124 protein-coding genes, 1 other RNA gene and 1 riboswitch (2 of these 126 running past the window's edge) are annotated in these 115,343 nt (G+C 53.8%); of the genes, 113 read left to right on the top strand and 12 right to left on the bottom strand.

Going from position 1 to position 115,343, the window contains the following annotated elements; all coding sequences use genetic code 11:
• Positions 1-230 carry the 3' end of a nucleobase:cation symporter-2 family protein gene (locus tag BN1190_RS10065; RefSeq protein ID WP_040286776.1) on the top strand. It extends 1,063 nt beyond the left edge of the window, so the window shows 230 of its 1,293 coding nt (coding positions 1,064-1,293); the start codon falls outside the window, past its left edge; its stop codon occupies positions 228-230.
• 37 nt (positions 231-267) lie between these two features.
• Here the strand turns inward: BN1190_RS10065 and BN1190_RS10060 are convergent, their stop codons facing one another.
• Complete coding sequence (locus BN1190_RS10060; RefSeq protein WP_040286775.1) at positions 268-1,170, bottom strand: aldo/keto reductase; 903 nt, start codon at positions 1,168-1,170, stop codon at positions 268-270.
• A gap of 62 nt (positions 1,171-1,232) precedes the next feature.
• On the opposite strand from BN1190_RS10060, the gene BN1190_RS10055 reads away from it, so the two are divergent.
• The 12 genes from BN1190_RS10055 (at position 1,233) to BN1190_RS10000 (ending at position 11,661) form a co-directional block, all read left to right on the top strand.
• Positions 1,233-1,778, top strand: a complete 546-nt coding sequence (locus tag BN1190_RS10055) for an NUDIX hydrolase (RefSeq protein WP_040286774.1) — start codon at positions 1,233-1,235, stop codon at positions 1,776-1,778.
• A 59-nt stretch (positions 1,779-1,837) separates the two neighbouring features.
• The gene (locus tag BN1190_RS10050) at positions 1,838-2,353 is read left to right on the top strand and encodes a hypothetical protein (RefSeq protein WP_040286773.1); all 516 of its coding nucleotides are present in this window, start codon (positions 1,838-1,840) and stop codon (positions 2,351-2,353) included.
• Positions 2,354-2,436: 83 nt separating this feature from the next.
• Positions 2,437-2,895 (top strand): Fur family transcriptional regulator, encoded by a 459-nt coding sequence (locus BN1190_RS10045; RefSeq protein WP_040286772.1) that lies wholly within the window; start codon positions 2,437-2,439, stop codon positions 2,893-2,895.
• Positions 2,896-2,997: 102 nt separating this feature from the next.
• On the top strand, positions 2,998-3,891 hold the full coding sequence (gene xerD / locus BN1190_RS10040) for a site-specific tyrosine recombinase XerD (protein ID WP_040287268.1): 894 nt from the start codon (positions 2,998-3,000) through the stop codon (positions 3,889-3,891).
• A gap of 25 nt (positions 3,892-3,916) precedes the next feature.
• Positions 3,917-5,116, top strand: coding sequence for a phosphopentomutase (gene deoB / locus BN1190_RS10035; RefSeq protein WP_040286771.1), 1,200 nt, complete (start codon positions 3,917-3,919; stop codon positions 5,114-5,116).
• Between the two features lie 5 nt (positions 5,117-5,121).
• Positions 5,122-6,435 carry a pyrimidine-nucleoside phosphorylase gene (locus tag BN1190_RS10030; RefSeq protein ID WP_040286770.1) on the top strand — a complete coding sequence of 438 codons (1,314 nt, stop codon included), beginning with the start codon at positions 5,122-5,124 and terminating at the stop codon, positions 6,433-6,435.
• Positions 6,436-6,654: 219 nt separating this feature from the next.
• Positions 6,655-6,999 carry an anti-sigma factor antagonist gene (locus tag BN1190_RS10025; RefSeq protein ID WP_040287267.1) on the top strand — a complete coding sequence of 115 codons (345 nt, stop codon included), beginning with the start codon at positions 6,655-6,657 and terminating at the stop codon, positions 6,997-6,999.
• Positions 6,989-7,435 carry an anti-sigma F factor gene (gene spoIIAB, locus BN1190_RS10020; protein WP_040286769.1) on the top strand — a complete coding sequence of 149 codons (447 nt, stop codon included), beginning with the start codon at positions 6,989-6,991 and terminating at the stop codon, positions 7,433-7,435. The genes BN1190_RS10025 and spoIIAB overlap by 11 nt, the downstream gene beginning before the upstream one ends.
• Positions 7,436-7,444: 9 nt before the next feature.
• Positions 7,445-8,230 carry a SigF/SigG family RNA polymerase sporulation sigma factor gene (locus tag BN1190_RS10015; RefSeq protein WP_040286768.1) on the top strand — a complete coding sequence of 262 codons (786 nt, stop codon included), beginning with the start codon at positions 7,445-7,447 and terminating at the stop codon, positions 8,228-8,230.
• Positions 8,231-9,679, top strand: coding sequence for a spore germination protein (locus BN1190_RS10010; RefSeq protein ID WP_040286767.1), 1,449 nt, complete (start codon positions 8,231-8,233; stop codon positions 9,677-9,679).
• A 107-nt stretch (positions 9,680-9,786) separates the two neighbouring features.
• On the top strand, positions 9,787-11,112 hold the full coding sequence (gene lysA, locus BN1190_RS10005; protein ID WP_040286766.1) for a diaminopimelate decarboxylase: 1,326 nt from the start codon (positions 9,787-9,789) through the stop codon (positions 11,110-11,112).
• Between the two features lie 258 nt (positions 11,113-11,370).
• A complete protein-coding gene (locus BN1190_RS10000) occupies positions 11,371-11,661 on the top strand; it encodes a GNAT family N-acetyltransferase (protein WP_244898707.1) in 291 nt (96 codons plus the stop codon).
• On the opposite strand, the gene BN1190_RS09995 is transcribed toward BN1190_RS10000, so the two are convergent.
• Positions 11,658-12,170, bottom strand: a complete 513-nt coding sequence (locus BN1190_RS09995) for a DUF309 domain-containing protein (protein ID WP_040286764.1) — start codon at positions 12,168-12,170, stop codon at positions 11,658-11,660. The genes BN1190_RS10000 and BN1190_RS09995 overlap by 4 nt on opposite strands.
• A gap of 53 nt (positions 12,171-12,223) precedes the next feature.
• Here BN1190_RS09995 and BN1190_RS09990 point away from each other — a divergent pair, with 53 nt between their 5' ends.
• The 12 genes from BN1190_RS09990 (at position 12,224) to BN1190_RS09935 (ending at position 24,485) form a co-directional block, all read left to right on the top strand.
• Positions 12,224-12,982: a segregation/condensation protein A gene (locus BN1190_RS09990; RefSeq protein WP_040286763.1), complete on the top strand. Its 759-nt coding sequence runs from the start codon at positions 12,224-12,226 to the stop codon at positions 12,980-12,982.
• The gene (gene scpB, locus BN1190_RS09985) at positions 12,979-13,569 is read left to right on the top strand and encodes an SMC-Scp complex subunit ScpB (RefSeq protein ID WP_040286762.1); all 591 of its coding nucleotides are present in this window, start codon (positions 12,979-12,981) and stop codon (positions 13,567-13,569) included. Before BN1190_RS09990 ends, scpB begins: the two co-directional genes overlap by 4 nt.
• Positions 13,570-13,583: 14 nt before the next feature.
• On the top strand, positions 13,584-14,591 hold the full coding sequence (locus BN1190_RS09980) for a D-alanyl-D-alanine carboxypeptidase family protein (RefSeq protein WP_040286761.1): 1,008 nt from the start codon (positions 13,584-13,586) through the stop codon (positions 14,589-14,591).
• Positions 14,592-14,780: 189 nt separating this feature from the next.
• A complete protein-coding gene (locus tag BN1190_RS09975; protein ID WP_040286760.1) occupies positions 14,781-15,512 on the top strand; it encodes a pseudouridine synthase in 732 nt (243 codons plus the stop codon).
• 123 nt (positions 15,513-15,635) lie between these two features.
• The gene (resA, locus tag BN1190_RS09970; RefSeq protein WP_040287266.1) at positions 15,636-16,163 is read left to right on the top strand and encodes a thiol-disulfide oxidoreductase ResA; all 528 of its coding nucleotides are present in this window, start codon (positions 15,636-15,638) and stop codon (positions 16,161-16,163) included.
• Positions 16,164-16,177: 14 nt separating this feature from the next.
• The gene (resB, locus tag BN1190_RS09965) at positions 16,178-17,833 is read left to right on the top strand and encodes a cytochrome c biogenesis protein ResB (protein WP_040286759.1); all 1,656 of its coding nucleotides are present in this window, start codon (positions 16,178-16,180) and stop codon (positions 17,831-17,833) included.
• Positions 17,833-19,017, top strand: coding sequence for a c-type cytochrome biogenesis protein CcsB (gene ccsB / locus BN1190_RS09960; protein ID WP_040286758.1), 1,185 nt, complete (start codon positions 17,833-17,835; stop codon positions 19,015-19,017). The genes resB and ccsB overlap by 1 nt, the downstream gene beginning before the upstream one ends.
• 202 nt (positions 19,018-19,219) lie before the next feature.
• Entirely contained in the window at positions 19,220-19,939 is a 720-nt protein-coding gene (locus BN1190_RS09955; protein WP_040286757.1) for a response regulator transcription factor, read from the top strand.
• Complete coding sequence (locus tag BN1190_RS09950) at positions 19,936-21,702, top strand: ATP-binding protein (protein WP_040286756.1); 1,767 nt, start codon at positions 19,936-19,938, stop codon at positions 21,700-21,702. Before BN1190_RS09955 ends, BN1190_RS09950 begins: the two co-directional genes overlap by 4 nt.
• A gap of 56 nt (positions 21,703-21,758) precedes the next feature.
• Positions 21,759-22,286, top strand: coding sequence for a sigma-70 family RNA polymerase sigma factor (locus BN1190_RS09945; protein ID WP_040286755.1), 528 nt, complete (start codon positions 21,759-21,761; stop codon positions 22,284-22,286).
• Positions 22,287-23,504 carry a hypothetical protein gene (locus tag BN1190_RS09940; protein WP_040286754.1) on the top strand — a complete coding sequence of 406 codons (1,218 nt, stop codon included), beginning with the start codon at positions 22,287-22,289 and terminating at the stop codon, positions 23,502-23,504. It abuts the gene before it with no gap.
• A 65-nt stretch (positions 23,505-23,569) separates the two neighbouring features.
• A riboswitch (FMN riboswitch) is annotated at positions 23,570-23,702 on the top strand.
• A gap of 201 nt (positions 23,703-23,903) precedes the next feature.
• Positions 23,904-24,485, top strand: a complete 582-nt coding sequence (locus tag BN1190_RS09935) for an ECF transporter S component (RefSeq protein WP_040286753.1) — start codon at positions 23,904-23,906, stop codon at positions 24,483-24,485.
• Between the two features lie 43 nt (positions 24,486-24,528).
• On the opposite strand, the gene BN1190_RS09930 is transcribed toward BN1190_RS09935, so the two are convergent.
• The gene (locus tag BN1190_RS09930) at positions 24,529-24,786 is read right to left on the bottom strand and encodes a ferredoxin (protein WP_040286752.1); all 258 of its coding nucleotides are present in this window, start codon (positions 24,784-24,786) and stop codon (positions 24,529-24,531) included.
• Between the two features lie 107 nt (positions 24,787-24,893).
• Here BN1190_RS09930 and BN1190_RS09925 point away from each other — a divergent pair, with 107 nt between their 5' ends.
• The 39 genes from BN1190_RS09925 to BN1190_RS09735 all read left to right on the top strand — a co-directional run bounded on the left by BN1190_RS09925 (position 24,894) and on the right by BN1190_RS09735 (position 58,950).
• Positions 24,894-25,952, top strand: a complete 1,059-nt coding sequence (locus BN1190_RS09925) for a helix-turn-helix domain-containing protein (RefSeq protein WP_040286751.1) — start codon at positions 24,894-24,896, stop codon at positions 25,950-25,952.
• Complete coding sequence (locus tag BN1190_RS09920; RefSeq protein ID WP_040286750.1) at positions 25,939-27,375, top strand: RecQ family ATP-dependent DNA helicase; 1,437 nt, start codon at positions 25,939-25,941, stop codon at positions 27,373-27,375. The genes BN1190_RS09925 and BN1190_RS09920 overlap by 14 nt, the downstream gene beginning before the upstream one ends.
• Positions 27,376-27,740: 365 nt before the next feature.
• On the top strand, positions 27,741-28,244 hold the full coding sequence (locus tag BN1190_RS15055; protein WP_179860775.1) for a LysM peptidoglycan-binding domain-containing protein: 504 nt from the start codon (positions 27,741-27,743) through the stop codon (positions 28,242-28,244).
• 61 nt (positions 28,245-28,305) lie between these two features.
• Complete coding sequence (locus BN1190_RS09910) at positions 28,306-29,088, top strand: metallophosphoesterase (RefSeq protein ID WP_040286749.1); 783 nt, start codon at positions 28,306-28,308, stop codon at positions 29,086-29,088.
• Positions 29,089-29,097: 9 nt separating this feature from the next.
• Complete coding sequence (locus tag BN1190_RS09905) at positions 29,098-30,078, top strand: YpdA family putative bacillithiol disulfide reductase (protein ID WP_040286748.1); 981 nt, start codon at positions 29,098-29,100, stop codon at positions 30,076-30,078.
• A 54-nt stretch (positions 30,079-30,132) separates the two neighbouring features.
• Positions 30,133-30,804 (top strand): glutamic-type intramembrane protease PrsW, encoded by a 672-nt coding sequence (gene prsW / locus BN1190_RS09900; protein WP_040286747.1) that lies wholly within the window; start codon positions 30,133-30,135, stop codon positions 30,802-30,804.
• A gap of 123 nt (positions 30,805-30,927) precedes the next feature.
• Positions 30,928-31,719 carry a spore cortex-lytic enzyme gene (gene sleB / locus BN1190_RS09895; protein ID WP_040286746.1) on the top strand — a complete coding sequence of 264 codons (792 nt, stop codon included), beginning with the start codon at positions 30,928-30,930 and terminating at the stop codon, positions 31,717-31,719.
• Between the two features lie 50 nt (positions 31,720-31,769).
• The gene (locus BN1190_RS09890) at positions 31,770-33,056 is read left to right on the top strand and encodes a PepSY1/2 domain-containing protein (RefSeq protein ID WP_040287264.1); all 1,287 of its coding nucleotides are present in this window, start codon (positions 31,770-31,772) and stop codon (positions 33,054-33,056) included.
• A gap of 69 nt (positions 33,057-33,125) precedes the next feature.
• Complete coding sequence (locus BN1190_RS09885; RefSeq protein WP_040286745.1) at positions 33,126-33,761, top strand: flagellar brake protein; 636 nt, start codon at positions 33,126-33,128, stop codon at positions 33,759-33,761.
• Between the two features lie 78 nt (positions 33,762-33,839).
• Positions 33,840-34,517: a (d)CMP kinase gene (cmk, locus tag BN1190_RS09880; protein ID WP_040286744.1), complete on the top strand. Its 678-nt coding sequence runs from the start codon at positions 33,840-33,842 to the stop codon at positions 34,515-34,517.
• A complete protein-coding gene (locus BN1190_RS09875) occupies positions 34,514-35,095 on the top strand; it encodes a lysophospholipid acyltransferase family protein (RefSeq protein ID WP_040286743.1) in 582 nt (193 codons plus the stop codon). The genes cmk and BN1190_RS09875 overlap by 4 nt, the downstream gene beginning before the upstream one ends.
• A 78-nt stretch (positions 35,096-35,173) precedes the next feature.
• Entirely contained in the window at positions 35,174-36,313 is a 1,140-nt protein-coding gene (gene rpsA, locus BN1190_RS09870) for a 30S ribosomal protein S1 (RefSeq protein ID WP_040286742.1), read from the top strand.
• A 111-nt stretch (positions 36,314-36,424) separates the two neighbouring features.
• On the top strand, positions 36,425-37,735 hold the full coding sequence (gene der, locus BN1190_RS09865; protein ID WP_040286741.1) for a ribosome biogenesis GTPase Der: 1,311 nt from the start codon (positions 36,425-36,427) through the stop codon (positions 37,733-37,735).
• Positions 37,736-37,760: 25 nt separating this feature from the next.
• A complete protein-coding gene (locus BN1190_RS09860; RefSeq protein WP_040286740.1) occupies positions 37,761-38,777 on the top strand; it encodes an NAD(P)H-dependent glycerol-3-phosphate dehydrogenase in 1,017 nt (338 codons plus the stop codon).
• A 91-nt stretch (positions 38,778-38,868) separates the two neighbouring features.
• Positions 38,869-39,054, top strand: coding sequence for a DUF2768 domain-containing protein (locus BN1190_RS09855; RefSeq protein ID WP_276327497.1), 186 nt, complete (start codon positions 38,869-38,871; stop codon positions 39,052-39,054).
• 4 nt (positions 39,055-39,058) lie between these two features.
• Entirely contained in the window at positions 39,059-39,778 is a 720-nt protein-coding gene (locus BN1190_RS09850) for a hypothetical protein (RefSeq protein ID WP_040286738.1), read from the top strand.
• Positions 39,779-39,859: 81 nt separating this feature from the next.
• Positions 39,860-41,338, top strand: coding sequence for a stage IV sporulation protein A (spoIVA, locus tag BN1190_RS09845; protein WP_052461784.1), 1,479 nt, complete (start codon positions 39,860-39,862; stop codon positions 41,336-41,338).
• Positions 41,339-41,497: 159 nt separating this feature from the next.
• Positions 41,498-41,770 (top strand): HU family DNA-binding protein, encoded by a 273-nt coding sequence (locus tag BN1190_RS09840; RefSeq protein WP_040286736.1) that lies wholly within the window; start codon positions 41,498-41,500, stop codon positions 41,768-41,770.
• A 155-nt stretch (positions 41,771-41,925) separates the two neighbouring features.
• Positions 41,926-42,489, top strand: a complete 564-nt coding sequence (folE, locus tag BN1190_RS09835; protein ID WP_040286735.1) for a GTP cyclohydrolase I FolE — start codon at positions 41,926-41,928, stop codon at positions 42,487-42,489.
• A 72-nt stretch (positions 42,490-42,561) separates the two neighbouring features.
• Positions 42,562-42,783, top strand: coding sequence for a trp RNA-binding attenuation protein MtrB (gene mtrB / locus BN1190_RS09830; protein WP_040286734.1), 222 nt, complete (start codon positions 42,562-42,564; stop codon positions 42,781-42,783).
• A gap of 40 nt (positions 42,784-42,823) precedes the next feature.
• Positions 42,824-43,534: a heptaprenyl diphosphate synthase component 1 gene (locus BN1190_RS09825; protein ID WP_040286733.1), complete on the top strand. Its 711-nt coding sequence runs from the start codon at positions 42,824-42,826 to the stop codon at positions 43,532-43,534.
• A 22-nt stretch (positions 43,535-43,556) separates the two neighbouring features.
• Complete coding sequence (locus tag BN1190_RS09820; RefSeq protein ID WP_040286732.1) at positions 43,557-44,252, top strand: demethylmenaquinone methyltransferase; 696 nt, start codon at positions 43,557-43,559, stop codon at positions 44,250-44,252.
• Between the two features lie 29 nt (positions 44,253-44,281).
• Positions 44,282-45,256, top strand: coding sequence for a polyprenyl synthetase family protein (locus BN1190_RS09815; protein ID WP_040286731.1), 975 nt, complete (start codon positions 44,282-44,284; stop codon positions 45,254-45,256).
• Positions 45,257-45,355: 99 nt separating this feature from the next.
• Positions 45,356-45,802: a nucleoside-diphosphate kinase gene (gene ndk / locus BN1190_RS09810; protein WP_040286730.1), complete on the top strand. Its 447-nt coding sequence runs from the start codon at positions 45,356-45,358 to the stop codon at positions 45,800-45,802.
• Positions 45,803-45,880: 78 nt separating this feature from the next.
• Positions 45,881-46,651, top strand: a complete 771-nt coding sequence (locus tag BN1190_RS09805) for a CheR family methyltransferase (protein WP_040286729.1) — start codon at positions 45,881-45,883, stop codon at positions 46,649-46,651.
• Between the two features lie 114 nt (positions 46,652-46,765).
• Positions 46,766-47,947, top strand: a complete 1,182-nt coding sequence (gene aroC / locus BN1190_RS09800) for a chorismate synthase (RefSeq protein ID WP_040286728.1) — start codon at positions 46,766-46,768, stop codon at positions 47,945-47,947.
• Positions 47,948-47,949: 2 nt separating this feature from the next.
• Entirely contained in the window at positions 47,950-49,056 is a 1,107-nt protein-coding gene (gene aroB, locus BN1190_RS09795) for a 3-dehydroquinate synthase (protein ID WP_040286727.1), read from the top strand.
• Complete coding sequence (gene aroH / locus BN1190_RS09790) at positions 49,053-49,421, top strand: chorismate mutase (RefSeq protein WP_040286726.1); 369 nt, start codon at positions 49,053-49,055, stop codon at positions 49,419-49,421. The genes aroB and aroH overlap by 4 nt, the downstream gene beginning before the upstream one ends.
• 20 nt (positions 49,422-49,441) lie before the next feature.
• On the top strand, positions 49,442-50,533 hold the full coding sequence (hisC, locus tag BN1190_RS09785; protein WP_040286725.1) for a histidinol-phosphate transaminase: 1,092 nt from the start codon (positions 49,442-49,444) through the stop codon (positions 50,531-50,533).
• A gap of 4 nt (positions 50,534-50,537) precedes the next feature.
• Entirely contained in the window at positions 50,538-51,650 is a 1,113-nt protein-coding gene (locus BN1190_RS09780) for a prephenate dehydrogenase (protein WP_040286724.1), read from the top strand.
• Between the two features lie 23 nt (positions 51,651-51,673).
• Entirely contained in the window at positions 51,674-52,960 is a 1,287-nt protein-coding gene (gene aroA / locus BN1190_RS09775) for a 3-phosphoshikimate 1-carboxyvinyltransferase (RefSeq protein WP_040287263.1), read from the top strand.
• A gap of 51 nt (positions 52,961-53,011) precedes the next feature.
• The gene (locus tag BN1190_RS09770) at positions 53,012-54,283 is read left to right on the top strand and encodes a tetratricopeptide repeat protein (RefSeq protein ID WP_052461783.1); all 1,272 of its coding nucleotides are present in this window, start codon (positions 53,012-53,014) and stop codon (positions 54,281-54,283) included.
• A gap of 1 nt (position 54,284) precedes the next feature.
• Positions 54,285-54,839, top strand: a complete 555-nt coding sequence (locus tag BN1190_RS09765) for a ReoY family proteolytic degradation factor (RefSeq protein ID WP_040286723.1) — start codon at positions 54,285-54,287, stop codon at positions 54,837-54,839.
• 49 nt (positions 54,840-54,888) lie between these two features.
• Positions 54,889-55,335: a YpiF family protein gene (locus tag BN1190_RS09760; RefSeq protein ID WP_040286722.1), complete on the top strand. Its 447-nt coding sequence runs from the start codon at positions 54,889-54,891 to the stop codon at positions 55,333-55,335.
• A 186-nt stretch (positions 55,336-55,521) separates the two neighbouring features.
• On the top strand, positions 55,522-56,028 hold the full coding sequence (locus BN1190_RS09755; RefSeq protein WP_179860774.1) for a ubiquinol-cytochrome c reductase iron-sulfur subunit: 507 nt from the start codon (positions 55,522-55,524) through the stop codon (positions 56,026-56,028).
• Positions 56,029-56,047: 19 nt separating this feature from the next.
• On the top strand, positions 56,048-56,722 hold the full coding sequence (qcrB, locus tag BN1190_RS09750; RefSeq protein WP_040286720.1) for a menaquinol-cytochrome c reductase cytochrome b subunit: 675 nt from the start codon (positions 56,048-56,050) through the stop codon (positions 56,720-56,722).
• Between the two features lie 39 nt (positions 56,723-56,761).
• Positions 56,762-57,526 (top strand): menaquinol-cytochrome c reductase cytochrome b/c subunit, encoded by a 765-nt coding sequence (locus BN1190_RS09745; protein ID WP_040286719.1) that lies wholly within the window; start codon positions 56,762-56,764, stop codon positions 57,524-57,526.
• Between the two features lie 69 nt (positions 57,527-57,595).
• On the top strand, positions 57,596-58,219 hold the full coding sequence (locus BN1190_RS09740) for a DUF1405 domain-containing protein (RefSeq protein WP_040287261.1): 624 nt from the start codon (positions 57,596-57,598) through the stop codon (positions 58,217-58,219).
• 59 nt (positions 58,220-58,278) lie between these two features.
• Positions 58,279-58,950, top strand: coding sequence for a zinc metallopeptidase (locus tag BN1190_RS09735; protein WP_040286718.1), 672 nt, complete (start codon positions 58,279-58,281; stop codon positions 58,948-58,950).
• A gap of 59 nt (positions 58,951-59,009) precedes the next feature.
• On the opposite strand, the gene BN1190_RS09730 is transcribed toward BN1190_RS09735, so the two are convergent.
• Positions 59,010-59,882: a YitT family protein gene (locus BN1190_RS09730; protein WP_040286717.1), complete on the bottom strand. Its 873-nt coding sequence runs from the start codon at positions 59,880-59,882 to the stop codon at positions 59,010-59,012.
• Between the two features lie 107 nt (positions 59,883-59,989).
• On the opposite strand from BN1190_RS09730, the gene BN1190_RS09725 reads away from it, so the two are divergent.
• The 15 genes from BN1190_RS09725 (at position 59,990) to BN1190_RS09655 (ending at position 74,556) form a co-directional block, all read left to right on the top strand.
• Positions 59,990-60,328 (top strand): nucleotide pyrophosphohydrolase, encoded by a 339-nt coding sequence (locus BN1190_RS09725; protein ID WP_040286716.1) that lies wholly within the window; start codon positions 59,990-59,992, stop codon positions 60,326-60,328.
• Positions 60,325-61,128, top strand: coding sequence for a 4-hydroxy-tetrahydrodipicolinate reductase (gene dapB / locus BN1190_RS09720; protein ID WP_040286715.1), 804 nt, complete (start codon positions 60,325-60,327; stop codon positions 61,126-61,128). The genes BN1190_RS09725 and dapB overlap by 4 nt, the downstream gene beginning before the upstream one ends.
• A 27-nt stretch (positions 61,129-61,155) precedes the next feature.
• Positions 61,156-62,289, top strand: coding sequence for an N-acetyl-alpha-D-glucosaminyl L-malate synthase BshA (gene bshA, locus BN1190_RS09715; protein ID WP_040286714.1), 1,134 nt, complete (start codon positions 61,156-61,158; stop codon positions 62,287-62,289).
• A 5-nt stretch (positions 62,290-62,294) separates the two neighbouring features.
• Positions 62,295-63,476, top strand: a complete 1,182-nt coding sequence (locus BN1190_RS09710; protein ID WP_179860773.1) for a CCA tRNA nucleotidyltransferase — start codon at positions 62,295-62,297, stop codon at positions 63,474-63,476.
• Positions 63,454-64,434, top strand: coding sequence for a biotin--[acetyl-CoA-carboxylase] ligase (locus BN1190_RS09705; RefSeq protein ID WP_040286712.1), 981 nt, complete (start codon positions 63,454-63,456; stop codon positions 64,432-64,434). The genes BN1190_RS09710 and BN1190_RS09705 overlap by 23 nt, the downstream gene beginning before the upstream one ends.
• 238 nt (positions 64,435-64,672) lie before the next feature.
• On the top strand, positions 64,673-65,512 hold the full coding sequence (panB, locus tag BN1190_RS09700; protein ID WP_040286711.1) for a 3-methyl-2-oxobutanoate hydroxymethyltransferase: 840 nt from the start codon (positions 64,673-64,675) through the stop codon (positions 65,510-65,512).
• Positions 65,509-66,372, top strand: a complete 864-nt coding sequence (panC, locus tag BN1190_RS09695; RefSeq protein WP_040286710.1) for a pantoate--beta-alanine ligase — start codon at positions 65,509-65,511, stop codon at positions 66,370-66,372. The genes panB and panC overlap by 4 nt, the downstream gene beginning before the upstream one ends.
• Before the next feature lie 4 nt (positions 66,373-66,376).
• Positions 66,377-66,757, top strand: a complete 381-nt coding sequence (panD, locus tag BN1190_RS09690) for an aspartate 1-decarboxylase (protein WP_040286709.1) — start codon at positions 66,377-66,379, stop codon at positions 66,755-66,757.
• Between the two features lie 166 nt (positions 66,758-66,923).
• A complete protein-coding gene (gene dinG, locus BN1190_RS09685; RefSeq protein WP_040286708.1) occupies positions 66,924-69,698 on the top strand; it encodes an ATP-dependent DNA helicase DinG in 2,775 nt (924 codons plus the stop codon).
• Positions 69,699-69,775: 77 nt separating this feature from the next.
• A complete protein-coding gene (locus tag BN1190_RS09680; protein WP_040286707.1) occupies positions 69,776-70,261 on the top strand; it encodes a DUF5590 domain-containing protein in 486 nt (161 codons plus the stop codon).
• 38 nt (positions 70,262-70,299) lie between these two features.
• The gene (locus tag BN1190_RS09675; RefSeq protein WP_040286706.1) at positions 70,300-71,493 is read left to right on the top strand and encodes a pyridoxal phosphate-dependent aminotransferase; all 1,194 of its coding nucleotides are present in this window, start codon (positions 70,300-70,302) and stop codon (positions 71,491-71,493) included.
• A gap of 45 nt (positions 71,494-71,538) precedes the next feature.
• Positions 71,539-72,834, top strand: a complete 1,296-nt coding sequence (asnS, locus tag BN1190_RS09670) for an asparagine--tRNA ligase (protein WP_040286705.1) — start codon at positions 71,539-71,541, stop codon at positions 72,832-72,834.
• A 27-nt stretch (positions 72,835-72,861) separates the two neighbouring features.
• A complete protein-coding gene (locus BN1190_RS09665) occupies positions 72,862-73,575 on the top strand; it encodes a DnaD domain-containing protein (protein ID WP_040286704.1) in 714 nt (237 codons plus the stop codon).
• 5 nt (positions 73,576-73,580) lie between these two features.
• Positions 73,581-74,234 (top strand): endonuclease III, encoded by a 654-nt coding sequence (gene nth / locus BN1190_RS09660; RefSeq protein ID WP_040287260.1) that lies wholly within the window; start codon positions 73,581-73,583, stop codon positions 74,232-74,234.
• The gene (locus tag BN1190_RS09655) at positions 74,224-74,556 is read left to right on the top strand and encodes a YpoC family protein (RefSeq protein WP_040286703.1); all 333 of its coding nucleotides are present in this window, start codon (positions 74,224-74,226) and stop codon (positions 74,554-74,556) included. The genes nth and BN1190_RS09655 overlap by 11 nt, the downstream gene beginning before the upstream one ends.
• Before the next feature lie 46 nt (positions 74,557-74,602).
• On the opposite strand, the gene BN1190_RS09650 is transcribed toward BN1190_RS09655, so the two are convergent.
• Both BN1190_RS09650 and recU read right to left on the bottom strand, forming a co-directional pair.
• Entirely contained in the window at positions 74,603-77,461 is a 2,859-nt protein-coding gene (locus BN1190_RS09650; protein ID WP_082023340.1) for a PBP1A family penicillin-binding protein, read from the bottom strand.
• A complete protein-coding gene (recU, locus tag BN1190_RS09645; protein WP_040286702.1) occupies positions 77,461-78,087 on the bottom strand; it encodes a Holliday junction resolvase RecU in 627 nt (208 codons plus the stop codon). Before recU ends, BN1190_RS09650 begins: the two co-directional genes overlap by 1 nt.
• 183 nt (positions 78,088-78,270) lie before the next feature.
• Here recU and BN1190_RS09640 point away from each other — a divergent pair, with 183 nt between their 5' ends.
• From BN1190_RS09640 to BN1190_RS09610, 7 genes are all read left to right on the top strand, one after another.
• Positions 78,271-78,651, top strand: a complete 381-nt coding sequence (locus BN1190_RS09640; protein WP_040286701.1) for a YppE family protein — start codon at positions 78,271-78,273, stop codon at positions 78,649-78,651.
• Entirely contained in the window at positions 78,638-80,920 is a 2,283-nt protein-coding gene (locus tag BN1190_RS09635) for a DEAD/DEAH box helicase (protein ID WP_040286700.1), read from the top strand. The genes BN1190_RS09640 and BN1190_RS09635 overlap by 14 nt, the downstream gene beginning before the upstream one ends.
• Entirely contained in the window at positions 80,910-82,193 is a 1,284-nt protein-coding gene (locus BN1190_RS09630) for a ribonuclease H-like domain-containing protein (RefSeq protein ID WP_040286699.1), read from the top strand. The genes BN1190_RS09635 and BN1190_RS09630 overlap by 11 nt, the downstream gene beginning before the upstream one ends.
• Positions 82,194-82,279: 86 nt before the next feature.
• Positions 82,280-82,576, top strand: a complete 297-nt coding sequence (gene gpsB / locus BN1190_RS09625; RefSeq protein ID WP_040286698.1) for a cell division regulator GpsB — start codon at positions 82,280-82,282, stop codon at positions 82,574-82,576.
• Positions 82,577-82,637: 61 nt separating this feature from the next.
• Positions 82,638-83,021: RNase P RNA component class B (gene rnpB, locus BN1190_RS09620), an RNA gene on the top strand.
• A gap of 132 nt (positions 83,022-83,153) precedes the next feature.
• Entirely contained in the window at positions 83,154-84,281 is a 1,128-nt protein-coding gene (locus tag BN1190_RS09615) for a THUMP domain-containing class I SAM-dependent RNA methyltransferase (protein WP_040286697.1), read from the top strand.
• Between the two features lie 90 nt (positions 84,282-84,371).
• Positions 84,372-86,279 (top strand): ATP-dependent DNA helicase, encoded by a 1,908-nt coding sequence (locus BN1190_RS09610; RefSeq protein WP_040286696.1) that lies wholly within the window; start codon positions 84,372-84,374, stop codon positions 86,277-86,279.
• Positions 86,280-86,322: 43 nt separating this feature from the next.
• Here BN1190_RS09610 and BN1190_RS09605 read toward each other — a convergent pair whose 3' ends face one another.
• Positions 86,323-86,775 carry a chemotaxis protein CheX gene (locus BN1190_RS09605; protein ID WP_040286695.1) on the bottom strand — a complete coding sequence of 151 codons (453 nt, stop codon included), beginning with the start codon at positions 86,773-86,775 and terminating at the stop codon, positions 86,323-86,325.
• Between the two features lie 147 nt (positions 86,776-86,922).
• On the opposite strand from BN1190_RS09605, the gene BN1190_RS09600 reads away from it, so the two are divergent.
• Genes BN1190_RS09600 through BN1190_RS09590 form a run of 3 tightly spaced genes read left to right on the top strand, consistent with a single transcriptional unit; the run spans position 86,923 to position 91,961 of the window.
• A complete protein-coding gene (locus BN1190_RS09600) occupies positions 86,923-90,528 on the top strand; it encodes a dynamin family protein (RefSeq protein WP_040286694.1) in 3,606 nt (1,201 codons plus the stop codon).
• Positions 90,529-91,377, top strand: coding sequence for a sulfurtransferase (locus BN1190_RS09595; protein WP_040286693.1), 849 nt, complete (start codon positions 90,529-90,531; stop codon positions 91,375-91,377).
• Positions 91,374-91,961: a metallophosphoesterase family protein gene (locus BN1190_RS09590; RefSeq protein ID WP_040286692.1), complete on the top strand. Its 588-nt coding sequence runs from the start codon at positions 91,374-91,376 to the stop codon at positions 91,959-91,961. Before BN1190_RS09595 ends, BN1190_RS09590 begins: the two co-directional genes overlap by 4 nt.
• 2 nt (positions 91,962-91,963) lie before the next feature.
• Here BN1190_RS09590 and BN1190_RS09585 read toward each other — a convergent pair whose 3' ends face one another.
• Complete coding sequence (locus tag BN1190_RS09585; protein WP_040286691.1) at positions 91,964-92,359, bottom strand: ribonuclease HI family protein; 396 nt, start codon at positions 92,357-92,359, stop codon at positions 91,964-91,966.
• A 78-nt stretch (positions 92,360-92,437) separates the two neighbouring features.
• On the opposite strand from BN1190_RS09585, the gene BN1190_RS09580 reads away from it, so the two are divergent.
• Positions 92,438-92,626, top strand: coding sequence for a zinc-finger domain-containing protein (locus BN1190_RS09580; RefSeq protein WP_040286690.1), 189 nt, complete (start codon positions 92,438-92,440; stop codon positions 92,624-92,626).
• Positions 92,627-92,669: 43 nt separating this feature from the next.
• On the opposite strand, the gene BN1190_RS09575 is transcribed toward BN1190_RS09580, so the two are convergent.
• Positions 92,670-92,873 carry a cold-shock protein gene (locus tag BN1190_RS09575; protein WP_040286689.1) on the bottom strand — a complete coding sequence of 68 codons (204 nt, stop codon included), beginning with the start codon at positions 92,871-92,873 and terminating at the stop codon, positions 92,670-92,672.
• 132 nt (positions 92,874-93,005) lie between these two features.
• Between BN1190_RS09575 and BN1190_RS09570 the strand changes: the two genes are divergently transcribed.
• Positions 93,006-93,638 (top strand): HD domain-containing protein, encoded by a 633-nt coding sequence (locus BN1190_RS09570; RefSeq protein WP_040286688.1) that lies wholly within the window; start codon positions 93,006-93,008, stop codon positions 93,636-93,638.
• An 18-nt stretch (positions 93,639-93,656) separates the two neighbouring features.
• On the opposite strand, the gene BN1190_RS09565 is transcribed toward BN1190_RS09570, so the two are convergent.
• Both BN1190_RS09565 and BN1190_RS09560 read right to left on the bottom strand, forming a co-directional pair.
• Positions 93,657-94,193 (bottom strand): transcription repressor NadR, encoded by a 537-nt coding sequence (locus BN1190_RS09565; RefSeq protein ID WP_040286687.1) that lies wholly within the window; start codon positions 94,191-94,193, stop codon positions 93,657-93,659.
• 24 nt (positions 94,194-94,217) lie between these two features.
• Positions 94,218-95,504, bottom strand: a complete 1,287-nt coding sequence (locus BN1190_RS09560) for a replication-associated recombination protein A (protein ID WP_040286686.1) — start codon at positions 95,502-95,504, stop codon at positions 94,218-94,220.
• 136 nt (positions 95,505-95,640) lie between these two features.
• Between BN1190_RS09560 and cymR the strand changes: the two genes are divergently transcribed.
• The 15 genes from cymR to mtnN all read left to right on the top strand — a co-directional run bounded on the left by cymR (position 95,641) and on the right by mtnN (position 110,264).
• Positions 95,641-96,063, top strand: coding sequence for a cysteine metabolism transcriptional regulator CymR (cymR, locus tag BN1190_RS09555; protein WP_040286685.1), 423 nt, complete (start codon positions 95,641-95,643; stop codon positions 96,061-96,063).
• Positions 96,064-96,078: 15 nt separating this feature from the next.
• Positions 96,079-97,236, top strand: coding sequence for a cysteine desulfurase family protein (locus BN1190_RS09550; protein WP_040286684.1), 1,158 nt, complete (start codon positions 96,079-96,081; stop codon positions 97,234-97,236).
• A 16-nt stretch (positions 97,237-97,252) separates the two neighbouring features.
• Positions 97,253-98,374 carry a tRNA 2-thiouridine(34) synthase MnmA gene (gene mnmA, locus BN1190_RS09545; RefSeq protein ID WP_276327492.1) on the top strand — a complete coding sequence of 374 codons (1,122 nt, stop codon included), beginning with the start codon at positions 97,253-97,255 and terminating at the stop codon, positions 98,372-98,374.
• A 13-nt stretch (positions 98,375-98,387) separates the two neighbouring features.
• Positions 98,388-99,065: a tetratricopeptide repeat protein gene (locus tag BN1190_RS09540; RefSeq protein WP_040286683.1), complete on the top strand. Its 678-nt coding sequence runs from the start codon at positions 98,388-98,390 to the stop codon at positions 99,063-99,065.
• Positions 99,066-99,075: 10 nt separating this feature from the next.
• Positions 99,076-101,544 (top strand): SF1B family DNA helicase RecD2, encoded by a 2,469-nt coding sequence (recD2, locus tag BN1190_RS09535; protein WP_040286682.1) that lies wholly within the window; start codon positions 99,076-99,078, stop codon positions 101,542-101,544.
• Between the two features lie 321 nt (positions 101,545-101,865).
• The gene (gene alaS / locus BN1190_RS09530; RefSeq protein ID WP_040286681.1) at positions 101,866-104,496 is read left to right on the top strand and encodes an alanine--tRNA ligase; all 2,631 of its coding nucleotides are present in this window, start codon (positions 101,866-101,868) and stop codon (positions 104,494-104,496) included.
• 82 nt (positions 104,497-104,578) lie between these two features.
• Entirely contained in the window at positions 104,579-104,851 is a 273-nt protein-coding gene (locus BN1190_RS09525; protein ID WP_040286680.1) for an IreB family regulatory phosphoprotein, read from the top strand.
• Positions 104,848-105,264 (top strand): Holliday junction resolvase RuvX, encoded by a 417-nt coding sequence (ruvX, locus tag BN1190_RS09520; protein WP_040286679.1) that lies wholly within the window; start codon positions 104,848-104,850, stop codon positions 105,262-105,264. Before BN1190_RS09525 ends, ruvX begins: the two co-directional genes overlap by 4 nt.
• Before the next feature lie 13 nt (positions 105,265-105,277).
• Complete coding sequence (locus tag BN1190_RS09515; protein ID WP_040286678.1) at positions 105,278-105,574, top strand: DUF1292 domain-containing protein; 297 nt, start codon at positions 105,278-105,280, stop codon at positions 105,572-105,574.
• Positions 105,575-105,681: 107 nt separating this feature from the next.
• Entirely contained in the window at positions 105,682-106,806 is a 1,125-nt protein-coding gene (gene mltG / locus BN1190_RS09510) for an endolytic transglycosylase MltG (RefSeq protein WP_040286677.1), read from the top strand.
• Between the two features lie 23 nt (positions 106,807-106,829).
• Positions 106,830-107,465 carry an O-methyltransferase gene (locus tag BN1190_RS09505; protein ID WP_040286676.1) on the top strand — a complete coding sequence of 212 codons (636 nt, stop codon included), beginning with the start codon at positions 106,830-106,832 and terminating at the stop codon, positions 107,463-107,465.
• Between the two features lie 38 nt (positions 107,466-107,503).
• Positions 107,504-108,142, top strand: a complete 639-nt coding sequence (gene udk / locus BN1190_RS09500) for a uridine kinase (RefSeq protein ID WP_040286675.1) — start codon at positions 107,504-107,506, stop codon at positions 108,140-108,142.
• 102 nt (positions 108,143-108,244) lie between these two features.
• A complete protein-coding gene (gene greA / locus BN1190_RS09495) occupies positions 108,245-108,718 on the top strand; it encodes a transcription elongation factor GreA (protein ID WP_040286674.1) in 474 nt (157 codons plus the stop codon).
• A 102-nt stretch (positions 108,719-108,820) separates the two neighbouring features.
• Positions 108,821-109,540 carry a YrrS family protein gene (locus BN1190_RS09490; RefSeq protein WP_040286673.1) on the top strand — a complete coding sequence of 240 codons (720 nt, stop codon included), beginning with the start codon at positions 108,821-108,823 and terminating at the stop codon, positions 109,538-109,540.
• A 28-nt stretch (positions 109,541-109,568) separates the two neighbouring features.
• On the top strand, positions 109,569-110,264 hold the full coding sequence (gene mtnN, locus BN1190_RS09485; protein ID WP_040286672.1) for a 5'-methylthioadenosine/S-adenosylhomocysteine nucleosidase: 696 nt from the start codon (positions 109,569-109,571) through the stop codon (positions 110,262-110,264).
• A gap of 211 nt (positions 110,265-110,475) precedes the next feature.
• Here the strand turns inward: mtnN and sigK are convergent, their stop codons facing one another.
• Positions 110,476-111,180, bottom strand: a complete 705-nt coding sequence (gene sigK, locus BN1190_RS09480) for an RNA polymerase sporulation sigma factor SigK (protein WP_040286671.1) — start codon at positions 111,178-111,180, stop codon at positions 110,476-110,478.
• Positions 111,181-111,356: 176 nt separating this feature from the next.
• On the opposite strand from sigK, the gene BN1190_RS09475 reads away from it, so the two are divergent.
• The 7 genes in view from BN1190_RS09475 to rsfS are tightly spaced (at most 15 nt apart) and all read left to right on the top strand, a layout consistent with a single transcriptional unit that may run on beyond the window.
• Positions 111,357-111,875 (top strand): YqeG family HAD IIIA-type phosphatase, encoded by a 519-nt coding sequence (locus BN1190_RS09475; RefSeq protein WP_040287257.1) that lies wholly within the window; start codon positions 111,357-111,359, stop codon positions 111,873-111,875.
• The gene (yqeH, locus tag BN1190_RS09470) at positions 111,872-112,975 is read left to right on the top strand and encodes a ribosome biogenesis GTPase YqeH (RefSeq protein WP_040286670.1); all 1,104 of its coding nucleotides are present in this window, start codon (positions 111,872-111,874) and stop codon (positions 112,973-112,975) included. The genes BN1190_RS09475 and yqeH overlap by 4 nt, the downstream gene beginning before the upstream one ends.
• Before the next feature lie 15 nt (positions 112,976-112,990).
• Complete coding sequence (gene aroE, locus BN1190_RS09465) at positions 112,991-113,833, top strand: shikimate dehydrogenase (RefSeq protein ID WP_040286669.1); 843 nt, start codon at positions 112,991-112,993, stop codon at positions 113,831-113,833.
• Positions 113,820-114,110: a ribosome assembly RNA-binding protein YhbY gene (gene yhbY, locus BN1190_RS09460; RefSeq protein WP_040286668.1), complete on the top strand. Its 291-nt coding sequence runs from the start codon at positions 113,820-113,822 to the stop codon at positions 114,108-114,110. Before aroE ends, yhbY begins: the two co-directional genes overlap by 14 nt.
• Positions 114,107-114,703, top strand: a complete 597-nt coding sequence (locus tag BN1190_RS09455; RefSeq protein ID WP_040286667.1) for a nicotinate-nucleotide adenylyltransferase — start codon at positions 114,107-114,109, stop codon at positions 114,701-114,703. Before yhbY ends, BN1190_RS09455 begins: the two co-directional genes overlap by 4 nt.
• Positions 114,681-115,235, top strand: coding sequence for a bis(5'-nucleosyl)-tetraphosphatase (symmetrical) YqeK (gene yqeK, locus BN1190_RS09450; protein WP_040286666.1), 555 nt, complete (start codon positions 114,681-114,683; stop codon positions 115,233-115,235). The genes BN1190_RS09455 and yqeK overlap by 23 nt, the downstream gene beginning before the upstream one ends.
• 15 nt (positions 115,236-115,250) lie before the next feature.
• A protein-coding gene (gene rsfS, locus BN1190_RS09445; protein ID WP_040286665.1) for a ribosome silencing factor crosses the window boundary here: on the top strand, positions 115,251-115,343 show its 5' end (the start). Its footprint extends 258 nt past the window's final position; the window shows 93 of its 351 coding nt (coding positions 1-93); the start codon lies at positions 115,251-115,253; the stop codon falls past the right edge of the window.

Raw genomic sequence — 115,343 nt, 5'->3', positions numbered from 1 at the left:
TCGTCCTTTCCCAGGACAACGCCATGATCATCGCATGCTCCGTCGGAATCGGCCTCGGCGTCTCCGTTGTGCCGGAACTGTTCGCAAAACTGCCGGCCGGCCTCCAGCTGCTGACGAGCAATGGCATTGTGGCAGGCAGCGTTACAGCCATCTCACTAAATATCATGTTCAATATGCTGCCGAAGCGGAAACGCAAGAAAGCAGTCGTGCTGACAGAACAGGAAGCATGAAAAGAGCAGGGGGACATCCAGTCCTCCTGCTCTTTTTTCAGATTCTGTGCTGGTCATACACGTGCTTCGGAAGGAGGGTGACGAGATTCCCGATTTCCTCATCGGACACTGCGCTCCGATACGCATTCAGTGTGTCTGTCAGCTGTTCCTCAGTGCGTGCGCCTGCCAAAGCGCATGCGACGGTGCTGTCCGACAGGCAGAACCGGATGGCGGCCGCATGCAGATCGGATGATTCTGCCGTCAGACGCCGGACGGTATCCGTCAATTCGGGCTGTCCGAATGCGGCGAACGCCCCCGCCCTCTCCGCCCGTCCCTGTCCTTCGGCAGTCAGCAGACCCTTGGCAAGCGGCCCTCTGGCGATGACGGATGCACCTTGATCGGATACTGCATTGAACCACTCTTCGGGACGCCGGTCGAGCATGCTGTACTGCATCATGACGGATATTGCACTGCTGTGCGATAGGAACCGCTCAATGACATTCGGCCGGATCGAAGAGATTCCATACTGGCGGATCAGGCCTTCCTTCCTCAGCTGCTCGAATGCTTCAATCGTCTCTTCATAGTCATCTTCCATAGTCCCACCGTGCAGCTGATACAAATCGATATAATCCGTGCCTAGGCGTTTCAGACTCGCCTTGGCGCCTTCGAGAATATGCTTCTTCGAAGGATTCCACGTCCAGCCCTTCCCGTCCGGGTCGATCTGGTTGCCGACCTTCGTCGCAAGGATGATATCCTGCCGGCGCCCTTTCAATGCTCTGCCGACAAGTTCCTCATTCGCACCGCCGTCATAGAGATCCGCTGTGTCGATCAGCGTGATCCCCGCGTCGATGGCTGCCGCAACGATACGGTCCGCATCTGATTGCCCGGATGGCAGCGACATGCAGCCGAGCCCGAGTTCCGAGACATACAGACCGCTGTTGCCGAGTTCCCGTTTGTCCATGTAAACACCTCCTGTAACCTCATGGTATACTGGTCGAAACGAGAAAGGAAGCGGGGAAGCTTATGGCCAAATTTGAAGAAAAGACAATTACGAGCGAAACAATCTATGAGGGGAAGATCATCGACCTGCGAGTGGAGGAAGTCGAACTGCCGAATGGCAAGCGGTCTTCCCGCGAACTCATCAAGCATCCCGGCGCGGTCGCTGTCATCGCACTGACGGATCAGGGGAAGATCGTGCTGGTGGAACAGTTCCGCAAAGCGCTTGAGCGGACGATCATCGAGATTCCCGCGGGAAAAATCGATCCGGGTGAGCAGCCCGAACTGACAGCTGCCCGGGAACTGGAAGAAGAGACGGGATATCGTGCAGGCAGTCTCGAGTACCTCCAGTCATTTGCGACATCACCGGGATTCGCGGACGAAATCATCCATCTCTATGTGGCACAGGACCTGGAACGTGTGGACAACCCTGCCGAAGGGGATGAGGATGAATTCCTGAATGTGCTGGAATGCACGCTCAAACAGGCGGAAACGATGGTGGAAGACGGGCGGATCTACGATGCCAAAACCGCTTTTGCAGTTTTGTATGTGAAGCAGCGGTTCCCGGGCTGATCTACTAATTGCCTCGGGACGAGCATAGGATGTACAAACTATGCGGAGGTGTGAGTTACATGATACGTTCACTGTCCTTTATCCAGCTGTTTGTCATCCTGACCGTAGGATATACCGGAGGAGTCCTGCTCTATCGAAGCATTCCCTCTGCGGATTTCACGCTGCTTGTGCAGCTGTATGATCAGCGCGCTGTCTCTGATGGCAGCCCGTCTCTCGTCTACCAGCTGCTCTCTGTCCTGTCTTTCTATATAGTGGCGGCCGCGCTGGCGCTTTCCGGCAGGACGAAGTGGCTGGTCATGATGTCCGGAGCACTGAAGAGCGTCCTGTTCGGGCTGTCATCCGCCTATTTGCTGGCAGACGGCCTGAAGATGACTGTATATGCAGGCTGGTGGTTCCCATTCCAGCTTGCGGCGACACTCCTTGTGTTTTTCTGCTGCTGGCCCCTTCCCCCGCCATTCTATCTGAAACAGCCGAAAAAGAAGAAGTTCTCCTGGCGGGTGCCTGTCCTGTTCGCAGCGGCAGGCCTGATCGTCTTTTTTGCCGATAAGATAGTATACAAGTTAACAGGCGGCTGAACGTTCGGCGGGACGGTTTCCTTTCTATTGTCAACACGAATGACGATTTGCTATAATAGAATCATTCTTGAGGGGGGCGTCCTATGGAAAGCCGAATCGAACGCATAAAAAAACAACTGCATGGGGCCAGCTATAAATTGACGCCTCAGCGAGAAGCTACCGTAGCGGTACTCTTGGAAAATGAAGCAGACCATCTGAGTGCAGAAGATGTATTTCTTCTGGTAAAGGAAAAAGCCCCGGAGATCGGTCTTGCGACAGTCTACAGAACACTTGAATTATTAACTGAATTGAAAGTGGTCAACAAAATCAATTTCGGCGACGGCGTAGCGCGATACGATTTACGGCAGGAGGGGGCGGACCGCTTCCACCACCATCTGATCTGTATCGAATGCGGGACGGTCGATGAAATCCAGGAAGACCTTCTCGGTGAGGTGGAGAAAGTCGTTGAAAAGCGGTTTGGATTTACAGTCAAAGATCATTGGCTCACCTTCCATGGTATTTGCAAACGATGCAAATCAGAGGGGGATACAAAGGGAAAGTGAGAGAGGGTGGCTTCGTGCTGCCCTCTTTTACTGTTCCATCCGAAAAAGGAGGGAGGCAGTACGGCGATCCTTCGGGCAACAACTGCCGGACTGCCGTCATGTATGGCTGATTTGAAAGATCCGCTGCAGGATTATCTGCATTTCCTGAAAGTGGAGCGGCAGCTTGCGGAAAATACGATTTCATCCTACAGGCGGGACCTGGCTCCGTACGTCTCGTGGCTGGACAGCCAGCAAGTGGCGACGGATGCCGTCGATCACCAGAAAATACTGGAGTATCTGCATCTGCTGAAAGAACAGGGCAAGTCATCCAGGACGATCTCCAGGCACATTTCGTCCATCCGGTCATTCCATCAGTTCCTGCTTCGTGACCAGGTGCTGCCGACAGATCCGACAGTCCACCTGGAGCTCCCGAAACTCGAGAAGAAGCTCCCCCGTGTACTGTCCGTCAAAGAAGTGGACAGCATCATCCGGGCGGCCGGCGGCGAATCCCCGCAAAACAGGCGGGACACTGCCATATTGGAACTGCTCTACGGAACAGGGATGCGTGTCAGTGAACTGATAGGCATGAATACCGACGATCTGAATGGTATAATGGGCTTTGCAAGGGTGTTCGGCAAAGGCGGGAAAGAGAGGATCATCCCGCTCGGCAGTTCGGCTGTGAAAGCGTGTACAATATACATGGAGACAGTCCGGCCCGAGTTTGCTGCCGCCGCTTCCAAAGATGCACTGTTCCTCAATGCACGCGGCGGCCGGCTGACGCGGCAGAGCATCTGGAGCCTGCTGCAGGATGTCGCTGAAAAGGCCCAGCTGAGCAGAAAACTGACCCCCCACATGCTGCGGCATTCGTTTGCCACCCATCTGGTGGAAAACGGGGCGGATCTGCGCGCTGTCCAGGAAATGCTCGGACATGCCGACATCTCCACCACACAAATCTATACGCACGTAAGCAGGACACGCCTCAAAGATGTGTACAGCCAGTACCATCCGAGAGCATAAGGGAAACTGAAGGAGGAAAAGAATTATGACGAAAAGTTCATTTGAAAGAATCCATCTGATCGTACTCGATTCCGTCGGTATCGGAGAAGCACCGGATGCACACCTGTTCGGAGACGAAGGTGCCGATACACTCGGCCACATAGGGGACCATATGGAAAACGGTCTCCAGCTGCCGCACATGGCACGTATGGGCCTGTCCAACATCAAAAAGATCCCCGGCGTCCCTGAAGAGCAGGAGCCGATCGGGTTCTATGGAAAAATGCAGGAAGCATCCGTCGGCAAAGATACGATGACCGGCCACTGGGAGATCATGGGCCTCAATATCGATAAACCGTTCAAAGTATATCCGAACGGTTTCCCGGAGGAACTCGTCAGCCAGTTGGAAGAACGGACCGGCCGGAAAGTCATCTGCAATGCGCCGGCAAGCGGGACAGCTGTCATCGAGGAATACGGGGAAGAACATATGGAAACCGGTGCGCTCATCGTCTATACGTCGGCAGATCCCGTGCTCCAGATCGCAGCCCATGAAGAGATCATCCCGCTGGAGGAGCAGTACAGAATCTGTGAAATCGCCCGCGAGCTGACACTGCAGCCGGAATTCCTCGTCGGCCGTGTCATTGCCCGCCCGTTTATCGGGGAGCCGGGAAGTTTCACCCGGACGTCCAATCGACATGATTACGCATTGAAACCGTTCTCACCGACAGTCATGAACGCGCTCAAGGACGAAGGTCTGGATGTCGTCGCAGTCGGCAAGATTTCGGACATCTTCAATAACGAAGGTGTGACGAAGGCGGTCCGTACGAAAAGCAACATGGATGGTGTCGATAAGCTGCTGATTGAAATGGAGGAAGACTTCCATGGTCTCAGCTTCACGAATCTGGTGGATTTCGACGCCTTGTTCGGTCACCGGCGGGATCCGCAGGGATATGGGGATGCACTGCAGGAATTCGACGCGCGTCTGCCGGAGATCATGGAGCGCCTGCGTGGGGATGACCTGCTGATCATCACGGCAGATCACGGAAACGATCCGATCCATGCAGGAACGGACCATACACGTGAGTATGTACCGCTTCTCGTATACTCGCCATCGTTCGAGAGCGGAGGATCGCTGCCGCTCCGCAAGACGTTTGCGGATATCGGTGCAACCGTCGCCGAGAACTTCCATGTCACGGCGCCTGAATTCGGAGAGAGCTTCCTGCAAGTACTTATAGAAAAGGTTCGGTGATAGACATGAGGATGGTCGATGTAATTCAGAAGAAGAGAGACGGGGATACGCTGTCGGAAGCGGAGATCAGGTATTTCGTGAACGGTTATACGGATGGATCCATCCAAGATTACCAGGCAAGTGCATTTTTGATGGCAACCTATTTCTCGGGCATGGAGCCTGAAGAGCAGGGAGCATTGACAATGGCGATGGCGGACTCGGGAGACAGGATCGATCTGTCCGCCATCGAAGGCATCAAAGTGGACAAACATTCCACAGGAGGTGTCGGGGACACGACGACGCTCATCCTTGCCCCACTGGTGGCAGCATGCGGTGTGCCCGTTGCCAAGATGAGCGGGAGAGGTCTCGGCCACACAGGAGGCACTCTCGACAAGCTGGAAGCCATCGATGGGTTCCATGTCGAGATTACGGAAGAGGAATTTGTCCGTCAGGTGAATGACCTGAAAATCGCGGTCATCGGTCAAAGCGGGAATTTGACACCTGCCGATAAGAAACTGTATGCGCTGCGCGACGTTACAGCCACAGTGGACAGCATTCCGCTGATTGCGAGTTCGATCATGAGCAAGAAGATCGCTGCTGGAGCGGACGCAATCGTGCTGGATGTCAAAACGGGGGACGGCGCCTTCATGAAAACACCGGAGGATGCAGAGGTTCTGGCCGAGGCGATGGTCGACATCGGCAGCGAGGTCGGCCGCCATACGATTGCCGTCATATCGGATATGAGCCAGCCGCTCGGATATGCGATCGGCAATGCGCTGGAAGTGAAGGAAGCGATCGAAACGCTGAAAGGGCAGGGGCCGGATGATCTGACGGAACTCTGTCTCGTCCTCGGCAGCAAAATGCTCATTGCAGGCGGGAAAGCGAAGGATACGAAGGAGGCGCGTCAGCAGCTGCAGCGTGTCATCGATGATGGCTCCGCGCTTGAACTCTTCGCCAAGTTCCTCGAAGCCCAGGGAGGCAATCCTGAGATCGCCCGCAACCCCGAGCTCCTGCCGAAGGCATCTATCGTCAGAGAGGTCAAGTCGACATCAACAGGGTATATTTCGAAGATGGAAGCAGATGAAATCGGCGTCGCTGCAATGCTCCTTGGAGCGGGACGGGCGACGAAAGAAGACGAAATCGACTTGGCTGTCGGAATCGTCCTCAAGAAAAAGATCGGGGATGCCGTCCAGGCCGGCGAAACGATCGCCGTCATCCATGCCAACTCGGAACAGACCCAGCAGACAGAGAAAATGCTGGTACAGCATATTCACGTTTCACGGCATCCGCAGAAGCGGCCGGAACTGATTTACAAAGTCATCGACCGGATTGCAAAGTGACAATAGGACTTGCCATAGGAAACACCATCCGTATTCATTCCGGATGGTGTTTTTTTGGTTTCATGTCTAATCACGGCCGAATCTGTTCACACTGACCGGAGAAACAATTGTCGGAATAACAGTGCTTTCCACTAGTTTTGACTAGTTTTGTCACCGAGAAGGGTTCCGTCCGACCGCCGCAGAATAGAGGGCGGGAAGGAGGCGGTACACGTGACACAAATGTCAATTACACCTGATGGAATCATTGTCGTGACGCTGCAGGGAGAATTAGGGAATCATGAGGCGAACCGGATCCGGACACAAATCTCTTCGGAGATCTTCAGCGGGACGGCGCATGCGATCATTTGGGATCTTACACACTTGAGTTTCATGGACAGTTCGGGAATCGGGCTTGTTCTCGGGAGGATGCGCGATCTTGCCCCGCAGCAGGGGGAGACGCTGATTCTGAATCCGTCCCCGACTATGGAAAAGATCTTTCAGTTTTCGGGGCTCGGAGATGTATTGAGGCGCGGCACCGTAGAAAATGCGATAGGGGAAATCGGAGGGGTTTTACATGAACAATGAGATGACATTGTCATTTGTCGCACATGAAGAAAACGAAGCACTCGCCAGAATGACGATGACGTGCTTCATCACACCGCTGGACCCGACGCTCGAAGAACTGTCCGAGTTCAAGACGATCGTTTCCGAAGCAGTCACGAATGCGATCATCCATGGCTATGACTGTGACGGCATCCGGGAAGTGACCATCCACGCCAAAATCGAAGACAGCAAAGTGACGATGACAGTGAAGGACGAAGGCAATGGCATCTTCGACGTGGACCAGGCGATGGAGCCGATGTTCACAACAAAGCCGCTTCTCGAACGATCCGGGATGGGCTTTACGATCATGGAAAGCTTTGCGGATTCGCTGTCTGTCGAATCTGCCATCGGGCAGGGGACTGTCGTCCGTTTCGAAAAAACATTTTCTCCGGTCACGGAAAAAAGCAGAATGAGGTGACCGAAGAATATGTCTGTTGAAAAAACTGAAGCACTTCTATCCCAAGAGGAAATGAGAATGCTGATTCAACAGTCCCAAGCAGGCGACAAAGAATCGCGGCGCCGGATGATAGAAGGAAACACACGGCTCGTCTGGTCGATTGTCCAGCGATTCGCATCGCGTGGTGCAGACTTGGAAGATCTCTTTCAGATCGGCTGTATCGGTCTCATGAAATCCGTCGACAAATTCGATTTGTCGTACGATGTAAAATTTTCCACGTATGCAGTCCCCATGATCGTCGGAGAGATCCAGCGCTTCCTGAGGGATGACGGCATGGTGAAAGTGAGCAGATCCATCCGGGAACTGAGCTTTAAAATCCGGCATGCCACTGATAATTATGTGAAGAAATACGGGACGTCGCCTTCCATTTCGGAGCTGTCCGCCGAGCTGGACGTCTCAGTGGACGACATCATCCTGGCGTCGGACGCATTGCGGGATCCGGCTTCCCTCCACGAACAGCTCTATGACAGCGATGGAGACAGCCTGACCCTGATGGATCAGCTGAAAGATGACCGGTCTGCAAGGCTGTTCGATCACATTCCGCTCCGCGATGTCGTCTCAAGGCTCAACAAACGGGATCAGACGATCATTTATATGCGCTATTATCTCGACTGCACGCAGAGTGATATTGCAGAGCGGATCGGAATTTCGCAGGTGCAAGTATCCCGGCTGGAGAAGAAAATACTGGCACAGCTGAAGACCTGGATGGGCGCAGCGGCAGAGGAACCATTAGAAAAAGCGAGGGCTGATCAGTAGATGAATCCTTTATTTGCAACAAAACGTGAAGCGGAAGCCTGGTTTGTCGATAAGTTCGGTACAGGGGAAACATATGACGCCGTCTCCCGGGAGCTGCATCTGTATGATCTGCCTGTCCTGATGCTGTACGTCAACGGCCTGGTAGATGGACAAACCGTCACGACGCTGCTGACGGAAATGCAGGATCAGTCCAAAGAAGTCACAACTTCTCACGATACAGGTGAGAAGTTGCTTTCCTTCTTTCCATATCATGCAGTGGAGCAGCCGAAGAGCCGAGACAATCTGCTGACGTCACTGCTAAGCGGACTTGCGGCTTTCATCACCGAGGATGGTTTCACGATTCTCATCGATGTGCGGAGCTATCCGGGCAGGCAGCCGGAAGAGCCGGACAACGAGAAAGTCATCCGCGGTTCACGGGACGGATTCACGGAAAACATCCTGCAGAACACGACACTGGTCCGCAGAAGGCTCCGGACGGACAATCTGCGTTTCGAGATGCACCAAGTGTCCGCAGTCGGCAAGACGGACGTGGCCATCGCCTATATGAAAGGCGCGGCGAATGAAAAAATGCTCGACGGCATCCGGAAACGGCTTGATGATATCAAGACGGACGGATTGACGATGACCGACAAATCGCTGGAAGAGTTCCTGTTCAAGCAGCGGTTCAATCCGATGCCGTTCGTAAGGTACACGGAACGGCCGGATATTTGCGCGGCCCATCTCCTGGAAGGCCATATTGCATTGATTGTTGACACATCTCCTTCTGCTATCCTCGTGCCGACTACGATTTTCGATCATCTGCAGCACGCGGAGGAATACCGTCAGGCCCCTTTCATCGGAACATTCGTCCGGATGCTCCGGCTGGCCGGTGCGCTATTCAGTCTGCTGCTGCTTCCTTTCTGGTATCTGCTCGCCACCAAGACACAGTATATCCCGCAGTTCCTGCATTATATCGGCCCCGATGATCCGGGTGCCGTTCCGCTCTTCGTCCAGCTTTTGCTGGCTGATCTTGGGATCGAAGTCCTGAGGATGGCGGCCATCCACACGCCGACACCGATGACGACCGCCATGGGGCTCGTGGCGGCTATCGTCATCGGCCAGGTCGCAATTGATGTCGGTCTCTTCACGGGCGAAGTCGTCCTATACGTAGCGGTCAGTGCGATCCTGACATTTGCAATCCCATCCTATGAACTGAGCATCACGACAAAGATATTCCGGATCGCTCTGCTGATTGCGGCAGCCGCAGCCGGAGCTCCCGGGTTCTTCATCATGCTGGCCGTGCTGGTCTATTACCTGAGTTCCATGAAACCGCTCAACACGCCATACTTGTGGCCGCTGCTGCCGTTCTTCCCGAAAGCCATGATGCGCATACTTCTGCGCATGCCGATGACTGAAGACATGCCGCGTCCGTTCATCACCCATTCGCCGAAACGGAGCCGGATGCCATAGGTCATTGCCTGCCCTCCTGACTTATGTTAGATTTGTCCATAGATACTGTTTTCCAATCGCCGGAAAACAGGTGACGAACTGCATAACGGAAAGGGAGGGACTGGCGTATGGAATTATACGGAACTCAGACAGTGAACGAACAGGGCCATCTTATGATTGGCGGAGTGGACTCAGTCGATCTTGCTCATATTTACGGAACACCGGTTGTCGTCTACGATACAGCACTTATCCGTGAACGGGCTGCCGGCTTCCAGGCAGCTTTCAGGAAGATGGGTGTGCAGGCACAGGTTGCGTATGCCAGCAAAGCGTTCTCTTCCGTCGCCATCTATCAGCTGGCCGCAGAGGAAGGCCTGTCCCTGGATGTCGTGTCAGGCGGAGAGCTCTTCACCGCCGTCCAGGCGGATTTCCCGCGTGAGCGCATCCATTTCCATGGCAACAACAAGAGTTACATGGAATTGAATTTTGCGTTTGACGAAAAAATAGGATGTATCGTGGCAGATAATTTCCTTGAACTTGGAATGATCAGCGAAATCGCCCAGTCCCGGAAGCAGACGATGAAAATCCTTCTCCGTGTGACACCGGGAATCGAAGCGCATACCCATGAATTCATCACGACGGGACAGGAAGATTCGAAGTTCGGTTTCGATCTGAAGAACGGTCAGGCGGATGAGGCGTTCAGACGGGCAGCGGACATGCCATACGTCGAGGTGCTTGGTCTCCATTGCCATATCGGGTCCCAGATCTTCGAAACGGAAGCGTTCACGCACGCTGCGCATTCCTTGATGGAGAAAATGAAAGCATGGCGTGACGAACATGGTTTCGTATGTTCCGTCCTCAATCTCGGCGGCGGGTTCGGCATCCGGTACACGGACGAAGACAGGCCGCTGGAACCGATGCAGTATGCCGAGGAGATGGCGGAAGTGGTATCCGGCCTGTCAGAGGAATGGGGATACCCGATGCCCGAGATATGGATAGAACCCGGCCGCTCGCTGGTCGGCGACGCCGGGACGACCCTCTACACTGCAGGCAGTGAAAAGCAGGTGCCCGGCATACGGACATACATCGCGGTCGACGGAGGCATGTCGGATAATATCCGTCCGGCATTGTATGATGCCAAATATACGGCGGCAGCTGCTCAGCAGATGCACAGTCCACATGATACGCGTGTGACCATCGCCGGAAAATGCTGCGAATCCGGAGACAAACTGATTACCGATGCCACGCTCCCGCGGCTTCAGGAAGGTGACTTGCTCGCCGTTTTCTGCACAGGTGCTTATACGTACTCAATGGCCGGTAATTATAACCGGCTGCCGCGGCCGGCGGTAGTATTTGCCGAGGAGGGACACCACCAGCTCGTGATCCGCCGTGAAACCTACGAGGATCTCACCCGGCTGGACCTTCCCCTGCAGCAGAAGGCGAGGAAAGGGCAGTAATGAAGAAAAAGAGGAATATCATTTTGTTTGTCAGCATCGCTGTTGTGGCGCTGATTTGGGGTGCGGTCTACTGGTACTATGTCATGCCTGTCATCGACCCCCGCTGAACCATCAGTTGAAAATTGTGCGGGTTTCCTGTAAAATCAACGGATAGGCAATGCTGAAAAAGAAGGGGTATCCATGAAACTTGTTCGCTACAAAAAAATGCACCAGAAAATAGCAATGGGATTTCTTTCTTACATCCCAGGTGAGTATTCTGTGAAGCAATTGCAGGAAATCCTTGCCCGTTATGAAACCGAAGAGGACCTTGAATTATTTCTTGTGAAACAGCAGGAAGATTTCATCGGCATAGTAGGGGCTGAGATTGAAGAGGACACGATGACGGTGCACCACCTGTCACTGAACCCTTCATTCCGCGGGGAAGGAATCGGCAAAGAAGTGATGGCGAAGCTGCAGGAGGAATATCCGGATAAGATCCCGTATGGGAACGATTATACAGATGCTTTCGTCAATAAATGCATGCTGGAAGAAGCAAGAGCGGATCGCTAGCGTCCGCTCTTCTTCTTTTCGTTCCGCAATTCCAGAATATCGGACCGGTCCCTGCGCATATGCTTATGGACAACATCTTCACTGCCGCGGGGCAGCAGCGTCATCGTCCGCCCGGCTTCTTCCGTCTTCTGCAAGAGGGTCTGCGAGAGGACGATGATCGGGAACGGTCTGAACGGCCGGCGCTGCTGCACCAGTCCGCGAGCCGACTCCAGATCCGAGAGCAGCCTGCCGATATCCAGCTCCTCCCTGTACTCGGGATACGAACGAGCGGCAGCTGCGAACCGCTCTGACGATTTGCCGAACGTCCGTGATGCGCCGCTGAAGTTTCCGCGCCGCCAATGGTACATACCAGTCGTCAGCAGGATGAAGGCCGTGAGAGGATGTTCTTTCGAAAAACCGGGCACCGATTTCCAATACTCTTCGAGCACTTCATGACCTTCGAAATAGTCTTGATTCCTATTAAAATAGACGAGAAACTCAACAAAAAGAGGATGATGGTAAGGTTGCATATTATTCTCCTTTACAAGGAATTCCGTCTGCCGAAAGCAGAGAAGGTGAAACCGTGTCATACAAAGTGAAACTGGAAGCATTCGAAGGACCGCTGGATCTTCTGCTCCATCTTATCAACCGGCTGGAGATCGATATCTATGATATCCCGATGGCTCAGCTGACGAACCAATACATAGAACATTTACATGCCATGCGAGTCCTGGAGCTGGATGAACTCAGTGAATATCTCGTACTTGCCGCAACATTGATAGAGATCAAGAGCAAAATGCTGCTGCCGGTCCATGAAGGTGACGTATTCGATGAAGACGGAACAGACTTCCAGATGGAAGATGATCCGCGCGAAGAACTGATCGCACGTCTGCTTGAGTATAAGAGATACAAAGAAGCGGCCGTCCAGCTGAAAGAGTCGGCAGAGGAACGGGCCGTCCACTTCACGAAACAGCCTGCCGACATGGGTGCATACGGAACGCTCCCGCAAAACGATACAGGGGAGGCCCTCAGCGTTTTCGATTTAGTCGGTGCATTCCAGAAGATGCTGCAGAGAAGGCGGCTGAAAGCGCCCCTGACAGCCAGTATAGCAAACAACGAACAGTCTGTCGGAGAAAAGATGGATGAGATCATGGGCAGCATCGTACAAAAAGGCGGCCGCTGTACGTTCGATGAACTTTTCGACGAGGGGGATGTCAGTTCACTGGTCGTCACATTCCTGTCGGTTCTTGAACTGATGAAACGCAGGGATGTCTATGTCGAACAGCAGGGGAACTTCGACCGCCTGTACATCATGCTGCCAACTGGAGGAACGAATGGATGACAAATACGAAACGGCTGGCAGCCTCAATTGAAAGCTTCCTGTTTGTTGCGGGGGAAGAAGGACTGCCATTGAAGCAGCTGGCTGCCCTGACCGTCTGTACGGAAGGGGAAGTGACCGCCGCACTGGAACACCTTCTCGGACAATATGAGGCGAGGGAAGACAGCGGCATCACACTCCGCCAATACAGCGGCGGCTATCAGCTGGTGACGAAAGCGGAATTCGCGGAGGACATCAAACGGCTGTTCGAGAACCCGCCTTCCAAAATGATGACCCAGGCCGCGCTTGAAGTCCTTGCCATCATCGCATACAAACAGCCTGTGACACGGGTGGAAGTCGATGAAATCCGGGGCGTCAAATCCGAACGGGCCATCCAGACACTGCTGTCCAAAGGATTCGTCATGGAAAAAGGCCGGCTCGAAGCGAGCGGGCGGCCTATCCTCTACGCAACGACCCCTTACTTCCTCGACCGGTTCGGGCTGAATACATTGGAAGACCTTCCCGAACTGCTGCAGGAAACGGACGACGAAGAAGATACCGATCTATTTTTGACCAAGTTCCAGGATATGCTTGAAACAGAAGAAGGTTAAGGAGGAAATCATGCTTGAAGAAAGCATTTGTATGCCTGCTGCTTGTGCTGTTCGTCAGTGTTCCATTCCAGCTGCCCGCGTCGGCGGCTGTGCATTCCTCGTGGGCCGTCATCGATGCGGACACAGGAAGGCTGCTGGACGGGTATCACCCCCATGACAGACTGCCGATTGCGAGCCTGACGAAGATGTGGACGGCTCTGACGTTCATCGAATCCGGCGTGACTGAAAAAGAGGTGGAAATCTCTCCGCGGGCCGCTTCGGCGGAAGGATCCTCCATCTATCTGACGCCGGGCGACTCGGTTTCATCGGAAGACCTCCTGTACGGTCTCATGCTGAGATCCGGCAACGATGCGGCTGCAGCTCTCGCTGAGCATGCAGGCGGCTCGCTTGAAGGATTCGTCACGATGATGAATGAGCAGGCGCGGCTCTACGGCCTGGAAAACACCCGTTTCACGAATCCGTCCGGCCTGCATGACGAGGAGCACTTATCCAGTGCATATGATACCGCCATGATGCTGCATTACGGCATGAAGAACAAGGAGTTCCGAAAAATCGCCTCCACCGAGAACTATACGTCCGGTATTGGTCAGGCAGCCGCCTGGCAGAACAAGCACCGGCTCGTGACATCCGATACGGATGCCGTCGCCGGAAAGACGGGATTCACGAAGGCAGCCGGCAGGACGCTCGCTACGTATTTCGAGCATGGCGGCAAACGGGTGATAGTGGTGACGCTGAATAACGGCAACGACTGGAACGTCCATAAGACACTTGCCGCTGAAGCTTTCAAAACCCATGATATCGTAAGGATCGCGAAAAAAGGCACATACTCGGTACTGCCGGGTGTCACAGCTGAACTGGACCATCCGATCGAACTTCTGCTTACCAAGGATGAACGGAAAAAGACAACATCCATCATGCGGCTGCCAAGAAGCAGTTCCAGCGGGGACACCGGCCAGTGGATCGTCACGCTCGGCCAGGAACCTCTGGTGACAGCTGCTGTGAAACTGACAAGGACCGATTGACCGTAAACATGATGAGAGACTGCACAGAACAATGAGGCGGCGTCCCATTGTACCGTGGAGTCTCTTTTTCATGTGAATCGGCTGTTTTGCAAAGTATCGAGGCGGGCGCCCGGCGATTTACAGTCGGTCTCCTTTTCATTTGCTGTGAAATGTGACATAATTTTTTAGACTGAAGAATGAGGTGACGGAATGGAAAGACTGCAAAAAGTATTAGCCCGTGCAGGCGTGGCATCCCGCAGGAAAGCGGAAGGTCTGATCACAGACGGGAAAGTGAAAGTGAACGGCACGGTCGTGACGGAGCTCGGTACGAAAGTGACGGCGTCAGACCGGATCGAAGTGGAAGGCATCCAGATCGTCAAAGAGACATTCGTCTATTATCTGCTCTACAAACCGAGAGGATACATCTCGACGGTCCACGATGAGAAAGGACGGAAAACGGTTCTCGATCTGCTGCCGGGCGTCGAACAGCGTATTTTCCCTGTAGGCCGTCTGGATTATGACACGTCCGGTGTGATCATACTGACGAATGATGGTGATTTCTCCTATACGATGACCCATCCGAAATACGGCATCAAGAAGCAATATATTGCAAAAGTGAAAGGTGTTCCCACGAGGGAAGCACTGAAGAAGCTGGAAAACGGCATCGAGCTTGAAGACGGAATGACAGGCCCGGCCCATGTCAAACTCCGTTCAATGGACAAGAAAGCGCAGACCGCTCTTGTGGAGATTACAATATCAGAAGGCAGGAACCGCCAAGTGCGCCGCATGTTCGATGCAATCGGCTGCCCCGTCGTCAAATTACGCAGGGAATCGTTTGCGAACCTGACCACACACGGTCTCAATGCAGGTGAAGCGAGGGAACTCACAACGCACGAAGTGAAACAGCTGCGGGTCCTTGCCGAAACCGGCACAATTGGCTGAACAATCGCCAAGTGTCACAAAACGCTCACGAAGCGACTCCATTCAAAAACACATCTTTGTTATAATAAAGGTTGCTATGCAGGAGCTGAACGAATCACGTGAGGGGGGAAAGAAGTGGCGAAAATGGACAAGAAGAGAAAGCGGCTCATCATACGGGGTGTCATTCTCCTCCTTCTTGCAGCTGCCATTGTCTTTGCACTGACTTCTAAGAAGGAGACAAAAACTCTTGCAGCAGGAGACCGTGCACCTAATTTCGAACTCCTTGATATGGATGGCAGCAAAGTGAAGCTGTCCGATTACGAAGGCCAGGGTGTCTTTTTGAATTTCTGGGGAACATGGTGTCCTCCCTGTAAAAAAGAGATGCCATATATCGAAAAGCATTACAAGGAATTCAAAGATAAGGGAGTCCAGGTCCTTTCCGTCAACATCGGTGAGTCCGACTTCAAAGTCAGCACGTTCATCGACCAATATGGACTGACGTTTCCTGTAATGATCGACAAAAATAAGAGTGTCAGCCGCAACAGCTACAATGTTGTTCCTCTGCCGACCACAATGCTCATCGACAAAGACGGCGTCATTCAAAACATTATTACACGGGAAATGAGCGAGACTGAAATCGTCTCACTCATGCAAAGCGTACAGCCCGAGTAAGGAGCAGGGTACCAATGAGCAAAATCAAATGTCAATGCGGTCACGAGAATCCATACGGCACAGTACTCTGTGAAAAGTGCGGCCGGCCGCAAACGGATGAGGCAAAAGACAGTAAAATGGTGGACATGCGCTACGAAGGGTCCGCCAGGCGGTCACAGACCTATAAAAAATCGATCATCGACAAAATCTGGAACTTCTTTTCGAGCGTCAAGATCGGAGTCAGCATCATCGTCGCTGTGCTGTCCGTGTCCGCTATCGGCACGATCCTGCCGCAGAAGTTCTATGTCCCTGTAGCCGGGAACGATCCATCCGAGTACTTGGATTACTATGAACGTCTGTATGGAACATTCGGCAAGATCTACTATCAGCTGGGCTTTTATAATATCTATGACAGCTGGTATTTCAAAGTCCTGATCGGCATGCTCGGCACGTCGATCATCATCGCCAGCCTGGACCGTGTCATCCCGCTGTACAAATCGCTGAAAAAGCAGCGGACGAAGCGCCATCTTTCCTTCATGAAACGTCAGCGGATCTACGGGGAAGGTCCTGTAACGGATGCTGACCATTCCATGACGGAAGCGGAAAAAACATTGAAAGAGCTTCACTACAATGTGAAAACCGAAGACGGAGCGATCCTCGCGGAAAAGAACCGCTTTTCGCGCTGGGGTCCATACGTCAATCATACAGGCCTTATCATATTCCTCCTCGGTGTGCTGTTGAGGGGCATCCCGGGCTTCTACGTTGACGAGACGATGTGGATCCGTGAAGGTGAAACAAGAGAGATTCCGGGCGCTCCCGGCTATCTCCTCGAGAACGTCGCATTCACGATGGAGACATATTCAGAGGAAAATGCTGATGCTGTATTCGATGAAGCCATCCAGAAGAACGGCGCCATCGTCAGCAACTATCAGTCCGATGTCAAGCTGTACAAGGAGAAAGAAGGCAGCCTGCCGGGTTCTGCTGATGTCGAATTCATCAAGGAATACCCGATCGTCGTCAACAAACCGCTGACATTCGACGGCTACAGCATCTTCCAGATGGATTTCAAGACCGGGGAATTGAAAAACATGACCTTCTCCCTTCAGAACAAGGAAACCGGTGAATCACTCGGTGATTTTACGGTCGACTTGAACAATCCGGCGAAGAAGTATGATGTAGGAGACGGTTCTGCAGTCGAACTGATGGAATACTATGCAGATTACGACGGCATCAAAGACGGGGAACCGACCTCCAAATCACCGATTCCGAACAATCCGGCCTTCATTTTCAATATGATCACGCCTGAGCATCCGGAAGGTGAAAAGAGTTTTGTCGCCATCCGCCAGACGCTCGAGGTGGAACCGAACGATTACGAAGTGAAGTTCCTGGATGCAGACACCCGCAATGCTTCAGGTCTGACCATCCGGAAAGACAAAACGCTGTACATCCTGCTTCTTGGCGGTATCGTCTTCATGATCGGTGTCATCCAGGGATCCTACTGGCAGCACCGCCGCATCTGGATCCAGAAGGGGGACAGCGCCGATATGGTGCTTGCCGCCCATACGAACAAGAACTGGTATGCGCTGAAAAAGGATCTGGATAAAGTGAAAGAAGCAGCAGCCCTTCCCGAGTATACGGATAAGCAGGACAAGGATGCAGCGGCTGATGCAGTGGAAGGAGAGACAGTTTAATGGATTACGCTTCGTTAAGTGCCAATTTACTGCTGATTTCGTTTGTCGCGTATTTGCTCGGGACATTCTTCTTCGGCGGAGCAGTGAAAAAATCGAAGTCCGAGAAAACGTACAAAGACAGTGTATGGGGGAAAATCGGCATTCTGATCACGATTGTCGGTTTCATCTCCCAGCTCGGCTACTTCATTACACGGTGGATGGCCTCCGGGCATGCACCTGTCAGTAACATGTTTGAATTCACGACAGCGTTCAGCATGATGCTTGTCGGTGCATTCATCCTGATCTTCTTCATCTACAAGACGCCTTCACTCGGATTGTTCGCTCTGCCGATCGCAATCGTGATCATCGCCTATGCGAGCATGTTCCCGCGGGAAATCACACCGCTGATCCCTGCACTGAAGAGTTACTGGCTGACTGTTCACGTCATCACAGCGGCAATCGGGGAATCGATCCTGGCAATCAGTGCGGTTGCCGGTCTGATCTATCTGGCGAAAAATGTGGATCTGACGAAGAAGTCGAAAGAGCGGTTCTGGCTGGAAGCCGTCATGTTCACGCTGGTGCTGGTGCTTGGCTTTGTTGTTTCGTCTTCTGCATTTACGCTTTCAGGCTATGAAGCGAAATTCAATTATGTCGACAAGAACAACCAGCCGGCAGAAATCACGTACAATTATCCGCCGCTCTTCGGCATGCATGACTATGAACAGGTAACGACTGACACGATGAAACCATGGGCGGAAATGCCGGCGATCGTCAATGCGAAGACGCTGACGACATTCGTCTGGTCGCTTGCATCCGGAATCGTGCTGTACGTGCTGCTGCGCCTGATCTTCAGGCGGCCGATCGCAGCCGTGCTGCAGCCGTTCGCGAAGAAAGCGAACTCCCAGCTGATGGATGAAATCGGTTATCGGTCTGTCTTGATCGGGTTCCCGGTGTTCACCCTCGGGGCACTCATCTTCGCGATGATCTGGGCTCACGAAGCCTGGTCGCGTTTCTGGGGCTGGGACCCGAAAGAGGTCTGGGCGCTCATCACATGGCTGTTCTATGCGGCATTCCTCCATCTCCGCCTGTCGCAGGGCTGGGAAGGGAAGAAATCCGCCTGGCTCGCGGTCGTCGGGTTCGTCATCATCATGTTCAACCTGGTGGCTGTCAACCTGATCATTGCAGGTCTCCATTCATACGCATAACCAACAGACCGCACAGCCTATCCGCTGTGCGGTGTTTTTATGGACCCTTGCGATACAGGAAAGAATAGGGAGCCTTATCGTGCAGCTTTGCCGAAGTACACGAGCTGTGTACGGTACATATTTTGCAGAAAAGTATTGTAGTTTCTTTTTCGGAAGAGGACAAGTACAATGAAGACAGCAGTTCTGAAAGGGGCAATCGTCAATGGATGAAAACGTCAAATTGCTCGTCGTAGACGACGAAGACCGGATACGCCGCCTTCTAACGATGTATCTTTCACGTGAGGGCTATGAAATGGATGAAGCACAAAATGGAATGGAAGCATTGGAGAAAATCCAGGAAACACAATATGACTGTATCCTGCTGGATGTCATGATGCCTGAGAAAGATGGGATCGAAGTTCTGCATGAACTCCGCGCTGAAGAGGACCAGACGCCGATCATCCTTCTCACGGCGAAAGGAGAAGAATCGGACCGAGTCACCGGATTCGAGACAGGAGCGGACGACTATATCGTGAAGCCGTTCAGTCCGCGGGAGGTCGTCCTGCGCGTGAAAGCGCTTCTGCGCCGTGCCGGTGCTGTTAATGGGACGCAGGCGACTGCATCTTCGAAAGACCTTGTCGTGTTCCCGCAGCTGACGATCGATCATGATGCACACCGGGTCACCGCGGAGGGCAAGGAAGTGAGCCTGACGCCGAAGGAATACGAACTCCTCTATTTCCTGGCAAAAGCACCTGACAAAGTATTCGACCGTGAGCAGCTGCTGAAGGAAGTCTGGCACTATGAATTTTTCGGCGATCTGCGTACTGTTGATACACACGTCAAGCGGCTCCGTGAAAAGCTCAACAGAGTATCCGAACGTGCTGCCAAAATGATCGTTACAGTGTGGGGAGTCGGCTACAAGTTCGAGGTGCCGGCTGAATGAACCGAATATGGAATTCAATCGTCGGGAAGCTATGGGCAACCATATTGCTTCTCGTTTCATTTGTCCTGTTCATCGTAACGGCCCTGCTGCTGGAGTTCTTCGATAATTTCCATACGCGTCAGGCGGAAGAGACGCTTCTGCGTGAAGCCAATACGATTGGAAGCATCATCCAGGACCATGATAACGAACAGGCGATGCAGCTGGTCGTCCATGACATCCTGAATAACGGGACGAGCGCAATCATCGTGGATAATACAGGGGGCATCGCCTATTCGTTCCACGATAAGGATCTGGACGCAAAGCCGATTGAAAGTAAAATCCTGCAGGACGAAGAACTCAGCAGCCGAAGCGGAAAGGACAGCCTTTCCAAGCAGATGATCCTCCCGTCGATGACGGAAAAGGACGTATCCGAACGGTATATCGTGAGTTCCGCACCGGTCCCGAACGACCGGGCGAGCCATGTCATCGTCTATCAAAGCTTCGAAGCCATCCATGATACGACGAAATGGACGACGCATATCGTCCTGCTGTCGGCGTTCATCGCATTCCTGCTGACGACCTTCTTTGCGTTCTTCCTGTCCACGCAGATCACACGGCCGCTCCGGCAGCTGAAAGAAGCGGCATTCCAGCTGTCGAAAGGGAATTTCAATGCAAGGATCCCCGTGAAGCAAAATGATGAAATCGGTCAGCTGTCGACAGCATTCAATCAGATGGGCCGGCAGCTGAAATACAATATGGAACTCATCAAGCAGGACAAGGAACAGCTTTCCAGCATCCTGACGTCCATGACAGATGCCGTCATCACATTCAATCGCGACCACACGATACTGCTGAGCAATCCGCAGGCGGAGAAGCTGCTGCAAAAATGGTCGTTCCTTAACCAGGAAACCGACGAACTTCTCCCCCCGGAGATCAACCACATGCTCGAGCATGCGATCACGTTCGCGGAGGAAGTGGATGCCGAACTCGAAATCGGCGGACTCTACTTCGTCGTAGCGATCAGTCCGCTGTACAGCCGGAACAGCATCCGCGGAGCGGTGGCTGTCCTGCGCGACATGACGGAGCAGCATCAGCTCGATAAGCTGCGGTCGGATTTCATCGCAAATGTCTCCCATGAACTGCGTACGCCCATTTCCATGCTGCAAGGGTACAGTGAAGCGATTTTGGATGGGGTTCCGGAGACGGTGGAAGAGAATCATGAAATGGTGAAGATCATCCACGACGAATCCCAGCGCATGGGCCGGCTCGTCACCGACCTGCTGGACCTGGCAAGGATGGAGTCGGGCCATATGCGCCTGTATAAGTCGGAAATGGCAGTCGTGCCGTTCCTTCTGCGCATGCAGAACAAGTTCACACAAGTGGCAAAAGACAGTGAAGTGTCGCTGTCGGTTCAGCCGAACGGCCAGGAATCCCTTCATATCCAGGCGGACGAAGACCGGATCGAGCAGGTGTTCACGAATCTGATCGACAATGCGATCCGGCATACGCCGAATGGCGGCAGTGTGACGCTGTCGGTCGAGAAGTACCCGAAGAATGTCGCCATTTCCGTGACCGACACTGGCAGCGGGATACCGGAAGAGGATCTGCCGTACGTGTTTGAACGTTTTTACAAAGCGGACAAAGCGCGGACACGCGGGAAAAGCGGTACAGGGCTCGGACTTGCCATTGCAAAGAATATCGTTGAATCCCATGGCGGCACGATCAGTGCGAGACGGGGTGACGGCGCGGGCACGATCTTCACCGCTGTCCTTCCTCTGGAATAATATGTGTAACATTCCGGCCTGAAAGCCGTCAAATCGAGTGAACGAGGGGGATTGCTGTGGACGAAGCCGTATTTCATCATCTCTATGAAACGTATCATCGGGATGTGTTCAACTTTTTGACATACTTGACGAAAGACCGGCAGCTGGCGGAAGACTTGTCGCATGAAGTATATGTGAAGGCGATCCGCGCATACTCCTCGTTCGAGCACAGAAGCAGTGAGAAGACGTGGCTGTTTTCCATCGCAAAAAACGTGGCGGTCGATCACTTCAGGAAAACAACTGTCCGGAAACGTCATGCCGACCGGTTTTTCGACTGGGACACCATGGAAATCGAGTCCGACAAGAAAACGCCGGAACAATGGGCGGTCGAGAGCGAAGAAATCCGGACGGTGCTGCGGTTGCTGGATGACTGCACGACCGATCAGCGTCTGGTGCTCATCATGAGGTATATGAATGATTTGACGATTGCTGAGACGGCAGCATCTCTTGAATGGTCGGAAGGAAAAGTGAAAACGACACAGCACCGGGCCCTGAAAAGGCTGAGAAACCAGATGGCTGCTGCGGACAGGGAGGAGGACCGATGAATGGGGAAAAAACGGGATGATGAGATGCTTGAAAAACTGCTCCGCTCCCTGCCTGAGCAGAAGGATACCCGCTCCCGCGAGGAAATCCTGAAAAGGCTGCAGGACGACGGCAGGTTATCCGGTAAACCGTCGATTCCGTCGCGCAGACGCAAGAAATGGCGGATACCGGCAGCCGCCGCAGCCGCCGCGGTTCTCCTGGCGGCCGCTCTTTTGGTCCCTGCCTTCCTTGACCGGCAGAACGGCAGCAGGGAGTCGGCCGATGCCGTCCTGGAAGACAGGGACGACAAAGCCGCCGATCAGAAACTGGGGAATACGCAGGATGAATCGGAGAAATCCATGCCAGCTGAGTCGCGGATGATGATGGAGACCGATGAATTTGCTTTGAAGCAGGCGGTCTATGCGGATGAATTGGACGGGAGGCGCATCCTCCATATCGGCCTGCAGGACAGCCAGGCCGTAAGTTTGCCGGTCTCACTGACGCTGACGGGAGAGCAGCTCAGCGAAAAAGGTCTCGCCGGTGATTCGACTGACCTTGAAATATACAGGGTGTTTGCAGGTGAGCTGGATGAAGAGACGCTCGGTTTTGAGGACTACCATCCTTACCAAGCGGAGTTGAAGGAAGAAGGGGCCCGGCTCGATGTGCTCCTCGATGATGACCATGGATATGACCGGTCTGCCGCCGCCATCGAAGTTTTCTTCCACTCTTTGCAGCAGACTTTCCCTTCCTATGAAGAGATCAGGATCCTGGATTCTTCAGGGAACCCTGCAGAATTCGATGAGATGGGAACAGTGCCGCCAATCCATCCGTCCAAATTACCGAAAACACCGTATTTTGTATATACGAAATACGATAAGAGCCAGCTTCTTGCACCGAGTTTCATGCAGAGGGCGGATTCGTTTGCAGAAGCGGTCAGCGCGATGCAGACCGAACCGAATGACCTGTTCACCTCGCCGATCCCCGCAGGGACACATCTGGAAGCCGAACAATCCGGACAGCTGGCGACTGTTACATTTGACCCTGCCCTGTCATTGGGGGAGTTGGGAAAAGAGCAGGCAGACCTGCTCATGGACAGTCTGGCATTGACAGCCGCGAGCTTCGGTCTTGAACTCCAACTGCGTCAAGTGGAGCCGTCCGAGTGGAACGGGATCGATCTCCGGCACGCCCTTCCGGCAGCCGCCGGGGCAAATCCCCGGGCAATGACAATCGGGAATGACTAACCTGTAAACAGACGAGTTTACAGGCTGGTCTTTTTTTTGTATACTGGGAGTGTAATAAAATATTGATTCATCTTCGGGGCAGGGTGCAATTCCCGACCGGCGGAAATGGAAGCGAAAGCTTTTTAGCCCGCGAGCCTAACAGCTGATTCCGGTGTGATTCCGGAGCCGACAGTATAGTCTGGATGGGAGAAGGTGAAGGCGAAGCCGTCTTTTTTGTCTGTTTGACAGCGGCTTACTTAAGTGCGCCTATCCGGGTTTACCGGGTTTGGCGGTGCTTATGTAACCACGTCTGAACTCTCCCTTCAGTGATTCGACTGGAGGGATTTTTTTTGAAGGCGGACAGTGAAAGCGGCAGAACCTTTCCTCTTTGTGAAGAGAATCGCAAAAGGAGAGAGTATGATGAACAGCAAGAAACTGCGGGCGATGATCTTGATCGCCATCCTCGGCAGCATCTCAACGGTGCTCATGCAATTCAATTTTCCGCTGCCGGCTTTACCCGGATTCCTGAAGATCGATTTCAGTGAAATTCCGGCAGTCCTGGCAGTGATGACCCTCGGCCCGGTTGGAGGGATTTCTGTTGAACTGCTGAAGGTTGTCCTGTATTGGTTCCTTCAAGGCAGTCCGACCGGCGTACCCGTCGGCGAGATCGCGAACTTCGTGACCGGCGTATTATTCATCATGCCGATCTATTTCATCTTCAACAAGTTCCGCAATTCCCGCGGACTGACAGCGGGACTCGTGACCGGAACGGTTTCCATGGCAGTCGGTATGAGCCTGCTGAACTACCTCGTGTTCCTGCCGGCGTACACATTCTTCCTGAATGCACCGCCAGTCACAGGGGATGGGCTGTATACGATGATCGTGCTCGGAATTCTGCCGTTCAACCTCATCAAGGGAGCCATCCTGATGGTCATCACACTGCTTCTGTTCAGGAGCATGCAGAGCTGGATCAGCCAGCAGCATCGGAAACTATCCGTATAAAGAAGAAAAAACAGGCTTGTCCGCGTAACGCGGCAGCCTGTTTTTAGTCTTCATATTTAAGCGGATCCCCATCAAATGGATCGTCTGCGATTTTGATGGAGTCTGTCGGACAGCCGTCGAAAGCATCTTCCAGGTCCTCCAGCAGTTCTTCTGGAACTTCGGTATTTCCCGTGTTATCATCTAGGATAACGTACGCAATACCCTCATCATCGTAGTCGTATATATCAGGCGCTGCAGCTCCGCATGCTCCGCAGGCGATACATGTGTCCTGATCTACAATAGTGAACTTACGAGTAGACATGATCGTTCTCTCCTCTTTTCTTCGCACTTGCAACTTGTTACTTCATCCATTCTAAAACGGTTTTCAGCAGTTTTCAACCTTTACACTCCAGAAAGTAGGGATTCTTCGTGAAGTTAAGTTCTATTATTCTCAAGATTGCAGAGAAGATGGACGGCCAGCGGACCTTGAATGCCTGCCTGCATATATTGCGCGGTAAGCGGTCGGGACAGACACTTCAGGATGTCGACGCGTTTTCCGTCAAACCCTATTTCGCCATCCTTCCTAAACTTTCGGAGGCGGCGTTTGCCGAATCTGCGGATTTCCTGCAGAAACAGCGCCTGCTTGGCACGGAAGGCGGCCTGATCCGGCTCTCTCCGGAAGGGAAACGGGCGGCAGAGGAACTTCCCGAGTTCCGCTTCGACGGCTGGCATTTCAGAGGACGCGAGAATGTATTCTTCCAGCGGCTGCAGCTGCTTGTACAGACATGCTCGCAGCTGCGGAGCGGAAACACGTCGTTCCTGCCCATCACGAACGACCGCGCTGTCCAGCAATTCGTCAAAGGAGTGGTGCGGAATTCCCGTATGACGGGACGTGATTTGGCAGAACAGCTGGCGCGCGAACTGGCGGAGGCTGTCCGGGCATCCGGGATGTCGGACGTGCAGGCTGTCATCTTCAGTCACAGACTGACCGGGTACGGTGCGGCCGGCTGGACGTGGGACCAGATCGAAGAGGCGGCAGGTGAACCGAGGAACAGCCTGCAGCTCGACTGGCTCGAAGGACTGCACCGCTTCACCACTGCGGCGGCTGCGCCATCCGCCAGGGAGGATTTGCCGCTCCTGCACGGACTGTCCGATGGTATCCGTATGGAAACCCCGCTGACCGACTCGACGTCCATTACCAAAAGGCTGTTCGATCAGGGACTGACAGTCGAAGAGATTGCGCATGCCAGACAGCTGAAGACGAGTACGATAGAAGACCATCTGACAGAGCTTGCAGCGAACACGGCAGCATTCCCGATCAGCCGGTTCGTGAGCGCGGAGGACCAGCACGCCGTGCGTATGGAAGTGAGTCTGAAGAATGTGAAACGGCTGCGGCTGCTGAAGGAAGCATTTCCCCATTTGTCCTATTTCCAGCTGCGCCTTGTGCTGAGTGCAAGAGAAGAGGTGATGCCAAGTGAACCTTCATGATGAGCTGAAGAGACGGTTCGGGTTCGACCGGTTCCGGCCGGGCCAGAAAGAGGTCATCGGGGCGGTGCTGGACGGCAGGGATACACTGGCCATACTTCCGACAGGCATGGGGAAGTCACTTTGTTATCAGCTGCCGGGTGATTTGCTGGACGGTCTTGTGATCATCGTATCGCCGCTTGTCTCGCTGATGGAGGATCAGGCTGCGTCCATCCGTAAGCGCGGTGAGAAAAGGGTCGCTGCCGTCAATTCGATGATGGCGGCCGAACAGAGGAAACAGCTTTTTGCTGAAATCCGGCAGATCAAATTCCTGTTCATCTCCCCCGAGATGATGAACCGTCCGGATATGACAAGGCTGCTGGCGTCGCAGCCAGTTGCCCTTCTGGTCATCGACGAAGCGCATTGCATCTCCCAGTGGGGGTTCGATTTCCGTCCGGATTACCTGAAGATCGGTGAATTCATCCGCAAGGCGGGGAACCCACGGATCCTGGCGCTGACAGCGACAGCCGACCAGCGGGTTGAACAGGATATACTTACATATTTGAACATGCAGGATGCTTCGGTCATCCGCCAGTCCGTGAACCGGCCGAACATCTATTATTCGTTACGCAGGTTCGACAGCATCCCTGAGAAGAATGACTGGATTGCAGGAAGGCTGAAAGCAACATCAGGTCCGGGCGTCCTGTACGTGGCGTCCAGGAAGCGTTCGGAAGAACTCACCCAGCTGCTGCAGAAGGAAGGCATACAGATCGCCGCCTACCACGCAGGCAAGGAAGCCGGCGACCGCCAGATGATCCAGCAGCAGTTCCTCTCGGGTGAACTGGACTGGATCTGTGCGACCAACGCATTCGGCATGGGCATCCATAAAGATGACATCCGGCAGGTGATCCATGATCAGATGCCTGCTTCCGCTGCTGCTTATGTGCAGGAGGCCGGGCGGGCAGGCAGAGACGGGAAACAGTCAAGTGCAGTGCTGCTCAGCCTGCCGGACGACGGACAGAAGATCCGGTTCATCGTCCAGAATGATCTGCCGGACGACACGGAAGTGACCTATTATGCGCGACTGAGGAAGGCGGGGAATCAGCGGGAACAAGCCGCTGAACTTGCGGGGATTTCCGAAACGGGCGCCCGGCTCATCGATCATTACGCGGAACAGGAGAACGAGGCGGGGATTGCGGATATCTTCACAGGTCTCCGGTTCGGCAAGGAGGAGAAACTCCGGCAGATGATGGATTACACGACCGGAAACACCTGCCTCCGGACGAAGCTGCTGTACTATTTCGGGGAACAGCCGCCGGAACAGCAGGACGTCTGCTGCTCGGCGTGCGGGGACCCGCCGGAAGACTGGCTCGGAAAACAGCATGCTGTGCTGAACGAAAGGCGGCTGCTGCCGTGGGAGGACCGCATTCGTCTGCTGCTATGCTGACAGCTTGATTGGCGTTTACTTTTCCGACAGAATTCGTCATAATGAAGAGACAGCAATAGGGGATAGGAGAATGAGCTATGACAAAAAGTGACTTTCATTCAGACTTCGAGAATAATAGACAAGCGATCGAGATGGATGAGAAGGCCCCTGAGGAAATGCCTTCCCGTGTTGAGGTTCATAAGAGCAGGAAAAAGAGCCCGCAGCGGAAGAAACAGGATAAACGCAAGGGACTTACGCTTATCAATATCATCCTTATCCTGTTCACTCTGATTCCCATCGGAATATTTGTGTATGTTCTATCCGATTTGTATAATCCTAAAGAGGGAAATACAGTAAGTATCGATAAATCCGGAGTCACATTTGAAATGGACTCGAAAGAACCGGGAGGCAGTACAGGCATCGCTGCCGAGAAGGAAGACGGGGACCAGGACCAGGACAGCTCCGCTGACAAAAACGGCAGTGCCGGCGACGACAAGCAGGCAGAGGACAATTCGGGAGACTCCGCAGACCCGGATAAGAGCCGACAGCAGGATAAGGCGGAGGAACAGAAGGCTGACCAGAAAAAGCCCGTCCAGCCTGAACAGAAACCTGCACCAGAGCCGGAGAAAAGACCGGCTCCAAAACCGAAACCCGAGCAGAAACCGGCTCCGAAACCCGAGCAGAAACCGGCGCCGAAGCCTGAAGCGAAACCGGACCCCCCTGCGCAGACGAAACCTGCAGGGAAAACCCATACTGTGGGCCCCGACGAAACACTCTATCGGATTTCCGTAAACTATTACGGTTCAGGGGAATATGTTGAAAAGATCAAGGCTGCAAACGGGCTGACGTCCAATTCGATCAGTGTCGGACAGACGCTGATCCTCCCGTAAATTAAAATCAGGAAAAGGCAAAGTCCGTATGCTTTGCCTTTTTCATATGGCAGGTGGATGTATGAAGACATGGAAAATCGCATTTGGTGTGCTTTCGGCATGTGCAGCTCTCGTGACTGCGAGTATGCTGTGGAGTGCGAAGCGGGTGACCGTGAAAAAGCATGCAGTGGAGATCGATCCGGATCCCGATTCGGAATTGACGGTCTTCTTCATAAGTGATGTGCACCGGAGACGGGTTCCCGGACGGCTGTCCGAAAAAGTGCAGCAGACCGGAAAGTCACCTGACCTCGTCATCATCGGAGGGGATTTTGCGGAAAAAGGTGTCCCCGTCCGGCGTGTTCAGCAGAATGCCGCCCGGCTTGCTGAAATGGGCCCTGTCTATTATGTGTGGGGCAATAACGACCGTGAGATCGGGGAGGAGACGATGCGGTCCATCATCGCGGACGTCGGCGGGACTATACTGGATAATCGCACTGTACCGGTCGCATCTCATCCTGGCTGGATCATCAGCGGTGCCGATGATCCTTCAAGCGGCAATGCCGACTTGCGGAAGGCAGTTGAATTCGGCGGACAGTATGATTTCCGTATCGTCGTGATGCATAATCCTTCCTCTTTCGGGAATTTGGCGGATATGGCGTCTCCGGCACTTTTGGCAGGAGGCCATACACATGGCGGGCAAATCAGGGTAGGACCCTGGGGGATGCAGCCGAAAGGGACATTCAGGGTGGACCGCAGGCAGGCTGAACTGATCAGCAACGGGTTCGGCACGTCTCTCGTCCCGCTCCGTTTTGGCGCTCCTCCGGAAACACATCTGATCACACTGCGGTATAAAAAAGGAGTGTAAACATAGAGTATGATTAAAACCGACGCTATCATAATCGGAGCCGGTCCATGCGGTCTGTCAGCTGCCATTGAGCTGCAGAATCTGGGGCTGCAGGTGATCCTCATCGAGAAAGGGAGCATCGTCAACTCCATCTACCGGTATCCGACCCACCAGACGTTCTTCAGCTCGAGCATGAAGCTGTCGATCGGCAATATTCCGTTCATCACCGCAAAAGAGAAACCACAGCGCAACGACGCGCTTGTCTACTACCGGACTGTAGCGGAACTGGAGCAGCTGGATATCCGGAGTGGTGAAACGGTGCTGTCTGTCGAAAAGAATGACGGCGGTTTCACCGTCACGTCGAACAAGGCCGTCTACCAGGCGGATTACACAGTCGTGGCGACAGGATATTATGATCAGCCGAACCGGCTGGATGCTGAAGGTGCTGAATTGCCGCACGTCCATCATTATTTCAAGGAGGCACACCCTTACTTCCGCAAGCATGCAGTTGTCATCGGCGGTAAGAATTCCGCGGTCGACGCTGCCCTGGAACTCGAACGTGCCGGCGCCTATGTCACTGTGGTGTACCGGGGCGGGGAATACTCGAAAAGTGTGAAACCGTGGATCCTGCCGGGATTTGAGAGCCTGGTGAATAACGGGAAAGTCCGGATGATATTCGAGGGCTCCGTAGACGTCATCACAACGGACACCGTCACGGTCAGTACACCGAACGGACAGGAAGAGATCCGCGCAGATGTTGTCTTTGCGATGATCGGCTACCATCCGGACTATGAATTCCTGGGGAATATGGGAATCCGCCTCGATTCCGTCAGCGGCTGTCCTGACTATAATCCCGATACGATGGAGACATCCGTGGACAATCTCTATATTGCAGGGGTCATCGCAGCCGGCAACAATGCAAACTCGATTTTCATTGAAAACGGCAGACATCACGGTGAACTGATTGCAGAGACGATCAAGAAGCGGCTGCAAAATAAAATTGCAGAATAGCCGGGTCTCCATATGAGCAATATGTTATAATCTCCCTGATTGGGGGTGCGGAAGTTGTTCATATTATTCACTGTGGCGATCGCACCGTCACTTGCGCTCTTCAGCTATTTGTATTTACGGAAAGAGATTACACAGGAACCTTCCCGTGCCCTGTTCCAAGCGTTCGTCTATGGTGCTGTCATGACATTCCCGATCCTTTTCATCCAGCACGTCTTCTTGGAGGAACACGTGCTGGCGAACGGATTCCTCCATAACACACTCTTCACAGGAGCCATCGAAGAGTTTTTCAAGTGGCTTGTATTATTGATTTTCCTCTATAACAATTTCGAATTTGACGACGCATATGATGGCATCCTGTTCGGGGCGAGTGTCTCGCTCGGTTTTGCGACTGTCGAGAATATCCTGTTCCTCTTTACGTTCGGCCTGGATACGGCCTTCATCCGTGCACTGCTGCCGGTGTCGAGCCATGCCTTGTTCGGTGTCGTCATGGGGTATTATTATGGACGGTCGAAGTTCGCGCCGGGAGAGCGGAGAAACCGATACTTGGCGCTGGCATTCCTCCTGCCTTTCCTGCTTCACGTAACATATAATGCTATCTTGGAGATACATGATCTCTGGCTCTATCTGATGATCCCGTTCATGCTGTTCTTATGGTGGTTCGGACTGACGAGGGTCAAATATGCCCATGTTTTCGCGTTGAGACAAGCGAGGAGACGCATGCGCTGAGCGAACTGCCCGGAAATGTTGAAAAAACATTTCCGGGCAGTTTTTTTGTTTTACAAAATGCGTCATAAAACAACTGAATACGGGCAGGATAGACACTAGGAACGAAGACTGGAGGAAAACGTGATGAACAAACGGATACGCTCGCTGCTGGCAGGCATATTACTGCTGGCTGTTCTGCAGCTGTCATTCAGCTCCGATACGCAGGCATTCACAGATCGTGGTCTCGCAAAAGGGGCAAAAGGGGATGACGTCATCGAGCTGCAGGCAAGACTGCAGTACATCGGATTCTTCAAAGGGAAGATTGACGGTGTATTCGGCTATCAGACCTACTGGGCACTCAGGGAATTCCAGGAGAAATACGGACTGCCTGTCGATGGGATTGCCGGCAGCAAGACAAAGAAGAAATTGGTGAATGTCTCATCTTACGACAAACAATTCGTGATGGACAACTTACGGAATGGGAAAGAGTTCACCCACTATGGCGGAAAACCGCTGTCCAGCCAGGCGAAAGGCGGAAGTGCCTCTTCCGGGAATAAAACGACACAGATGCCTGGAAAGTATAGTGAAGACGATTTGAAACTGCTGGCTAATGCAGTCTATGGAGAATCCCGGGGCGAACCGTATGAAGGGCAGGTTGCGGTGGCAGCAGTCATCCTGAACCGGATCGAACACCCCGACTTCCCGAACACTGTGGGGGGCGTCATCTTCCAGCCGGGGGCATTCACGGCCGTCTCTGACGGGCAGATCTGGCTGACTCCGAATGAACGTGCGAAAGAAGCGGTCATCGACGCGATGAACGGGTGGGATCCTTCGGAGAATGCTATCTATTACTTCAACCCTGTCACGGCAACAAGCAAGTGGATCTGGTCACGCCCGCAGATCAAGAAAATCGGCATGCATATCTTCTGTAACTGATCGATTGTATCAACGACATTAGGAAAAGAAAGCAGGTGTACCTACAGATCATGAAACGATTCAGTTTTCTGGCGCTGTTCGCTATTTTTTCTCTGAGCGTATATGCATATACGACGAACATCCAAAAGAAAGATCTCCAAAACGCCCTGTCAGTGCAGTATGCGAAAAACATTGCTGATGCTTCAGCCAAACTGCAGGAGCTCGACACTGCCGTGAAAAAGACGATGCTGTTCAACGAAGGGGAAGGTGATCTGAGGGCGAGGGAAGATATATGGCGGCTGTCGTCCGATATTCAGCAGTCCGTTTCGTCACTTCCGCTCGATCCCCATTTCTCGTCTGTCTGGATGAATTACTTGAGCAGGCTCGGAAAGTTTGCGAAGACCGGACCCGAACAGACGGAGCCGCGTGAGTTCCATGCCGTCATGGATAAGGCCTCCGGAAATATCGAAAACCTGTCGAATGAGTGGGCGGCGGCAACAGCCGATATGGCAAGCGGCAACCTGTCGATGGAGGAATGGCAGCAGCGGATGGACAGTGAGAAAGCGTCATTCGACTGGAAAGGTTTGAGTGCGTCCGTGCAGCAATATACGGAAAGCGTATTCCCGCTCACCGCCAGCGAGTCGGATGCCCTGAAAAAGAAAGAGCTGAAACATATAGAGGACCCTGCAATTTCGAAAGAGCAGGCCCTGGACAAGTTCAAGAAACTGTTCCCCGACACGGCAGACCAGGTGATAGACCTGAAAAAAAGCAAACCTGGATCCCCGTATCCGTTCTATCATATCCGGTTTTCCGATCAGGAATCGGTCGGTTACATCGATATAACCGAAAAAGGCGGCCATGTGCTGTCCTTCTTGACCGAACGGCCGGCAGGGAACGGCAGATTGGATGCAGGGACGGTGCAGAAGCAAGTCGAACAATTCCTGAAGGTAGCGGGCTATACCGATGTCGTATTCGAGGAAGTCAGGGAGAATGACACGGCATTCCACTTCGTCTACACCCGCCAGGAGCCTCTGCATAAGGCGAAAGTTCTCTCCGACACAATCCAGATCAAAGCTTCCAAGGAAGACGGCAGGATAGCAGGGGTCAACGCTGCGGAATACATCCGGAAAGAACAGCTGAAAGACCAGCCGATCGTGAAAATCGACTGGAATACGTTCTTCCATAAGCAAGTGAAAGTGAACCGCGAGGAACTCGTCTATGCGGAAAATGAGCATGGGAGGCAGCGCCTGGCGTACGCACTGACCGTCACAATGGAGGAGAATGGGGAAACCGGGACATATATCGTGCTGGTCGATACCGAGACGAAAGAGGTCATCCGGACAGAACAGCAAAAATAACGGAATCTATTGGAAAAAAACATCTGCCGTGCCATAATAACTATAAGAACTGAGACAGGTGGCGGTAAGATGAGACTTAAAATCGGGACCTCGATTGCAATCGATAAAGATTATACGGAAAACGGCGAGAAATACAAAAGCCGGGTCGTGGATATTGAAAAAGACTGTATCATGATCGATTATCCGACACAGCTGGATACCGGCCGTACTGCTTTCTTCATTGACGGTACCCAGCTGCTCGTTTCGTTCGTGGACGAATTGAAGATGGCGTATGTCTTTCGGACGGAAGTCATCGGCCGGCTGAACAGGGGCATTCCGATGCTGCAGCTCACATACCCGGGGGACAGCGGACTTATCAAGATCCAGCGCCGGGAGTTTGTCAGGGTGGAATCCCCGCTCGATGTGGCGATCGACAAGGACGGCACTGTGCATCAGCTCGTGGCGGAAGACATCAGTGCCGGCGGGATGGCAGTGAACCTGGCCCGCGCTTCCCTCGAGCAGGATGATATCGTGACTGCAACACTGGTGCTGCCGTTCAAAAACAACTCCATCAACTATGTGCGCGTCAATGCAAGGGTTGTGAGGGTATGGGAGAAGGAAGGGCGACCGATCGCTTCCCTGCAATTCGACGAAATCGATCCCGAATCAAGGCAGCAGGTCATCCGCCTATGTTTTGAGAGGCAGCTGAAGAAACGCAACGAATAGGAAAAGGTCTTGCTGTATAAGACTTTTTCCTTTTCGCTGTGGTACAATGTGTTCGAATCGAGTACGGGGGTAGAGGATATGAACAGAGGAATTCAAATTGCGATCGACGGCCCGGCAGCTGCCGGGAAAAGCACGATTGCGCGGATAACAGCGGAAAAACTGGGCTATACCTATATCGATACAGGAGCCATGTACAGAGCCCTGACATACAGCGCCCTTCAGCAGCATATAGATGTCAATGACGATCAGGCGCTCTCATCATTGCTCGAACGGATGGAAATCGAGCTGCTTCCTTCTCCGGAAGGCCAGCTGGTGAGGGTGGACGGCAAAGATGTCACGGAAGCGATCCGCTCCCAGGAAGTTACGGCCAATGTGTCAGCAGCAGCAGCCCAGCCGACCGTCCGCGGACTGATGGCGGAAAAACAGCGGCTCCTGGCGAATGCCTCAGGCGTCGTCATGGATGGCAGGGATATCGGCACCGCCGTTCTGCCGGATGCTGAGCTGAAGATATTCATGACCGCTTCGGTGGAGGAACGTGCAGCACGGCGGTATGCGGAAAATGTAAGAAGAGGGATAGACTGTACAATGGATGACCTGTGCAGAGACATTGCGGAGCGTGACAAGGCGGATACGGAACGCATCACTTCACCGTTGAAGCAGGCGGCAGATGCGGTGTTCATCGACACGACCGCTCTCACTATCGAACAAGTCGCCGACACTATCATCCGCCATGCAGAAATGAGGATGGACTCATGAACTTATATCCGCTCGGTAAAGCAATCTGCGCAGCTGTGCTGAGGCCGCTCTACCGGATCCAGATCATCGGCCGGGAGAACTTCCCCGAGGAATCGGGTGTCCTGCTCTGCACGAACCATATCGACAACCTCGATCCGCCGGTCGTCGGACTGACAGCTCCAAGACCGGTCCATTTCATGGCGAAGGAAGAGCTGTTCCATCAGCCGGTGTTGAAGTCGGTCCTGCCGAATGTCAATGCGTTCCCGGTAAAGCGGGGACTCAGCGACCGTCAGGCGATCCGGAAGGCACTGGAATTATTACGCTCCGGACAAGTGGTCGGAATGTTTCCTGAAGGAACCAGGAGTAAAAACGGGGAATTGGGGAAAGGATTAACAGGAGCAGGTTTTTTCGCATTGAAAGGAGACGCCGTGGTGATGCCCTGTGCCATCATCGGTCCGTACCGTCCATTCCGGAAGCTGAAAGTCGTGTATGGCCGGCCGATCGATATGACGGAATACCGGGAACGGAAAGCCTCCGCGGAAGAGGCGACGGAAGTCATCATGTCGGCAATCCAGGAACTGCTGGAAAAAAACCGCTGATAAACAAGTTCAATTTTTTGTTTTTATGGGTATATTCCAATAGTATAGAGATATGATTATTATGGAGGAGGACTACATATGACTGAAGAGATGAATGTAGAAGCGATGGATGGATATAACGAAGGAGACCGCGTGACAGGTAAAGTCACTAAAATCGAAGACAAATCAGTTACCGTGGAAATCCCTGGAGCTCCGTTTGACGGTGTGATCCCGATCAGCGAGCTGTCCAGCCTTCACATTGAAACGGCATCTGACGCTGTGAAAGACGGGGACGAACTCGAACTGTCCATCATCAAGGTCGAAGATGATGCCTATGTGCTGTCCAAGCGGAAAGTGGATGCGGAAGATGCCTGGGATGCACTCGAGGAGAAATTCAATAACAATGAAACGATCACCACAGAAGTGAAGGACGTAGTGAAAGGCGGCCTCGTCGTCGATCTGGGTGTCCGCGGCTTCATCCCCGCTTCCCTGGTGGAAGATCATTTCGTGGAATCATTCGAAGATTACAAAGGACGCACGATGGATTTCAAGATTGTCGAGATGGACAAGGAGAAGAACCGTCTTATCCTTTCCCACCGCGCAGTCATCCAGGAAGAGAAGTCTTCCAAGAAAGACGAAGTGCTTGCTGATCTGGAAGAAGGTCAGGTGCTCGACGGCACTGTTCAGCGGATTGCATCATTCGGTGCGTTCGTCGATCTGGGCGGCGTGGACGGCCTTGTGCACATTTCACAAATCGCACACGGCCACGTCGAGAAAGTGTCCGATGTCCTGAAGGAAGGGGACAAGGTGCAGGTGAAGGTCCTGTCAGTCGACCGTGATGCAGAACGTATCAGCCTGTCCATCAAGGAAACGCTTGCTGGTCCTTGGGAAGGAATCGAAGAAAAGGCTCCTAAAGGTGCTGTCCTCGAAGGAACTGTGAAGCGCCTTGTCTCGTACGGGGCATTCGTGGAAGTGTTCCCAGGCGTGGAAGGGCTTGTCCATATCTCCCGCATCTCCCACCAGCACATCGGAACGCCGAACGAAGTGCTGTCTGAAGGGCAGACAGTCGAAGTGAAGGTGCTGGACGTCAATCCAATCGAGAAGCGCCTGTCACTGAGCATCAAAGACCTGACAGACAAGGAAGAGGAGTCTTACGACGATTATGAAATGCCTGAAGAACCATCAGGTTTCTCGATCAGCGACGTCATCGGTGACCAGCTGAAGAAGTTCTCTGAATAACCTTGTTCAGTGTCCTGTAACAATCAATTGAAAGAGATGGCTCTTTTAAGAGCGCCATCTCTTTTTTTTGTGTATAATATGCAGAAGATAGCGTGGAAGGATGTATGATGAATGAGTAAACCAACAGTAGCCATCGTCGGACGGCCGAACGTCGGCAAATCGACGATCTTCAACCGGATTGTCGGTGAGCGGATTTCAATCGTGGAAGACGTTTCGGGCGTCACACGTGACCGGATCTACAGCTCAGCGGAATGGCTGACACATGATTTCAATCTGATTGATACAGGGGGCATCGACATTGGCGATGAACCGTTTTTGGAACAAATACGGGCCCAGGCGGAAATTGCGATCGAAGAAGCCGATGTGATCATCTTCCTGACGAATGGCCGTGAAGGCGTGACGAACGGTGATGAGCAGGTCGCGAAAATTCTATACAAAACAAAAAAGCCGGTCGTCCTGGCCGTCAACAAAGTCGATAACCCTGAAATGCGTGAGATGATCTATGATTTCTATTCACTCGGCTTTGGCGACCCATATCCGATTTCCGGTTCCCACGGTCTCGGTCTCGGAGACCTGCTGGACGGTGTCGCAGCCAGTTTCCCCGAGCCTGCAGCAGAAGAGATCGAGGAAGACGTCATCCGTTTCTCCTTGATCGGCCGGCCGAACGTCGGGAAGTCCTCGCTTGTCAACGCGCTTCTGGGTGAAGACCGTGTGATTGTCAGCGACGTTGCCGGAACGACGACAGACGCCATTGACTCGCTGTACGAATATGAAGGTCAGAAGTTCAGGATCATCGATACCGCCGGCATGCGGAAAAAAGGCAAGGTGTATGAAAACACGGAAAAGTACAGTGTCCTGCGTGCATTGAAAGCGATCGACCGCTCGGATGTCGTACTCATCGTGCTCAATGGTGAAGAAGGGATCCGTGAACAGGACAAGCGGATTGCCGGCTATGCGGAAGAAGCGGGTAAGGGTGTACTCTTCGTCGTGAATAAATGGGATGCCCTCGAAAAAGATGAGAAGACGATGAACCGTTTCACGGAAGACATCCGCAAGAACTTCCTGTTCCTGGATTATGCGCCGGTCGCCTATGTGTCGGCAAAGACGAAACAGCGGGTGCGGACATTGTTCGACCTGATTACGACAATCAGTGAGAATCACTCCCTCCGTATCCAGTCGAGCGTCCTGAACGAAGTGATCGAAGACGCGGTGGCACGAAATCCGGCGCCTTCCGATAAAGGGAAGCGTCTGCGCATCTATTACACGACCCAGGTGGCTGTCAGACCGCCTGCATTCGTCGTATTCGTGAATGATACGGAACTCATGCACTTTTCGTACGAACGTTTCCTTCAGAACCGTCTGAGGGAGTCGTTCGGTTTCGAAGGGACACCGATCCGTATCATCACCCGCGCACGCAGCTGAGAACCTGGCAGAAAGGATGAACACTTTGAAAAATGTCTCTGTAATCGGGGCAGGGAGCTGGGGAACCGCCCTTGCATTCGTCCTCGCAGAAAATGGACACAACTGTCTGATCTGGAGCAGACGCCAGGAACAGACCGATGAAATAAATGAGCACCATACCAATTCGTCCTACTTGAACGACTGCATTCTTCCGGAATCCCTGCGCGGCACCTCCGATCTGAAAGCGGCAGTCGACCATGCGGATATCCTGATAGTGGCCGTGCCGACCAAAGGGATCCGCGAAATTGGCAGGCAGCTGGACCAACTCATCGAACGGCCTGTGACAATTGTACACGTTTCCAAAGGAATCGAACCGGATACACAGAAACGGATCACTGAAATGCTGGCAGAGGAGATCCGTCCTGCAGTCCGGAAAGCGCTGGTCGTCCTGTCTGGTCCGTCCCATGCGGAGGAAGTGGTCCTGCGCCATCCGACAACGGTCTCTGCGGCCTCGGATGATCTCGCTGCAGCAGAGGAAATCCAAAATTTGTTCATGAATTCCTATTTCCGGGTCTATACGAATCAGGACGTGCTCGGTGTCGAGCTCGGCGGTGCGCTGAAGAATGTCATCGCGCTGGCAGCCGGCATTACGGACGGCCTGGCATACGGGGATAATGCGAAAGCGGCATTGATCACCCGCGGGCTTGCCGAGATCACGCGCCTAGGTGTCAAAATGGGTGCCAATCCATCGACCTTCGCAGGACTGGCGGGCATGGGGGATCTCATCGTGACTGCCAACAGTGTCCATTCCAGGAACTGGAGAGCCGGCAATATGCTCGGCAAAGGGCAGACGCTGGAAGAGGTGACGGCAGGGATGGGCATGGTCATCGAGGGCGTGCGCACGACCAAAGCGGCCCACCAGCTGGCTGCTCATTACGGCGTTTCCATGCCGCTGACGGAAGCCCTCTACTCGGTCTTGTTCGAAGGTCACGAACCGAGGGAAGCAGTCGACTGGCTGATGAACAGGGACAGGAAGAAAGAAACTGATCAGTTCACTGACTGACCGGCAGCTGCCGGGCAGCCTTCAATACTTAACTATATGGCCGTTCGCTAACGGCTGGAAGGAATGACTCGCTTTGTCCTCGCTGGATAAAATGTGGCTATCGTTTTATGCGATGGGTTGCATGGTGATTTCCATGGGACTCATCCATCTGAGCCGAACAAAAATAAAAAACAAGATTGTAAGCATCCTGTTTGCAATCATTGCCTATGCACTGCTGCTCTTTTCGTTTTTCGCAATGGTCTATCTTGTATTCAATGGACCGACAGGAGGCGCATAAGCTGATGAAACGCATGATCATGCTGCCGATGGCTGCTGCTGTGATGCTGCTGCTGTCCGGCTGCCTGTACCCGCAAGACGAGCTGGAAAGCAAGCAGACACCCTACGAAGATCAGATGGAGACTGTCCAGAAGGCCGTCGATACGTACCAGCAGCAGACGGACGGCCTGCTGCCCATCAAGACGAGGGATCAGGAAACCGATCCGTATATCAAATACCCGATCGAGTTTTCGAAAATCGTCCCTTCATTGACTGAGAAGATCCCATCGAACGCCTATGAGCAGGGGGGGATCTATCAGTATGTCCTCATGGATGTCGAGGAGGATCCGACAGTGAAACTTGTGGATCTGCGTGTTGCAGAGCGGATCCGCGAACTGATCCTCCGAAAGACAGTGAACGGCGTCCTGCCTTTCAAGGACCCTGTGCAGGAAGGTGCGAACGTCTACAAGGTCGATTTCAAGAAGATGGGGCTGAAAGAACCGCTGACAGTGGAAAGCCCTTATTCGGATGCCCATCTGCCGCTTGTCGTCGGCGGTGACGGCAACTTCTATATCGATTATGCCATCGACCTGGCGCGTATCGTGGAACGGGATAAGCCTGACGTCAAGCCCGGAGAGGATATCCGGTATCTGCTGGCCGACAATTATCCGATCCTGCCGGCATACTCCCTGCCTTATACGGTGAACGGACAGAATGAAGTGGTTTTCCTGAAATCCTCCAACTGAACAAAAAACGTTTCGTGCTTCAGGCATGAAACGTTTTTTTGTTTCATAAACTATTATGCGTAGAAAAGGAGGACGATGGAAATGAAAGAAGAACTATATGAAAACTTGGCCAGACGGACGGATGGGGATATCTATATCGGAGTGGTCGGCCCTGTCCGGGTCGGAAAGTCCACATTTGTCAAACGTGTCATGGAAGAAGTCGTAATCCCGAATATGAGCGAACAGGCAGACCGGACGCGTGCGCAGGATGAACTTCCGCAAAGCTCGCCGGGTCCGGTCATCATGACAGCCGAGCCGAAATTCGTCCCCGCACAAGGTACCGCTGTGTCGGTAGGGGACGGCGAACTGTCCTTCCAGATCCGTCTGGCGGACTGTGTGGGCTACGTCATCGACGGCGTGAAAGGGTATGAAGACGAGGACGGTCCGAAGTATGTGCATACCCCTTGGCACAACGAACCGATCCCGTTCGAGGAAGCCGCACGCATCGGCACCGACAAAGTGATCCGTGACCACTCGACAATCGGCATCCTGCTGACAACTGACGGAACGGTGAACAACATCCCGCGTTCCGCCGCTGAAATTGCGGAAACGGAGATCGTCGGAAAGCTGAAAGAAATCGGGAAGCCATTTGTCATCGTCCTGAATTCCAAGATGCCGGCCCATGAAAAGACGGTCCAGCTCAGACAGCAGCTGCACGAAACCTACGGGGTACCCGTCATCGCCATCAGCGCAGACCAGCTGAATGCCCAGGAGATCCAGCTGATCCTGAAAGAAGCGCTCTATGAATTCCCGATCACCCAGATCGATCTGCAGAAGCCGGATTGGATGGATGTCCTGGGTCCCGAGCATATGCTCAACGCACAGATCGATGACATCATCAATGAAGGATTCCTGGAAGCATCAAAAATCAGGAAAGTGCAGCAGCTGGCGGAACGTCTCAATGAAGAAGACTATATCAAGCATGCGGATGTCATCGAGGTGGATGCCGGGAAAGGGAAAGCGACACTGGACCTGAAGATCACGGAAGAGACCTACCTGGCCGTGTGCGAGTCCTACATGGATACGGAGATGAAAACGAAGAAAGACTGGCTGCTGTTCATCCAGGATGCAGTGAAGGCGAAGAAATCATACGATATGTTCGCCGAGGCAATCGACACAGCCAAGAAAGAAGGCTATGGGGTTGCGCTGCCGACGATTGCAGACTTCGAACCGACACAGCCGGAGCTTATCAAGCAAGATTCCTTCTATGGAGTCCGTATGAAGGCGACCGCTCCTGCCCTGCATGTGATCCGGATCGATATGGAAGCCGAATTCGCGCCGCTGATCGGCTCGGAATTCCACAGCCACCACCTGCTCAAGGAGCTGAAGAACGCCTACCTGCATGATCGTGAAGCACTGTGGGAGACACAGCTGTTCGGCACGCCTCTCCATGAAGTGCTGAAAGAGAGCATCCGTTTCAAGACATCGTCAGTCCCGACCAGCGCGAGACGGAGACTGCGTGAAACGATCGAAAAAATGGTTAATGAAGGAAATAAAGGGATGGTGACATTTATCGTCTGACTTGAAAAGATCCGTCTTAAACGGGTCTTTTTTTTCGTTCAAGCTAGCCGTAAGCCTTGCTGCAGCCACAATATTGTTGCACCTCAGAAATGGTTATGTTACTCTTTTTACAGTGTTAATGAGCTTCAGCAGACCTTTCTTTGGAAGGAGGTGAACGGGATGAACAAAACTGAATTGATCAACTCCGTAGCAGAGGCAGCAGGTCTTTCGAAGAAAGATGCGACAAAAGCTGTTGAAACTGTTTTCGAAACAATCCAAGACGCTCTTGCAAAGGGTGAAAAGGTGCAATTGATCGGCTTCGGTAACTTCGAAGTACGCGAGCGCGCTGCTCGTAAAGGCCGTAACCCTCAATCAGGCGAAGAGATTGAAATTGCAGCAAGCAAAGTACCAGCGTTCAAAGCAGGAAAAGCTTTGAAAGATGCGGTAAAGTGAGTTCACTTACATAGAAGCCCGTCAGATGTCCTTTCCGGATACGCTGGCGGGCTTCTTTCCGCTGGCCGCCGCTCAGCGGGGCGGGCAGCTGTACTGAATGTGGCGAGTGTGCTACTATTTTGAAGGACTGATATACAGGAGAGGAGGTTTTAGCCATGGAGGAAAATAATTTACGCAAGATCGAACAGGCGGTTACGATGATCCTGGAGGCGATCGGTGAGGACCCGGGCCGGGAAGGTCTCCTGGATACACCGAAACGCGTAGCGAAGATGTACGGTGAAGTTTTTTCCGGCATGGATGAAGACCCGCGGGACTATTTCAAGACGATCTTCCATGAACAGCACGACGAAATGGTACTGGTGAAAGACATTCCGTTCTACTCGATGTGCGAGCATCATCTCGTTCCGTTCTTCGGTGTTGCCCACATCGCCTATATTCCGCGTGACGGCGCCGTCGCAGGTCTCAGCAAGCTGGCAAGGGCTGTCGAGACGGCAGCAAAACGCCCGCAGCTGCAGGAAAGGATCACGACGACCATTGCGGATGCGATGATGGACATGCTGAAACCCCTTGGTGTATACGTGATCATCGAGGCGGAGCATATGTGCATGACGATGCGGGGAGTCAAGAAACCAGGTTCCAAAACCGTGACAACCGCCGCTCGCGGTATCTATGAACACGACGATGTCAAACGGTCGGAGATCCTGTCACTTGTAAAGTAGGCCGGGCTCCTTTGCGATAGGCGCTTTACCTGTGCTATGATAGACAGGATATGAAAGACGGGAGAGATAATCATGACTGCACCTGACTATATAATCATCAAGGCAGAAGAAGATGGTGTCAGCGTAATTGGGTTAACCCGCGGAAACGATACAAAGTTCCATCATACTGAGAAGCTGGATAACGGTGAAGTGATGATCGCCCAATTTACGGAGCACACATCCGCCATGAAAATCCGTGGGAAAGCAGAGATCACGACTGCTCACGGGATTGTCTCCAGTGAAGAGAGAGCCTGATCAGAGAGCGCAGCTCTTGCATTGGAATGGAGAAACAGTGATGAACAAACAGCAATTGGACACATTCATAGAAAATTATATGGCCGGCTTGCGGTCTGCATTGAAGGAACCGACCCTGGACCGGGAGATCGCGGATGTGCCGCTTGACCGGGACAAGGCCTTCTATCTGCTGCTTCCGCTGCTGAATGACGGGATGACAGCGGATAGACCAGCTGAGGAGGTCATGATCGCTGTAGGAGCCATTCAGGCTGCCTTGGATATCCATGACCGCATCGAAAAGAAGGGCGCAGCATCGGCTGTCCAGCAGCTGACGGTCCTGGCGGGGGATCATTTCAGCGGCGTCCATTACAAACTGCTGGCAGACATCGGGGAGTTCACTCTGATCCGTGAACTGTCACAGACCATTGGCCGTGTCAACGAACAGAAAGCCGCCCTGCAGACGGATTCCCGGCTGACCGCGGAGCGCCTGCTGTCCCGGCTGGCTGTCATTGAAACTGCGTGCATTTCGACTTTCTATGACCGTTACGGGTACGACAGGTACCGGAAACTGGCCGAGTACGCGCTTACATATATACGACTGCATGATCCCGAAGCCCTGAAGTCATTCGGCGTCGAAGAAGAGCTGGCACGCCGGGCGGTCGGACTGCTCGGTTCAAGATGGCAGTCGGAGACCGGGCAGGCTGCAGGGCTGTCCCCGGTCCTCGCGGATACAGTGCAGGATCGCCTGCATTCATTATCATCATCAAGCTGACCAATGAAAAGAGGGGATCCTTTTGAGTCAATCGAAAGAAGAAAAGGTACATTCCGTATTCCAATCCATTTCGAGTGAATACGACAAGATGAATTCAGTCATCAGTTTCAATCTGCACAAAGGCTGGCGTGCGGATATCATGGAACGTATGGATATCAAGCCGGGTATGAAAGCCCTGGATGTCTGCTGCGGAACGGCGGACTGGACGATCGCCCTCGCAAACGCTGTCGGCACGAACGGCACTGTCACCGGGCTGGACTTCAGCGAAGCCATGCTGTCGAGCGCGGCGCCTAAGACCGAAGACTATCCGAATATCACGCTTGTCCAGGGCAATGCCATGGAACTGCCATTCGAAGATAACACGTTCGATGTCGTAACGATCGGATTCGGTCTGCGGAATGTGCCGGACTACGAAAAGGTGCTGAAAGAGCTGTACCGCGTCGTGAAACCCGGAGGCCTTGCCGCCTGTCTGGAAACATCACAGTCTCTCATTCCGGGATACCGGCAGGCATTCAGGCTGTACTTCCATTACATCATGCCGGTGTTCGGCAAGCTGTTTGCGAAAAGTTACAATGAGTATTCCTGGCTGCAGGAATCAGCAGACGACTTCCCCGGAAGGGAAGAGCTCGCGCATATGTTCAAGGATGCGGGGTTTGTCAGGGTCGACTATCGGCCATACAGCGGCGGCGTTGCTGCCGGACACATCGCAATCAAATAATATTATGCAGGCGGGAGAAGGGAATCATTTTGGAAAAATTGAAGGCGATGGCTTTATATACAGATTTCCGGAAGGAACTCATTTATATCGAGAAAGAGCTTGAGAATGCCGTTCAGTCGGATTCCCCGCTCATTCAGCAGGCGTCCATGCATCTGCTGAGAGCAGGAGGGAAGAGGATCCGTCCAATTTTCGTATTCCTTTCTTCAAAGTTCGGTTCGTATTCGATGGAACGCACAGCGAAAGTGGCGGTCTCGCTTGAACTTGTCCACATGGCCTCTCTCGTCCATGACGACGTGATCGACGATTCGGATATGAGAAGAAGCCGGAAGACCGTCAAAGCGAAATGGGATAACCGGATTGCAATGTACACCGGTGATTTCCTTTTCTCACGTGCACTGACGTCCATCGGCGAAATCGAAATGATTCCTGTCCACCGGCTGCTCGCGACAACAATGCTTGAAATCTGCAAGGGTGAGATCATCCAGTTCGATTACCAGAGGCAGACCGATCAGTCGCTGCGCGATTATCTGCGCCGTATCAAACGGAAAACGGCGCTTCTGCTGTCTTCCAGCTGTGAACTCGGCGCGCTCATTTCCGGCGCGGACGGTGACGTTGTGCGCAGACTGCGGAATTTCGGCTATTATGCAGGGATGGCATTCCAGATCGTCGATGATATACTGGATCTCACCTCATCCGACAAACAGCTCGGCAAACCGGCAGGATCCGATCTCCTGAACGGGCATATTACACTGCCGATCCTGTACATACGGGATGAGCCGGACTTCCAGCCGTATTTGACAAGCGCATTCGACGGCAGCCTGACTGAACACGAACGGTCTGCCATGCTGGACTACGTCCGCAAAAGCGGCGCTATCGAGAAAGCCCAGGCTGTCAGCGACCTCTATCTGCAGAAAGCCGCAGATGAAATCAAGTGGCTTCCGGACAGCGATGCAAAACAGGCATTCGAACAAATTGCCGATTTCCTCGGGAAACGGACGTATTGAGCATTGCCGAATAAAGAAAAAATTGAAAGATTGTCCTGTGTTTGATACTATTCAGTAGGGGCATCCCTGATTCGCAATGATAAGGAGAGATCATGTATTATGGAAAAAACATTTTTGATGGTAAAACCGGATGGCGTCCAGCGCGGACTTATCGGTGAGATCGTTAACCGTTTCGAAAGCAAAGGCTACCAGCTCGTCGGCGGTAAGCTGATGCAGATTTCACAGGAACTTGCCGAGCAGCACTACGGCGAGCACAAAGAGCGTCCGTTCTTCGGGGAACTTGTCGAGTTCATCACATCCGGTCCTGTATTTGCAATGGTCTGGGAAGGCGAGAATGTCATTTCGACAGCACGCCTCATGATGGGTGCAACAAACCCGAAAGATTCAGCACCGGGAACGATCCGCGGCGACTTCGCAGTCACTGTCGGCAAGAACATCATCCACGGTTCGGATTCACCTGAATCCGCTGAGCGTGAAATCGGCTTGTTCTTCAAGGAAGAGGAACTTACTTCCTACAAAAAAGATATCAACAGCTGGATCAACTAAATTCTTGCAAAAGCAGCCTAGCGGTTTCCGCCGGCTGTTTTTGTTATACATAACGAGCAAGGGAACGGGGGCAGAATCGTGTCGGATTATACGCAGTTCATAGCCAATGTGAAGAAGAAGACAGGAATCGACCTGTCTCTCTATAAAGAGGCACAGATGAAACGCCGGCTGACATCGCTGTATGAGAAACGGAAATGCCGGGACTTCATGGAATACTTCGAGCTCATCAGCAGTGATCAGGCGATGATGGATGAGTTTCTGGACAGGATGACCATCAACGTGTCTGAATTTTACCGCAACGGATCCAGATGGGAAGTCCTTGACCGTAAGATCATCCCGCAGCTGCTGGAGAATTCCAAAAAACTGAAATGCTGGAGTGCCGCCTGTTCGACAGGCGAAGAACCGTATTCCATGGCCATGGTTCTATCGAATCATATGCCGCTCCGCGAAGTATCCATCACAGCCACCGATCTGGACCAGGGTGTCATTGAAAAAGCGAAAGTCGGACTGTATCCGGAGCGTTCGCTGAAAGAGGTGCCGGCTGATGTGAAGAAGAAGTATTTCACACAGGAAGGCCAGTTCTTCCAGGTGACCGATGAAGTGAAACGTACGGTCTCCTTCAAGAAGCATAACCTGCTTGAAGACAGCTATGGCAGCGACTACGATCTGATCGTCTGCCGGAATGTCATGATCTATTTCACGGAAGAGGCGAAAGACCAGATCTATTCCAGCTTTGCGAAAGCTTTGAAGCCCGGCGGCATCCTATTTGTTGGCAGTACTGAGCAGATTTTCAGTCCCGACCGGTACGGCCTCGAGTCGGAAGATACGTTCTTTTATAAGAAATTATGAAAAAACCGGAGTTTTCCGGTTTTTTTCATTTAAACAAGTAGTCAACACGATTGTAGTTTGGTAAAGTGCTATCAATGGTCACATTCCAAGCGTGGCCAAAAGGGGGATGATCAGATGAGAGTACTGACAGCTGGTGAATCACACGGCCCTGAGCTGACAGCCATCATTGAAGGGATACCCGCACAGCTGCCGCTGACTGCGGAAATGATTACGAAGGAACTCAGCAGACGTCAGGGAGGCCATGGACGCGGACGGAGAATGCAGATCGAAAAGGATCAGGTCGTCATCTCATCCGGCGTCCGGCATGGGAAGACGCTCGGCTCCCCGATCACGTTGACAGTGGTCAATGATGATTGGAAACATTGGACATCCATCATGGGCATTGAGCCTCTTGGTGAAGATATCCGTCCTGAAGATATCAAACGGCAGATTACACGGCCGCGTCCGGGTCATGCCGACTTGGTGGGCGGCATCAAATACGGCCATCGGGATTTGCGGAATGTACTGGAACGGTCCTCTGCGCGTGAGACGACGATGCGTGTCGCAGCCGGAGCGGTCGCGAAACAGTTCCTGCGTGAACTGGGCATCCGGACAGCTGCACATGTCATTGAGATCGGAGGCATCACGGCAGACCCCGATACCGCCGCATGCTTGTCCGCAGACGAAATCAGGAAGCGCGTGGAAGAAGATCCGGTCTATTGTGCAGATCCTGCAGCTTCACCGGCCATGGTCGAGGCGATCGACGATGCGAAAGGCAGGGGAGATACGCTCGGAGGCGTCGTGGAAGTCGTGATTGAGGGCTGCCCGCCGGGAATGGGCAGTTACGTCCAGTTCGACCGTAAACTCGATGGCCGCCTCGCTGCTGCGATGATGTCCATCAATGCGTTCAAGGGTGTCGAATTCGGCATCGGATTCGAGATGGCCAAGCGTTTCGGCAGTGATGTACATGACGAAATCGCCTGGTCGGAAGAGAGAGGCTATTACAGGAAGACGAATCGTCTCGGCGGACTGGAGGGCGGAATGTCGACAGGAATGCCGATCATCATACGAGGGGTCATGAAGCCGATCCCGACGCTTTACAAACCGCTCGAAAGTGTCGATATCGACTCGAAAGAACCGTTCACTGCCACGATCGAACGTTCCGATCCTTGTGCGGTTCCTGCTGCTTCCGTAGTAGCGGAGCATGTCATCGCAACCGAGCTTGCCAAAGTGATCATCGAAGAATTCCGGTCATTTGAAATGGACGGCCTGAAAGAGGATGTCGACCAATACAGACGCTACGCGAAGGAGTTTTGACAATGGAACAGATCACTGTCCGTGCAGGCGGCACCCCCTATGACGTCCTGATCGGAACGGACGTCTACAGGCACTTGCCGCATGACTGCCGGGAGCTGTTTGCAGGCAAGGACAAAGTGGCGGTATTTGCGGATGAAACAGCTGCCGGACTTCATTTGCACATACTTGAGGAAGCTCTGCAGGACACGGGGATCCCTTACATGGTGCGCCTGCTGCCGTCCGGTGAATCCTGTAAATCAGCGGACAGCTTCCTTGCGAGCCAGTCGTTCCTGCTGCAGAACAATTTCACCCGAAATTCCCTTCTTATTGCGTTCGGCGGCGGAGCCTGCGGTGATCTGACCGGATTCGTTGCAGCCACTTTCATGAGAGGGATTCCATTTGTGCAATGTCCGACGACCATACTTGCTCATGACAGTGCGGTAGGCGGCAAGACGGCCATCAATATGCCCGAAGGCAAAAATATGGTCGGTGCATTCCATCAGCCCGCAGCTGTCCTGTTCGAAACGGACTTATTCACCACGCTGCCGGACAGGGAAATCCGGTCGGGTATGGCGGAATTGCTGAAGCATGCATTCATCTCGGATGCCGGCTGGACGGAGTCATTGCTGAATAACCGCCAGTTCCCGAAATTGCCTGCTTCCGAGCTGGAAGAGGAACTCGTCAAAGGAATCCGGGTCAAGACGGAAATCGTGGAACAGGATGTCTTCGAAGGCGGCCGGCGGAAATACTTGAATTTCGGTCACACACTCGGCCATGCCGTGGAGGCTCATCTCGGGTACGGGACCCTCAGTCACGGCGAATGTGTCATGATCGGGATGGCATACAGCCTGCTGCTCAGTGAAACCTACGGCAGAACGGACAGGACGCTGACGGACCGCTTCATCCGCTTCGCGCAGGATGCAGCGTATCCGATGGAGCGTATTCTGGAGATACCGTTCGAGCCGATCCTGACATACATGAAAAAAGATAAAAAGGCGGAATACGGCAACCTTGTTTTCGTGGTGCTGGAGCAGCTGGGTCAGCCATTCATCACACAAGTGCCGGAGAAGACGGCTGAAACAGCCTTTGCCGAACTCCAAAAACGGGTGGGAGAGGGGATGCGCAGATGACAGTCAGAGGAATCAGGGGAGCGACAACAGTCGCGTGCGATGAAGAGCAGGCGGTGCTGGAGGTGACAGCTCAGCTGGTGAAGCAGATGGCGCAGGAGAACAATCTGCTGCCGGACGATATCGCATCCGTCCTCATTTCCACTACAGTGGATGTGACATCGGCGTTTCCGGCGAAGGCAGTCCGTACAATAGAAGGCTGGACGTATGTCCCGGTCATGTGCATGCACGAGATGGACGTGGCGGGGGGCATGCCGCTCTGTATCCGGGTGCTTATGCACGCGAATACATCCATCGGACAGAAAGATATCCGGCATGTCTACATGAATGATGCCGTGAAGCTGAGACCGGATCTTGCCGGGCAATAACTAAACCGAGGTGAATGCAGATGAAATGGAAAACCGCCCTGTCGGCTATGAAACCTTACAAACCGGGCCGATCGATCGAAGATGTGCAGAAGGAATATGGCATCCGCACGATCGAAAAACTTGCGTCCAATGAAAATCCTCACGGCTGCGCGCCTTCAGTGCGCACCTTCCTGGAACAGGCACTCATCCAGTATGAGATCTATCCGGAGACGGGAAGGCCTGCATTGAAGTCCAAGCTATCGGGAATTGTCGGTGCTGATGAGTCCATGATCCTGCTCGGGAACGGGTCCGATGACTTGATCACCATCATCGCAAGGGCACTCCTGACGCCGCAGAGCAATACGATCATGCCGTCTCCGACATTTCCCCAATATGCCCACAATGCCCGCATAGAAGGGGCGGACGTGCGCGAAATCCCGCTTATCGATGGCCAGCATGACCTCGATAAGTTCCTGGAAGCGACAGACGCGTCGACGTCCGTGATCTGGATCTGTTCACCCAACAATCCGACCGGTGACCTGCTGCCGTCGGACCGGCTTTTCAAGTTCCTGGAACAAGTGCCGTCCAATATTTTGGTCGTCCTGGATGAAGCCTATTACGAGTACATAACTGACAAAACCTATAAGGACCCGGTCCGATGGCTCGGGCAGTTCCCGAATCTGGTCATCCTCCGCACCTTCTCCAAAGCATACGGCCTGGCTTCGTTCCGGATCGGATACGCAATCGGTTCGCCGGATGTCATTACGGAGCTGAACAAAGTCCGGAATCCGTTCAATACGGGCTCGCTCGCACTTGCTGCTGCGGAACAAGCGCTCGAGGATCAGGAATTCATCAGCCGCTGCCGTACGGAAAACGCCGAGCAGAAAAAACGCTTTGAACAGTTTGCGCGTGAGCATGGTCTGCATGTCAACCGGTCGGAAGCGAACTTCGTCCTGCTGGAAGTGCCGATGGATGCAGACGAAGCGGCAGAGCTGCTGCTGAAGGAAGGGTTCATCGTACGGAGCGGGAATCTCCTCGGGACTCCGAACCGCATCCGGGTGACAATCGGTTCTGAAGAACAGAATGACGGTTTTTTCAACGCATTGTCAGCAATACTTACAGACAGAGGGTAATAGGATGACAACACATGTATCGATCATAGGACTCGGGCTGATCGGCGGGTCACTGGCATTGGCACTGAAGCGCGGTCAGGGCGTCACAATTACGGGCTTCGACCGCTCGTATAAGTCTGCGGACGAGGCATACCGCCGGGGGATCATCGATGCGGTCGCTCCGTCCGCCCGGGCGGCGGCAAAAGACGCTGATTTCGTAATTCTTGCCGTACCTGTTTCTGCGGCTGCAGCATTGCTGCAGGAAGCGGCTTCCTGGGAACTGAAGGACACGGTCATCGTGACCGATACAGGCAGCACGAAGCTGCCGATCATGGAAGCTGCGGATGGCCTGCTGGCCAACGGAACCACCTTCATCGGAGGGCATCCGATGGCAGGGTCGCATAAGAGCGGTATCTCAGCAGCCATCGGCCATCTGTTCGAGAACGCTTATTACATCCTGACGCCGCCTCCCGGATGTGCTGAAGAAGACTTGAAACGGCTGCAGGACCTTCTGGCTGTGACGATGGGAAAGCTGGCTGTGCTGGATGCTGGTGAACATGACAAGATGACTGCGGTTGTCAGCCATTTCCCTCATATCATCGCTTCGTCCCTCGTCAACCTGCTGGCGGATCAGGAAGACAGCCGGCCGTTCATCAGACGCCTGGCCGCAGGCGGTTTCCGGGATCTTACCCGGATCGCTTCCGCAGATCCGGTCATGTGGCGGGATATCACACTCCAGAACAGGACCGAATTAGCCGCGCAGCTGGATCGCTGGGCAGACGAAATGGCGCAGGTGGGACGGATGCTTGCACACAGCGACCCACAAGAAGTGGAAGCGTATTTCACGGAAGCGAAACGATACAGGGACGAACTGCCGGCAGTCTCTGAAAATGCCGCACAGGGTGCGCTGTACATGCAATTCGATCTGCATATCGACGTACCGGATCATCCGGGCGTCATTTCGGAGATCACTCACATTCTGGCATCTCATGAAATCAGCCTGACGAACATCCGGATCGTTGAAACGCGTACGGATGTATACGGGATCCTGGTTATCAGTTTCCGCTCTGCGAGAGAGCGGAACCAGGCCTATGACGCACTTGGCAGTGAAACGGATTATTCCATGCAAATACTTTGACGGGGGTGCTTATAATGGAGAAAATGGATATACACGAAGTCTCATTCCACGGCGGCCCGCTGAAAGGGGAGCTGCGTGTCCCGGGAGACAAATCGATCTCCCATCGTGCAGTCATGCTCGGCGGGATGGCGGAAGGCACGACCACGATCAGCGGGTTTTTAGCAGGGGAAGACTGCCTGTCGACAATCAGCATATTCTCCCGGCTCGGTGCAGTGATCGAACGGGAGGGGACAGATGTGACGGTGAAAAGTCCGGGGATGGCGGGATGGAAATCATCTTCCCTCCCTCTGGATGCAGGCAATTCAGGCACGACAGCGAGACTGCTGCTCGGAATTCTGGCAGGCTCATCGGTCACGGCGACCGTCACGGGTGACCGGTATTTGTGCAAGCGTCCGATGAGACGGGTGACGGATCCGCTGGCTGCGATGGGTGCCGCTTTCGACTATGAAGGAGGCGGGGGCACCCTTCCGCTGACTGTGGAAGGAAGACAGCTGCAGGGCATCCAGTATGAGATGCCGGTCGCAAGTGCACAAGTGAAATCGGCTATCCTGCTCGCGGGCGTCTCGGCGGCAGGCACAACCACCGTGAAGGAAAAAACGGTATCCCGCGATCACACGGAACGGATGCTTGAGCAGTTTGGCGCTGCAGTCATTGCAGAGGATGGAAACGTGGCAATCGAGGGCGGTCAGCGGCTTACGGCGGCTTCGGTTAAAGTGCCGGGTGATATTTCATCCGCCGCTTTCTTCATGTGTGCAGCCGCCATGGTGCCGGGCAGTTCGGTTACGTTCAGGGGAGTCGGTCTCAACCCGACCCGTACAGGCATCATCGATGTGCTGACCGGCATGGGGGCGGATGTTGTGCAGAGTCCGGATCCCGAGGCTGCAGGCGAGCCGTACGGCGACATAACTGTAAGAGCAGGCCGGCTGGAAGCTGTGGAAATCGGAGGGGACCTCATTCCGCGGCTGATCGATGAACTCCCTGTCATCGCTCTGTTGGCGACACAGGCGGAAGGGACGACTGTCATCAGGGATGCCGGAGAACTCCGTGTCAAAGAGACCGACCGGATCGAAGCGGTCTGTACAGAACTCCGGAAGCTCGGTGCGGACATCGAGCCGACGCCCGACGGCATGATCATCAAAGGGCCGGCAAAGCTGAAAGGGGCCGTCCTGTCATCGAACGGAGACCACCGGCTCGGGATGATGGCTGCAATTGCCGCTCTTGCAGCGGACGGGCCTGTCTCAATAGAGGATGCCGGCTGCATCGATGTCTCCTATCCGGGATTCTTTGATGATCTGCAGTCTCTGATGTAACGTAAAAGACGATCAGCGTCGTGTATACAACATGCGCGGGAAGGTGAAACTATGGAACAGATACAGCAACTGGAAAGAAGCATCATGACAGGTGATCTTGAGGCTGTCGAAGAACTGGTGGGGCAGCTGGAGTCGGATCCGGATCTCGGGATGGTCTACGACAGTGCATCCCTGCTGATGGAAGTCGGTCTCGTTCCGCAGGCAGACCGCTTGTATGAGGCGCTGATAACCCAGATGCCGGACGCCGGGCAGCTTAAAATCGACCGCGCGGAAGCCTTCATGGCACTCGGCCGTGAAGACGAAGCCCTTCTGCTGCTTTCGGATATCAGGCCGGATGAAGAGGAATATGTGCAGTCACTCGTCCTGCTTGCCGATTATTATCAGACAATCGGGATGGCGGAGGTCGCATTGTCCAAGATCACCGAAGCTGAATCACTCGCTCCGGAGCAGCCTGTCATCCTGTTCGCCAAAGCCGAGCTGCTTCTCGGGAGCGGCAGATATGCGGAAGCCGCCCGTCTGTATCTCCTGCTTCAGGAACGGGGGGTGGAGGAGATGGCCGGGCTCGCGATCGAGGCCCGGATTGCGGAAGCCTTCAGTGCAGGAGCCGCCTATGAAGAAGCTCTGCCGCATTATGAAGCCCTGATCCAAAAAGGTGATGTCATGCCGGATACACTGTTCGGGGCAGCATACAGCCACTACCAGAGCGGACTTCCCCAGCAGGCGCTCACCTATCTGGATGAATTGCTTGAAATGGATCCCGATTACTTCTCTGCGTATATGCTGGCCGGCCAGGCAAGCCTGATGCTGGAAGAGAACGACCGGGCGCTGGAATACTTCACCGAAGGGATACGGCGTGACGAGTATGACAAAGAACTGCAGCTGGCAGCCGGCAAGGTTTCCCTGAAGCTCAGCCTGCCTGATGAAGCGGCAGCGCATTTTGCAGAAGCGCTGGCCCTCGACCCTGAATACACAGAGGCCAGGATTTCCCTGGCGTCGCTATATGAACAGCAGGGCGCCTTCGGGGAACTTCTCGATCTGCTGGAGGCTTCTCCTGTAGAGCAGCTTGAAATTCCGTTGCTGGCAGCATTCAAGGCGTATGCCGAAGAGGATGCCGAGCGGTTCGGAGAGGCATATGCTTCTTACACACAGGCATACACTGGCATGAAGGAAGACCCGGAATTCCTCGGGCGGTTCGCTTCGTTCCTGCTTGAAGAAGGCAGGCGTGAAGAGGCGGTCCGGATCGTCAGACAACTGACAGCTTTGGATCCGGGTCAATCCGAGTGGACGTCCTTTCTTGAGGATCAGGAAGAAGAGGAGGCATAAGATGGAAGCCATGATTCCTGTAGCTGCCAAAAAAGATTTCATCAGGTGGTTTTTGAAGCGCTATCGTCTGAAGCGCCGGGAATGCGTATGGATCTTGAATTACTTATTAAGCCATGAGAAGATTTTGGAGAATGTTCACTTCACCGAGGATGCCCATTTTTGTCCGCGTGCGATGGTCATTTCGGCAATTGAATCGAATGGCGTGCCTTTCCGCTTTTACAAAGGCAGCCTGATGACAACCGATGCGGAAAAATCGTTCCATGATCTGCGACTGCATCCTGACGAAAAAATGTACATCCAGCTGAATTTCCAGAAAAGCAACAGTTCACCTCATTATGCAAGCGTCCTGGAAGAGAACCCGTACTTTCCTGAAGATCAGCAGGTGAGCGAGCGCGACCGGAAGCTTGCCCGGCAGCTGCTGCATGAAAGTGCCGTGACCGCCTCCAAGGAAACGCTGATGAAGCAGGTCGATGCAGCCCTGGATGCAAACGATGAGGAGCGGTTCCTGGCGCTGTCCGGCATGCTGAATGAATTGAACGACATGAAAGAGCACTGACTCCGTCTGATCAGATGGAGTCTCTTCTCTATTAGAAAGGTGTGGCACCATGAATTGGAACGCAGAAGATATGAATGTTTTCCTGCAGCAGAAAGAATACATAGACACAGCGATCATCCCGCTCATCAAGATGGAAGTGGCGGAAGGACGCATGAAAGCCAGTGCGTCGGGCAGTGATTTCCTCATGAACCTGTCCGCCTATATGGAACAGCAGTTCAAAGGTAGGGTCATGGTGACACCTCCTTTCTCGTATTCCCCGTCCATGGACATGCAGTCATTCGGCAGCATGCTGTCGAACGATCTGGCGTCCTCTCCGTTCCGCTATGTGTTCTATCTGACGACGGACGCAGCATGGACAAGCCTGGAGATGAAAGGGAAAGTTCTGTGGCTGCCGGCGATCCCGATCGAACATATGGATGACCGGCTCAAGCAGACGATCATGGAAGACCAGCTGAAACAGCTTCTTCCGCAGCTGACCGCCGAATGGACTGATTGAAGGGGAACCTGAAGAATTTGTGAAATGTAATTGAGAAAAAGTCAATATTTGTTCACAAACAGAAACTGCGTCCAAATGCAACATTGAATTTCATGTGACGGTAGGATATTATAGATATGTCCTAGTAATAACAATTAGCAAAAGTATGTCCGCTGGACTGACTTTGGAGTAAGAGGAGGGAAATTGATGAGCAGCAAAGTGTCTAGACGCCAATTCCTGAACTACACATTAATGGGTGTCGGCGGATTCATGGTTTCTGCCGCAGCGATGCCGATGATCCGCTTTGCGATCGACCCTGTTTTAGCATCTTCGGAAGGTGCTGATTACGTGCCGACCGACCAGAAAGCCGACGAAGTGACGGAGACACCGGTGCGTGTCGACTTCACGATCAAGGACCGGAAAGATGCTTGGTACAAATCAGACGTTTCGAACACAGCATGGGTTTATAAAGATGGCGATAAGATCATCGCTCTGTCCCCTGTATGTAAACACCTGGGCTGCACAGTGAACTGGGCGGGGGATGAAGCACACCCGGACCAATATTACTGTCCATGCCATGGCGGCCGTTATGAAAAGAACGGTAAGAACATTCCCGGCACTCCGCCGACCGGTCCTCTGGATCAGTATGAAGTCGAAGTTATTGACGGATTCGTCCACATTGGTAAAACAATGCCGAACCAACTAGTTAAATAAGTCAGGGGGTACACTCAAATTGATGAACAAAATTTATGATTGGGTCGATGAACGGCTCGATGTCACCCCGATTTGGCGCGATATCGCCGATCATGAAGTACCCGAACACGTAAACCCCGCACATCATTTTTCTGCATTCATCTATTGTTTCGGAGGATTGACCTTCTTCGTCACAGTAATCCAAATCCTGTCCGGTATGTTCTTGACCATGTATTACACACCGGATATTGAAAATGCTTGGAAATCCGTCTACTACCTCCAAAATGAGGTGGCGTACGGGGAAATCGTGCGCGGCATGCACCACTGGGGAGCTTCACTCGTTATTGTCATGATGTTCCTGCACACGCTACGTGTCTTCTTTACTGGCGCTTATAAAAAACCTCGTGAATTGAATTGGGTGGTCGGCGTACTTCTGTTTGTCGTCATCCTGGGTCTCGGATTCACAGGATATCTGCTGCCATGGGATATGAAAGCTCTGTTCGCTACGAAAGTAGGAATCGAGATCGCTGGTTCTGTTCCGTTCATAGGAGAGTGGATCAAGATCCTCCTTGCCGGAGATGCGACAATACTCGGTGCACAGACACTGACACGTTTCTTTGCGATCCACGTATTCTTCCTGCCTGCAGCACTCCTCGGTTTGCTTGCAGCGCACTTTATCATGATCAGAAGACAAGGTATTTCCGGACCATTGTAAGCCGGAGACCCTTGATTTCTCACTAAGGAGGGGAACAAGATGCAACACGGAAAAGGCATGAAATTCGTTGGGGACTCGCGTATCAAAGCGGTCCGTAAGCCCAACGTACCGAAAGACTACTCCGAATATCCGGGGAAGACGGAAGCCTTCTGGCCGAACTTCCTCTTGAAAGAGTGGATGGTCGGTGCAATCTTCCTGATCGGTTATTTGATTATCACACTTGCACATCCATCGCCTCTTGAGCGTCAGGCGGATCCGACAGATACGACGTACATCCCTCTTCCGGACTGGTATTTCCTATTCATGTACCAGCTCCTGAAGTATGAGTTCGCATCCGGTCCATTCAACGTGGTCGGTGCTATCATCGTTCCGGGACTGGCTGTCGGTGCTCTCATGCTCGTGCCTTTCATGGATACGTCGAAAGAACGCCGTCCATGGAAACGTCCTCTGCCGACAGGCTTCATGCTTTTGGCATTCGCTGCAATCTTCTACCTTACATGGGAGTCTGTCGTCAACCACGACTGGGTGAAAGCGGAAGCACAGGGTAAGATCGTTGAAGAGGTCAATTTTGACGAGAGTGCTGAAGGATATCAAATTTACCAAGGTTCGACATGTATCGGCTGTCACGGCGATCAGTTCCAAGGCGGATTGGGTCTTCCGCTGACGGACACAGGCCTCAAACCTGAAGAGATTGAAAAGATCGCCCATGAAGGGATCGGCACAATGCCGCCGAACCAATGGGACGGTTCTGATGAAGATTTGAAAACGATGGCAGAATTCATTTCCAATCTCGGAAACGAATAATGGAAAAGGAGTCAGGAAACTGACTCCTTTTTTTTCGTAACTCCTTTTAAATTTTCCACAGCTGGGGTGATACGTTTGCAGCAGGCACGAATTTGGATCCGGTACATCCTGAATCATCAGGCATTCCTTTGGATCCTTCTTTTCATCAATATTATCGGGACGGTGTACGGCTATGACTGGTATATGTGGCAGCTTGAGATCACAGAGCCGAGGTTCTGGATTTTTGTGCCCGACAGTCCCACTGCCAGCCTGTTCTTCTGCTTTGTCCTGATCGGCTGGATTCTCCGCACGAATTTCAGGCTGTTCGAATCACTCGCTCTCCTGACGCTCGTGAAATACGGTATATGGGCAGTTGTCATGAACCTATGGACGCTCGAGGAAACCGGCAGCATCGGGGCGGCCGGCTGGATGCTCGTCATCTCACACGGCGCGATGGTGCTTCAGGCTGTCCTCTATTGGCGCAATTACCGGTTCGGCTGGGTGTCCATCGTTCTGGCTGCCATTTGGACACTGCACAATGATGTGATCGATTATGTGTTCGGCCAGATGCCGATCTATGGAGATCTCATGGAGTATGCGGCCAACATCGGCTATTTCACGTTCTGGCTGTCGGCTGCATGTATCGGTCTGGTCGTATGGAATTGGAAGAGCCGTCATAAAGTTGTAACAGAGCGGCTGGACCCTGGTGTCTAAAAGTTGCGGGCCATCGGGCAGGCCATATAAAATAGAAGCAGAGAAAGGGTGAGGGATGATTGAATTATCTAGTATATTTGGGCATTATCATTTTGCTGCCTTTGTATGCACAATTCAAAGTGAAAAGTACGTATAACAAGTATTCCAAAGTCCGTTCGACTTCCGGTATGACAGGTGCGCAAGTAGCCCGTCTCATTCTTGACCATAACGGACTGCAGGACGTGAAGGTGGTCGAGACACCTGGAGTTCTGAGTGACCATTACAATCCTGTCACGAAAATCGTCGCATTATCGAGCGATAATTATCACAATGCGTCTGTCGCCGGTACAGCCGTCGCTGCGCACGAAGTCGGTCATGCCATCCAGGACAAGGAAGCCTATGCGGCACTCCGTTTCCGTCACCGGCTTGCTCCTGTCGCCGGTCTGACATCGAACGCCAGCTGGTTCTTCATCATGGCAGGTCTGATCTTTTCGAGCATGAACAGTCTGCTCGGCATCGGGATCATCATGATGGCGGTCGGCGTCGTGTTCCAGATCGTCACGCTGCCGGTCGAGTTCAATGCCTCCAGCCGGGCGATGACACAAATCGTCGAGCTCGGGATTATCCGGAACGAAGAAGAACCGCATGCCAAGAAAGTGCTCAGTGCAGCTGCCATGACCTACGTTGCTGCAGCGGCTGTAGCCGTGTTGGAACTCGTGCGCCTTCTTTCGATCTTCCTGAACAGGGACTGAGAATAAAGCAAAACGCCTTATGCTGCCAAGTAAAGCGCAGCATAAGGCGTTTTTTTCCGTTATCGCGGAATCGGCTGTTTCTGATCGTCCAGCGTAAACCCTTCGCCCATGACATCATGGACGTCCATGACAGAGACGAATGCGTGCGGGTCAATCGATGTGATGATAGTCTTCACCCGCATGATTTCGTTCTTCGCAATGACACAGTATAAGATGTTACGGTCCGCTTTCGTGAAGTGGCCGTATCCTTTGAATACTGTCACGCCGCGGTCCATCTCGAGCGCAATCCGGGTGGCGATCGCATCCTGATGATCGGAAATGATGAACGCACCTCTGGCAGCATACGCCCCTTCCTGCACAAAATCGATGACGCGGGCGCCGACGAACAGGGCAACGAGCGTATACATGACGGACCGGTGATCCAAGTAGACGAACCACGACACGAGGATGACCGCCGCGTCGAACATGAACATCGTCTTCCCGATACTCCATCCCCAATGGACTTGGGCGAGCCTGGCGAGTATATCGACACCGCCCGTCGTGCCGCCGAAGCGGAAAATGATGCCGAGTCCGACACCGACGAAGATACCGGCAAACAGGGCGACGAGGAACATATCATCTTTCAGATGGATGTCGATCTGATACTTCATGAACACCCGCAAGAACAGGGACACCGCAACTGTCCCGACAAGTGTGTAGATGAAGATCCGTCTTCCGAGCATCCGCCAGCCGATGATGAACATCGGAATGTTGAGCACAAGGTTCATGACAGCCGGGTCCCATTTGAAGGCAAAGAACAGAATGAGCGTAATCCCTGTAAATCCGCCTTCTGCCAGTTCGTTCTGGATATTGAAATGCACCAGACCGAAACTGAAGATTGCAGAACCGAGTATGATGAAGAATATGTTTTTCAGTTTGATGTCTTTGAACATTCGATCACCTTCCTTCAAAAAGCACTAGTGCTATTATCAGCCATCCAATATATTTTGACAATAGCAAGATGAATGAATACGATAAAGAAGGAAAGGTGGGATCCATGATGACTGAACAAGTGACGATGAAAGCGATGCAGCAGCAAGTGGATGGATACATATCAGGATTCGAAGAAGGGTATTTCCCGCCGATGGAACTCATCGCACGGCTGACCGAGGAACTTGGCGAATTGTCGCGTGAAGTGCAGCACGTGCACGGCATGAAGAAAAAGAAGAACACGGAAGGCGCCAGCACGCTTGCAGAAGAGACGGGTGACCTGCTCTTCGTCCTCATCTGTTTTGCAAATTCGCAGGGAATCGACTTATCGGAAGCGCTCGACATGGTAATGACTAAGTTCAGGAGCCGGGACGCAGACCGCTGGACGAAAAAGGGGGAGACCGAGTGACAATACGCATCGCAATCGCAGGGATCCGGGGCCGCATGGGCAGTACTGCTGCCGCAGCCATTACGGAGGCCGCCGATATGGAGCTGGTCGCAGCGCTGGACTATAAGAATGACGGGATGGTCTATCATGAAGGGACTATCGCAGAGGAGGGGCCGGGTACGAGAATCTACACTTCTCTCGCTGACCTCCATGAACAGAAGCACCCGGATGTCCTGCTCGACCTGACAGATCCCGAATCGGTGTTCCCGAATGTCCAGAAGGCGCTCGTCCTCGGAATACGTCCCGTCATCGGCACATCCGGACTGACAGCGGAAGAATTGGCTCAGCTGGAGCAGCTGAGTACACAGAACGGGATCGCCTGCATTGTGGCGCCGAACTTTTCGATCGGTGCGGTGCTCATGATGAAATTCGCACAGCAGGCCGCCCGGTATCTCGGGGATGTGGAAATCATGGAAATGCATCACGACCGCAAATTGGATGCCCCGTCCGGGACAGCTGTCAAAACAGCCGACATGATCTCCGAGGTGCGGACTCCTCACTTGCAGGGGCATCCGGACGAACAGATCCATGCATATGGTGCGAGGGGAGCGGATGTACAGGGGATGAAGATCCACAGCGTCCGTCTGCCGGGCCTGCTTGCACATCAGCAGGTCATGCTGGGCGGAGAAGGGGAGCTGCTGTCGATCCGGCACGATTCATTCGACCGGAAAAGCTTCATGCCGGGTGTCCTGCTGGCCATCCGGGAAGCGGTCACCCAAAACCGGTTCATCAACGGACTTGAACACCTCATCACCGCGTGAGCATTTTATAACGGAAGAAGTGAAAGGATGAAACGACTGAAAATCGGGGTGATCTGCTACCCTTCCCTCGGCGGCTCAGGTGTTGTAGCGACAGAACTTGCCATGAAAATGGCGGAAAAGGGGCATGAAATCCATTTCATCACGTCCAGTCTGCCGTTCCGGTACAGCGAGCCGAATGAGCAGATCCATTTCCATGAGGTGAAAATTGATGGCTATGCCGTCTTCAAATATCCGCCGTATGACATAGCACTCGCCAATCGGATCGGCCAGGTCGTCGAAGCCGAGAGTCTCGACCTGCTGCACGTCCACTATGCAGTGCCGCATGCGGTTTCAGCCGTTCTTGCAAAAGATATGATCCAGTCGGATATCGGCATCATCACGACGCTCCATGGGACGGATGTGACGATTCTCGGGCATGATCCGGCACTGAAAAACACAGTGAAATACGGGATCGATAAATCAGATATCACAACGGCCGTCTCGGACTCGCTGCGGAAAGAGACCATCGAACTCATCGAGCCGTCAAAAGAGATCGTTACGGTCTATAACTTCATCGATGAAACGACATACCATCCCGTCGACGGAACTGCTGTACGGCGGGAGTTCGGTTTGGCGGAAGATGATAAAATCATTGTCCATATTTCAAACTTCCGCAGCGTCAAGCGCATCCCCGATCTGATCCGCGCTTTCGCCAGGATTGTCAAAGAACAGCCTGCCAAGCTGCTGCTTGTCGGAGAAGGACCTGAACTGCCCCGCATCCGCCGGCTTGCGAACAGCCTCAAAGTGGCGGATCACGTCATCTTCACAGGCAAGCGAAATGACTTGCCGGCCATCCTGTCCGTCAGTGACGTCATGGTGCTGCCATCCGAGAAAGAGGCGTTCGGCCTGGTGCTGCTGGAAGGGTTCGCATGCGGGGTACCGGCTGTCGGCACAACCGCCGGCGGCATCCCTGAAGTGATTGAAGATGGCGTGAATGGTTACCTGGTTCCGGTCGGAGATCCGGCTGCAATCGCAGAACGCACGTTGCGGATCTTGCAGGATCCCGAGAAGCAGCGCCTGTTCCAGCAGAATGCCCTGCAGACCGTTCACGGAAAGTTCGCATCGGAGCAGATCGTCTCGCAGTACGAGGAGCTCTATGGAAAACTGATAAGGAAAGGCTGATGCATATGTTTGGGACTGCCAACAGCAGAGCGGTGGCCGAACGGCTGGAACGGGCAGGCTTCGAAGCCGTATTCGTCGGGGGGGCAGTACGCGATCATCTGCTCGGCAAGGAGCCGAAAGACATCGATATCGCAACGGCGGCGATGCCTGAGCAAGTGAAGGCATTATTCCCTGCGACTGTCGATCTCGGAACAGATCACGGCACCGTCCTCGTGATCGAGCAGGGGGAACCGGTGGAAGTCACGACGTTCCGGACGGAAGGGACATACTCGGACAACCGCCGGCCTGACGACGTGCAGTTCGTCACCTCCCTTGATGAAGACTTGAAACGCCGTGATTTCACCATTAACGCTCTGGCGATGACGCTCGCCGGCGGTATCATCGATCCTTTCGGCGGCCGGTCCGACCTGGCGTCCGGGATCATACGCGCTGTGGGTGAACCGGCCGTTCGGTTCGGCGAAGATGCACTCCGCATGGTGCGCGCAGTCCGTTTCGTTTCGGTGCTCGGCTTTTCGGTGGAATCCGCGACCCAAGAGGCGATCCGGCGGCTCAGCGGCACGGTACGGAATTTGTCGGTCGAGCGCATCAAAGCGGAATTCGACAAGCTGTTCACAGGCGCTTCGGCAGGACAGGCGCTCGGTCTGATCGAAGATACAGGACTTTCGGAGTCAATGCCGCTCTACCCGGCCGGAACTGTGCCGTTCCCCGCCTGTGCGCCTTTCCGGAATGCGCTCGATGGCTGGGCGTCCCTGATGGCGGCGGGCGGCTTCGAACCGTCCGCAGTCGCCAATGCCTATAAGCTGTCGAACAAGGAACGCGCCTATCTGAGGGCCGTGCAGGCGCTGCTGAAGACAAGACGGCGCGGCGGGTACACAGCAGCCGATTACTACGGCCGCTCGCTCGATGAACTGCTGACGGCCGAGAAACTTGCCGCTGTCCTGCTGGGGGAAAAACCGGCAGCCGAGCAGACGATCCGGGACGCACTCGGCAGTCTGCCGATCCGGTCTAAGCAGGATCTCGCTGTACGGGGCGGGGACATCATCGGCTGGGAGCGGTCCCGCCGGCCCGGACAGTGGGTCGGTGCCGTACTGGATGCAGTCGAGCAGGCGGTTCTCCATGGAGAACTCCTAAATGACGCCAATGCGATTAAAGGATGGTATGAGCATGAATACAAACATGAAGAGTGAATTGCTGAAGCGGATGTCTGCCGGTATGGAAAATCCCGTATCCGGTCAGCAGCTGGCTGATGAGTACGGGGTGTCCCGAACGGCTGTCTGGAAATGTGTCAAGGACTTGGAAAATGAAGGGTACAAGATCGGCACTGTCCGGAAAAAAGGCTATTACCTGATCGGATCGCCGGATCTTGTCACAGGTCCGGCGATCGGTCAGCATCTGAAGACATCCGTGTACGGACGCACGATCCAATACATAGCCTCCTGTCCATCCACACAGCTGATTGCCCACGAAGCTGCACAAAACGAGGCTGCCGACGGAACGGTCATCATCGCGGATGAGCAGACAGCAGGCAAAGGCAGACTGTCCCGGCCATGGTCTTCGGCAGCCGGGAAAGGCATTTGGATGAGTGTGATCATCCGGCCGGATCTGCCGCCCCAGCAGGCTCCCCAGCTGACGCTCGTCGCCGCTGTGGCGATCGTGCGCGCCATCGAAGAGTGTACACGAGTGTCGCCGTCCATCAAATGGCCGAACGATATTCTGGTGAACGGAAAAAAGCTGACAGGAATCCTCACGGAACTGCAGGCGGATCCTGACCGTGTCAAAGCGATCATCCTCGGGATCGGCATGAACGTCAATCAGACAGCAGAAGACTTTCCTGAAGAATTGGAGACGATCGCCACATCGCTTGCCATCGAGGAAGGCCGGCAGATCAGCCGCGCCGAACTGGCCGCTTCGGTCCTGTTCCACTTGGAGCAATATACCGGACTGTACGTCGAAAAAGGATTCGCTCCCATTAAGCTGCTGTGGGAGGGTTATGCGGATTCCATCGGCAGACGGATCAGGATTTCCACACTGCACGAAACCTATGAAGCGGTGGCGCACGGCATATCGGAGGACGGCCGCCTGGAGGTCGAGCTGGATGACGGGACAATCCGTGGAATCTATTCGGCGGATATCCATATTGTCTGAAGAGTGGGCAAATGGGCTGGCATGATGACCCGACGCATGCTATAGTGAAAGTGAAGGGCGGTATCCGAACGAGCCGCACCTGCAAGACCTTTGGTTCAATAACTTGATAATTCTGCCTTGATCGTAATGGACAGGGACGGAGGAAACCGATGACACAAACTTACGCAATCCTTCTGTCCGTTTTTTGACAGAGGGGTTTTTGTTTTGGTTTTCTCCTGAAAAGGAGAGGAGACGGACAATGAAGACAGTCAATGACTTCAAGAAGATGAAAGCATCCGGCGAGAAGATCGTCATGATGACGGCCTATGATCACCCGACAGCTGCCGCCGCAGAACAGGAGGGGGTCGACATCCTGCTGACAGGCGATTCGCTCGGTATGGTGGTGCTCGGCTATCCGTCAACCGTATATGTGACCGCCGATGATATGATCCATCATGGCAAGGCGGCAAGACGCGGGGCGCAGGATACGTTCCTGGTTGTCGATATGCCATTCGGAACGTTCCGCGGTTCGGAAGACCGGATCCTTGCTGAAGCGGTGCGGATCTTCCAAAAGACGGGCGCTGACGCATTGAAAGTGGAAGGTGCCGGAGAGGTCATCGAAACAATCTCCCTGCTGATGAAGACCGGGATTCCGGTTGTTGCCCATTTAGGCCTGCTGCCGCAGTCGGCATCCGTGATCGGCGGGTACAAAGTGCAGGGGAAGACGGCGGAGAGCGCCCGGCAGCTGATCGAAGAGGCAAGAGCGTGCGAGTCGGCGGGCGCCTGCATGATCGTCGTCGAATGCATTCCCCATCAGCTGACAAAACAATTGTGCGAAGCCGTCAGCATACCGATCATCGGGATCGGCGCCGGCGTGGACGCGGATGGACAGGTGCTCGTATTTCACGATCTGGTCCAGTTCGGCACCCATCATCTGCCGAAATTTGCGAAGGGGTTCAGCAATGCGGGCGAGGCCGTGCACTCAGGCATCCGGTCGTATACACAGGCTGTACGGGACTGCTCATTCCCGGCGGCACAGCATCAGTTCACGATGAAGGAAGAAGAACTCGACGCGCTGTACGGAGGCGCCCGCTCATGAAAACCCAGCTTGGAATCGAGGTCATTGAAACGATACAGGAGCTGAAGATATGGCGTGCAGAACAGCAGTCAGCGGGCAAGACAGTCGGCTTCGTCCCGACAATGGGCTTTATGCACGACGGGCATGCAGCGCTGATCGAACAGGCGAAAGACCAATATGATACTGTCGTCGCCAGCATCTTCGTCAACCCGACACAGTTCGGACCGGACGAGGACTTTGACGCGTATCCAAGGGACTTGGAAGCAGACAAGCGGACAGCTGCCGCTGCAGGCGCGTCCCTGCTGTTCTGCCCGTCCGCTGATGAAATGTATCCGTCGGACGGCGGCATCCGGATCACACCCGGCCCGCTTGCCGGCCGTCTGTGCGGGGCATCACGGCCGGGCCACTTCGACGGGGTGCTTCAAGTCGTTCTGAAACTCACCAATCTTGTCAGGCCGGACGGACTGTTCTTCGGCATGAAAGATGCCCAGCAGCTCGCAATCATCGAGACATTCTTCCGTGACTACAATATGCCTGCCAGAATACACCGCGTGCCGACTGTCCGGGAGGCTGACGGGCTTGCGAAGAGCTCGAGGAATGTCAATCTGACCGTGCCGGAGAGACAGGAAGCGCCGCATATATGGGCGTCGCTGCAATACGGACAGCAATTGTTCACCCAGGGGGAGCGTCCGTCTGTCATCGAACTGCTTGTTGCAAAACGGCTGCAGGAACGGACATCCGGAGAGGTCGACTATGTGACGGTCCTCTCCTATCCCGACCTTGAAGAACGCAGCGGTGACCGTGAAATGATCCTGGCCTGCGCCGTCCGGTTCTCCAAAACACGGCTGATCGACAATATCATCATGACGAAAGAAGGCTGAACCTGTGTACCGAACAATGCTCACAAGCAAGCTCCACCGTGCTGTTGTCACGGAAGCGAATCTGAACTACGTCGGCAGCATTACGATCGATGCGGATCTGCTCGACGCAGCATCCATCCTGCCGAACGAAAAAGTGCAGATCGTCAATAACAATAACGGGGAACGGTTCGAGACGTATACGATCGCCGGAAAACGCGGGAGCGGAATGATCTGCGTCAACGGGGCGGCAGCACGGCTCGTACAGCCGGGAGATGTCATCATCATCCTTGCCTATGCACTTATGGCAGACGACGATGCGAAGCATCATATCCCGACAGTGCTCCTCATGGATGAAAACAACCGGATTACAGAAACGATTAAAGAACTGCCGCAGATGACTGTCTGAACAATTCCTGCCAGCCACCGCGAGAAAACCGCCATTGCCCCTCTGAAGTGAGGGCATATGGCGGTTTTTCTTTTATTTCCGGCTGTCCGTCCGTTCTTCATGGAGCCGCCGCCTAAAAATATGATACAATCTGCTGTAGGAAATCGAACAGGAAGTTGATGATTCCATGGAAAAGTTGAAATTTGCTGTTGTCGATCTTGAAACAACCGGTCACTCTCCGGAAAAAGGGGACCGGATCATCCAGATTGCGATCATGTTTATCGAAAACGGCATACTGACGGACGAATACGTACGGTTCGTGAATCCCGGGCAGCCGATCCCTGTTTTCATCCAGGAACTGACCGGTATCTCGGACAAGGAAGTCGAGGAGGCCCCTGAATTCCGGGAAATAGCGCTTGAAGTATCCGAGCTGCTGTCCGGCTGGGTGTTTGCTGCTCATAACACGAACTTCGACCTGCCTTTTCTCCAGAAAGAATTCTCACGCTGCGGGGTCCCGCTCTGGAGCGGCAGACAGGTCGACACGGTTGAATTAGCAAAGATTGTGTTTCCGACAGCGGTCAGCTACCGTCTGAAGGAACTGACGGAAGAGCTGGGAATCCCGCTTCCTTCCGCACACCGGGCAGACGATGACGCGAAGGCAACCGCTCAGTTACTGCTCCGCTGCATTGGAAAAGTACATCAGCTGCCTGCTGAAACGACGGCTCTCCTGCACAAACGCTCATTCTCATTGAAATCCGATCTTTCCATCTTGTTCTACAACGTTCTGCAGCATCTGAATAAGAAAGTATCAGGCAGCAGACTTCCCACGTTCAGGGGAATCCCGTACCGACAGGCCCGCCATTTGTCCAGACCGGAAGGCAGGAACACCGCCTATCCGGAATCACGCAAGGAAAAAGACGAGCTGCTGGCTGCCGCTTATCCGGCCTACGAGTCAAGGGAATCCCAGCTGGAATTCATGGATGCGGCCTGGACGTCACTGCAGCAAGGAACGGAAGCGATGGTGGAAGTGCCGACGGGCATGGGAAAGACAATCTCCTATCTGCTGCCTTCCGCAGTCCATGCAATCCGCAGAGGACAAGCGGTCATCGTCAGTACGTACACGAACCACCTCGCAGACAAAATCATGAACGAAGAGCTGTCGGCTGTTTCACAGGCGCTCGGTCTTCCGGTCCAATCAGTTGTCCTGAAAGGGATGGGCAACTACATATCCTTAGCGAAATTGGCAGAGATGCTGCTGAGCGGGGAGTCGGGCTATGATGCCGTGTTCACGGAAATGCAGGTGCTCGTCTGGCTGACGGAAACGGAGACAGGTGACCTCAGTGAACTGAACTTATCGGGCGGCGGTACATACTTCATCGACCGGCTGAGAAAACGGACTGCCCGGCTCGCTGACGACGAGGATGGAGTCGATTATCATCAGGTTGCACTGCGAAACTGCAGCGAAGCGGATCTGGTGATCACCAATCATGCGCTGCTGCTGAGTGAAGGGGACAGCAGAGACCGGCTGATCCGTGAATCGGCGGGGCTGATCGTCGATGAGGCCCATCAATTCATCCACGCAGCATTCAAGACGAACGAAATCATCTTTTCGTATACAAGCTGGAAATATATGATGGGGCAGATTTCTTCCGAAGCGAACGATCAGATCAGCTGCCGGCTGGAGAAACTGCTCACTCGGAGACGTCTCTACCGTTCGAGACTCCACAGTGCAGTCAACTCAGCATTCGATAGATTTTCGAAATCCTTCGACCATGCAGTCCGCGAACTTGCCGGTTCGGGTTCCGGGAAAAAAGGGCATGTCAGAGGCAGCCGGATGCATATCGGACTGGATGAGCTGCCGGCTGACAAGGGTGTTTTCGAAGAAGTGTACAAAGCAATGGAGCAGCTCACCAGCTGTATGGACGATTATGTCCGTCCGCTCGGCAAGGAAAAGGGCAGTCTGTCACCGAAGGAGCAGGCCGTCCTTGCAGAATGGGAGTATTGGACAGGCGAATTGCGCGGCAGGACGTCCGACTGGATCGAATTGTTCCTGGAAAAGGAACGTGACAGCACTGCCTGGCTGGAGCTGGATGAACGCAGCATCCCGGGAAGCCTCATGGTCATCAAAAGTCCGGTCGACAGTGCAAAAGTGATCCGGCGGTCGCTGGAGCCCTTCCTGTCGGGAGGTAAGGGGATCATCTGGACATCGGGAACCCTTTCAGTGAAAAGCGATGAACGTTTCGTCGCCAGTCAGCTGGGCATAGCGGATTCCGTCCCTGTCCGGAAGTTACTGGCGCCTGATCACTTCTATAAAGGATCAGAGATTTTCATCGTACAAGATATGCCTGATATCCAGCAGGTGTCCCAGGCAGATTACGTGGAGGAAGTGGCAGAAGCGGTAATCCAGACAGTGATGGTGACGGAAGGGAGGCTGTTCGTCCTGTTCACCTCACAGGAGATGCTGAGGAACACATACGATCTGATTGCCGACAGCGGTCTGCTGGAGGAATACGCATTGATCGCCCAGGGGATCAGCTCGGGGAGCCGCTACCGGCTGCTGAAATCGTTCAAGCAGTATAACAAAGCAGTGTTATTCGGGACAAACAGCTTCTGGGAAGGCGTCGATGTTCCAGGCAATGCGCTTTCGGCGATCATCATCGTCCGCCTGCCGTTCTCCTCACCGTCGGAACCGGTCTTCAAGGCGAAGACCGCACAGCTGAACAGGAACGGCCAGAATGCATTCACCAGCTACGCCCTGCCTGAGGCGATACTCCGTCTCCGGCAGGGATTCGGGAGGCTGGTGCGCTCTTCGTCCGATACCGGTTTTTTCATCATCCTGGACAGACGGATCGAAACGAAATCATACGGACGGAAGTTTCTTGAAGCGCTTCCCGATGTGCCGGTGAAAAAAGTGTCACTTGCACGTATGGTAGATGAACTCAATAATTGCTATAATGAATGAGGTATCCGGCATAGCGATGGAACAATCTGCCGGGAAATCGTCTGCAGTAGTGACCTTTTTTAACGGGATGTGAAATTGTGGGGAACTGGATAAAGTTCTTTCTTGTCTTCTTCCTTGCCCTGACGGCAGCGCTGTCGACATTCGTCTTCTACAAAGCCTACCAGCCTGTCTCCCAGTGGAAAAACCAGGCCGAGCAGAAAGTCCTCGCCGCAGGTCTCTTGGAGGAGACGGATCGTGCTGAGGTGTTCAACGGTACGGAAGCGTGGACGGTCGTATATGGAAAAGACGGTGCAGGCACGGAAAAAGCGGTATTCGTCAGCAGGGAAGCGGGCGCTGGTAAGGACATGAAAGAAATCGTACTGAAAAAAGGAGTCACCGCAAAGCAGGCCGTCGACACTGTGAAAAACGAAAAGGCGGTCCGGAAACTTCTGCATGTGAAACTCGGTATGGAAGACGATGAACCGATATGGGAAGTGGTCTTCAAAAATGATGCCGGCAAACTGAACTATGTGTATGTTTCATTCACCGACGGAAAATGGCAGAAGCGGATTTCAAATCTTTAAAGTGCTCGCAGCAGGCACTTGCAAAGGGAGCGATAGACTTGTCAAAGCAATTAGCGTCCAGAGTGGAGGCACTTTCACCTTCTGCTACACTCGCCATCACGGCAAAAGCGAAAGAAATGAAAGCCGCCGGCAAAGATGTGATCGGACTCGGTGCCGGGGAACCGGACTACAATACACCGGACAATATCCTGGAGGCGGCTTGGCAGTCCATGAAGGACGGCAAGACGAAATATACACCGTCCGGCGGTCTTCCTGAACTGAAAGATGCAGTGATCCGAAAATTGGAGAGAGATCAGCAGCTGACGTACAGCCGACAGGAGATCATGATCGGGATCGGGGCAAAGCATGTGCTCTATACGCTGTTCCAGACGATCCTGGATCCAGGTGATGAAGTGATCATTCCTGCGCCTTACTGGGTGAGCTATCCCGAACAGGTGAAGGTGGCAGGCGGCATTCCGGTCATCGTCGAAGCTGCCGCAAGTGCGGAGTACAAAGTGACCGCCCCGCAGATAGAAGCAGCGGTCACTCCGAAAACGAAGGCTGTCATCCTGAATTCACCTGGCAACCCGACAGGCATGGTCTACACACGTCAGGAACTGCAGGAGATTGCGGACGTGTGCAGGAAGCATGATCTGTGGATCGTTTCCGACGAAATCTATGAAAAACTGATTTACGGTCCGGCTGAGCATGTGTCGATCGCGCAGCTGAACGGCGATGCGAAAGGACGGACGTTCATCATCAACGGCGTCTCCAAGTCCCACTCGATGACAGGCTGGCGGATCGGATTCATCGCCGGCGACAGCGTTGTCGTCAAAGCGATGACGAATCTCGCGAGCCATTCGACCTCCAATCCTGTGACGACGTCCCAATATGCGGCAATCGAAGCATATAACGGTCCTCAGGATGCAGTCGAGACGATGCGGAAGGATTTCGAGTCGAGGCTGGAAAAGATCTACCCGCAGCTCGAGGCGATTCCGGGATTCCGGACGGTGAAACCGCAGGGGGCCTTCTATTTGCTTCCGGATGTGTCGGAAGCGTTAGAGCATACCGGGTACACGGATGTGGATTCATTCGCAGAGGCGCTGCTGGAAGAGGCGAATGTTGCCGTCATTCCGGGAAGCGGTTTCGGATCCGCAACGACGATCCGGCTATCCTATGCGACATCGATGGATCTTCTGGAAGAGGCAATAAAACGAATCCGTGCATTCGTAGAAGATAACTGGAAAGACTGATAAAAAATCGAGTAGGTGCGTCACCTATAGAATCTGGAGGCTTTTATGAAAACGATCATGATACACGAAATGCCCGATCACGAAGGCGAAACAGTACGGATAGGCGCTTGGCTCGCCAATAAACGTTCGAGCGGTAAGATTGCGTTCCTTCAGCTGCGCGATGGCTCGGGATTCGTCCAGGGCGTAGTCGTCAAAGAAGATGCGGGTGAAGAACTGTTTGCGAAAGCAAAAGGGCTGACGCAGGAATCTTCCCTGTATGTGACAGGCGAAGTGACAGCCGACACACGGTCAAGTTTTGGATATGAGCTGCAGGTGAAAGATCTTGAAATCATCCAGGCTGCTGAGGATTATCCAATCACACCGAAAGAGCATGGAACCGAATTCCTGATGGACCACCGCCACTTATGGCTCCGGTCCCGGAAGCAGCATGCTGTCATGAAGATCCGTGATGAAATCATCCGTGCAACCTATGAATTCTTCCACATGAACGGATTCGTCAAAATCGATCCGCCGATCCTGACAGGCTCATCGCCGGAAGGGACATCGGAGTTATTCCATACGAAATACTTCGACGAAGATGCATATCTCTCGCAATCCGGCCAGCTGTATATGGAAGCCGCATCGATGGCGCTCGGAAAAGTGTTCTCGTTCGGTCCGACATTCCGTGCCGAAAAGTCGAAAACCCGCCGCCATCTGATTGAATTCTGGATGATCGAACCGGAAATGGCATTCACTGAGCATGCACAAAGCCTTGAAGTGCAGGAGCAGTATGTCACACACGTCGTCCAGTCCGTCCTGCAGAACTGCAAGCTGGAACTTGAACGCCTGGGCCGGGACACATCGAAGCTGGAAAAGATCCAGGCTCCATTCCCGCGCATCACATACGACGAAGCAATTGAATTCCTCCATAAGAATGGTTTCGACGATATCGAATGGGGGGACGATTTCGGTTCACCTCATGAAACAGCGATTGCTGAGAGCTTTGACATGCCGGTGTTCATCGTCAACTATCCGATCGGCATCAAGCCGTTCTACATGCAGCCGCATCCGGAACGGGATGATGTCGTCCTCTGCGCAGACCTCATCGCTCCGGAAGGGTATGGGGAAATCATCGGGGGTTCTGAACGGATCCACGACTACGAATTGATGAAGAAACGGATTGAAGAGCACCAGCTCGATCCGGCAGCCTACGAATGGTATTTGGAACTCAGTAAATACGGTTCCGTCCCGCACTCAGGTTTCGGTCTCGGACTTGAGCGGACGGTCGCATGGATTTCCGGTGTCGAACACGTACGGGAAACAATTCCGTTCCCGCGTCTCTTGAACCGTCTGTATCCATGATTGGCAAAACAGGAAGGAGTTCGCGATATGCAGTACGATGACCGGCTCCGGATGTGGATTGAGCAGGGGAATGTAACCATTCCCCAGCTTTTTTTTAACTCCTATAAAAAATTGGGCATCCGGGATGCCGATGCAATGCTTATATTACAGATGGAAGCCTATCGTCTGCAGGCGGTGGAGTTTCCGACACCGTCTGACTTTGCCTCGCGGATGCACTTCAGCGAAAATGAAATCTCCGAAGTGCTCCAGCGTCTTATGCAGAAAGGCTACTTGAAGATCGATCAGGCCAGTGATTCAAATGGTGTATTGTACGAGCAGTTCTCTCTGCTGCCGCTTTGGGAAGCGGTGGCGAATCATGAAATGGAGCGCCGTACGGCTTCCTGTGATACAGGAGGCAAGGAAGAGGAAGGACAGATCTTTCATATTTTTGAACAGGAATTCGGACGCCTGCTGTCCCCGATGGAGTGTGAAACGATTTCAATGTGGATGGACCAGGACTACCACAGTCCGGAGATCATCAAAGCCGCATTGAAGGAAGCTGTCATTGCGCAGAAACTGAGTATGCGGTACATCGACAGGATCCTGTTCGAATGGAAGAAAAAGAATGTGACGACGCTTGCGGATGTGGAGCGGCAGACGAAAGCGTTCCGTTCACCGGTCCAGACCGGTCAGGCGGCGCATAAGCAAGAAACGAAAAAACGGGTCCCTCTCTATAATTGGCTGGAGGACCGGGATGGGTGAGTGCTGTGCTGACAAAGACTGAATGGCAATTCTGCCTTGAAGAGATCGACCGCATGTTTCCGGAAGCACACTGTGAACTGGTGCATGACAACGCATTCGAGCTGCTGATTGCGACACTCCTGTCCGCCCAGTGTACCGACGTGCTCGTCAATCGGGTGACCGCAGACCTGTTCAAAAAGTACAAAACACCGGGCGATTACCTGGAGGTGCCGATCGGGGAACTGGAACAGGACATCCGGTCGATCGGTCTGTACAGGAACAAAGCTAAGAACATTCAGGCGCTGTCGCTAATGCTGCTCAGCCAGTTCGGCGGAGAAGTGCCGGAGGACCGGGACACATTGACGACGCTGCCGGGGGTCGGCCGGAAGACGGCGAATGTTGTCGTCTCCAATGCATTCGGTGTGCCGGCGCTGGCGGTCGATACACATGTCGAACGTGTGGCCAAACGGCTCGGCATGAACCGGTGGAAAGATTCCCCGCTTGCAGTCGAAGAGAAACTGATGCGCTGGACACCGAGGGACCGGTGGACACAGACTCATCACCAGCTCATCTTTTTCGGGAGATACCACTGCAAAGCCCAGAAGCCGAATTGCCCGGAGTGCCCGCTTCTCGCAGTATGCCGGGAGGGTAAAAAAAGGATGAAAGCTTATGGAATCTAACAGGCGGATGGTCACTAAAGAACGTATCGCACCATATTTTGAGGAATGGCGGGCCAGTATGCCGGCCATCCAGCAGAAATACGAAGCGAAAGACGGTACCGTGAGAGAAGACATGGAGAACGCCATAACAAAGTATGAAGAACTGCTAGTAATCTGTTCTGCCGCAGGTGGAAGTGACAGGCGTACGCGGCTCGTTCCGCTGAACGGCGAGGAGCGGCTGGCATTCGTGAAAGATAAGATTATCAGTCCGTTCGCTCTGGTTCAGCTGGATGCCCTCTACACGGAACTGCAGAAAAAGACAGCGCGTTATACGGCAAAATAAGCAAAAGCGCCACCCGATCATGATAGATCGGGTGGCGCTTTTTTGATCAGTCTTCCGAAGACTCGCTGTCGGAAGGTGAGGCAGCAGGTTTTTTCGGTGTGCTCGCAGTGTTGGACTGGGACCCCGGCGAGTTGTTGCTGCTGACATCGCCGGAATTGCCGGAGGAGCTGCCCCCGCTGCCGCCGTCGTTTCCATTACCATTCTGGCCGCCCTGGTTTTTATCGTTTCCATTCGTACCTTGGCCGCCATTGTTATTGTTTCCCTGGCCGCCCTGATTGTTGTTGTTTCCGTTGTTGCCGTTATTGCCATTGTTCTCGTTGTTACCATTGTTTCCGTTGTTGCCTTGGTTGTTGTTTCCGTTGTTATTGCTGCCGTTGTTATTGTTCTGGTCGTTCTGTCCGTCAGAATTATCGCTGCCGTCATCCTGATCATCGTTATCCTGATCGCCGTCTCCATTGTCGTCGTCCTGCTGATCATCATCAGCATCCTGTTCAGGAGGGGTTTCCTCTTCACCTTGGATCATCAATGTCGTTGACGCAGGGGAACTTGTGACACTGCCGGCTTTTGCGGTCACTGAGAACGTATACGTATGACCGGGTTCCACGCCGCCGAATGTATAGGAATCGTCATTCGTTGACGTCAGACCCTGCGATCCGCCGCCGTCGATGGAAACGGAAACGTCGAACACGATGTCGCCATCGTAATCATCCGAATCCGGCTCATTGTGGTTCCAGCTGAGTTCGATTTCCTTATTATCCGAATCATAGTCCGCTGTCAGGTCGGTCGGTGCTTCCAGCTCGAACGATTCGTCTTCCTCAGGTTCCGGCGGCACGTACGTGCTCTCCGGCAGGGTGCCCCGGACGAACAGTTCGTCACTCTTCATATTATATGGTGTCGAGCCTGATGCGAGTTTCAGCGGATTCGAGCCAACAACGATGGCCGCTTCCTCGACACTGCTCGGCTGCTTGAATGTACCCGGGGACTGGGCGGAAGCCAGATCAGTCATCACCTGACGGAACAGTGACTTCGGCATATCCCGACCGCCCGGGAAGCCGACGATCGGATCGGTCCGTTTTTCGTGACCGCCCCATACGGCGATCGTATAGTCTGTCGTATAGCCCGCAAACCAGGCATCCGGTACACTTTCACGGCCGATGTTATTTTTCGCTTTGAAATCGGCATCGTAGTTCGTTGTGCCGGTCTTACCCGCAAGATCGACGCCGGGAATGTTCGCGGAACGCCCTGTACCGTTCGAAGCAGTGAGCACATCGCGCAGCATATCGGTGATCATATAGGCTGTTGAATCTTTCATGGCTGTGACCGGGTCCGGTGTCAGGTTGATCTCCGTCTTGCCGTCCCGGAGGATGATCTTCTTGACTGCGTGCGGTGCGTTATAGATGCCTTCGTTTCCGAATGCGGCATAGGCGCCTGCCATCTGCATCGTCGACACATCATTACCGCCGCCGCCGATTGCATCGGACTGGTTGAGTTTCTTCATCGGGAGGCCGAGTCCCTGTGCAAAGTCGGCAGCCTTCGCCGTGCCGACTTCACTGAACGCCTTGATGGCTGGAACGTTGCGTGACTCATAGAGTGCGTGCCGCATCGTGATGGCCCCCTTGTAGCGGCCGTCAACGTTATTTGCCTTGATGCCTTTTGTCTTTTCATCCACGATCGTCTGGCCGGTCGACCAGTTCAGATACTCGATCGCCGGACCGTAATCGAGGATCGGTTTGATGGATGAACCCGGCTGGCGTTTCTGGTCGGAAGCATAGTTGTGGTTGAACAGCTTGTAATTGCGGCCGCCGCCGACAGCTACGATTTCACCTGTTTTCGTGTCGACGACTGTCATCCCTGCCTGGATCGTGTCCGATTCGAAATTGGACGGGTCTGCCAGCGCCTGTTCGACAGACTGCTGTGCGTCCGGGTTCATGGCAGTGACGATGGTGACACCTTCCGCTTCAATGTCCTTATAGCCTTTCTGCTGCAGTTCGGCCATGACGATATCGATATAAGCCTGGTACTTCGTAACAGTTGCGAGCTGGCGCTGGTCTTCCGGCAGCACGGTCTGTGCTACGTGCACGGTCTTTGCTTCCTCCATCTGGTTTTTCGTGATCTTGCCGTGCTGGTTCATGAGCTTGAGAACGATATCACGGCGTTTTTCGGCGCGTTCCGGATGCTTGAACGGATTATAAGCGTTCGGCGACTGCGGCATGCCGGCCAGCTGTGCCATCTCGGGCAATGTCAGTTCGTTGACATCCTTGCCATAGAAATACTTGGCCGCTGTCCCGATGCCGTATTTGTTGCCAGACATGAGAACTTTGTTGAAATACATTTCAAAAATCTCTTCTTTTGAATATTGCCGTTCGAGCTGGAAGGCGAGCCATGCTTCCTGCGCTTTCCGTTTCAATGTTTTTTCATTCTTCAGGAATGAGTTCTTGATGACTTGCTGTGTCAGAGTGGAAGCCCCCTGCGACCCGAAGCCGCTTCTGAAGTTGGCTAGTACTGCACCGCCAAGTCGCCAGAAGTCGATGCCGTGGTGCTTGAAGAAGCGGACATCTTCCGTTGCCAGAATGGCATCCCTCAATTCATCGGGGATCTGGTCGTATGGCACATAATCCCGTTTTTCGGCACCTGTCTCGTAGAGCACCGTCTTTTCGTCAGCCAATGTGATTTTAGAGGACAGCGGGTCCTTCAGCAGGCTTTCATCGAGTTTGGGCGCTGTGCTGGCATAGAAGGCGAACAGTCCGGCACCCGCCACGAGAAACAGAAGTCCGGCGATGACGATTGTTTTAATGATCGTTTTTATGATGCCTTTTTTCTTTTTCGGAGCTTTCTTGCGTGATGTTTTCTGATCTGCTTCCGCTTGCTTTCTGCGGGCAGTCCGTGATTTCGGAGTATTGTCCATTAGGATTCCTGCCTTTCGGTTCGTTCACTTTCCGTCAATGCGTTCAATGCCTGCAAATAATCGAGTCGCGGCTGGTAGCCCGGTGTCAGTTCGATGGACAGGTCTTCGATTTCCGAAAGCGTCATCGATTTCCGGCCGCCGTTCTGCATCCGCTCCCATTTGTCACGGAATGGGGCGAATGGCAGTACGAAATAGCGGTCCAGCTGTGCGAAGCGGATGATCAGGAATGTGATGCCGCCCTGATCGTGCACCTGCTGCATATGGTCCACCTGATGGTCGTGTATATTCTTCAATGGGAATGATGTCCTGTTTTTCGTCTCCTTCGCTTCGAAATCGACATACTTTCCGTTCCAGATGCCGTTATAATCCGTCGTGGAAGCGGTCTTGAAGTATGCTTCCGTGATGACGGCAGCACTTCTGGCCGGATACCGGACGTTGACGATCTGGATGGGCACCGGTTTTTTGTGGATGACGGCAATCCGTCTGCTGTTGTAGAACTCATTACTGTCGTTCAGTTCGTCTTCCAGCGTCTTTCCGCGGTTGCTGAAAGACAGCTGAGCTTTCTTAGCATGCGGCTCCGCTGCTGCAGGTGTATATTTTTTTCCGTTAGGATAGCGTATTGCCAATAACCTCACCTCACATCATCAGTCTATCATACCACATTATTGTGACGTCAAAACGTCAGGCGGGTTGCATTTCCAAGTCAGCCGGAAGCAGCTGCAGCGGAATGCACGTTCGCTCCTTGTAGAACAATGCCGTCAAATTTGGTAAACTGGCATAATAGAAGGAACTAAAGAGGTGAAGGGTAAATGGATTTGCTGCTGCTGACAGAACAGCTGCTTCAAGTGTGCGATGAGTGCCTGAAGCGCCATGAGATGATGAGGAAAGAAGACCGGGAACCGGATTTCTATAATGAAGTGAAGCCGTACGCGGATCACTGGCATAGGAAGATAGACGAATGGAGCAGTCAGACGGAGGAGTGGATCCGGAAAACGCGCCCGAAGCATGTCAGGCCTCTGCAGGTTTCGACATTGAACGACCTGATGAAACAATTCACGGTCCAGTCGTTCTATCAGAAGACCGGCAAAAAGAGATTTGCAGAATCGATCCAGTCGGCTGCCTATACATTGAATACAGTTCGTATTGCCCTGAACAGGCAGAAGGAGGAGGTCGGCCATGAAAGCGAATAGGGACCTGCAGCAAGTCATCGAAGAGCTGAAAAATGACCCGGAGTTTGCACCGAACGTCAAGCACTACCGGGTCATCGAAGGCAAGGATGCTGTCTATGCCCCGTTTCCGGATTCACTCCATCCTTCGCTGACTTCCGCTTTAGCCCAGAAAGGGATCAGCCGGCTGTACAGCCATCAGCGGCAGGCCTATGATACAGCGGAACAGGGGCGTCCGTTCACGGCAGTGACGCCGACTGCCTCGGGCAAATCCCTCTGTTATCATCTTCCCGTCCTGCAGAGCATACTGGAAGATGACTCCTCCCGTGCACTCTACTTGTTTCCGACAAAGGCGCTGGCCCAGGACCAGCTCGCCGATCTGCACGAACTGATCGAAGCGAGCGGAGAGACTGTGCTCAGTTATACGTATGACGGGGATACGGCTCCCGGTTTGCGGACGAAAGTGAGGAAATCGGGCCATATCGTCCTGACGAATCCCGATATGCTCCATTCAGGAATTTTACCGCATCATACAAAATGGGTGTCACTGTTTGAAAATCTGAAGTATATCGTCATCGATGAACTGCATACGTATAAAGGGGTGTTCGGCACGCATGTCGCTCACGTCCTGAGACGGCTGCAGCGGATCTGCGCCTACTATGGAAGTGATCCGGTGTTCATCTGCACGTCTGCTACCATCGCAAATCCGAAACAGCTTGCAGAGAACCTGACGAACCGGCAGATGGAATTGATTGCTGAAAATGGGGCTCCCTCAGGGAAAAAGCATTTCCTCTTCTATAATCCTCCCGTCGTCCACGAAACGTTCGGTATCCGGCGGAGTGCTGTGCTGGAAGTCCGTGATATTGCATCGCGTCTCTATCGCGAGAGCGTCCAGACGATTGTGTTCGCAAAGAGCCGTGTCCGGGTGGAGATGCTGGTGACGTATATGAAGGAACTGACAAAGAAGAAACTGATGGATGACACGATCATGGGGTACAGAGGCGGCTATCTCCCTTCCGAGCGGCGAAGGATCGAAAGGGGACTGCGCGAAGGAACCATCAAGACGGTCGTCAGCACGAACGCACTGGAACTCGGCATCGACATCGGTCAGCTGCAGGCGTGCGTGATGACAGGTTACCCGGGAAATATCGCGAGCGCCCTGCAGCAGGCGGGACGCGCTGGCAGGCGGCAGGATGACGCACTGATCATCTATGTCGCCCAGTCGATGCCGCTGGATCAATACATCATCGAAAATCCCGGTTATCTGCTCGGCGGATCACCCGAAGAGGCCCATATCCATCCCGATAATATACTGATCTTGATGGACCACCTCCGCTGTGCATCGTTCGAACTCCCGTTTTCCACGGCGGACCGCTATGCGGAATTCGATGTCCAGCAGCTGCTTGAATTTCTGGCATTGGAAGGGGTGCTCATCCTGGCGGGAGACCGCTGGCACTGGATGACCGACCGTTTCCCGGCAAGTGAAGTGAGCCTGCGGTCGGCGTCGCAGGAAAATGTTGTCATCATCGATAAGTCGCGGCCGAAAGAGACGACGGTCATCGGCGAGATGGATCGCTACAGCGCGATGACCCTGCTTCATGAAGAGGCGATCTACATCCACCAGGGGACCCAATACCAGGTGGAGATGCTCGACTGGGAAGAGAAGAAGGCGTATGTCACGGAAGTGGATGTCGATTATTTCACGGATGCCAACCTGGCTGTCGAACTGAAGGTCATCAGTGAAGATAAGAAGGAAGAACACACTTCGGGGGCGGTCGCGTTCGGTGACCTCGCTGTCCTGGCCATTCCGACAATATTCAAGAAGATCCGGTTCGATTCCCATGATAATATCGGGTCGGGACCGATCCATCTGCCTGCCGAGGAACTTCACACGACATCGACGTGGCTCTCATTCGACGTACCGGACGGCTGGACGGAGGCTGCACTGACCGACGCGATGACCGGCGCGGCTCACGCGATGCAGTCGTTCATCCCGCTGTTCGTCCAGTGTGATCGGACCGATATTCACGTCGTCCCTCAGGTGAAAGCCGTCCATACCGGCAGACCGACGTTTTTCATCTACGACAGCTACCCGGGCGGCATCGGCCTCAGTGAAAAGATGTACGGCATGTGGGATGATCTGCTGCAGCAGGCTGCCCAGCACGTGAATTCCTGTGGCTGTGTGTCGGGCTGTCCGGTATGCACAGGTCCGCCGGAGTCTGAACTCAATGTGAAAACAGGTGCGGAGGCCCTGCTGAAAAGCCTGGCGGACGGTGAACTGCATGTCGTATGAGAAGAATCTGATGAAGATGAAGGGCATGCTGAAGAAAACGGAACCGTCCGCAGACATACCGGCGGCCGCTGAAGCGAAAAAGATAACACAGGCACCGACGCCGGAGTACGAAGAACAATGGCTGGCAGCCGGGCTCGCCAAAGAGACCAATCCGTATGGGACTGTCTACACAAAGACAGTCGATTATCCGGAAGAGTATATGCACGGGGACTGCCAGCTCTCTGAACTGCCGGCAGTGCTGCAGAAGTGGGAGCAATCCGGCGAGTGCCATCCGCTTGCGCCGGATCCAGGCAGGCGGCTGCTGTTTTTCGATACCGAGACGACCGGCCTGAAGGGGACCGGCACGCTGATCTTTTTGATCGGTCTTATCGAACAGAGGAAGACCGGGTTCCGTCTCACGCAGTATGTACTGCCGGGTCCGGCGCACGAAGCGGCTTTCCTGTATGCGACAGGCCTGTGGCAGCAGCCGGTGACGCTTGTCATGTATAACGGGAAAAGTTTCGACATGCCCCAGCTCGAAACCCGCTGGACGATGAACCGGGATGTCCTGCCGCCTCTGCCGAAGCATGCAGCCATCGATCTGCTGCATGGCTCCCGGCGCATCTGGAAAGGCGAGATGGAGTCCTTCAGGCTGCCGGCCGTGGAAGAAGAGCAGCTCGGCTTCTTCCGGAAGGATGACATGCCGGGACACATGGCCCCGATCATCTATCAGGATGCCGTGAAGAACGGACGTGCAGGAATGCTCATGGAAATCCTGCGACATAACGAAGACGACATCCTGTCGCTCGTTGCACTGTATGTCCGGTCGACCGATCTGCTGCTGACCGAGCAGCTGACCGGCACGGTTATCAGCCAGACGAATATCGGCAAATGGTATAAAGATCTGAAGTCACACAACCGGGCGACCGCCGTGCTTGAACAGGTGATCGAAGAATACGGGACCCAGCATCCGACAACCCACTTCCATTTCGGCTTCCTGCTGAAGAAAGAACGGCGATATGAGGAAGCACTGCAGTCATTCGGCGTGTGCATGACGAAATCTTCCGGCCGGGAGCGCATCCTTGCACTTGAAGAGATGGCGAAACTGTACGAGCACCAGCAGAAAGACTGCACGAAAGCATTGCAGATCACAGGCATCGCACTCAGTCTGCTTGCAAAAGACAGGTCTCTGACGGAAACATTTGCAAAACGCGGGAAATCGGAGTTCGAAAAGAGGGAAATGAGACTGAAGAAGAAATTATTTCCCGGGCAAGCGCACAAACCGACAAAATAACCCGACCCGGTCCGGCGCAATGAGACAGACTTGGACAGGATATGCTATACTTAGGGCAGTTACCACTGACGGAAGGACGTTGTTGAATGGATATTAAACTGGATTCAAAAACGATTCTGGAAAAAGAGTTCAAAACTGCGATGCGCGGCTATAATCAGGAAGAAGTCGACCTGTTCCTGGATGACGTGATCCAGGATTACGAAGCGTTCAAAAAGAGGATCGCTGAGCTGGAACGTGAAAATGACGAACTGCGGAACGAAGTCTCGACTGCACAGAGACGGCCGGCATCCAGCGCTCCGGGGACGACGAACTTCGATTTGCTGAAGAGGATCTCCAATCTGGAGAAGGCAGTATTCGGCAGTAAACTCTCCGGAACGGAATGATCTTGTCCGCTTCCCCTTGCGATCAGGTCAGTTATACTGTATACTTGTTTAGCCATGAAGGAAATTCAGGTAATTGCTGCAGTGCTTGACACTGGAGAGGAAAGTCCATGCTCACACGGTACTGAGATGTCCGTAGTGTTCGTGCCCGGCCAAAAAATAAGCCGGGGCGCCGGCGATGCCGGCTGACGGCGGAAATAATTCCTACGTCCTTCGGGATATGGAAGACGTTTCCTGAAAAGTGCCACAGTGACGGAGCTGTACGGGAAACGGTACAGGTGGAACGAGGTAAACCCCGCGAGTGAGAAACCCAAATTATGGTAGGGGCGCTCTTCCGAAGGAAATGAACGGAGGAAGGGACAGACAGATGTCTGTAGATAGATGATTACCGCTCTTCGTACGAGGCGCAGGCCGTTCGAGTACAGGAGAACAAAACATGGCTTACGAATTTCCTGACGGCACTTACAACATATTCGACACATGCTCTCCACATTATCTGGAGAGCATTTCTTTGTTAAAAACCTGGTGAGGGACCCATGATATACATAACAGAAACCCGATGGAGAGGACGTGGGGCACGATGACACAATATAAACTAGCAGCAACAGCTGCAATGGGCCTGGAAGGGATCGTCGCGGACGAAGTGAAAGCACTCGGATACGAAACGACGACAGAAAACGGCAAAGTATTCTTCACTGGCGGGCCAGAGGCAATCGCTAAAACGAATATGTGGCTCCGTACCGCCGACCGTGTACGGGTTATCGCCGGCGAGTTCAGGGCGACAACGTTCGATGAACTGTTCGAAAAGACGAAAGCATTGCCGTGGGAGCAGTTCCTCCCTGTGGACGCCGCCTTCCCGGTAGCCGGCAAATCCGTCAAGTCGATTCTGTTCAGCGTGCCGGACTGCCAGGCCATCGTGAAAAAAGCGATCGCAGAGCGAATGAAAACAGCCTATAGAAGAGTTGGATTCCTGGATGAAACCGGTCCGCTGTTCAAACTGGAAGTCTCCATATTGAAAGACAAAGTCACGCTGACCATCGATTCGAGCGGTGCCGGTCTGCATAAGAGGGGCTACCGCGTCGGACAGGGGGATGCTCCGCTGAAAGAGACGCTTGCAGCTGCACTGGTCAAATTGACGAAGTGGAACCCGGACCGGCCGTTCGTCGATCCGTTCTGCGGGTCCGGCACCATTCCGATAGAGGCGGCCATGATCGGACAGAACCTGGCCCCCGGCTACAACCGTGAATTCGCGAGCGAACAGTGGCCGTGGATGGACGCAGCGGTTTGGGACCGGATCCGTGAAGAGGTCGAAGACACGGCACAGTATGACCGGAAGCTGTTGATCACCGGATCGGATCATGATCCGTCGATGATCCGCATTGCTGAAAAGAATGCCGCGGAGGCGGGCTTCCTCGGGATCATCGATTGGCAGCAGCGGGACGTGAGGGATCTGAAGCTTGAAGGTGTCAATGGTGTGCTGGTCGGAAATCCCCCTTACGGCGAACGGCTGGGGGAACGTGAGGAAGCGGAAGAGATTACTACCATCCTCGGAGGGATCATGGCGGACTACCCGTCGTGGAGCACGTACATGCTGTCCTCCCTGGATAACTTCGAAACGATGTACGGCAGGAAAGCGACAAAGAAACGGAAACTGTTCAACGGTTTCATCCGCACCGACTTCTACCAATACTGGGGCAGGCGGGTCTGATAAGGGAGCATCGAAGAGAGGGCGATCCTCTCTTTTCTCTTGGAGCGGAACGGCCAACCATAGATTGCAATGTAAAGAAAGGGGTTCACTATGGCAGGAAAGATACCATTTGCGCTGACCCGCGAAAAGACTTTTTTCGAATCACTCAATGAGTGGATCGGTGATACATTATATGACGACCTGACGGAAAAAGGATTCGATCTGAGGGACGAACAGATCTACATGGCGTTCCAGATCGAACAGGCACTCCGTGAAAAAGAGATCCTGTTCGCCGAAGCTGGCGTCGGCACAGGCAAGACAATCGCCTATCTGCTTCCGGCAATCGCTTATGCGCGTTATACCGGCAGGCCGGCACTGATCTCCTGTGCCGATGAGACGCTCATCGACCAGCTCGTGAAGCAGGAGGGGGATATCCATAAGCTCGGCAAAGCGCTGGACCTGACCATCGATGTCCGTCTGGCAAAGTCGAGGGATCAGTACCTCTGCCTGAAACGTCTGGAGGAGATGAACCGCACCGGCGAACCCTATGCGGAAGACGTGGAAGTGCAGCTGCCCGACTTCGTCTATGGCAACGCGTCCTTGACCGAAGTATTTCCATACGGTGAGCGGTCTTCCTACCCGGAGCTCAGCGACAGCCAATGGGAGACGATCAATTACCATCCTATCCAGCAATGCGGCGGCTGTGAGCTGAGGAACCGCTGCGGCCAGACGATCCATCGCAGTGAGTACAGGAATGCGGCAGATCTGATCATTTGCTCCCATGACTTCTTCATGGAGCATATCTGGACGAAGGAATCGAGGAAGCGGCAGGGGCAGCTGCCGTTACTTCCTGATATTTCCATGACTGTTTTCGACGAAGGCCACCTGCTGGAATATGCAGCACAGCGGGCCCTCACCTATGAAGTGCAGGACAGCACGCTGCTCGGCCTTCTGGAACGTGTGATGGCCGACGGTGTCCGGGAAGAGACCCTGCAGCTCATGGAGCAGCTGATGGAGTGCCATGAGCTCTTCTTCGACTATCTTTCCGAATCCGCCGAAGACGATGGAGCGGAACGGCTGGCAGTCCGGAAGAGTGATGTTCTCCAGAAAACAGCGAAAGAGGCAGTGAGACTGTCGAATGCTCTCCTGGAAGAATTCGTTTTTGACAGTGAACTGTATGTGATCCCCGAATATGACCTCCGGATGGTGGAAGAGTATCTGGAACAATATATTTACTCGCTTGAGCTGTTTGCGGACCATTCGGAAGCTGTTGTCTGGGCAGAGGACCGGGAAGGTGAATTGACGCTTGTCATCATGCCCCGCCTTGTGACGGACGTCCTGCAGGAACGGCTGTTTTCCGAGAAGATGCCAATCGTCTTCTCATCAGCAACGTTATCCGTCAACAAAGATTTCACCTACCTGGCAGACAGCCTGGGCATCCATGAGTATACATCGTTCTCCATCGACTCGCCGTATGATTATGAGGAAGTGATGGAATTGTCGGTGGAATCCGTAGCGGCGGAACGGAAACCGCAGAAACTTGCGGATCTCCTGTCGGACGGACAGCAGACATTGGTGCTGTTCAAATCGAAACAATCGATGGAACAGTTCCGTTCGGCGGTCTCACCGGAGCTGCTGCGCAATACCGTGTTCGAAGGGGACCGCGAGCTGTCATCGATGGTAAAGGAATTCCAATCGAAACAGTGGACCGCTTTCTGTTCCTATCACCTCTGGGAAGGGCTCGATATTCCGCATGATGCGCTGACACGTGTCATCATATACGATCTGCCGCTGCCTCCGTCGGATCCCCTGTTCGACGCAAAACGGCAGCATGCGGATTCCCCATTCCGGGAGGTCGATCTGCCGTACATGATCCTCCGCCTGCGCCAGGGTGCCGGGCGCCTGATCCGGACGGCGACCGACTCGGGATCTGTGCGCATATTGCTGACTCCTGAAGAACTGCCGCTGCTTTCCGAATTCGAAACGGTATTCCCGGTCACGCCTGAACTGCTGATCTGAAAAAAAGCTGTTCTGCGCCAGAAATGGCACGGAACAGCTTTTCTTATACATCTATCGTAAGAAGGACATTCGTCGGTGAAACATCCGCGAATCGGAGGGGAAGCTTGAATGCCTGGCTGAAGCCGTAAAATTTCGTCTCGCCCGTCAATACGGTCGGCGGGGAAATATCGAGAGTGAGTGAGTCTTTTTCAAGTAATGTGCACAGGTTGCCGGCGACCATGTTGCCGAGTTCCCCTGTGAACGATTCGATCATTTCACCTTCGATCTTCATGCCGAACATCGCCTCGCCAATCCGGGATACGGTCCCTTCGTTCGTATCGATGATGAGTCTGCCCCGCACATCCCCGAGCAGGGCGATCAGGACGCTTAGTTCTTTTTGTTCATAGGGCTGGGTTGTAAGGGAAGGGGCGAGAACATCGAATTGGATGGGGATGACAGAAGTCAATGATTGGATGGTGCTGTTCAATATATGCTGGACAGTCGCTGCATCGGTCATAAAGACACTCCTTAAGTGATAGTATTAGTTCTATTATACCATCGCGTGTATTTTCTGTATAGCCGCTTTTCCATGTTCTTTTTATAGGGCACATCCCGAAATAATGATATGATAGACAAAGTTACAGACGAAAGGATCGAACGGCATATGACTTCCCACGAAGAATTTCTACACGAAACAGCAGCATTAGGACTGCTGTGCAAAGAAGACGGAGACGAAGAACGATACCGGAAAGCGGAAAAGCTGGCAGAGAAACTAGTGAAAGATGAGTATACGATCGCATTCGCAGGCCACTTCTCGGCCGGTAAATCTTCGATGATCAATGCATTGACAGGAGATGACCTCCTGCCTTCAAGCCCGATTCCGACGAGTGCCAATATCGTCAAAGTACATAAAGCGGACGAAGATTTCGCGATCGTCCACCGGCAGGACGGCTCATCAGTCAAAGTGGTCGGTCATGGGTTTGCGGACGCGGTGAAGAGGATGAGTAAGGAAGGCGCAACGATCAGTTCGCTTGAAATCGGACATACCGGATCCGGACTGCCGGACGGCATCTCTGTCATGGATACTCCGGGGGTCGATTCGACCGACGATGCGCACCGGCTTTCAACGGAATCCGCCCTTCATCTGGCAGATATCGTATTTTACACAATGGACTACAACCACGTGCAGTCCGAACTGAACTTCCGGTTCACGAAAGAACTGATGCGGTACAATCCGAATGTCTATCTGATCGTCAACCAGATCGATAAGCACCGGGACAGTGAGCTGTCGTTTGCGGACTTCAAGGAATCGGTCCGTCACTCGTTCTCCCTCTGGGGAGTTGAGCCGAAAGGGATCTTCTTCACTTCCTTGAAGACCCCGGATCTTGCGGAAAACGATTTTGCCGCGGTCAAGAAGATTGTCAGCAGTTCCATCGACCACCGTGATGAGCAATTCACTGCAACGATCGAAGGGACACTCGCTCAGCTGAAAGATGAGCATACCGACTATCTGAAGCAGGAGGTCACCGAAGCGAGGGAGAACCATCCGGAAATCATGGAATCCGAATGGGCTGAACCCCATGACCTGGAAGAGGCTGTTCAGGAACTGTCGAAACGTATTTCACTGCTCGGCGGAGATGCCTTCCATATCCATTTCGAGAAGAAGAGGAAAGAGCTGCTGGAAAGTGCGTCCCTGACACCTTATGAAACGCGGGAACTGCTGAAAGAGTATTTGGAGTCGCAGACGAGCCACTTTAAAGTCGGCGTCTTCTTCAGTGCCAAGAAGACTGAAGAGGAGCGCGCACGGCGCAGGCAGGCGCTGAGTGAGTCGCTGGAGAAACTGGCCCATACACAAGTGGAGGTCCACTTGCGCACCCTCATGAAACAGGTACTGAAAGAAGCGGGGCTGCTGACGGACGAGAACTCGATGGCAATCGACACTATGGACCTGACTTTCCGTTTTGGGGACATCGTCCAGGAACTGACGACACCTGATATTCTGACCGGTGAGCTCATTTTGAACGCGTCGGGCCAGCTGCGTGATGCCATCCTGTCATTCTATAAGAAAAAGACGGACGCCTGGAAGCTCGAGATGGCCGAGGAAGCGAAACGGCAGGGAAGCGGAAAGGCGGCCGGTCTGCAGCGGCAGCTCGACGAAAACGAGGCCAAACTGGCGATCATCCGGCAGGCCGGCAGCAAAGCGGCCAATCTGGCGCGCTTCGAGTCCGGACAGATGCACAGCTGGACAGCTGAGGAAAAAGCTGAAATCGGACGTCTTATCCGCGATTGGGAAAAACAAACCGAGCCTGAAGTGCTGCGCGCAGACGAGGCGGCTGCAGAAACAGCTGCCAGGGAAGCTGAAGCCCGTCACAAAGAGACGGATGAAGAAGGACCGGCCGAAGAACGGACGGAAGATGCAGCACCGGTCGTGCGCCGTGCTGAAGAAGTGGCTGTACAAGTGGGCGGAATACCCGGCTTCGGAGATACGGCAGCGTACTTGCAATCCAAGTCGGAACGGCTCAAACAGAAGGAGTTCACAGTGGCCTTGTTCGGCGCCTTCAGCGCCGGGAAATCATCATTCTCCAATGCGCTGCTCGGCGAGGCGGTACTGCCGGTTTCGCCGAATCCGACAACGGCTGCCATCAACCGGATCCGTCCGGTTTCCGAATCCAACCTGGACGGCACCGCGGATATCCGTTTCAAAACAGCTGAACAGATGACCGAAGACGTCCTGGATGCGTTCCGATTGGTCGGACTGCCGGTTACCTCCCTGGAAGAAGCGTACGGCCGGGCGGATGAAGCGCTGGCTGTAAAGCTGAAGGAGGAGTCACTCCACATCCACAAATCGTTCATACGCGCCTTCCGGACCGGCTACCCTGCGCACCATGAGCAGCTTGGACAGGTGGTGACCGCTGAGCGGGATGAATTTGTCAGGTATGTGGCGGAAGAGTCACGCAGCTGCTTTGTCGAGTCCATCGATTTCTATTTCGACTGTGAACTGACACGGCAGGGCGTTACGCTGGTGGATACGCCCGGTGCTGATTCCATCAATGCCCGGCATACCGATGTCGCGTTCGAATATATCCGCAATGCCGACGCTATTCTGTTCATCACGTATTTCAACCATGCATTCTCAAGGGCGGACCGGGAATTCCTGATTCAGCTCGGCCGGGTGAAAGACGCCTTTGAAATGGATAAGATGTTCTTCGTCGTCAATGCGATCGATCTTGCGGACAATGAAGAAGAGGCCGATGAAGTGAAAAACTTCGTCGCATCCGAGCTGACGAAGTTCGGTATCCGGAATCCCCGGGTACACGGCATTTCGAGCCTGCAGGCACTGGAGGCGAAGCGGGATGGCGGCGCCGAGAAGAAGATGGAAGAGTTCGAAGGCCGGTTCTATTCGTTCCTCGAGCATGACTTGAATGCGCTGGCCGTCCAGGCGCTGCAGGAAGAGACTGAAAAGACCGTACAGCGGGTGGATGATCTCATCCGCCGCACAGAATCGAACCGGGAGCGGAAAGCGGAACGTCTGGCGGACCTTGCTGAGATAGAGCAGAAGGTGCAGCAGCACTACGAAACAGGATTCGCACCGGTGCTGCGCCATGCCGCACACGAAGAATTGAAGGAGCTTGTCTTCTATATCCATCAGCGGGTGTTCCTCCGGTTCTCCGACTTTTTCAAAGAGGGCTACACACCGTCGCTCTTCGTCCATCAGTCTGCATCCGATGCCCTTCGCATCGCACTTGAGGAGACTGCCGGCATGACCGGCTATGACTTCGCGCAGGAATTGAAAGTCGCAAACTTCCGGATGCTGACGTATATGAAAAAACAGATCGAAAGCCGTCAGCAGACGGAGCGGCGCTGGCTTGCAGAACTCGATGATGCCCTGTCGCCTTCACTGTTCGATGCGCCAGACGCCGAACTCCTGACATTCAGCGCACCTTTCAGGGAGCTGGACCGGTACAGGCATGTGAACCGATTGTTCAAGAACGCCAAGTCATTCTTCGAAAAAGGGGACCGTACCCTCCTGCAGGAGAAACTGATGGAACTTTTGAAGAAAGATGCGGATGCCTATCTGGAAGAGGAACGGCAGCGTCTTGGCGTGTGGGTCGACCGCTGGCTGGACAGTACATCGGAACAGCTGGCTGTGCATCTTCAGCAGGAAGCGGCTGCACAGCTTGCGGCTGAGCGCAATCTTCTGGAAAGCCATGAGCAGCTCGAAGACTGGAAACTGATCTACAGTAAAATCCGGCAGAAGGAGATGGTCTGAATGTCAGTGTTCAAACAAGTCACGAAAGAACAGCTCGCGGATCCGAAAATCAGATGGATCGATGCGCGATTTTCCCTTCAGGATCCCGAAGCGGGCAGAAGGCAATATGATGAGGGGCACATACGCGGGGCGGTCCACTGGGATCTTGAGAAGGACTTGTCGGATATGACAGCAAAAGGCGGGCGTCATCCTCTCCCTAGCCGTGACAGGCTGACAGCTCTGTTCCGGAAAAGCGGTCTCCGTCCCGACGATGAGATTATCGTCTATGATGACGGCGGTGAACCATTTGCTGCCAGGGCATGGTGGATCCTGCAATATGCGGGATTCCGGAATGCTTTCATTTCGCTGGAAGGGTTTGGCGGACTTGAAAAGTTAGGGGGGGACATCGAGCAGGCTGCGCCTGCGCCAGCACCGACGTCGGTCGAGCCGGAATGGAACGAATCCATATTGGCGCACAAGGAAGATGTCGCGGATTTGACGGAAAGACCGGGAGAAGGGCTGCTGCTCGATGCGCGGGCTGCTGAACGGTACAGAGGCGAGGTGGAACCGCTCGACCGGGTGGCAGGCCATATCCCGGGGGCGAAGAACTTCGACTGGTCCCAGCTGGCCTCGGACGGGACATTCGACAGAGACGGGGAAGCGGCAGGACGGCTTGCGGAAATGGCCGGATCCGGTGAGCCTGTCACCGTATACTGCGGCAGCGGTGTGACAGCTGCACCGTTATTCGCCATGTTGAAGGAAAAAGGGATCCGGGATGTACGCCTGTACGCAGGCAGCTACAGTGACTGGATCGAAGATGGGGACAGGGAAGTGGAGACAGGGAACACCGGGAGCGGTGACGGCTTGTGAGATACGCACTCTTCGGTGACATCCATTCATCCAAACATGAATTGGAACAGGTCTTAAGCCAAATTGAAGAACAAGCACCGGATGCCAAGAAGATCGTCCTCGGCGATCTGTTCGAATGCACCATATCGAAAAAGGACCTGGACGGCACAGTCTATCCATCGCTGGATGACGTGCTGCTGGATCCCCCGGGATTCGAACGGATGCTCAAGTTCCCCTCCATTCGGGGAAATCAGGAAGAACGGATCCTGCTCGTCACCCGATCCGGTGACCCGCTGCGGGAGAAGATCGCCGCGCTCCCCGAACGGATGGCCATCGATGGCGCGATGCTCATCCACGGGCACCAATGGCCGTATAACGAACTCCCGCCGTCCCGGGTGATCGGTGGCGAACGGCTGACATTCCACGGCCATACCCATCGGTCATCCTGGTCAGCGGAAGGGATCATCCGGCCATTCGTGTATTCAGAACTCATCCGGCTTCCGGACGCGAATGTAATTGTGAACGTGGGGTCGGTCACCGACCATCTGGAGTGGGTGCTCTATGATTCAGTCGAAAGGACGATCACCTTCATGAAGGCGAGATGACATCATCCGTTTTTCTGCCGCTGGATGGCCTCCCTGGCGAGCGCATCGGCTGCCCGGTTGGAGCTGTCCGGGATCCATTTGATGAAAAAGTATTCAAAATGTGATGTCAGACGGAGGACTTGCTGCAAATATGGATGATATTCAGGATTTTTGACGAATTCCTTTTCGACAGCCTGGACAACGAGCTGGGAATCGCTCCGCACTGACAGCATGCCATCTGTCAGGGAAGCCGCTTCTTCAAGTCCGCGGATCAGCGCCTGAAATTCGGCCGTATGGTTGTCGCAGGGAGGGATCGGCTCGGAAAGTTTCACCGAGTGCCCTTCCCCTGTCAGATAGATGCCGATGCCGCTGACGCCCGGATTGCCGGCGCTGGCACCGTCGGTATACAGTTCAATCATTCAGTTAAGCCTCCCGGATAGTTGCAGCCGCCTGCCGAATCCCTGTACAATGGAAGAGTGATCAGAAGGGAGGGGCGTATGGAAAAAGCTGCAATCATTTCTGATATTGACGAATTGCTCGATGAGTATTGTGAAGGTTGTCTTGTGAAGAAAACGCTGACCTCAGAACGCGGCAAGGCGGAGGCCCACAAGTTCTGCATCAAAGAATGCACAGTGGGAGATCAGCTTCGTTTCCTCGGTTCCGAGATGAATAAATACATGAAATAAGATCCCGCTGAGCGGCTCAGCGGGATCTTTGTATGTGATATGATCAGTCTTCTGCAGTGACGTTAGCCGCTTGAGGACCACGGTTGCCTTCTATGATTTCAAACGAGACACGCTGTCCCTCATCCAATGTCTTAAAGCCTTCTCCAAGGATGCCTGTGAAATGGACGAAAACGTCTTGTCCGTCATCCGCTTCAATGAACCCGTATCCTTTTTCATTACTGAACCATTTGACTTTACCGTGGTGCATTGTGATTCCTCCTCGGCGCTGGATGTCTTCCCATAAAATTCATGGTGCTTTCACTATACCCTACCGGCTTATCCAGGTCAAACCGGCCGATACACGACTACTTATGAAACAGAAAGGTGCTGACCAGCTGCAATGACATATATTCAACAGTGTGCGGAACTGACGAAGGATCTATACAGCAAATTTGACGCAAGCCACGATATGGACCATATCCTCCGGGTGCTGCAGAATGCACGGACCATCATGGAAGAGGAGCGGACGTCGGACCGGACGGCAGTCGAGCTGGCCGTGTACCTCCATGATATCGATGATCCGAAGTACGCCGCCGCGGGAAACCCATCGGCCGCAGATCTCCTGAAGGCGATGAATGTCCCCGCCCAGCTCGCAGATCATGTCCTGGCGATCATCCGCTCCGTATCGTTCAACGGAGGGAACGAGGAACCGATCATGTCGCCTGAGGCCGCGATCGTCCGCGATGCTGACCGGCTGGATGCCATCGGGGCTGTCGGAATTGCCAGGGCGTTTGCATTCGGCGGGGCGAGAGGGCGGAAGCTGTATGATTGGGAAGAATCCTCAAGGAGTTCGATGACCGAGGAGGAGTACCGATCGAAAAACACGTCGACGGTCACCCATTTCCATGAAAAGCTGTTCCTGCTGAAGGACCTGATGGTAACGGAACGCGGCAGGCAGCTTGCACAGCAGCGGCATACTTTCATGGAAGCCTTTCTGAAGCAGCTGGAACTGGAAACGGGCGAACGGTTATGAATGCAAAAAAAGCAGGCATCACTCCACGAGGATGCCTGCGTTTCGTAAGCATTCGAACGCCCGGTCGATCTGTGCCGGATCGTCTGCGGAAACGGTATGCAGATGTGTATGGTCTTCGCTCAGAGCAGACAGATAGACGGCATTCGATGATGCGACCTTTGCCAGGAATTCTTTGACTTCCATTCGGTTTGCAACCATGATGGACGCTGTCAGATCTCCGTAGACAGGGTGCTCGACCTTGACGTCCTTCACCGTCACGCCATGATCGACGAACGCAGTCAATTCCTCCTCCGTCTGCTCAGGAGCGTGCCGGCAGACTGCAATCCGTTCAAACTGCTGCCCGCCCTTTTCTTTGTCCATATAGACATACCCTCTGCTTGTGGCGATGATCGGTTCATCCACTGCCTTCAGCAGATTGATATCCCCGACGACCACCTGCCGGCTGACGCCCGTCCGCTCGCCGATCTCTTTTCCGGTCAGCGGCCTGTCTGACTGTTTCAGCAGGTCAAGTATTTGATGCCTCCGTGTTTCACCAGCGCTCAGTTTAGCGGTCATCTGCCTTCCACCCTCCGTATGTCATCATTTCTTTTTCCTGAACTCTTTCAGCCGCTCGTAGATTGCTGCGGTCTTCTTTTCCTCTCCGGCCTGCACAGGGACATAGAATTCCGCATCGGAAACGGCATCAGGCAGGTATTCCTGGTCGACCCATCCGCCGAACGAGCCGATCGGGTGGTCGTGCGGATAGATATATCCCTCATGTCCGAGAGCTGCCGATCCTGCATAATGGCTGTCCCTGAGATGGAGCGGAATTTCACCCGTCTTTCCGCCGCTGACGGACTGGATCGCTGAACCGATGGCTTTGTAGGCTGAATTCGATTTACTCGCCAGACACATCTCGATGACGGCGTTCGCGAGAGGGATACGGGCTTCCGGCATGCCGAGCCGGTCGGCGGCATCCGCTGCAGCCAGGACTCTCGGGCCGGTATCAGGGGATGCCAGACCGATATCCTCATATGCCATGACGAGCAGGCGCCGGCTGACAGCTGTCAGATCACCTGTCTCAAGCAATTGCGCCAAATAATACAGCGCTGCATTCGTATCGCTGCCGCGCACGGATTTCTGGAGTGCGGACAGCAGGTTGTAATGATGGGAGCCGTTTTTGTCTCCGAAGACACCGATGCGGCCGAGCAGGTTGTCGATCAGCCAGTCCTCGATGAGTATCTGCCCGCCTTCCTCGTCTGAAGCGGACACCAATGATTCAAGCAGGGTCAGTGCTTTGCGGGCATCCCCATTGACACCTGAGGCGATTTTCCGGATCTGGCTGTCCGATATGGCGATATCCTGTTTTCCGAGTCCGCGGGATCCATCATGGATGGCCCGGTCGAGAAGTGTCACCAGGTCCTCCTCCTCCAGCCGTTTCAGCTGCAGAATGTCCCCGCAGCGGGACCGGATTGCCGGGTTGACGTCGTGGAACGGATTCTCGGTTGTCGCACCGATCAGAACGACCGAGCCGTTCTCGACATGGGGCAGCAGTGTATCCTGCTGAAGCTTGTTGAACCTGTGGATTTCATCGAGGAACAGGATCACTTTCCCTGTCAGCCGTGCCTCATCGACAACGCGCTCGATATCCTTCTTGCCTGATGTCGTCGCATTCAGCGGGATGAATGTCAGGTCGGTCGAGCCGGCGATGGCATAGGCGAGCGAAGTCTTGCCGATACCCGGTTCACCGTACAGGAGCATGGACGGGATATGTCCGTTTTTGACCATCCTGTACAGCGCGGTATCCGGTCCGATGACATGCTGCTGTCCCGCGATTTCATCGATCGTCTGCGGACGCATCCTGAATGCGAGTGGTTCGTTATGCATAAGATCCCTGCTTCCATTTGAAAATATCTGATGACCCTAAGTATACATGGCGGGCGTGCTGAAGTCATTTCAAGGAATTCGGGCAGATGAGTATGGTATACTGTCTGCAGCAATTTTAAAAAGAGGACGATGCCTGATGAGGATTTCAACTAAAGGACGCTACGGACTGACCATTATCGTGGAGCTCGGGAAACGGTACGGAGAAGGACCGGTGCCCCTGCGTAAAATCGCGGAAGAACAGACCCTGTCGGAGGCGTATCTGGAGCAGCTGATCCCGCTGCTGCGCAACGGAGGGCTCGTGAAGAGCATCCGCGGCGCATATGGCGGCTACAAGCTGTCCAAGGAACCATGCGAAATGACAGCGGGAGATGTGGTCCGTCTGCTGGAGGGGCCGATCCAGCTCGTCGAAGGGCTGGACAGCGAGGAAATACCGCAGCAGTCGCTCTGGCTGAAAATCAGCGAAGCCGTGCGAGAAGTGCTGGATACGACGACAATCGAAGACTTGATACTTGCCGAACGGGATGAGGAGAAACCCGACGGTTATATGTTCTATATCTAAAAGGAGTTTACCATTATGAAACCATCTATCTATCTGGACCATGCGGCGACTTCTCCGATCCGGCCGGAAGCTGCCGCTGTATATATGGAAGCGATGCAGACGCTCCCGGGCAATCCGTCGAGTGTCCACAGTCATGGACGGGAAGCGAGGAAGCGGACAGACGATGCCCGGCGGATCCTGGCGGGAACGATCCATGCAGCCCCCGGTGAGATCGTCTTCACTTCCGGCGGTACGGAAGCGGATAATTATGCGATTGCCGGTACAGCCGGAAGCCGGGCGCACCTCGGCCGCCATATTATCACGACGGCGATCGAACACCACGCAGTCCTGAATACGTGCGGTGAGCTTGAACGGCATGGGTTTGAAGTCACCTATCTTCAGCCTGACAGGAACGGCCGGATTGACGCCGGACAGGTCGCTGATGCACTTCGTGATGATACGATCCTTGTCTCGGTCATGTACGGCAACAACGAAGTCGGCACGATCCAGCCGATCCGGGAAATCGGCGGACTCTTAGACGGTCACCAGGCGCTATTCCATACGGATGCTGTACAGGCATACGGCATGCTGCCGATCGATGTGCAGGATCTGCAAGTGGACCTTCTATCAGTGTCCGCCCATAAAGTCAACGGACCGAAAGGCATTGGATTCCTGTATCAGCGCAGAGGGATCGACCTGAAACCGCTGCTGACCGGCGGTTCCCAGGAACGCAAACGGCGTGCGGGTACCGAAAATGTGCCGGCAATCCTCGCATTTTCCGAAGCCGCCCGTCTTGCTGCTGCCGAGCAGCTGGAGAAGTCGGTGCGCTGCAAGGAATTCGAAACAGCGATGATGGACGTCTTCGATGCAGCAGGTGTCAAGTACCGGGTGAACGTGATTGATGGTGTCCCGAAGCTGCCGCATATCGCGAACTTCCATTTCCCGGGGACGGACATCGAATCGCTGCTTGTCAACCTGGACTTGGACGGCGTATCCGTCTCTAGCGGATCCGCATGCACAGCAGGATCACTGGATCCATCCCATGTACTGGTCGCGATGTTCGGAGGGGACTCGCCGGAATTGAGAAGTTCCGTCCGCTTCAGTTTCGGTTACGGCACAACGGAAGCGGACGTACGTGAAGCCGCCGAGCGGACCGCGCGGATCATCGGACGCACTGCAACTACCACACATTAAAGGAATGAACGAAAAGATGAGAATTGATAAAGCGAAAAAAGATACGCGCGTCGTTGTCGGGATGTCGGGCGGGGTCGATTCATCTGTCGCCGCCTACCTGCTGAAGCAGGAAGGATACGAAGTCATCGGCATCTTCATGAAAAACTGGGATGACACGGATGAATCGGGAGTCTGCACGGCGACGGAAGATTACGAAGACGTCATCAGTGTCTGCAACCAGATCGGCATCCCATATTATGCTGTGAACTTCGAACAGCAATATTGGGACAAAGTGTTCACGTACTTCCTGGACGAATACAAAGCGGGCAGGACGCCGAACCCGGACGTCATGTGCAATAAGGAAATCAAGTTCAAGGCGTTCCTGGCGCATGCGATGAGTCTCGGTGCGGATTTCCTCGCAACCGGCCACTATGCGCGGATTGCGGAAACCGAAGACGGGGTCGCCATGCTGCGCGGCGTCGACAGCAACAAAGATCAGACCTATTTCCTGAATCAGCTGTCACAGGGCCAGCTGTCCAAAGTGATGTTTCCGATCGGTGAACTGGAAAAGAGCCGGGTCCGTGAAATTGCAGAGGAGGCAGGACTTGCCACTGCAAAGAAAAAAGATTCGACAGGCATCTGCTTCATCGGGGAACGGAATTTCAAGGAATTCCTCGGCAATTACCTGCCTGCCCAGCCGGGTGATATGAAGACGATGTCCGGAGAAAGGATGGGGCGCCATGACGGCCTCATGTATTATACGATCGGTCAGCGGCACGGCCTCGGTATCGGCGGTTCGGGTGAGCCGTGGTTCGTCATCGGCAAAGACCTCAAAACGAACACGCTGCTTGTCGGACAGGGATTCCATCATGACGCATTATATTCGGACAGTCTGACAGCAGCGGACGTCAGTTTTACGGGAGGACAGCCGATGCCTGAACAATTCCGCTGTACAGCAAAATTCAGGTACCGGCAGGCCGATACCGGAGTGACAGTGAAGATGACCTCTGCAGATGCTGCTGAAGTGATCTTCGATTCACCAGTCCGCGCCATCACCCCGGGTCAGGCTGTCGTGTTCTATGATGGGGATGAATGCCTCGGTGGCGGGACGATCGATACGGTCATCAAGAACGGCACAACACTCGATTACGTCGGTTAAGGAGGAATTTCGGATGGGACATAACGAAGAAGCGATCCAGGCATTGGAAGCCGGGAATTTTGAAAAGGCAGTTGCGGAATTCATCAAGGCGGCTGAGGAAGCACCGGATGATCCGGTCGGCTATGTGAACGTCGGGAACGTGTTTGCATCCATCGGCGATACGGAGAAAGCGGAGCCCTTCTTCCAGAAAGCGCTGACCCTCGATCCGGAAATGGGGACGGCTTTCTATGGGCTCGCCAATCTGTATTTCAACCAGGAACGATACGGCGAAGCGGCGACTTTGTACGAGAAAGCGGTCCAGGCGGGTGTGCAGGAAGCGGATGCCTATTATATGCTGGGCAAAAGTCTGGAGCGTGCAGAAAAGGGCCGGCTTGCCCTCCCATACATGCAGCGTGCTCTGGAGCTGGCGCCGGATGATCAGGAAATCCGTCTGTCCTATGGCATCCTCCTTGCGAACGAAGGTGTCTATGACCTGGCGAAAGAAGAATTCGAACGGCTTCTCGATGAGAACCCGGAAAATGCCGATGCACAATTCAATTTAGGATTCCTGTACGCGGTCTCCACCGATGACAGGGAGCAGGCGCTGCATCACCTGGAACGTGCGTTCACCATCGATCCCGAACATGTCCAGGCGAGGTACATCCATGACATGATCCTGACGGGGGAAGAGAACAGCAGCAGCGGGGAATGAGGTGATTGTGATGGGACAGTCCGAAATAGCGAATACCGAAGAACCCTTCCTGATCGGGCGGGCGGTTGTGACGATTTTCCACAACCCGGACAGTCTGTTCACGATCGCCAAACTGAAAGTGAAAAAGACGAACTGCTCTTTTGAAGGGAAGGAAATCGTCGTGAAGGGAAGTTTTCCGCGACTTTCCGAGGAAGAGGACTATAGGTTCACAGGCAGGCTGATCACACATCCGACCTACGGACTCCAGTTCGAGGTGAAAACGTTCCGGAAAGAACTTCCCGGCACGGAAACCGGGCTCATCCATTACTTATCCGGGGACCTGTTCCCCGGTATCGGCAGGAAGACGGCGGAAACGATCATCGAGCATCTCGGCCAGGAAGCGATCAGCAAAATCCTGGAAAACGAAGATGTGCTCGATGAAATCCCGAGACTCAATGCAGAAAAGAAAGAGACGCTCGTATCCGTCCTTCGTGAGAATCTTGGGCTGGAGCGTACCATCGTCCGTTTGAACGAGTGGGGGTTCGGACCGCAGATTGCGATGCGGATCTATCAGACGTATCAGGAAGATACGATCGAGAAGCTGACCGAAAACCCGTACCGTCTGATCGAAGACGTCGAAGGGGTCGGGTTCCAGAGGGCGGACGAACTCGGCAGGCAGCTCGGCATCACAGGAACGCATACGGCCAGAATCCAGGCGGCGGTCCTCCATACGATCAGCACAGCAACGCTGTCATCGGGCCATGTCTACCTGGATGCCGCACAAGTGATGCCCGAATCGAAAAAACTGCTCGAGATGAGCCAACCTTTCGAAATACCGTTCAAGCTCCTTTCCGAAGCGATCATCATGCTTGTGGAAGAAGGGCGTCTCAGCGCGGAACAGAGCCGGCTGTACATGCCGTCCCTTTATTTTTCGGAACTTGGCATCGCTGCAAAGATGGCCATGCTGCTGGATCAGGACAGGGACGGGGCGTTCCCCTCCTCGGAAATACGCAAAGCGATCGGTGAAACGGAAGAGCGTATCGGCGTCAGTTATGCGGAGACACAGGCGGATGCAATCGAGAAGGCGCTCAACTCACCTGTCATGATCTTGACCGGCGGGCCGGGAACCGGCAAGACGACAGTCGTACGGGGTCTGGTTGAAGTGTATGCCGAACTGCACGGACTGTCGCTCGATCCGAAGGAATATGCCAAGAAAGAAGAACCGTTCCCGATCGTCCTCGCCGCTCCGACCGGCCGGGCGGCAAAACGTCTTTCCGAATCGACTGGCCTCCCTGCGATGACCATCCATCGTCTGCTCGGTTTCACAGGACAGGAGAAGGAAGAAGAGACGGAGCGGGAAATCGAGGCAGGTCTGGTCATTATCGACGAAGCCTCCATGCTCGATACGTGGCTGGCCCATCAGCTTTTGAAAGCGGTCGGCAAAGGGGCGCAGCTGCTGTTCGTCGGCGACCAGGATCAGCTGCCATCCGTCGGTCCGGGGCAAGTGCTCCGTGATCTGCTCACTTCAGGTGTCATTCCGGTCGTCGAGCTGACGGAAATTTACCGTCAGAGCGCGGGATCGACGATCATCGAACTCGCCCATGCCATCAAACAGTCCGAACCGCTTGGGGATATCACCGGCAAGACAGGGGACCGTTCCTTCATCCGGACAGATGCCGAACAGGTGACGGCCGTCGTCAGCCAGATCGTCAAGAATGCGATGAAAAAAGGTCAGGCCATCAAGGACGTCCAGGTCCTCGCTCCGATGTACAAGGGTCCGGCAGGCATCGACGCGCTGAACAGGGTCATCCAGGAGATGGTGAACCCGCCTGCCGCAGGGCGCAAGGAAGTGACGTTCGGTGATGTGACCTACCGGATCGGCGACCGGGTGCTGCAGCTGGTCAACCAGCCGGAGAGCAACGTATTCAATGGGGACATGGGCGAAGTGACCGCCATTCTGAAAGCGAAAGAGACGGTGGAAAAGAAGGATCTGATGGTCGTCTCATTCGACGGTATCGAAGTTTCGTACGAGCGGCCGGATCTGAACCAGCTGACGCTGGCCTACTGCTGTTCCATCCACAAATCCCAGGGAAGCGAGTTTCCGACGGTGATCATGCCCGTCGTGCGCAGCCACCGCAAAATGCTGCGGCGCAACCTGCTGTACACCGGCATCACCCGCGCCAAGAACTTCCTGATCCTCTGCGGCAGCCCGCAGGAATTCGCCGAAGGCATCGCCAGAGTGGACGAGAGGGAGCGGCAGACGACGCTGAAAGAACGGCTGAACGGCGAGACACCGCCTGCCCAGCCGGCAGAGGAACCGCAGAAAGCCGGCCTGGATATGGATCGGGCGCCTGAACAGGCACAACCGGCCGGAGATGAAACGGAAAGCACACCGGAAGTCCTGCCGGAAGAACTGACAGCGGAAACCGTCCTGCATGTCGACCCGATGATCGGTATGCAGGGTGTAAGTCCGTATGATTTTCTTGAAACCGCGGATTGACAACGTGCGGATGCTTCCTTATAATCCAAGTAGACATGTAAGACCAACACGTTGATGGAGGAAGTAGGCATTCGCCTGCATGACCAGAAAGGCATCCCCTGGCTGAAAGGATGCTCATGCGGCATTTGCTGAAAGCTGCTCCGGAGTGCAGGGGGAAAACCCTGCCGTCTGCTGCGTTAAAGCAACTCAAGATACCGCCAGTCACGACCGGCGGCAACGAGGGTGGTACCGCGAATCGAGCTTCGCCCCTTTCCAGGGGGCGGAGTTTTTTGTTTTTTGCGGATTTACAGCCGAACAGCATATCTTTTAGGAGGAATACAGATGAAATCATTGACCGCTTCGGAAATACGAAACCTGTTCTTGGAGTACTTCCAGTCGAAAGGCCACGCCGTGGAGCCATCCGCCCCGCTCGTGCCGATCGACGATGCTTCCCTGCTATGGATCAACAGCGGAGTCGCAACTCTGAAGAAATATTTTGACGGCCGGGTCGTACCGGCCAATCCGAGGATTGTCAACGCACAGAAATCGATCCGTACGAATGATATCGAGAATGTCGGGAAGACAGCCCGTCACCATACATTCTTTGAAATGCTCGGAAACTTTTCCATCGGTGACTATTTCAAGAAGGAAGCGATCCTGTACGCATGGGAATTCCTGACACATCCTGACTGGATCGGTTTCGACAGCAGTCTGCTGTCCGTCACGGTCCATCCCGAGGACGAGGAGGCATACTCCATCTGGAAAGACGAAGTCGGCATCCCTGAAGAGCGGATCATCCGGCTCGAAGGGAACTTCTGGGATATCGGGGAAGGACCGAGCGGACCGAACTCCGAGATCTTCTACGACAGAGGTCCGTCCTATGGAGACGATTTCTCGGATCCGGAACTGTATCCGGGCGGCGAGAACGACCGCTACCTTGAAATCTGGAATCTCGTGTTCTCGGAATTCAATCACAACCCGGACAACACATATACCCCGCTTCCGAAGAAAAACATCGATACGGGAATGGGGCTCGAGCGGATGGCGTCCGTCATACAGGGCGTGCCGACCAACTTCGACACGGATCTGTTCCTGCCGATCATCCATGCTGTGGAGAAGGTTTCCGGTGAAAAATACGGCGAGACGGCAGAAAAAGACACGGCATTCAAAGTGATCGCCGACCACATCCGTACTGTGGCGTTCGCCATCGGGGACGGTGCGCTGCCGTCCAACGAAGGAAGGGGCTACGTGCTGCGCCGCCTGCTGCGCCGTGCAGTCCGCTTCGCCAAGCAGCTTGGCATCGACCGGCCATTCATGTATGACCTTGTACCGATCGTGGCGGACAAAATGGCCGACTTCTATCCGCAAGTGAAAGAAAAACAGGAATTCATCATGAAAGTCGTGAAAAACGAGGAAGACCGCTTCCACGAAACACTGAACGAAGGGCTCAGCATGCTGAACGGTATTCTGGCGGAAGCAAAAAAATCTGAGCATCCGATAGTGTCAGGGACAGATGCATTCCGGCTGTACGACACATACGGATTCCCGTTTGAACTGACTGAGGAGTTCGCAGAAGAAGCCGGTATCGCGGTGGATGAGGAAGGGTTCCGCAGCGAGATGGAAGCGCAGAGGGACCGGGCGAGGAAAGCCCGGCAGGATGTCGATTCGATGCATGTCCAGTCGGGAGTCCTCGGAGAAATCCAGGAGCCGAGTGAATTCGTCGGCTACGAACAACTCGAAAGCGAATCGAAGATCATCGTCCTGCTGAAAGACGGCCAGCTTACGCAGCAGGCTTCCGAAGGGGATGAATTCCAATTCATCCTCGACCGGACACCGTTCTACGCAGAGAGCGGCGGTCAGATCGCGGACAAGGGGACCATCATGAATGACTCGTTCACAGCAGACGTCACATCAGTGAAGAAAGCGCCGAATGGACAGCATCTCCACACAGCGGTCGTGCGTTCTGGTGAAGCGTCACCGATGACGTTCGTCCGTGCACAGGTGAATCGTGCAGATCGTGCGCTGACTGTGAAGAACCACACGGCGACCCACCTGCTGCACCGCGCGCTGAAAACCGTATTGGGTGAGCACGTCAATCAGGCAGGCTCCTACGTCGGACCTGACCGGCTGCGGTTCGACTTCTCCCACTTCGGACAGGTCACGAAAGAGGAGCTCGAGCAGATTGAACGCATGGTCAATGAAAAGATCTGGGAAGATATCGCTGTGACGATCGAACAGAAAGGGATCGAAGAAGCGAAAAACATGGGAGCGATGGCTCTCTTCGGCGAGAAGTACGGCGACGTCGTGCGGGTTGTTTCAGTCGGTGATTATTCTCTGGAACTATGCGGCGGCTGCCACGTCCATTCGAGCGGGGAGATCGGTGTCTTCAAAATCGAATCGGAAGGCGGCATCGGGGCAGGCACCAGACGGATTGAAGCGGTCACAGCCAAGCAGGCCTACCGTTCATTCAAAGAGGAGGCGGCAATGCTCTCTCAGGCGGCGGCCCTCTTGAAGGCAAACCCGAAAGAACTGGCAGGCAAAGCCGAAGCGCTTATGGCGGATATGAAAGAGCTGCAGCGGGAAAACGACTCCCTGACTGCGAAGCTCGGCAACAGTCAGCTGACCGACGTTCTGGCGAATGCAAAGCAGATCGATGACATGACCGTCATCGCTTCCCGTGTGGACGCGAAAGACAACAATTCACTCCGCCAGATGATCGATGAACTGAAACAGAAAGTGGAAAAAGGTGTCATCGTCCTCGGAGCGGCGGCCGACGGCAAAGTGATGCTTGCTGCCGGTGTCACGGACGATCTGAAAGGACAGCAGCACGCCGGTAAAATCGTCAGCCACACCGCATCACTGTGCGGCGGGAAAGGCGGCGGCCGTCCGGATATGGCGATGGCTGGCGCAAAAGATGCCTCTAAACTTGATGAAGCGCTGCTTTCCGTGTATGATTATGTCAAATCTGTTTAACTGATTTCGGCTGCCGTCCCAGCGGCCCGCAACATGCTGGGGCGTCCGGCGGATCGGATGAATTGAAAGCGGGGTGTCGATTGTGAATTCATATGACAAAACGATGAAGTTCAATTTTCCTGAGGAATCGATGGAGCAGGAAGTGCAGCAGGTCATGCTCCATGTTTACAGAGCATTAGAGGAAAAAGGATACAATCCCATCAATCAGCTTGTTGGCTATTTGCTTTCAGGCGATCCTGCTTACATTCCGCGTCATGAGGATGCTCGCAACATGATCCGCAAATTGGAACGGGATGAGATACTGGAGGAACTGGTCAAGTTCTATATCCGTGAAAACGGAGGCGGTGCGAAGTGAAGGTGATGGGGCTGGACGTAGGCTCCAAAACCGTCGGTGTGGCGGTCAGTGACGCCATGGGCTGGACTGCCCAGGGCATCGAGACCATCAAGATCGATGAAAGCATCGGAAACTTCGGCATGAAACGGATAAAGGAGCTTGTGAAGGAGCATGATATCAGTTCCTTCGTCGTCGGCTATCCGAAGAATATGAACAACACGGCAGGCCCGCGTGCTGAGGCATCCGAACGGTATGCAAAGGCACTCGAAGAGAAGTTCGGGCTGCCGGCCATATTGTGGGACGAGCGTATGACGACGATGGCTGCGGAACGGATGCTGATCGAAGCGGATGTCAGCCGGAAGAAACGCAAGACAGTCATCGATAAGATGGCAGCTGTCATGATTCTGCAAGGATATCTTGACTCAAAAAACTAGATGAGGTGATCGCATGGAACACGGAATGGAAACAATGACTATTGTCGATGAAAACGAAACGGAGCATGTGTGCGAAGTGATTTTCACATTTGAATCCGAAGATTATGGAAAATCATATGTCCTGTACCACGTACTCGGTGACGAGCCGAAAGATGACGACGAGGAGATCGAAATCTTCGCTTCCAGCTTCGTCCCTTCAGAAGACGGGGAAGACGGCGATCTGATGCCTGTCGAAACCGACGAAGAGTGGGAAATGATCGAAGAAGTTTTCGGTACATTCCTTGACGAGCAGGACGAAGAAGACGAGTAAGCCATATGCGCACGTACGGAACGGTGCACACCGTTCCGTTTTTTTCTTTGCTGGCAAGCTGCTGATCGCAACTGCAAGTGATCCAACAAGAAAGAGGTGACACCCGGATGGCGAAAGGGTCAAAAAAGGAAGTCATGTTCGAACGAATGCAAGAGCAGAAGAGAGAAGTCCGCACTGTCCGCAAGATCGTATTGTGGATTGCTCTGGCGATTATTCTGGTTACCGCCATAACAGGATTTTTCGGATACCGATACATAAAAAGTGCACTGCAGCCGATGGATGAAAACACCGAGAAGACCGTGCAGGTGGAAATCCCCATAGGATCAGGGCTCGATACGATCTCCGATATACTGGAGGAAAAAGGGCTGGTCAAAAACTCCAGGATCTTCAAGTATTATGCGAAAGTGAATAACGAAGCGGATTTCCAGGCCGGTACGTACGAGCTCTCGGCTGCAATGACGCCGGATGAGCTGCTGCAGAGTCTGAAGACAGGGAAAGTCTACCGGACTCCTGTATTCACGATGACAATCCCTGAAGGCCTGACGGTCGATCAAATCGCGGAACGGGTAGCAGCGAAAACGGATATCACGGCTGAGGAATTCATGGATTATGTCGATGCGGATGCGACGATCGAGAACTTGCAGGCCGCCTATCCTGAAATCATCACGGACGAGGTCAAGAACGAAGAGATCCGGCATCCGCTTGAAGGCTATCTGTTTCCGGCGACCTATCCGTTCTACGAGGAAAAGCCGACCGTCCAGACGATCGTGGAGACAATGGTCGACGGCACGCAGGCGAATGTGACGCCATATCTTGCCACTCTTGAAGAGCAGAAGAAATCCGTCCACTGGCTTCTGACATTCGCCTCCCTGCTGGAGAGGGAAGCGACAGCGCAGGCGGACCGGCAGACGATTGCAAGTGTGTTCAACAACCGTCTGGAGGCCGAGATGCCGCTGCAGACGGATCCGACCGTCCTGTATTCACTCGGTGAGCATAAGGACAAAGTGACCCATAAGGACCTCGAAGTGAAGAACGCTTACAATACGTATCAGAACAAAGGACTTCCGCCCGGTCCGATCGCCGCTCCGGGGGCTGAATCGATCGAAGCGGTCATCGATCCGTCCGATACGGGCTATTTCTACTTCCTGGCTGACAAGACAGGGAAGAACCATTTTGCCAAGACGTATGACGACCACCTGAAACTGAAAGCGAAATATATCGACGGCAAGTAATTGCATGGAATGGAGTGCGCAGCATGTCCGATTATGTAACATACCGGAAACGGTTTGATAATGAAACCGATCCCCTGATCGGGGAGATGGAAACGTATGCGGAAGAGAATCGTGTCCCCATCATGGATCGGGAAGGTCTCGACACGTTCATCGGTCTCCTGACGATCCAGCAGCCTGGACGGCTGCTGGAAATCGGCAGTGCGATCGGGTACTCGGCAATACGCCTTGCCCGCGCAGTCCCCGGACTGCATGTCTCGACGATCGAGAGGGACAGCGATCGGCATGCAAAAGCTGCCGAATATATCACCCGGGCAGGTCTGTCCGGCAGCATCCGTCTTTTCCTGGATGATGCCTTGCTGTTCGATGACTCCGAGTTGCCGTTCCGCCAGTACGACGCCCTTTTCATCGACGCGGCCAAAGGCCAGTACAAGCGTTTCTTTGAAAAGTACACGCCGGCTGTCCGTGAAGGCGGGATCATCTACTGTGACAATATGTTCATGCACGGGCTGGCGTTCCTCGAAGATGGAGAGATCCCGAAGCGCAGCAGGACAATGATCCGCAACTTGAAGTCGTTCACCGAATGGATCATGGCAAATCCGGCATTCGCCACATCGCTGATCCCGGTCGGCGATGGTATTTTAATTGCCCGCAAGCTGTAAACTTGCCGAACGGGCCGGCAGAGGAGGAAACTGTACAGATGGGAACACAGAAACCGCTAGTCATCGGCATCGCAGGCGGCTCAGGGTCTGGGAAAACAAGTGTTACGAAAAAGATCCACAACGTCTTCAAGGAGCATTCCGTCGTCGTGATCGAACAGGATTTCTATTACAAGGACCAGTCGCACCTCCGATTTGAGGAGCGGCTTGCAACAAACTATGATCACCCGCTCGCATTCGATACGGATCTGCTGATAGAGGATATCGAAAAACTTCTCGTCCGGCAGCCGATCGAGAAACCGGTCTATGATTACGAGCTCCATACACGCGCAGCGGAGACGATCGCAATCGCCCCGAAAGATGTCATCATCTTGGAAGGTATCCTCATTTTGGAGGATCAGCGGCTCCGAAATCTCATGGACATCAAACTGTTCGTCGATACGGATGCGGATCTGAGGATCATCCGGCGGATCCTGCGGGATATCAACGAACGCGGACGGACAATCGAATCTGTCATCGATCAGTACATGAATGTCGTGCGGCCGATGCATAACCAGTTCATCGAACCGACGAAGCGTTATGCTGATATAATCATCCCGGAAGGCGGCCATAACGAAGTCGCAATTGACCTCATGGTAACGAAAATAAAAACAATTCTTGATTCTGGCAATGATTTGTAATATGATGTTGTCAGATATTCATATAATAGACGCTATGTCGCATACCTTTTCCTAGGTGCGACATATTATTTTGATGATTTTGCAAATTGAGGAGTGAGATAAATGGTTTCTGAAAAAAAATATCCGATGACAGTTGCGGGGAAACAGAAATTACAAGAAGAACTTGAGCTGCTGAAGACGGTCAAGCGTAAGGAAGTCGTCGAACGCATCAAGATTGCAAGAAGCTACGGGGACCTCTCTGAGAACTCGGAGTATGATTCCGCGAAAGAGGACCAGGCGTTCATCGAAGGGAAGATCTCGTCTCTTGAGTCGATGATCCGGAATGCGGTCATCATCTCGGAGGACACGGTGACAGACGAAGTGCAGCTGGGCAGCACAGTGACCTTCAAGGAAATACCTGAAGGCGATACTGAAACGTATACGATCGTAGGATCTGCTGAGGCGGATCCGCTGGAAGGGCTCATCTCCAATGACTCACCGATCGCAAAAGGACTTCTTGGCCATAAAAAGGGCGACCAAGTGAAAATCACGACACCGGGCGGCGAAATGCAAGTTGAAATAACAGAAGTGAAGTAATATAGAGATGCCGCCTTCTCACCAAGGCGGCTTTTTACGTGAAACATCGGATGCCGCCGGACGTCCAATCGGATAGGCGGACAGGAATGGAGTTGAAGACAGATGAGTGAGCAGAAGCCGGAATTCTCGAGAGTGCGCCGCAAGCGGCAGAACAGCAAAGCGAATAAAATGCTCAATTGGATGATTGCGATTGTTGTCCTGCTAATCGTTCTGGTCGGTGTCAAGATCATCACAGGCGGAAATGCACCTGATGACAATCAGGCCGCCGTCACAGATGATTCTCCTGAAGAGAACACCGTGCTGGACGATCAGGATGGGCTGGCTGAATCGGATTCAGGCGAGACTGATGACGGCGATGAGGAAACTGCGGACAATCAGGAAGAAGGGTCCGACACGGCAGAAGGCACAGTGAAGGATGAGTCCGAAGATGGTGAACAGGACGCAGAAAGCTCAAAGGACGAGAAACACGAAGGAACGGTTACATACAGCGCAAGTGAAGATGCGGTAGTCGATGAGACGATGACCAATACATCATGGGAGCCGATCGGCACATCACAGACCGGAAACCATGTATCCCGGTATGACGGCAGTTCTGCCGACTGGAAGGAAAAACAGAAGGCGCTTGCGTATGCAACCGGGGTCCCGGAAAGCGATCTGATCTTCTGGAAGATCAAAAACGGCGGCAGCCCGCAAAAGTCGATCGGCATCGTCTCGACAAAAGACAAGTCGAAGAAATACAGAGTCTATCTGGAGTGGGTGGACGGAGAAGGATGGAAGCCGACGCAGATGGACATCTTGAATACGTTGGATTTCAATTATTAAAGAGCCGGACAGGACGGAGGACATAACTATGAAGATAGGGATCATCGGCGCGATGGAGGAAGAGGTCGCGATATTGAAAGACCGGATGGGGCAGCCCGCAGAAACAGTGATTGCAGGCTGCAGATTTTATGAAGGAGATATTGCCGGCTGCAAAACAGTCCTGGTACAGAGCGGGATCGGAAAAGTGAATGCTGCAGTGGCGGCAACGCTTCTCATCCAGCTGTTCAAGCCGGATGCTGTGCTGAACACCGGTTCGGCAGGCGGTATCGGTGAGAACCTGGAAGTCGGCACAGTTGTGCTTTCGAGTGATGTCACGCACCATGATGCCGATGTGACAGCGTTCGGGTACGCACGGGGTCAAATACCGGGCGGACCGGTCACATACAAAGCCGACGAGCGGCTCCTGGCAATTGCAACAGAAGCGGTCGGAACGGTCGGCAAGCATCCGTCCGCAACAGGTCTGATCGCCTCAGGTGACGTATTCATGAGCGACCCGGCACGCGTGTTCAAAGTGAAGGAGCAGTTCCCTGAACTGATTGCAACAGAGATGGAAGCGGCCGCAGTGGCGCAAGTCTGCCATGAGTTCGGTGTCCCGTTCGTCGTCATCAGGGCGCTGTCCGATATCGCCGGCAGGGAATCATCCGTATCGTTCGATGAATTCCTGCCTGCAGCGGCACTGCATTCATCTGAAGTTGTGGAAGAAGTCCTCTCGAAACTTTCCTGATTTCGTGGTAGACTGGTATCAGAGAGAACACAATTATTCCTTAGCGCAAGGAGGAAACCTGAATGCTGTATCTGATGTTAGGAGTTTTTGTCGTCATGTCCGCGATTGCCGGCGTGATCATGTGGGAAGTCAAAGCCAACTGAGCCAATCAGTGAAGACGTCTCCAGCGAGGGTACGACCGCTGGAGACGTCTTTTTCTCATGCTGGCTGTTCAGTCGGCGGGCTGTTCCCGTTTGAACAGCTGATACAGCTTCACGATTGCCCGTTTTTCAATCCGCGAAACGTAACTTCTTGAAATGTTCAGCTGCTCTGCAATCTCCTTCTGTGTCATCGGTGTGTCATCACGGAGGCCGAATCGTTTCTCAATGATCTCCATTTCACGGGCATCCAATTTGTCCAGGTGGCGGTAGAGCCGCTCTTTCTGCTCGTTGAACTCTGCATGCTCGAAAGGCGTCTCCTCGTCAGTCTCCAGCAGATCGCCGATCTCAAGTGACTGCCCCTCGCTGTCGGTACCGATCGGCTCATGCAGGGAGATATCCTTCTGCGTTTTTTTCTGCGTCCGGAGGAACATCAGGATTTCGTTCTCGATACAGCGTGCAGCGTACGTGGCAAGCTTCGTCTTCCGGTCCGGTGTGTAACTGGAAATAGCTTTCATGAGACCGATCGTGCCGATTGAAATATAATCATCCAGCTGCTCATGCTTCGGATGGAATTTCTTGACGATATGTGCGACCAGCCGCATGTTATGCTCGATCAGTTCGTCACGGGCGTCCTCATCCCCCTCGGAGAGCCGCCGAAGGCAGTCCGCTTCCTGCTCCTTGGAAAGGGGACGTTTAAAAGCCTGGCCGCGGATGTATCCGAGCATCGCGGGGATCTCCAGCCAAAATTGGACAAACGCCATCACCAAGCCGCTCAAATGATCCACCTCCTGTGTCGTTGTCTGACATCCTATGCACCGGAAACTTGGCGTATCACCGGCCATTTTGACGGACGAGCAGTTTTCGGATCCAGCGGCTGGTGCCGGCCGGTCTTAGAAGGTTCATGCAAGGTTATGATATAATGAGTGCGAAACTGCACAGTAACGGAGTGGATATGATGTACAACTATTTCCTGCCTGACGAATACATTAAAGACGTTTATCAGCTGTCGGCTGAGGCGCTTAAAGAAAAAGGTATCAAAGGGATCATCACGGATCTGGACAACACACTGGTTGCGTGGGACCGTGCTGACGCAACCCCTGAAATCGCTACGTGGATAAAGGACATGCAGGAAGCCGGTCTCCAGGTCACCATCCTGTCCAATAACAACGAACTCCGTGTTAAGTCATTTTGTGATCCGATCGGGACGCCGTTCATCTTTTCCGCCAGAAAACCGATGAAGAAGGCGTTCAGGAAGGCGATCAATCAGATGGGCCTGAAAAAGGAGGAAGTCGTCATGATCGGTGACCAGCTGATGACGGATGTCCTCGGCGGCAACCGGTTCGGACTCCATACGATCCTTGTCGTGCCTGTCGCAGGCTCGGATGCCAAGATGACAAAATTCAACCGGCAGATCGAAAGACGCATCATGAACAAGCTCAAGCAAAAAGGGCTCATATCTTGGGAGGAATGAATTTGGAACTTACGTGTATTGGCTGCGGTATTGCAATCCAGACCGAGCAGCCCGGCAAAGAAGGTTATGCACCGCCAGCATCCCTGGAGAAAGAAGAAGTCATCTGCCAGCGCTGTTTCCGGCTGCGGAATTATAACGAGCTGCAGCCTGTGTCATTATCAGGGGATGACTTCCTGGCAATTCTGAACGGTATCGGCGACAGGAGCGGTCTCGTCGTCCTGGTTGTCGACATCTTCGACTTTAATGGAAGCTGGATCCACGGCCTGCAGCGATTCGTCGGGAAGAAGGATATCCTGCTGATCGGCAACAAAGCCGATGTGCTGCCGAAGTCCGTCAAACGGACGAAGCTGATCAATTGGATGAAGGAAGCGGCCGCGAAACTCGGACTGAAGCCCGCCGATGTCCTGCTGGTGTCCGCGGCGAAAGGCCAGGGCGTTCCAGAGGCGCTGGAGCGCATCGAGGAACTGCGGCGCGGCAAAGATGTCTATGTCGTCGGCTGCACAAATGTCGGCAAGTCGACATTCATCAACCGGATCATCAAAAATGCAACAGGCACAGGCGAAGTGATCACCACTTCCCACTTCCCGGGGACTACACTCGATCTTGTGGAAATCCCGCTTGATGACGGAAAGGCGATCTATGACACACCAGGTATTATCAACGACCATCAGATGGCCCATTACCTGGACCCGAGCGAATTGAAGGCGATCACGCCGAAAAAGGAACTGAAGCCGACAGTGTTCCAGCTGAATGCCGAACAGACGCTGTTCATCGGAGGTCTTGCGAGGTTCGATTTCCTGCAGGGCGGACGCTCTTCCTTCAACATCTACGCGGCGAATGGCCTGAACGTTCACCGGACAAAACTCGAAAATGCTGATGAACTGTACGCATCGCATCTTGGAGAGCTTCTCTCTCCCCCGGGACCACAGTCGCTTGAACGCTTTCCCGAACTCGTACGGCATGAATTCTCCATCAAGAAACCGAAGACCGATCTGGTCATTTCGGGTCTCGGCTGGATCACAGTTCAGCATGCGGACGTCGTGGTGGCTGTTCACGCGCCTCGCGGTGTCGATGTTGTCGTGCGCAATTCGCTGATCTGACAAGGAGGGATCTTGATGAAGAAATGGTTCGCAGTTATCGGAGATCCTGTTGCGCAGTCGCTTTCGCCATTCATGCATGAGGAATGGTTCCGGGAAAACGGCATCGATGCCGCCTACATCCCGATTGCGGTTCCGCGCGGACAGATCGCTGAAGGGATCCGGAGCCTCCAGTTTCTCGGCTGCAGCGGCTGGAATGTAACCGTACCCCATAAAAGCAGCGTTCTGCCGACTCTCGGGCATATCGACAGCCTCGCAGAGCAGATGGGCGCCGTCAATACCGTCTCGGTCGGTCCGGATGGCGAACTTGCCGGCTTCAACACAGATGGTGAAGGATTTGTGCGGGCGCTTGAAGAAACATTCGGCAGCGATCGTAAAACCGATGAAATCCTGCTGATCGGCGCGGGCGGCGCCGCCCGGGGCATTGCGCTGGCGCTTGAACAAAATGGCTATGGACCGATCACCGTTGCGAACCGGACTGTTGAACGGGCGGCCGGCGTAAGCGGGTTGCTGAAACAGGCATCGCCAGTCTCCCTCGAAGACATCTCCGGGAAGCTCGGCCGCTTCGGCATCATCATCCAGACAACAACAGTCGGCATGTCGTTCGCGGAAGAGGGAACACCCCTCGCTCTCGAAGGACTGCAGCCCCGCACAGCAGTCATCGATATTATCTACAATCCGCTGGAAACGGAGTTTCTCGCGGAGGCCGCAAAGCGCGGTGCTGTTACAGCGAACGGAATCGGTATGTTCGTCCATCAAGGCGCACTTGCGTTCGAGAAATGGACGGGCATAAAACCGGATACAGCCAGCATGATCCGGCGACTAACTCAATTATTGGAGGAAGACCATGTTAACAAGTAAACAGAAAAGCTTTCTGCGCAGCGAAGCACATCATTTACAGCCGATTTTCCAGATCGGGAAAAGCGGCTTGACCGATCCAATCATCAAGCAGATCGAAGAGGCGCTGGAGGCGAGGGAACTCATCAAAGTATCCGTCCTCCAGAACTGCGAACAGGACAAAGATGAGGTTGCAGAAATCCTCAGTGAGCAGGAAGGAATCGACGTCGTCCAGGTGATCGGCAAGACAATCGTGCTCTATAAGGAATCGAAAGAGAAAAAGAAGATCGTTCTTCCATGAAGGACACCGTTAGGAAGAAAGTCGGAATTCTTGGCGGGACATTCAATCCGCCGCATATCGGCCATCTCATTATGGCGGACGGGATCTGCGATGCACTCTCCCTCGACGAAGTGCGGCTGATGCCGACTGCAATCCCTCCCCATAAAGTCATGACAGACACGGCGACGCCCGAACAGCGTCTCGCGATGTGCGAGCTTGCCGTGCAGGGGAATGCGAAGCTTGCCGTATGTGATGCAGAAGTGCGCGCAGGCGGCGTCTCCTATACAGTCGATACGATGGAGCGGCTCACAGCGGCTGAACCCGACGTGGATTTCTGCTTCATCATCGGCGGAGATATGATCGATTCCCTTCATACATGGCACGAAATTGACCGGTTGCTCGGACTTGTCCGGTTTGTCGGTGTCCGGCGTCCCGGTACCAGCAGCCAGACCCGCTATCCTGTCGACCTCGTCGAAACGCCGCTCGTCGAGGTCTCCTCGACAATGCTGCGCATGAAGTACAGAATCGGGAGGTCGACAGCCTATCTTGTCCCGCGGAAGGTCGATGAGTATATCCGGAAGGAGGGTCTATATGGAGCCCGCACAGCTGATTGAGGAATTGAAGAGCAGGTTGTCCATACAGCGTTTCCAGCACGTCCTCCGTGTTACGGAAACGGCAAAAGCGCTGGCCATGCTGAATGGAGTACCTGTGGAAAAAGCGGAGGCGGCAGCGCTCTTCCATGATATTGCAAAAAACATGGATGCAGAGTCGCTGCAGGACCTGCTTGTCTCGCACGGAGCCGGCGGGGAAGTGCTCGGTTATAATAAAGAACTGTGGCATGCCCCTGCTGGAGCGATCATTGCCGAAGAGCAGTTCGGCATCGCGGACAGTGACATCCTGAATGCCATCCGGTTCCACACGACAGGAAGACCTGACATGTCACCGCTCGAGATGGTCATCTACGTAGCGGATATGACAGAGCCTGCAAGGGATTTCCCAGGTGCGGACGGACTTCGCCTGAAGGCGGAAGGGCCGGTCCGTGACGCCATGAAGGAATGCATCATCCATTCCGTGGAGCACCTCATCAGCAAGCGTGTGCCCGTGCATCCCGACTCCATCAGGTGCTATAATTACTTTGTAAAATGAAAGGAAAGTGACAGAATGCCAACACTACTTGAAACAACTTTCAAAGCTGCGGATGATAAACGGGCTGAAGATATTGTCGTATTGAATATGGAAGGTGTCTCCCTTGTG

The organism is Sporosarcina koreensis (assembly GCF_000826145.2).
In the GTDB taxonomy this organism is placed as follows: domain Bacteria; phylum Bacillota; class Bacilli; order Bacillales_A; family Planococcaceae; genus Sporosarcina; species Sporosarcina trichiuri.
Note: the sequence above shows the minus strand (reverse complement) of the source record. Positions and strands in the feature narration are given on the sequence as shown.

Coding starts and splice junctions, on each gene's coding strand:
- yhbY (WP_040286668.1), top strand. CDS start 113,820: ATGTTAACAAGTAAACAGAAAAGCTTTCTGCGCAGCGAAGCACATCAT.
- BN1190_RS10060 (WP_040286775.1), bottom strand. CDS start 1,170: ATGGACAAACGGGAACTCGGCAACAGCGGTCTGTATGTCTCGGAACTC.
- scpB (WP_040286762.1), top strand. CDS start 12,979: ATGACAAATACGAAACGGCTGGCAGCCTCAATTGAAAGCTTCCTGTTT.
- BN1190_RS09725 (WP_040286716.1), top strand. CDS start 59,990: ATGACTGAACAAGTGACGATGAAAGCGATGCAGCAGCAAGTGGATGGA.
- dinG (WP_040286708.1), top strand. CDS start 66,924: ATGGAAAAGTTGAAATTTGCTGTTGTCGATCTTGAAACAACCGGTCAC.
- BN1190_RS09710 (WP_179860773.1), top strand. CDS start 62,295: ATGTTTGGGACTGCCAACAGCAGAGCGGTGGCCGAACGGCTGGAACGG.
- BN1190_RS09455 (WP_040286667.1), top strand. CDS start 114,107: ATGAAGGACACCGTTAGGAAGAAAGTCGGAATTCTTGGCGGGACATTC.
- BN1190_RS09935 (WP_040286753.1), top strand. CDS start 23,904: ATGAACAGCAAGAAACTGCGGGCGATGATCTTGATCGCCATCCTCGGC.
- BN1190_RS10010 (WP_040286767.1), top strand. CDS start 8,231: ATGAATCCTTTATTTGCAACAAAACGTGAAGCGGAAGCCTGGTTTGTC.
- BN1190_RS10045 (WP_040286772.1), top strand. CDS start 2,437: ATGGAAAGCCGAATCGAACGCATAAAAAAACAACTGCATGGGGCCAGC.
- greA (WP_040286674.1), top strand. CDS start 108,245: ATGGTTTCTGAAAAAAAATATCCGATGACAGTTGCGGGGAAACAGAAA.
- mnmA (WP_276327492.1), top strand. CDS start 97,253: ATGAGAATTGATAAAGCGAAAAAAGATACGCGCGTCGTTGTCGGGATG.
- yqeK (WP_040286666.1), top strand. CDS start 114,681: ATGGAGCCCGCACAGCTGATTGAGGAATTGAAGAGCAGGTTGTCCATA.
- aroC (WP_040286728.1), top strand. CDS start 46,766: ATGAGAGTACTGACAGCTGGTGAATCACACGGCCCTGAGCTGACAGCC.
- asnS (WP_040286705.1), top strand. CDS start 71,539: ATGAAAACGATCATGATACACGAAATGCCCGATCACGAAGGCGAAACA.
- BN1190_RS09505 (WP_040286676.1), top strand. CDS start 106,830: ATGTCCGATTATGTAACATACCGGAAACGGTTTGATAATGAAACCGAT.
- BN1190_RS09585 (WP_040286691.1), bottom strand. CDS start 92,359: ATGATTGAACTGTATACCGACGGTGCCAGCGCCGGCAATCCGGGCGTC.
- BN1190_RS09995 (WP_040286764.1), bottom strand. CDS start 12,170: ATGCAACCTTACCATCATCCTCTTTTTGTTGAGTTTCTCGTCTATTTT.
- spoIVA (WP_052461784.1), top strand. CDS start 39,860: ATGAAAGAAGAACTATATGAAAACTTGGCCAGACGGACGGATGGGGAT.
- BN1190_RS09600 (WP_040286694.1), top strand. CDS start 86,923: ATGACTTCCCACGAAGAATTTCTACACGAAACAGCAGCATTAGGACTG.
- udk (WP_040286675.1), top strand. CDS start 107,504: ATGGGAACACAGAAACCGCTAGTCATCGGCATCGCAGGCGGCTCAGGG.
- xerD (WP_040287268.1), top strand. CDS start 2,998: ATGGCTGATTTGAAAGATCCGCTGCAGGATTATCTGCATTTCCTGAAA.
- BN1190_RS09940 (WP_040286754.1), top strand. CDS start 22,287: ATGGGGAAAAAACGGGATGATGAGATGCTTGAAAAACTGCTCCGCTCC.
- BN1190_RS09950 (WP_040286756.1), top strand. CDS start 19,936: ATGAACCGAATATGGAATTCAATCGTCGGGAAGCTATGGGCAACCATA.
- BN1190_RS09875 (WP_040286743.1), top strand. CDS start 34,514: ATGAACTTATATCCGCTCGGTAAAGCAATCTGCGCAGCTGTGCTGAGG.
- BN1190_RS09745 (WP_040286719.1), top strand. CDS start 56,762: ATGCAACACGGAAAAGGCATGAAATTCGTTGGGGACTCGCGTATCAAA.
- BN1190_RS09570 (WP_040286688.1), top strand. CDS start 93,006: ATGACATATATTCAACAGTGTGCGGAACTGACGAAGGATCTATACAGC.
- BN1190_RS09705 (WP_040286712.1), top strand. CDS start 63,454: ATGAATACAAACATGAAGAGTGAATTGCTGAAGCGGATGTCTGCCGGT.
- BN1190_RS09565 (WP_040286687.1), bottom strand. CDS start 94,193: ATGACCGCTAAACTGAGCGCTGGTGAAACACGGAGGCATCAAATACTT.
- yqeH (WP_040286670.1), top strand. CDS start 111,872: ATGAATTTGGAACTTACGTGTATTGGCTGCGGTATTGCAATCCAGACC.
- spoIIAB (WP_040286769.1), top strand. CDS start 6,989: ATGAACAATGAGATGACATTGTCATTTGTCGCACATGAAGAAAACGAA.
- BN1190_RS09475 (WP_040287257.1), top strand. CDS start 111,357: ATGATGTACAACTATTTCCTGCCTGACGAATACATTAAAGACGTTTAT.
- BN1190_RS10025 (WP_040287267.1), top strand. CDS start 6,655: ATGTCAATTACACCTGATGGAATCATTGTCGTGACGCTGCAGGGAGAA.
- aroE (WP_040286669.1), top strand. CDS start 112,991: ATGAAGAAATGGTTCGCAGTTATCGGAGATCCTGTTGCGCAGTCGCTT.
- BN1190_RS09655 (WP_040286703.1), top strand. CDS start 74,224: ATGGAATCTAACAGGCGGATGGTCACTAAAGAACGTATCGCACCATAT.
- BN1190_RS09890 (WP_040287264.1), top strand. CDS start 31,770: ATGAAACGATTCAGTTTTCTGGCGCTGTTCGCTATTTTTTCTCTGAGC.
- lysA (WP_040286766.1), top strand. CDS start 9,787: ATGGAATTATACGGAACTCAGACAGTGAACGAACAGGGCCATCTTATG.
- BN1190_RS09635 (WP_040286700.1), top strand. CDS start 78,638: ATGAAAGCGAATAGGGACCTGCAGCAAGTCATCGAAGAGCTGAAAAAT.
- recD2 (WP_040286682.1), top strand. CDS start 99,076: ATGGGACAGTCCGAAATAGCGAATACCGAAGAACCCTTCCTGATCGGG.
- BN1190_RS09755 (WP_179860774.1), top strand. CDS start 55,522: ATGAGCAGCAAAGTGTCTAGACGCCAATTCCTGAACTACACATTAATG.
- BN1190_RS09780 (WP_040286724.1), top strand. CDS start 50,538: ATGACAACACATGTATCGATCATAGGACTCGGGCTGATCGGCGGGTCA.
- BN1190_RS09615 (WP_040286697.1), top strand. CDS start 83,154: ATGACACAATATAAACTAGCAGCAACAGCTGCAATGGGCCTGGAAGGG.
- aroB (WP_040286727.1), top strand. CDS start 47,950: ATGGAACAGATCACTGTCCGTGCAGGCGGCACCCCCTATGACGTCCTG.
- BN1190_RS09605 (WP_040286695.1), bottom strand. CDS start 86,775: ATGACCGATGCAGCGACTGTCCAGCATATATTGAACAGCACCATCCAA.
- BN1190_RS09650 (WP_082023340.1), bottom strand. CDS start 77,461: ATGGACAATACTCCGAAATCACGGACTGCCCGCAGAAAGCAAGCGGAA.
- resB (WP_040286759.1), top strand. CDS start 16,178: ATGAGCAAAATCAAATGTCAATGCGGTCACGAGAATCCATACGGCACA.
- BN1190_RS09765 (WP_040286723.1), top strand. CDS start 54,285: ATGGAAGCCATGATTCCTGTAGCTGCCAAAAAAGATTTCATCAGGTGG.
- BN1190_RS09975 (WP_040286760.1), top strand. CDS start 14,781: ATGGAAAGACTGCAAAAAGTATTAGCCCGTGCAGGCGTGGCATCCCGC.
- BN1190_RS09770 (WP_052461783.1), top strand. CDS start 53,012: ATGGAACAGATACAGCAACTGGAAAGAAGCATCATGACAGGTGATCTT.
- BN1190_RS09885 (WP_040286745.1), top strand. CDS start 33,126: ATGAGACTTAAAATCGGGACCTCGATTGCAATCGATAAAGATTATACG.
- cmk (WP_040286744.1), top strand. CDS start 33,840: ATGAACAGAGGAATTCAAATTGCGATCGACGGCCCGGCAGCTGCCGGG.
- BN1190_RS09850 (WP_040286738.1), top strand. CDS start 39,059: ATGAAACGCATGATCATGCTGCCGATGGCTGCTGCTGTGATGCTGCTG.
- BN1190_RS09910 (WP_040286749.1), top strand. CDS start 28,306: ATGAAGACATGGAAAATCGCATTTGGTGTGCTTTCGGCATGTGCAGCT.
- BN1190_RS10055 (WP_040286774.1), top strand. CDS start 1,233: ATGGCCAAATTTGAAGAAAAGACAATTACGAGCGAAACAATCTATGAG.
- BN1190_RS09575 (WP_040286689.1), bottom strand. CDS start 92,873: ATGCACCACGGTAAAGTCAAATGGTTCAGTAATGAAAAAGGATACGGG.
- der (WP_040286741.1), top strand. CDS start 36,425: ATGAGTAAACCAACAGTAGCCATCGTCGGACGGCCGAACGTCGGCAAA.
- BN1190_RS09580 (WP_040286690.1), top strand. CDS start 92,438: ATGGAAAAAGCTGCAATCATTTCTGATATTGACGAATTGCTCGATGAG.
- BN1190_RS09665 (WP_040286704.1), top strand. CDS start 72,862: ATGCAGTACGATGACCGGCTCCGGATGTGGATTGAGCAGGGGAATGTA.
- BN1190_RS09640 (WP_040286701.1), top strand. CDS start 78,271: ATGGATTTGCTGCTGCTGACAGAACAGCTGCTTCAAGTGTGCGATGAG.
- cymR (WP_040286685.1), top strand. CDS start 95,641: ATGAGGATTTCAACTAAAGGACGCTACGGACTGACCATTATCGTGGAG.
- gpsB (WP_040286698.1), top strand. CDS start 82,280: ATGGATATTAAACTGGATTCAAAAACGATTCTGGAAAAAGAGTTCAAA.
- bshA (WP_040286714.1), top strand. CDS start 61,156: ATGAAACGACTGAAAATCGGGGTGATCTGCTACCCTTCCCTCGGCGGC.
- deoB (WP_040286771.1), top strand. CDS start 3,917: ATGACGAAAAGTTCATTTGAAAGAATCCATCTGATCGTACTCGATTCC.
- resA (WP_040287266.1), top strand. CDS start 15,636: ATGGACAAGAAGAGAAAGCGGCTCATCATACGGGGTGTCATTCTCCTC.
- mltG (WP_040286677.1), top strand. CDS start 105,682: ATGGCGAAAGGGTCAAAAAAGGAAGTCATGTTCGAACGAATGCAAGAG.
- BN1190_RS09610 (WP_040286696.1), top strand. CDS start 84,372: ATGGCAGGAAAGATACCATTTGCGCTGACCCGCGAAAAGACTTTTTTC.
- BN1190_RS09840 (WP_040286736.1), top strand. CDS start 41,498: ATGAACAAAACTGAATTGATCAACTCCGTAGCAGAGGCAGCAGGTCTT.
- BN1190_RS09540 (WP_040286683.1), top strand. CDS start 98,388: ATGGGACATAACGAAGAAGCGATCCAGGCATTGGAAGCCGGGAATTTT.
- aroA (WP_040287263.1), top strand. CDS start 51,674: ATGGATATACACGAAGTCTCATTCCACGGCGGCCCGCTGAAAGGGGAG.
- BN1190_RS09490 (WP_040286673.1), top strand. CDS start 108,821: ATGAGTGAGCAGAAGCCGGAATTCTCGAGAGTGCGCCGCAAGCGGCAG.
- BN1190_RS15055 (WP_179860775.1), top strand. CDS start 27,741: ATGGACTCGAAAGAACCGGGAGGCAGTACAGGCATCGCTGCCGAGAAG.
- BN1190_RS09730 (WP_040286717.1), bottom strand. CDS start 59,882: ATGTTCAAAGACATCAAACTGAAAAACATATTCTTCATCATACTCGGT.
- alaS (WP_040286681.1), top strand. CDS start 101,866: ATGAAATCATTGACCGCTTCGGAAATACGAAACCTGTTCTTGGAGTAC.
- BN1190_RS09855 (WP_276327497.1), top strand. CDS start 38,869: ATGTGGCTATCGTTTTATGCGATGGGTTGCATGGTGATTTCCATGGGA.
- BN1190_RS09930 (WP_040286752.1), bottom strand. CDS start 24,786: ATGTCTACTCGTAAGTTCACTATTGTAGATCAGGACACATGTATCGCC.
- BN1190_RS10030 (WP_040286770.1), top strand. CDS start 5,122: ATGAGGATGGTCGATGTAATTCAGAAGAAGAGAGACGGGGATACGCTG.
- BN1190_RS09630 (WP_040286699.1), top strand. CDS start 80,910: ATGTCGTATGAGAAGAATCTGATGAAGATGAAGGGCATGCTGAAGAAA.
- ccsB (WP_040286758.1), top strand. CDS start 17,833: ATGGATTACGCTTCGTTAAGTGCCAATTTACTGCTGATTTCGTTTGTC.
- hisC (WP_040286725.1), top strand. CDS start 49,442: ATGAAATGGAAAACCGCCCTGTCGGCTATGAAACCTTACAAACCGGGC.
- BN1190_RS09560 (WP_040286686.1), bottom strand. CDS start 95,504: ATGCATAACGAACCACTCGCATTCAGGATGCGTCCGCAGACGATCGAT.
- BN1190_RS09550 (WP_040286684.1), top strand. CDS start 96,079: ATGAAACCATCTATCTATCTGGACCATGCGGCGACTTCTCCGATCCGG.
- BN1190_RS09905 (WP_040286748.1), top strand. CDS start 29,098: ATGATTAAAACCGACGCTATCATAATCGGAGCCGGTCCATGCGGTCTG.
- sleB (WP_040286746.1), top strand. CDS start 30,928: ATGAACAAACGGATACGCTCGCTGCTGGCAGGCATATTACTGCTGGCT.
- folE (WP_040286735.1), top strand. CDS start 41,926: ATGGAGGAAAATAATTTACGCAAGATCGAACAGGCGGTTACGATGATC.
- panC (WP_040286710.1), top strand. CDS start 65,509: ATGAAAACCCAGCTTGGAATCGAGGTCATTGAAACGATACAGGAGCTG.
- aroH (WP_040286726.1), top strand. CDS start 49,053: ATGACAGTCAGAGGAATCAGGGGAGCGACAACAGTCGCGTGCGATGAA.
- BN1190_RS09825 (WP_040286733.1), top strand. CDS start 42,824: ATGAACAAACAGCAATTGGACACATTCATAGAAAATTATATGGCCGGC.
- panB (WP_040286711.1), top strand. CDS start 64,673: ATGAAGACAGTCAATGACTTCAAGAAGATGAAAGCATCCGGCGAGAAG.
- BN1190_RS09955 (WP_040286757.1), top strand. CDS start 19,220: ATGGATGAAAACGTCAAATTGCTCGTCGTAGACGACGAAGACCGGATA.
- ndk (WP_040286730.1), top strand. CDS start 45,356: ATGGAAAAAACATTTTTGATGGTAAAACCGGATGGCGTCCAGCGCGGA.
- mtnN (WP_040286672.1), top strand. CDS start 109,569: ATGAAGATAGGGATCATCGGCGCGATGGAGGAAGAGGTCGCGATATTG.
- rpsA (WP_040286742.1), top strand. CDS start 35,174: ATGACTGAAGAGATGAATGTAGAAGCGATGGATGGATATAACGAAGGA.
- BN1190_RS10015 (WP_040286768.1), top strand. CDS start 7,445: ATGTCTGTTGAAAAAACTGAAGCACTTCTATCCCAAGAGGAAATGAGA.
- mtrB (WP_040286734.1), top strand. CDS start 42,562: ATGACTGCACCTGACTATATAATCATCAAGGCAGAAGAAGATGGTGTC.
- BN1190_RS10050 (WP_040286773.1), top strand. CDS start 1,838: ATGATACGTTCACTGTCCTTTATCCAGCTGTTTGTCATCCTGACCGTA.
- BN1190_RS09760 (WP_040286722.1), top strand. CDS start 54,889: ATGAATTGGAACGCAGAAGATATGAATGTTTTCCTGCAGCAGAAAGAA.
- BN1190_RS09515 (WP_040286678.1), top strand. CDS start 105,278: ATGGAACACGGAATGGAAACAATGACTATTGTCGATGAAAACGAAACG.
- BN1190_RS09595 (WP_040286693.1), top strand. CDS start 90,529: ATGTCAGTGTTCAAACAAGTCACGAAAGAACAGCTCGCGGATCCGAAA.